Origin of the sequence: Pseudomonas sp. JDS08PS003 (assembly GCF_045013505.1) — a bacterium.
Taxonomy (GTDB): domain Bacteria; phylum Pseudomonadota; class Gammaproteobacteria; order Pseudomonadales; family Pseudomonadaceae; genus Aquipseudomonas; species Aquipseudomonas protegens_B.
The window spans coordinates 225,001-340,343 of the sequence record NZ_CP120724.1; the positions used below are offsets into that span (position 1 = coordinate 225,001).

Below are 115,343 nucleotides of genomic sequence, written 5' to 3' on the forward strand. Positions count from 1 at the left end.
CGAGGTGGAGCTAATCCCATAAAACCGATCGTAGTCCGGATCGCAGTCTGCAACTCGACTGCGTGAAGTCGGAATCGCTAGTAATCGCGAATCAGAATGTCGCGGTGAATACGTTCCCGGGCCTTGTACACACCGCCCGTCACACCATGGGAGTGGGTTGCACCAGAAGTAGCTAGTCTAACCTTCGGGAGGACGGTTACCACGGTGTGATTCATGACTGGGGTGAAGTCGTAACAAGGTAGCCGTAGGGGAACCTGCGGCTGGATCACCTCCTTAATCGACGACATCAGCTGCTCCATAAGTTCCCACACGAATTGCTTGATTCATTGAAGAAGACGATAGAAGCAGCTTTAAGCTCCAAGCTGATAGCTCCAAGCTAACAGTTACAAGCTCGAAATTGGGTCTGTAGCTCAGTTGGTTAGAGCGCACCCCTGATAAGGGTGAGGTCGGCAGTTCGAATCTGCCCAGACCCACCAATTTTGTTATGGGGCCATAGCTCAGCTGGGAGAGCGCCTGCCTTGCACGCAGGAGGTCAGCGGTTCGATCCCGCTTGGCTCCACCATAAACTGCTTCTGAAAGCTTAGAAATGAGCATTCACTTTGAATGTTGATTTCTAGTCTTTTGATTAGATCGTTCTTTAAAAATTTGGGTATGTGATAGAAAGATAGACTGAACGTTACTTTCACTGGTAACGGATCAGGCTAAGGTAAAATTTGTGAGGCTCTTAATTGAGCAGCAATTGCAAATTTTCGGCGAATGTCGTCTTCATAGTATAACCAGATTGCTTGGGGTTATATGGTCAAGTGAAGAAGCGCATACGGTGGATGCCTTGGCAGTCAGAGGCGATGAAAGACGTGGTAGCCTGCGAAAAGCTTCGGGGAGTCGGCAAACAGACTTTGATCCGGAGATGTCTGAATGGGGGAACCCAGCCATCATAAGATGGTTATCTTGTACTGAATACATAGGTGCAAGAGGCGAACCAGGGGAACTGAAACATCTAAGTACCCTGAGGAAAAGAAATCAACCGAGATTCCCTTAGTAGTGGCGAGCGAACGGGGACTAGCCCTTAAGTGGCTTTGAGATTAGCGGAACGCTCTGGAAAGTGCGGCCATAGTGGGTGATAGCCCTGTACGCGAAAATCTCTTAGTCATGAAATCGAGTAGGACGGGGCACGAGAAACCTTGTCTGAATATGGGGGGACCATCCTCCAAGGCTAAATACTACTGACTGACCGATAGTGAACTAGTACCGTGAGGGAAAGGCGAAAAGAACCCCGGAGAGGGGAGTGAAATAGATCCTGAAACCGTATGCGTACAAGCAGTGGGAGCAGACTTTGTTCTGTGACTGCGTACCTTTTGTATAATGGGTCAGCGACTTATTTTCAGTGGCGAGCTTAACCGAATAGGGGAGGCGTAGCGAAAGCGAGTCTTAATAGGGCGTCTAGTCGCTGGGAATAGACCCGAAACCGGGCGATCTATCCATGGGCAGGTTGAAGGTTAGGTAACACTGACTGGAGGACCGAACCGACTACCGTTGAAAAGTTAGCGGATGACCTGTGGATCGGAGTGAAAGGCTAATCAAGCTCGGAGATAGCTGGTTCTCCTCGAAAGCTATTTAGGTAGCGCCTCATGTATCACTGTAGGGGGTAGAGCACTGTTTCGGCTAGGGGGTCATCCCGACTTACCAAACCGATGCAAACTCCGAATACCTACAAGTGCCGAGCATGGGAGACACACGGCGGGTGCTAACGTCCGTCGTGAAAAGGGAAACAACCCAGACCGTCAGCTAAGGTCCCAAAGTTATGGTTAAGTGGGAAACGATGTGGGAAGGCTTAGACAGCTAGGAGGTTGGCTTAGAAGCAGCCACCCTTTAAAGAAAGCGTAATAGCTCACTAGTCGAGTCGGCCTGCGCGGAAGATGTAACGGGGCTCAAACCATACACCGAAGCTACGGGTATCACGTAAGTGATGCGGTAGAGGAGCGTTCTGTAAGCCTGTGAAGGTGAGTTGAGAAGCTTGCTGGAGGTATCAGAAGTGCGAATGCTGACATGAGTAACGACAATGGGTGTGAAAAACACCCACGCCGAAAGACCAAGGTTTCCTGCGCAACGTTAATCGACGCAGGGTTAGTCGGTCCCTAAGGCGAGGCTGAAAAGCGTAGTCGATGGAAAACAGGTTAATATTCCTGTACTTCTAGTTATTGCGATGGAGGGACGGAGAAGGCTAGGCCAGCTTGGCGTTGGTTGTCCAAGTTTAAGGTGGTAGGCTGGAATCTTAGGTAAATCCGGGATTCTAAGGCCGAGAGCTGATGACGAGTTACCTTTTAGGTGACGAAGTGGTTGATGCCATGCTTCCAAGAAAAGCTTCTAAGCTTCAGATAACTAGGAACCGTACCCCAAACCGACACAGGTGGTTGGGTAGAGAATACCAAGGCGCTTGAGAGAACTCGGGTGAAGGAACTAGGCAAAATGGCACCGTAACTTCGGGAGAAGGTGCGCCGGTGAGGGTGAAGGACTTGCTCCGTAAGCTCATGCCGGTCGAAGATACCAGGCCGCTGCGACTGTTTATTAAAAACACAGCACTCTGCAAACACGAAAGTGGACGTATAGGGTGTGACGCCTGCCCGGTGCCGGAAGGTTAATTGATGGGGTTAGCTAACGCGAAGCTCTTGATCGAAGCCCCGGTAAACGGCGGCCGTAACTATAACGGTCCTAAGGTAGCGAAATTCCTTGTCGGGTAAGTTCCGACCTGCACGAATGGCGTAACGATGGCGGCGCTGTCTCCACCCGAGACTCAGTGAAATTGAAATCGCTGTGAAGATGCAGTGTATCCGCGGCTAGACGGAAAGACCCCGTGAACCTTTACTATAGCTTTGCACTGGACTTTGAATTTGCTTGTGTAGGATAGGTGGGAGGCTTTGAAGCGTGAACGCCAGTTTGCGTGGAGCCATCCTTGAAATACCACCCTGGCAACTTTGAGGTTCTAACTCAGGTCCGTTATCCGGATCGAGGACAGTGTATGGTGGGTAGTTTGACTGGGGCGGTCTCCTCCTAAAGAGTAACGGAGGAGTACGAAGGTGCGCTCAGACCGGTCGGAAATCGGTCGTAGAGTATAAAGGCAAAAGCGCGCTTGACTGCGAGACAGACACGTCGAGCAGGTACGAAAGTAGGTCTTAGTGATCCGGTGGTTCTGTATGGAAGGGCCATCGCTCAACGGATAAAAGGTACTCCGGGGATAACAGGCTGATACCGCCCAAGAGTTCATATCGACGGCGGTGTTTGGCACCTCGATGTCGGCTCATCACATCCTGGGGCTGAAGCCGGTCCCAAGGGTATGGCTGTTCGCCATTTAAAGTGGTACGCGAGCTGGGTTTAGAACGTCGTGAGACAGTTCGGTCCCTATCTGCCGTGGACGTTTGAGATTTGAGAGGGGCTGCTCCTAGTACGAGAGGACCGGAGTGGACGAACCTCTGGTGTTCCGGTTGTCACGCCAGTGGCATTGCCGGGTAGCTATGTTCGGAAAAGATAACCGCTGAAAGCATCTAAGCGGGAAACTTGCCTCAAGATGAGATCTCACTGGAACCTTGAGTTCCCTAAAGGGCCGTCGAAGACTACGACGTTGATAGGTTGGGTGTGTAAGCGCTGTGAGGCGTTGAGCTAACCAATACTAATTGCCCGTGAGGCTTGACCATATAACACCCAAGCAATTTGCTTAAGAAGCGAGTTGCGGTGTGTGAAGACGAAACAAACCGAAAGTTTGCACCGCTCACAAAGCACACAAATCTATTACATACCCATTTGCTGGCACGTTGCATAAGCGACGGTCTGGCTACCGAATTTCTTGACGACCATAGAGCGTTGGAACCACCTGATCCCATCCCGAACTCAGAAGTGAAACGATGCATCGCCGATGGTAGTGTGGGGTTTCCCCATGTGAGAGTAGGTCATCGTCAAGATTAAATTCCGAAACCCCAATTGCGAAAGCAATTGGGGTTTTGTCTTTATATAGAAGTTACTGATTTTGCTGACACGTTCGACTCTTGAGTCCAACGGATCGGCCACAGAATTTCTTGACGACCATAGAGCGTTGGAACCACCTGATCCCATCCCGAACTCAGAAGTGAAACGATGCATCGCCGATGGTAGTGTGGGGTTTCCCCATGTGAGAGTAGGTCATCGTCAAGATTAAATTCCAAAACCCCTGTTTGCTAACGCAGACAGGGGTTTTGTTTTTACGCTCGATAAAGTCTGGGTAATCAAGTCGCAAAGTCCTGCAGAATCCTTGTAGCTGCTTTGAACAGACGGCTATTACCAAGGTTCGGCTTGATCCTCAATGTCGGGCTCTACGCCGCTTGCCGCTCCTGCGGGCAATCAACTTACGCCACCAGATATAGATGCCAGTAAGCGACAGCATTGCTATCAGTACACCCAATGCAGCAATGATCACCTGTCCCGTAAAACCGATGATCCTCCCGCTATGTATCGGTAATTGCAGCCGATAGAAGCGTTCTCCCAGAGTGCCCTGTCCCGCGATTTCCTGCCCCAGCAGGTGTCCATTCGTACCGTGGAAGAACAACCAGGACTTACCATGGGCCTGGGTATCGTGCTGGCCAAAACCCGCCCCATAGAAGTTGTATTCAAAGCTGTAGTACAACTCGCCGATTGTCTCCTTCAAATCCAATCGCCGTCCCTCTTCCACAGCCCGCTCATACGCTTGTTGATACGTCAGCCGAGTTACCCCAAGCTCCGCAGTCGACATTCGCCCACGGGCTTCATAGACACTCGGCTCGATAGGGGAGAACAAGGACACCACTGGTTTGAAGACCTGGCTCGGTAGATTCATGGCCACGCTGCTAATGGCGATCGGTAGCAGCAGCAACCATAACCACAAGCCCCCTGCGCGATGCAGGTCGAAATTCAGGCGGTAGGCGTGTCCTCCCTTGATCTTCCAGGCGGTAGACCACTTGTGCCAGAACGGCCGACCACGGGGCAGCGTCAACAGCACGGCAACGAAGCAATCGATGACCCAGCCGATAGCCACCAACCCCATCAGCCAGAGCCCCCAATTACCGGGAAGGACCAGGTTGTAGTGGAGCTCAAGCAGAAACGGCACCAGATTCTCTCTCTGGAAGCAGCAGGCTCCCCAAAAGCGCTGTCCCCGTTGTTCAGCACTGACCGGATCCAGATAAAACACCTGATTGCGTTCGGCATAAGGCTTGCCAGTGGCAGGGTCCGTACGTGGTACCGCAGCCAGCAACGCAGTGTGTGTGGCCTCTTGCGGATATTCCATGTACCAGACCTGCAGCCGTGGATGCTCGGCCTGCACTCGATCCACCAGCGTTCCGGGTGCCAGTAACGGCCCATCTCCAGATACTTCATAGAACTGGGGATTGAGCCACTCATCCAGCTCGTGATGAAAGGCCAGGACACTTCCGGTCAACCCAGCCAGCAGTAGAAACAACGCAGTGGCCAAACCCATGTAGCGATGCAGCAGAACCAGAACAGCGCGCATTGAATGTTCCTGTACAAACGACAAAGCCAGCGGCTGTTTGCAGGCGCTGGCTTTGTGGAAGTCAATCTTGATTAGAACTGGTAGCTCACCGTGGCTGCGACGTTGCGCTCTTCACCCAGGTAGCAGTAACTCAGGCTCGCGCAGGACGCGACGTAGGACTCGTTGGTCAAATTGTTGGCATTCAGGCGCACATCCACCCCCTTCAAACCCACCTTGCCCAGGTCATAGCCGATGGAGGCGTCGAACAGGGTGTAGGCCGGCACCTTCATGGTGTTCTCGGCATCGGCCCAGCTGTACCCCACATAGCGCACTCCTCCTCCCAGGCGCAGCCCATCCAGGGTTGCACTGCCGAACCTGTAGTCGGCCCATAGCGAAGCCATCTGCCGTGGCGCCTGAGTAGGGGAGTTGCCCTTGTTCTCGATGATGTTGCCGGGGCTGCTCAGGGTGCTGACCATCGACTTCGAATACTGGATGTCGGTGAAGGTATAGCTGCTCAACAGTTTCAGGTTGTCGGTCAGTTGCATATGCGCTTCCAGTTCCAACCCCTGGGAACGAACGGCGCCGACTGCGCGGTAGAAATTTTCCTGCGGCAGTTTCGACGCCAGGTTCTCCTGGTCGATGCGAAACAGCGAGGCGGTGAACAGGTTTTCCGTACCGGGAGGCTGATACTTCAAGCCGGCTTCCCATTGAGTGCCGTCGGTAGGTGGCAGGGGATTACCGGCGCTGTCTGCGTAGGAATTGGGGTTGAACGACTCGGAATAGCTGAGATAAGGCGCCAGACCGTTATCGAACAGATAGAGCGCCCCCGCGCGTCCAGTGAGTTTGGTGCGCTTGTCGCTGATCTCGGTGCCCAGGGGACGCTTGTCTTCGGCCAGACGGTTTTCATCCGAGGTTTCCACCCAGTCCTGACGCAGCCCCAGGGAGAAGCGCCATTTATCCAGCTCGATCAGGTCCTGCAGGTATACGCCGGTCTGCTCCAGGCGCCGTACATAGCTGGTGTGACTGTAATAATCGATCGTCGAGTTGCCATAGATCGGGTTGAACGCGTTGATCGCCTGCAGCGTTCCCTGATCCCAGTCGACCACGGTCTTGCGCCGCTGATAGTCCGCTCCCAGGAGCATCGTGTGCTTGACGTCGCCAGTCAGGAATTCGGCTTGCAGCATGTTATCGACGATAAAGGAGTGCAGCTTTTCATTGCCTCCCGAGTAATAGCGCCTCAAGTCGTTGCTGGTGGCATTGGTCCAGCCATAGGCATACACCTGATCGAGCTTCACCTTGGAATCCAGGTAGCGGAAGTTCTGCCGGGCGGTGAAGACGTCGTTGAAGCGATGCTCGAACTGATAGCCGAACGACTGCTGATCGCGCTTGTAGCCATCGACGCCTGGCTCACCCTCGAAGAAGTGCTCGGAAATCCGCTGGCCATTGCGCTGGTTCAGCGTGCCGTTGGCCGGCATGCCGCCGTGGTAGCCGCCATCAGGATCATTTTGCAGGTAGGCCTGGAGCGTCAGGGATGTGTCGTCGCTGAAGTCGATGCTCAGAGTGGGAGCCAGGGCAAAGCGCTTTTCTTTTGTATGGTCGAACTGGGTGTCGGATCTGTCCGTCAGGCCGATCAGCCGATAGGCAATGCGCTTGTCATCATCCAGTGGACCGCTGAAGTCGAAGCCCAGACCTTGTTTGCCCTGGCTGCCTACGGTCGCCTGGATCTGGTGGTAGGGCTCGTACAGCGGCTTTTTGCTGGTCAGGGCCACCAGGCCACCGGGGGAGCTGCGGCCATAGAGTACCGACGACGGTCCCTTGAGGATGTCCACGCGCTCGAGGAAATAGGGATCGACCTGCATGCTGCTGTAGGTACCGCTGTCGCCCATGGACTTGAGGCCGTCGAGGTAGATGTTATCCACCGAGCCATCGTTGAAGCCGCGCATCGCCACATAATCGTAGCGATGGGTGGCGCCATAGGGGTTGGTCAGCACACCCGGGGTATAGCGCATGGCCTGGGCGACGGTTTGTGCACCCTGGTCGTCCAGTTGTTCGCGAGTCACCACCGACACGCTTTGCGAGGTTTCCAGCAACGCGGTACTGGTCTTGGTGGCGATCTGGCTGTGGGTCGCGTTGTAGCCGTCCATGCTGCCCAGGGCGTTACCCAGGGCGAAGCCTTTGACTTGCGTGGTCGGCAGTGACAGCGCGCTGCCTTGGGGCAGCGGGCGCAGGATATAGCTGCTGCCATCCTGGCTGACCGCCTCCAGCCCCGTGTCCTTGAGCAACTGGTTCAGGCCCTGGCTCACCGAATAGCTGCCCTGCAGTCCGGCAGAGTGTCGGCCCAGGGTCTGGGCCGGTGTGGTGGACAAGGTGATTGCTGCCTGCCGGGCAAATTGATTGAGCGCATCACCCAGGCTGCCCGGGGCAACGTTGTAGCTGTGGTGCGGTGCATCCGGGGCGGTGTCGGCGGCCTGTACGGTAGTGGCCACAAGTCCGAGGCCGATACTGGAGCACAGTAGGGCGGCGTGGATGGCTTGACGTAGAGTCGGGGCGCAGGAAGCGCTTGGGCGGTGATCGCGGAGGGTCATTGTAGGTTCCGTTGAAGTCGCAGGAAGCAGATTGAATTGCTTACTGACTAAGCCGGACGTCCAGACAAAACCCGCCAAAAAAAGAGTTGGGTCGTGAAGTTCACACCACAGGTTCCAGGGTGACCCACCAGCGGGTGCGGTAACGCAGTTGCACCGGCAGGGTCTGGGGCAGGATGGCCAGCAGCTTCTCGGTATCCTCCAGGCGGAACACCCCGGACAGGCGCAGATGGGCAATGGTTGCCGCGCACCCCAGGTAACCATGGCGATAGCGACCGACTTCCTGCAGGAAGTCATCCAGGCGCATGTTGCGGGTCACGATCAGGCCATCGGCCCAGGCCCCCACGTCCATGGCCAGCGGTGCGGCCGGCTCCGCCAGTCGATGATTGATCCGATAGCTCTGCCCCGGACCGACCCGGGCGCTGCGACCCTCGGCAGCGTGCGGCGAATGAATGGCCACGCTGCCTTGGGTCACGCTCAGGCGGGTACAACGGTCATCCACGCGCACCACGAAACGGGCGTCGAAACCTTCCAGCAGAGCATGCCGGCTTTCCACCAGCAGTGGACGTTGAGTGCCCTGCTGATCGGTTCCACAGGCCACCATGATCTCGCCCCGACGCAGTTTGATCAGGCGCTGTTGTGCGTTGAAATTCAGGTCCGCGGCGCTGTCGGTATTGAGTTCCAGCCGGGTGCCGTCGGGCAGTTGGAAGCCTCGTTGTTCGCCCACGGCAGTGGCGAAGTCCGCGCTCCACTGCTGCCAGCCCAGTAGATCCTTGCCAACCCAGGCGCTGGAGCCCAGGAGCAGGGCGCCGCTCAACAGTTTCAGGGCCTGACGCCGGCCCAGGCGCTGGCTGCTGTTTTCCAGGGTGTGCAGCGCCACTTGGGCCCCAGGCACGGCTCGCAGATTGGCATTGAGCTCTTGGTGCAATGACTGCACCCGTTGCCAGGCCAGTTCATGCTCCTGGTGAGCGGCACGCCACAGATCGCACTGTTGCTGCAGTTTGGGATTGGCGCCGTTATTGCGCAGGCGCAGTAACCAGTTAATTGCCTGCTTGACCACCAGGTGATCTGGATTGGGCTTCAGGGGCAGGCTGCCGGAAAAGTTATCCACAGGCGTCAGCTCTCATAGCGCAGCAGGTAACAGTGATAGAGCGCTTGAGCCACATAGCGCTCCACAGTGCGCAGGGACAGAGACATCTGCTCGGCGATCTGCTTGTGGGTAAGTTCTTCGCACTGAGATAGAAGAAACGCCTGACGCACTTTCGGCTTTAGCCCCTCCAGCATCCGCGCAATGCTTTCCAGCAACTCCAGAATCAAGGCACGAGCCTCGGCACTTGGGGCTTCAGCCTCGGGCAGATGGGCGATGGTTTCCAGGTAAGCGCGTTCAATTTCCTCGCGGCGCCAGTGATCGATCACCAGCCCTCGGGCAATAGTGCGTAGAAAAGCTCGCGGTGCTTTGAGCTCCAGCCGTTCGGTTTTCTGCAACAGGCGTACGAAAGTGTCCTGGGCCAGATCAGCAGCATCCGCAGCGTTGCCCAGACGCTGACGCAGCCAACTGTTGAGCCAGCCGTGGTGATGGCTGTAGAGCGTCTGTACGGCGAACTCGGTTGATGACATGGAGCCGGACTGCCTGAGTGTCACAAATGATAATTAGTCGCATTGTCATTGAAGGATTATCGATTTGGCAACAAGCAAGGTGCTGTCGGTCATCTGAAAATGCGCGGCGGACGCTCTGGAATGCCGTTCGGCGGGATTCGGCAAATTCAGACGAGTAATTCAGATAAATCTCTAAGGGTTCGGGGAATCTTGCCGAAAGACTGATAAGACATGCGTGCACCAAAGTAGAGCGGCCAAAGAATGTCGCCTGCACTGTTACATGGAATGTTGCTTTACGGACGCATCCCCACTTTCGGCATAAGAAGTCCCATGAAATGAATCTCAAGTTCAGCCATAAAATCCTTTTGGCCGCCTCCGGCGTAGTGGTTCTGGCTTTTGCGTTGTTCACTTTGTACAACGACTACTTGCAGCGAAACACCATCCGACAGAACCTCGAGTCCTCCATCCAGCAGGCCGGTGAACTCACCTCCAGCAGTGTGCAGAACTGGATGAGCGGGCGGATCCTGGTGCTCGAGAACCTGGCGCAGAACGTCGCCCACCAAGGTCATAACGCAGACTTCCCTGGCCTGGTGGATCAGCCGGCCTTCACCTCTAACTTCCAGTTCACCTACGTCGGCCAATCCAACGGCACCTTCACCCAGCGTCCTGACGCGAAGATGCCCGACGGCTACGACCCGCGTCAGCGGCCCTGGTACAAACAGGCCGTGACCGCCGACAAAACCATGCTGACCCCGCCCTACATGGCGGCCGTCGGTGGTTTGGTGGTCACCATCGCCATGCCGGTGAAGAAGCAGGGGGAATTGCTGGGCGTGGTCGGTGGCGACCTGAGCCTGGAAACCCTGGTGAAGATCATCAACTCGGTGGACTTCGGCGGCCTGGGCCATGCCTTCCTGGTCAGCGCCGACGGTCAGGTGATCGTCAGCCCGGATAAAGACCAGGTGATGAAGAACCTCAAGGACATCTACCCCGGCGCCAATGTGCGGATCGCCAGCGGCAACCAGGAAGTGGTCCTGAACAAACAGGAACGCATCCTGTCCTTCACCCCGGTGACCGGCCTGCCGAATGCCGAGTGGTACATCGGGCTGTCCATCGACAAGGAAAAGGCCTACGCACCACTGAGCCAGTTCCGTACTTCCGCCTTGATCGCCATGTTTATCGCGGTGGCGGTGATTGCGGTACTGCTGACCCTGCTGATCCAGGTGCTGATGCGCCCGCTGATCACCATGGGCCGGGCGATGCAGGACATTGCCCAGGGCGAAGGCGACCTGACCCGGCGCCTGGTCGTGGAAAGCAAGGACGAGTTCGGCGAGTTGGGCAGTTCGTTCAACCAGTTCGTGGAGCGGATTCACGCCTCGATTTCCGAAGTGTCCTCGGCTACTCGCCAGGTGCATGACCTGTCGCAACGGGTGATGGCATCGTCCAACGCGTCGATCATCGGTTCCGATGAGCAGAGCGCCCGTACCAACAGCGTGGCCGCGGCGATCAACGAACTGGGTGCTGCCACCCAGGAAATCGCCCGCAACGCCGCTGATGCCTCGCAACATGCCAGTGGCGCCAGTGAACAGGCCGACGACGGTCGCCAGGTGGTGGAACAGACCATTCAGGCGATGACCGAGCTGTCGCAGAAGATCAGCCTGTCCTGCACCCAGATCGAGACCCTGAATGCCAGCACCGACAACATCGGGCACATTCTCGATGTGATCAAGGGCATCTCCCAGCAGACCAATCTGTTGGCCCTCAACGCTGCCATTGAAGCGGCCCGTGCCGGTGAAGCCGGCCGTGGTTTCGCCGTGGTGGCCGATGAGGTGCGTAACCTGGCCCACCGTACCCAGGAGTCGGCGGAAGAGATCCACAAGATGATCACCTCCCTGCAGGTCGGGTCCCGCGAGGCGGTCTCGACCATGAACGCCAGCCAGGTGTCCAGCGAAGAGAGCGTCGAAGTGGCCAACCAGGCCGGTGCACGCTTGGTCAGCGTGACTCAGCGGATCGGCGAGATCGATGGCATGAACCAGTCGGTGGCTGCGGCAACCGAGGAGCAGACCGCGGTGGTGGAGACCCTCAACGTCGACATCAACCAGATCAACCTGCTGAACCAGCAAGGCGTTGCCAACCTCAACGAAACCCTGAAGGACTGTGATGCACTGTCGCAACAGGCCAGCCGCCTGAAGCAACTGGTGGACAGCTTCAAGATCTGAGGCAATCCGTAACCGACCTCAAAGCCCGCTCCTGCATCACTGCAGGGCGGGCTTTTTCATGGGTGGCGCTCAGGCCAGGTGTTCCCCCAGCAGGCCCAGGTGCGTGTTGATCACCTGCAACAGGCGTTGGCGCTGGGACTTGATGAAGAAATGGTTGCCGGCCACTTCGATCAATTCGAATTCGCGCCCGGTGAACTCCCGCCAATTGAGCATATGGTCGGCTGTCGCCAGCGGGTCCTCGCTGCCATAGAAAGCCGTCAGCGGTATATCGAGGCAGCCGCTGGAGGTGTCGTACCAGGTTTCAAAGAGCTTCAGGCCGTTGCGCAGCAAGCGTTCGTAGGATTGCAGGTCGTTTTGCCCCCGGGGCATCTCCAGGGGGCTGGCGCCGAGGGTCAGGATCGCCTCGCGAAATGCCGCGATCGGCAGCGAGTGCAGCAAGGGCCGGCGGGGCAGGCTGTCGGGGCTGCGGCAGCCAGAGACGAACAGGTGGCGGGTCTGCTGTGGAAACCGCTCCTGGGCGTATTTGCAGGTTTCGTACGCCAGCAGTGCACCCAGGCCGTGGCCGAACAGCGCGTGGGGCTTGTCGAGCCAGGGATTGAGGGCGGCGAAGGTGTTTTCCAGCAGGCTCGGCCAGTTGTCACAGGGCGCTTCGTCGCGGCGCGGGCCGTGCCCGGGAAGGTTGATCACCACCAGCTCGATGTGATCGGCCAGGCTGTTGGACCATACCCGCAGTTGCTCCGCCGCCGCCCCGGCCTGGGGAAAGCAGATCAGGCGTATGCGGGTGGTTTGCCCTGAGTTGATCACCAGCGTCCATTGTCGGGTGTCGGTGTACACAGCTTTTCCTTAAGCAAGGTGGCCCGTGGGCGGGTTCTCGGTGCTGACAAGAGGCCGTTCGAGGGGGACGTCCCAGTCCGCGAATGGTTTCTAACATAGTGGCTGGCGTGGGTGAATGCACGTGACGACTGGGGAAATTCATGGGCTGTCACCCGCAACGCAAATGCCACTTGAAGCTATTCTCTGAATGTTCCGTGCAGGCCCTTCCCTGGTGGCCGGTGATTGTAAGGTGCCATTGTTTTTTGTCGGGCCAGCCTTCACCATCAGCCGATTTACGACAGCTCCCATGGACTCATCGCATTGGCGGCACGTTTAGCTCTTTTTCGGACCTTGCGCTGGTTCTGCTCGGCACTGCTGCTGGCTGGCGCGCTGCTGGGCAGCCTGCACGCCGACTGGGACTTCTCCCTGATCAGCCGCCGTGCCACGGCGCTCTACGGTCCGCTGGGCGAAGGTCAGCAACGTATCGATGCCTGGCAGCACCTGCTGGCCACGCAGAAGCAGGTGTCCGAGCGCGAGCAGTTGAAAGTGGTCAACCTGTTCTTCAACAAGAACATGCGCTACATGGAAGATATCGATCTGTGGCGTCAGGTGGACTACTGGGAAACGCCGATCGAGGCGCTGTGGAAGGGCGCCGGCGACTGTGAGGACTATGCGATTGCCAAGTACTTCAGCCTGCGCCATCTCGGGGTGTCCAGTGACAAGCTGCGCATCACTTACGTCAAGGCCTTGCGCCAGAACCGCGCGCACATGGTCCTGACCTACTATTCCACTGCGGACGCCATGCCGCTGGTGCTCGACAGTTTGGAGGACTCGATCCGCCCGGCCAGCGAGCGAACCGACCTGCTGCCGGTGTACTCCTTCAATGCCGAAGGGTTGTGGCTGCCGGGCGCCAAGGGCAACAAGCGGGTCGGTGATACCAAGCGCCTGTCCCGTTGGCAGGACGTGTTGAAAAAAATGCAGGCCGAAGGTTTTCCGGTCGAGACGACTAACTAGGAGCACGAGCTCAGATGTCTTTGTTCAAACAACTGTTGATCGCAATCTGTGTGTTCCTGGTGGTCGCCTTCAGTGGCAGCTTCATGGTCAGCCTGGAAAGCTCGCGCACCCAGTATGTCAATCAGCTGCGCTCCCATGCCCAGGACGCGGCCACGGCCCTGGCCTTGTCGCTGACACCCAACATCGACGATCCGGCGATGGTCGAGTTGATGGTCAGTTCGATCTTCGACAGCGGCTACTACGCCAGCATCCGGGTGGTGGACCTGGCCACGGACAAGACCATCGTCGAGCGCAGCGGCATCCCGGAAGTCAGCAATGTGCCCCAGTGGTTCGTCAAACTCATCGGCCTGGAGCCGGCCGGCGGTGACGCCATCGTCAGTCGCGGCTGGGAGCAGGCGGCGCGTGTCGAGGTGCTCAGCCATCCGATGTTCGCCGTCGCCAAGCTCTGGCAGAGCGCCCTGGGCAGCCTGGGCTGGCTGTTGATCTGCGGTGCGGTGAGTGCGGTGCTCGGAGCCCTGTTGCTGCGACGCCAGCTCAAGCCCCTGGACTACATGGTCCAGCAGTCCCATGCCATTGCCCGCCGCGAGTTTCTCAGCCTGCCGCAACTGCCCCGCACCCCGGAGCTGCGCCGGGTGGTGCAGGCGATGAACCAGATGGTGGAGAAGCTCAAGGCGTTGTTCCAGGAGCAGGCCGAGCGCAGTGAAAAACTGCGCATCGAGTCTTATCAGGACAGCCTGACCGGGCTGGCCAATCGACGTTATTTCGAAATGCAACTGCATGCCCGGGTGAGCAACCCGGAGCAGGCCAGCTCCGGTTACCTGCTGCTGTTGCGGGTCAAGGACCTGGCCGGCCTGAACCAGCGCCTGGGGGGCCAACGCACCGACCAACTGCTGCAAGCGGTAGGGGAGCAATTGCTGCGCGAGTGCAACAAGTACCCTGAAACCCACAACCTGGTGACCCGGGTCCGCGGTGGCGAGTTCGCCGTGCTGGCGCCGGGCCTGGTGCGCGAGGAAGCCATCCAGCTGGCCCAAAGCCTGGACAGCGCCCTGGGCAACCTGCATGCCACTGGCGCCACCGACGTTGCCGCAGTGGCCTCCATCGGTCTGGCGGCCTTTGCCCACGGAGATTCGCCACAAGCGGTGCTCAGCCTCGGCGATCAGGCCCTGGCCCAGGCCGAAGCCCAGGGCGAGACCAACTGGGCCTGTCTGGATCAGGGGGGCGGAGCTCAAGTCGGGGATGATCACCATGCCTGGCACCGGCTGCTGGACCGCGCGCTGTCGGAGCAACGCTTCCAGCTGTACTTCCAGCCGGTGGTGGCGGCCCAGGACACCACGCTGGTGCTGCATTACAAGGTTCTGTCGCGGCTACTGGACGAGCAGGGCCAGACCATCCCGGCCGGGCGTTTCCTACCCTGGTTGGAGCGTTTTGGCTGGACCTCGCGCCTGGATCTGCTGATGTTGGAGCAGGTGTTGAAGCAGATGGTCGGACATGACGACAGCCTGGCGCTGAACCTGTCGGCGGCCACCCTGGAAGACCCTCAGGCCCTGAACCGGGTCTTCGAGATTCTTCGCCAGCACTCTGACCTGGGGCCGCGCCTGACCCTGGAAATCGGTGAGGAACAGCTGCCTGAGCAGATCCAGCTGGAACAGTTGACCCGGCGCCTGCGGGAACTGGGCTTTTCCCTCAGTCTGCAACGCTTTGGCGGGCGCTTCAGCATGATCGGCAACCTGGCGCGCCTGGGCCTGGCCTATCTGAAGATCGACGGCAGCTACATCCGCGACATCGATCAGGAAAGCGACAAGCGCCTGTTTATCGAGGCTATCCAGCGGGCAGCCCACAGCATCGACCTGCCGCTGATTGCCGAGCGGGTCGAGACCCAGGGCGAGCTGCAGGTGATTCGCGAGATGGGGCTATATGGCGTGCAGGGGCAATTGTTCGGCGAGCCGGCGCCTTGGGGTTGAACGTGCATTCGCCGGCAAGCCGGCTTCTACAGGCGAGGGGCGTTCAGATCAAACCGGTTTCATCATCATTGATCAGCCGGCTGAGTCCACCCAGGGCCTCACGGGCCTGGCTGCGATCCATCAGCTTGGCCTGAGCCGCCGCCGGCAGGTCGGTGACACGAATCACGCCCTTGCTGGTCAGGACCTGAATCAGGTCGTCCAGCACCCGGATCATTTCCAGGTCACTCTGCTTGAGCTGCTTGAGGCTGACTTCCACCGCCTCGTTGGCGTACCAGGTCTGGATCTCGTGGTGATCGGCGGGCAGCGTCTCGGTAGCCTCGGCGTAAGCGGCGGCTTCCACGCGAATCAGCTGACCTTGCGCATCGCGTTGCACGTAGAACATGGCAAATCCCTCAGGCTTTTTTTTCGGCATCCGGCTGTCAGCAGCATAGGCCAGCGCAGCATTCAGAGCGCGAGTATGCGGTGCGCCGCGACAATCGTCACGGCGCAGGCTGTTTGCCAGGACCCGGCAACCACCCGCCAGGGGGGGCTGCCAGGAGCCGATCAGCTGTTGTTGTGATCGATCTTGATGGTCGGGTCGCTGCCGGCGATCAACGAATTGATGTTGGCGTTGGACCAGTTGTTGCCTTCCAGCTTGATCGTCACGTCGGCGTTGGCCAGGCCCCCGGCGGCGTTGAGCTTGCCTTCGGAACTGACCTGCAGGGTCGAGACCCCGTCCACGGTGGTGATCTTGAGGAAGTTGTCGATGGTGCTGGCGCTCTCGCCCTGCAGCAGATCCCGCAGGTCGATACGGTCACCTTCGCTGGCCTTGAAGTCCTTGATCACGTCGTTGCCGGTATCGCCGGCTTTCCAGACGAAGGTATCGGCCCCCGATCCGCCGATCAGGATGTCGTTGCCCTGGCCGCCGATCAGGGTGTCGTTGCCGGTGCCCCCCAGCAGGATGTCATTGCCCTTGCCGCCGTCCAGCGTGTCGTTGCCGCCCTGGCCGAAGAGAATGTCATTGCCGGCGCCGCCCAGCAGGGTGTCGTTGCCGTCGTGGCTGCCGGACACATCGAACTCGGTGTAGTGCTCGGTGATGTACTGGTGCACGTTGCTGGTGGTGACCTTGCTCACATCGACCCCGCTCTGCTTGGCCACGTAGGCCTGCATGGCCTGGTAACCCTCGCCGGCGATGCCGTTGAAGCTCACCAGGTCGCCGAACAGGATGTCGTTGCCGTCGCCGCCGCTGACCTTGTCGGCCCCCGGCATGGTGGCTTCGGTGTGACCGATGATCGAGTTGGCCAGGTCGGCCGGGTCGATGTTGGTCTGCGGCTTGCCGTCGCTGTCGTAGGGCTTGAGGTCGTTGAGACTGACACCACTGTTGATACCGATGGCTTCGACGTTCGACAGGCCGCTGAGCAGGGCAAAGCCGCTGCTGGAGTTGGTGGAGGTGTAGTAATCGGTGCTGCTGCCGGAGCCGGCCAGGTTCGACAGCTCGTAGGTGCCGTCACCCTGGGCGTGCAGGGTGCCCAGGGTCTTGCTGCTCCAGCCCCAGCCATTGTTGGTCTGCAGGATCGTCGTGCCATCGCTGGCGACGCTCAGGTAGTGTGAGTTGTCGAGGTACTTGCCGAAGGTATCCCCCAGCTTGTAGTTGCTGGTGGTCACCACATCGTCGAGGCGCACGTTGCCGTACAGCGTCGGGTTGGTCTGCTCGCCGCTCTGGTAGTAGGTCGGCTTACCGTCGGTAATGAAGTACGTCAGGTTGGTGGCGTTGCTGTTGCCGGTGGCCTGGCTGCTCTGGAAGAAGTTGGCCGTGGCCTTGAACACGTCTTCATAGTTGGTGCCGCCGCCGGAAGCCATCGAATCCAGCACGGCCTTGAGCTGGGCCAGGGCGTTCGGGTCGTTGAGGTTCACCGACACCGACTTGTTGACCTGGGTATCGAAGTCGGCAAGGAAGATGTTCACGGTGCCCGAGCCGGCGCTGCCGATACTGTTCTTCAGGGTATTGAAGACCGAGGTCAGGGAGTTCTTGGCCGCGGTGATCGAGGCGCTGCTCATACTGCCCGAGGTGTCCACCATGAAGGCAATGTTGTAGTTGGTGCCCGGGACCACGGTCAGGCCGCCGATGTCGGCGACCACGATGTCGTTGCCGTCGGTACCGGTGACGGTATCGTCGCCGGAGGTAGCGACCACCGCGTTGTAGGTTGCCGGGTAGACCTTGACCGGGATCTGCGCCGAAGTGCTGGCAGAACCGCCCAGGGACTCGGTGGAGGTCGAGGTCACGTTGAGGTTGAACGTGCCGTTGTAGTAAGGCGGCGGGGTGACCGTCAGGTTGCCCAGGTTCCAGCCGGTGACATTGGCTTCGCCGGAGGTCGCGGTGGCGGTGAAGGTATGCCCGGCGCCATCGCTGAGGACCGAACCGGCAGGAATGCCGCTGATCTTCACGCTCAGGGTTTCCGAGCCGTCGGTATCGGTCAGGCCGGTGCTGATCTTCGCCAGATGCACGCTGCCGCCTTCGCCGCCTTCGTTGAGCTTGTAACCGTCGTAGTAACCCTCACCGTTGGTGCCGTGCAGGTCGGATACCGAAACCCCGGCGTTGGTCAGGTCGGTGACGCCGGTGTACAGCGGCACGCCGGCGTTGCTCAGGTCTACCGCGGCGCCGCCATTGACCGAGAGGTTGACGTCGTAAGCGCCCGGACCACTCTGGTTATGGTGGTAGATGTCGATGGTGTAGTAGCCGCTGGTGGTCGGGGTGAAGGTACCGTTGAGGTTACCGCCCGCGCCCCAGGTGGTGCTGGCCACGTTCTTGCCACCGATGGTCACCAGCAGGCTGTCGTCGCCGGTGCCGGAGAAGGTGTAGGCCTTGCCGGCTTCCAGGTAGATCAGGCCGGAGGTCTTCGATGCGGTGCCCGGGGTGATGTTGCCGTCGGACTGGACGTTGGTCGCCAGGCTGCTGCTGTTAGGCGTGCCGGCAGCATCAATGACCGATTTCAGAGTGCTGGCGGACGCGCCGCTGCCGTCGGTGCCCAGGCCGCTGAGGCCGGTCCAGACTTCCTTGAGCAGACCGACCGAGTTCACATTGTTGCCCGCCACGCTCAGGGTCGGGGCATCGGCCACTGGGGTAATGTCGACCGTGACCGTACCGGTGCTGCCCAGGGCCTGGCCATCGGTTGGCTGGAACTTGATCTGGGCGTAATCCGCCTGCTGGTTGCCTACGCCGCTGCCGCCGTAGCCATTGGTGCCGGATTCATTGGCGTCCGGCGTGAAGCGCAGTTTGCCGGCATCGATATCGGCCTTGCTGAAGGTCTGGTTGTTGGCCACGTCCTTCCAGGTCGAACCGTCCAGGTACTGCAGTTTGCCTTCACCCGGTAGTTGGGTGATTTTCACCCCGAGGTTGGCCGCCGGGCTGTCGACGTCGCTGACGCCGAAGTTGGACCAGGTCAGGGCCAGCGGCGTGTCTTCGGTACCGGTGACAGCGCCGCCGGTGGCGGTTGGGGCATCGTTCACCGCCACCACATTGACCGTGGTGGTGGCGACGTTGGAGTAGTTGCCGCCGTCGGTCACGGTCACGGTGATGGTCCGTGGCGTGGTGCTCGGGTCTTCACTGTTGTTGGTGAAGGTGATGTTCTTGATCTGCTGCATGTAGTCGGCCAGCGTCGCGTTGCCCGACAGGGTCAGGGTGATCGAACCGTCCTTGCTGTTGGCATTGATGTTGATGCCGTTGACGCTGTTGCCCAGGTTCAGCGAGTCCCCCGGCTGACGGTTGGTCAGCACGATGGTGGCGCCGGTGAGCAGGGTGCTGTCCGGATCGGTGATGCTCAGGTCGGTGTCGGCGATCGACACGCCAGGGCCTGCGGTGCCTTCGGTGAAGGTGACCTTGTAGTCGGCTCCGGTGGCGCCGCTGGAGTTGTTGGCATCCAGGTCGATGACCGGTGGCGCATCGTTGTCGATGATCGAGGTGGTGACGGTATTGTTGCTGCCCACCACCAGATTCTCGAAGTTGCCGCCGGTGGCCGAGTCGATCTTGACCGTGAAGTTTTCCGTGCCTTCGGTGATCTTGTCGTCAAGGGTGGCGACGTTGAAGGTGGCGCTGCTGGCGCCGGCCGGGATCTTCACGGTGTACACGCCGCTGAAGTCCGAGCCGTCGGTGGCGGTGCCGCTGTAGCTGATCTTCAGGGTGACTTCGGTTTGCGCCGGGTGGGTCAGGCTCACGGTGTAGCTGGCGGTCTGGCCTTCGGTGACCGAGGTGCTGCCGCTGATGCCCACCGAGGTGGTATCGACAGTATCGGTGACGTTGGTCACGGCTGGCGTGGTGTCTGGTACCAGCTTCTCGAAGTTGCCGCCGGTGGCGCCGGTAATGGACGCATTGACCTTGCCGGCGTCGATGTAGACGTCATCTGCCGGTGCCGGGACGGTGACCGTGCCGGTGGTTTTACCGGCTTCGATATGGATCACCGCACCGTTGTTCAGGGTCACGGTAACCGGCGAGCCGGCAGCATTGCTCAGGGTTGCGGTGTAGACGATGGAGCCGCCTTCGGCCACGGTGCCGGTGGCACTGAGGCTGACGCTGGTGGTGTCGACGGTGTCGGTCACGGTGGTGCTGACTGGGGTCTTGTCGGCCACGAGATTTTCGTAGTTGCCGCCGCTGACGTTGGTGATGGAGTTGGTCAGTGGAGTGTGACCGACCAGAACGTCGTTAGGCGCGCTGATGCTCACCGAACCGGTGGTTTCGCCGACCGGGATGGTGATTTTCTCGCCATTGGCCAGGTTCACGGTGACGGGCGAACCGGTCACTGGAGCGCTAACGGTGGCGGTGTAAGTGACGTTGCCACCCTCGGCAGCCGAAGGCGTGGCCTTCAGCGTGACGGTGGAGTTGTCGATGGTGTCGGTGACATCGGTCACGGCTGGCGTGGTGTTCGGCACCAGCTTCTCGAAGTTGCCACCTTCGGCCTTGGTGATAGTGGCCTCGACCTTGCCGGCGTCTTTGTAGACATCGTCGGCTGGTGCGGGGACGGTCACGTTGCCAGTGGTTTTACCGGCCTCGATATGGATCACGGCACCGTTGCTCAGAGTCACGGTGACCGGAGTGCCAGGCGCGTTGGTCAGGGTGGCGGTGTAGATAATCGAACCGCCCTCGGCCACGGTGCCGGTGGCACTGAGGCTGACGCTGGTGGTGTCGACGGTGTCGGTCACGGTGGTGCTGACCGGGGTCTTGTCGGCCACGAGATTTTCGTAGTTGCCGCCGCTGACGTTGGTGATGGAGTTGGTCAGCGGAGTGTGGCCGACCAGAACGTCGTTAGGCGCGCTGATGCTCACCGAACCGGTGGTTTCGCCGACCGGGATGGTGATCTTCTCGCCATTGGCCAGGTTCACGGTGACAGGCGAACCGGTCACTGGAGCGCTAACGGTGGCGGTGTAAGTGACGTTGCCACCTTCGGCAGCCGAAGGCGTGGCCTTCAGCGTGACGGTGGAGTTGTCGATGGTGTCGGTGACATCGGTCACGGCTGGCGTGGTGTTCGGCACCAGCTTCTCGAAGTTGCCGCCTTCGGCCTTGGTGATGGTGGCCTCGACCTTGCCTGCATCCTTGTAAACATCATCGGTTGGCGCCGCGACGGTGGCGGTACCAGTAGTCGCACCTGCGGCGATGGTGATTACTGCACCATTGCTCAAGGTCACGGTGACCGGAGTGCCTGCAGCATTGCTCAGTGTGGCGGTGTAAACGATGGAACCACCCTCGGCCACGGTGCCGGTGGCACTGAGGCTGACACTGGTGGTGTCGACGGTGTCGGTCACGGTGGTGCTGACCGGGGTCTTGTCGGCCACGAGATTTTCGTAGTTGCCGCCGCTGACGTTGGTGATGGAGTTGGTCAGTGGAGTGTGACCGACCAATACGTCGTTCGGTGCGCTGATGCTCACCGAACCGGTGGTTTCGCCGACCGGGATGGTGATTTTCTCGCCATTGGCCAGGTTCACGGTGACAGGCGAACCGGTCACTGGAGCACTAACGGTGGCAGTGTAAGTGACGTTGCCACCCTCGGCAGCCGAAGGCGTGGCCTTCAGCGTGACGGTGGAGTTGTCGATGGTGTCAGTCACATCGGTCACGGCTGGCGTGGTGTTCGGCACCAGCTTCTCGAAGTTGCCACCTTCGGCCTTGGTGATGGTGGCCTCGACCTTGCCGGCGTCTTTGTAGACATCGTCGGCTGGTGCGGGGACGGTCACGGTGCCAGTGGTTTTACCGGCCTCGATATGGATCACGGCACCGTTGCTCAGAGTCACGGTGACCGGAGTGCCGGCCGCGTTGGTCAGGGTCGCGGTGTAGGTGATCTGGCCACCCTCAGCCACGGTACCGGTGGCACTGAGGCTGAGATTGGTGGTGTCGACGGTGTCGGTGACCGAGGTCTGGGCCGGTTTGTCGCTGATAGCCAGTTTTTCGTAGTTGCCGCCATCGGCCCTGGTAATGGTGGTGCTCAGAGAACTGCCACCGGCCAGAGCGTCGTTCGGCGCCGTGAAATTGACCGAAGCCTGGCTTTCACCGACTGGGATGGTGATGGTCTGACCGTTCGACAGGGTCACTACTACTGGCGAGCCAGTCACCGGCGCGGTGACCGATGCGGTGTACACCACGGTTCCACCTTCGGCCACGCTTGGCGTGGCGGTCAGGCTCACCGTCGACGTATCGATAGTATCGGTGACATCAGTCACGGCTGGAGCCGGGTTGGTGACCAGGTGCTCGAAATTGCCGCCGTCAGCTTTGGTGATGGAGGCTTCGACCTTGCCGGCGTCCTTATAAACATCATCGGCCGGGGCGGCGACAGTCGCGGTGCTGGAAGTGGCGCCTGCGGCGATGGTGATCACTGCGCCATTGCTCAACGTCACGGTGACCGGAGTCCCGGCCGCATTGCTCAGTGTTGCGGTGTAGACAATGGAGCCGCCTTCAGCCACGGAATCGGTAGCGGTCAGGCTCAGCGTCGTTGTATCCGGCGTATCGGTAACCGTGGTTTCAGCCGGTTTGTCACTGATATCCAACTTCTCGTAATTGCCACCGTCGGTCTTGGTGATGGTGGTGCTCAGGGAGCTACCGCCAGCCAAGGCATCGTTCGGTGCGGTGAAATTCACGCTGCCGGAGGACTCGCCCACCGGGATGGTGATGGTCTGGCCGTTGGACAGGGTGACCACGACCGGCGAGCCAGTCACTGGCGCGGTGACCGATGCGGTGTACACCACGATGCCGCCTTCGGCCACGCTTGGCGTAGCAGTCAGTGAAACGGTGCTGGTGTCGATGGTATCGGTGACATCAGTCACGGCAGGCGCTGGATTGGTCACCAGGTTCTCGAAATTGCCGCCATCCGCTTTGGTGATGGTGGCTTCGACTTTGCCGGCGTCTTTGTAGACGTCGTCGGCTGGTGCCGCAACAGTGGCGGTGCCAGTGGTGGCACCGGCTGCGATGGTGATCACCGCACCGTTAGACAGGGTTACGGTAACCGGTGTGCCAGCTGCATTGGTCAGGGTGGCGGTGTAAACGATGGAACCACCTTCGGCCACGGAGTCGGTTGCACTCAGGCTCAGGGTGGTGGTGTCCGGGGTATCGGTGACCGAGGTCTCAGCGGGTTTATCGCTGACCTCCAGTTTTTCGTAGTTGCCACCGTCCGCTTTGGTGATGGTGGTGCTCAGGGAACTGCCGCCAGCCAGGGCGTCATTCGGTGCAGTGAAGTTCACGCTGCCGGAAGATTCGCCCACCGGAATGGTGATGGTTTGACCGTTGGAGAGAGTGACCACAACCGGGGAGCCGGTCACCGGCGCGGTTACCGACGCGGTGTAAACCACGGTGCCACCTTCAGCCACGCTTGGCGTAGCGGTCAGCGAAACGGTGCTGGTGTCGATGGTATCGGTGACATCAGTCACGGCAGGCGCTGGATTGGTCACCAGGTTCTCGAAATTGCCGCCGTCCGCTTTAGTGATGGTGGCTTCGACTTTTCCGGCGTCTTTGTAGACGTCGTCGGCTGGTGCGGCAACGGTGGCGGTGCCGGACGTGGCGCCCGCAGCGATGGTGATCACCGCGCCGTTGCTCAGGGTTACGGTAACCGGTGTGCCAGCGGCATTGGTCAAGGTGGCGGTGTAGACAATGGAGCCGCCTTCAGCCACGGAATCGGTAGCGGTCAGGCTCAGCGTCGTTGTATCCGGCGTATCGGTAACCGTGGTTTCAGCCGGTTTATCGCTGATCTCCAGCTTCTCGTAATTGCCACCGTCGGCCTTGGTAATGGTGGTGCTCAGGGAGCTGCCGCCAGCCAGGGCATCATTGGGCGCGGTGAAGTTCACGGTGGCGGAAGACTCGCCCACCGGAATGGTGATGGTCTGGCCGTTGGACAGGGTCACCACGACCGGCGAGCCGGTGACCGGCGCCGAAACCGACGCGGTGTACACCACGGTGCCGCCTTCGGCGACGCTCGGGGTCGCGGTCAGGCTGACGGTCGATGTATCGATGGTGTCAGTGACATCGGTCACCGCTGGAGCTGGGTTAGTGACCAGGTTCTCGAAGTTGCCGCCATCCGCTTTAGTGATAGTGGCTTCGACCTTGCCCGCGTCCTTGTACACGTCATCGGCAGGCGCAGGCACTGTGGCGGTGCCGGACGTGGCGCCGGCCGCGATGGTGATGACTGCACCGTTGGACAGCGTGACCGTGACCGGTGTGCCAGCGGCATTGGTCAGGGTGGCGGTGTAAACGATGGAACCGCCTTCGGCCACGGAATCGGTGGCCGTCAGGCTCAGAGTGGTTGTATCCGGCGTATCGGTAACGCTGGTTTCAGCGGGTTTATCGCTGATGTCCAGCTTCTCGTAGTTGCCACCATCAGCCTTGGTGATGGTGGTGCTCAAGGAGCTGCCACCGGCCAGAGCGTCGTTCGGCGCGGTGAAATTGACCGAAGCCTGGCTTTCACCGACCGGGATGGTGATGGTCTGGCCGTTGGACAGGGTGACCACAACCGGGGAGCCGGTGACAGGTGCCGATACCGAAGCGGTGTACACCACAGTGCCGCCTTCAGCGACGCTTGGGGTAGCGGTCAGGCTGACGGTGGACGTGTCGATGGTGTCAGTGACATCGGTGACGGCTGGAGCTGGGTTGGTTACCAACTGCTCGAAGTTGCCGCCATCCGCTTTAGTGATAGTGGCTTCGACCTTGCCCGCGTCCTTGTACACGTCATCGGCAGGCGCAGGCACTGTGGCGGTGCCGGACGTGGCGCCAGCCGCGATGGTGATGACTGCACCGTTGGACAGCGTGACCGTGACCGGTGTGCCTGCGGCATTGCTCAGGGTGGCGGTGTAGACAATGGAGCCGCCTTCGGCCACCGAGTCAGTGGCCGAGAGGCTCAGCGTCGTGGTGTCCGGAGTGTCGGTGACAGCGGTCTCGGCCGGCTTGTCATTGATCTCCAGTTTTTCGTAGTTACCGCCATCGGCCTTGGTGATGGTGGTGCTCAGGGAGCTGCCGCCAGCCAGGGCATCATTGGGCGCAGTGAAGTTCACGGTGGCGGAAGACTCGCCCACTGGAATGGTGATGGTTTGCCCATTGGACAGGGTCACCACAACCGGCGAGCCGGTCACCGGCGCGGACACCGATGCGGTGTACACCACGGTGCCGCCTTCAGCGACGCTCGGCGTTGCGGTGAGGGACACAGTGCTGGTGTCGATGGTATCGGTGACATCAGTCACAGCAGGCGCTGGATTGGTCACCAGGTTCTCGAAATTGCCGCCGTCCGCTTTAGTGATGGTGGCTTCGACTTTTCCGGCGTCTTTGTAGACGTCGTCGGCTGGTGCGGCAACGGTGGCGGTGCCGGACGTGGCGCCCGCAGCGATGGTGATCACCGCGCCATTGCTCAGGGTCACGGTGACCGGGGTGCCTGCGGCATTGGTCAGGGTAGCGGTGTAGACAATGGAGCCGCCTTCGGCCACGGAGTCGGTGGCCGACAGGCTCAGGGTGGTGGTGTCTGGGGTGTCGGTTACTGTGGTTTCAGCGGGCTTGTCGCTGATCTCCAGCTTCTCGTAGTTACCGCCGTCAGCCTTGGTGATGGTGGTGCTCAGAGAGCTGCCACCGGCCAGGGCATCGTTGGGCGCGGTGAAATTGACCGAAGCCTGGCTTTCGCCGACCGGGATGGTGATGGTCTGACCGTTGGACAGGGTCACCACGACTGGCGAGCCGGTCACCGGCGCCGACACCGACGCGGTATACACCACGGTGCCGCCTTCGGCCACGCTCGGCGTGGCAGTCAGGTTCACCGTCGAGGTATCGATGGTGTCGGTGACATCGGTGACGGCTGGCGCTGGGTTGGTCTCCAGGTTTTCGAAGTTGCCACCGTCAGCCTTGCTGATGGTGACTTCGACCTTGCCCGCATCCTTGTACACGTCGTCAGCCGGTGCGGCGACGGTGGCTGTACCCGAGGTAGCGCCCGCGGCGATGGTGATGACGGCACCGTTGGACAGGGTCACAGTGACCGGAGTGCCTGCGGCATTGGTCAGGGTAGCGGTGTAGACAATGGAGCCGCCCTCGGCCACGGACTCGGTGGCCGACAGGCTCAGGGTGGTGGTGTCCGGCGTATCGGTAACACTGGTCTCAGCGGGTTTGTCGTTGATGTCCAGCTTTTCGTAGTTGCCACCGTCCGCTTTGGTGATGGTGGTACTCAGGGAGCTACCGCCAGCCAGGGCGTCATTCGGTGCAGTGAAGTTCACGCTGCCGGAAGATTCGCCCACCGGAATGGTGATGGTCTGGCCGTTGGATAGGGTGACCACAACCGGAGAGCCGGTAACCGGAGCGGTGACCGATGCGGTGTACACCACGGTGCCGCCTTCAGCGACGCTTGGCGTAGCAGTCAGTGAAACGGTGCTGGTGTCGATGGTATCGGTGACATCAGTCACCGCTGGAGCTGGGTTGGTGACCAGGTTTTCGAAGTTGCCACCGTCCGTTTTGGTGATGGTGGCTTCGACTTTGCCGGCGTCTTTGTAGACGTCGTCGGCTGGCGCCGCAACAGTGGCGGTGCCGGTCGTGGCGCCAGCGGCGATGGTGATCACAGCACCGTTGCTCAGGGTCACGGTCACCGGAGTTCCGGCAGCGTTGGTCAGAGTGGCGGTGTAGACGATAGAGCCGCCCTCGGCCACAGACTCAGTGGCCGTCAGGCTCAGAGTCGTTGTATCCGGAGTATCGGTAACGCTGGTTTCAGCGGGTTTATCGCTGATTTCCAGTTTTTCGTAGTTACCGCCATCGGTCTTGGTGATGGTGGTGCTCAGAGAGCTACCGCCAGCCAGGGCGTCATTCGGTGCAGTGAAGTTCACGGTGGCGGAAGACTCGCCCACCGGAATGGTGATGGTCTGGCCGTTGGACAGGGTGACCACAACCGGGGAGCCGGTCACCGGCGCGGACACCGATGCGGTGTACACCACGGTGCCGCCTTCAGCGACGCTCGGCGTTGCGGTGAGGGACACAGTGCTGGTGTCGATGGTATCGGTGACATCAGTCACAGCAGGCGCTGGATTGGTCACCAGGTTCTCGAAATTGCCGCCGTCCGCTTTAGTGATGGTGGCTTCGACTTTTCCGGCGTCTTTGTAGACGTCGTCGGCTGGTGCGGCAACGGTGGCGGTGCCGGACGTGGCGCCCGCAGCGATGGTGATCACCGCGCCATTGCTCAGGGTCACGGTGACCGGGGTGCCTGCGGCATTGGTCAGGGTCGCGGTGTAGACAATGGAGCCGCCTTCGGCCACGGAGTCGGTGGCCGACAGGCTCAGGGTGGTGGTGTCTGGGGTGTCGGTTACTGTGGTTTCAGCGGGCTTGTCGCTGATCTCCAGCTTCTCGTAGTTACCGCCGTCAGCCTTGGTGATGGTGGTGCTCAGAGAGCTGCCACCGGCCAGGGCATCGTTGGGCGCGGTGAAATTGACCGAAGCCTGGCTTTCGCCGACCGGGATGGTGATGGTCTGACCGTTGGACAGGGTCACCACGACTGGCGAGCCGGTCACCGGCGCCGACACCGACGCGGTGTACACCACGGTGCCGCCTTCGGCCACGCTCGGCGTGGCAGTCAGGTTCACCGTCGAGGTATCGATGGTGTCGGTGACATCGGTGACGGCTGGCGCTGGGTTGGTCTCCAGGTTTTCGAAGTTGCCACCGTCAGCCTTGCTGATGGTGACTTCGACCTTGCCCGCATCCTTGTACACGTCGTCAGCCGGTGCGGCGACGGTGGCTGTACCCGAGGTAGCGCCCGCGGCGATGGTGATGACGGCACCGTTGGACAGGGTCACGGTGACTGGCGTGCCCGCAGCATTGGTCAGTGTGGCGGTGTAGACAATGGAGCCGCCCTCGGCCACGGAGTCGGTGGCCGACAGGCTCAGCGTCGTTGTGTCTGGAGTGTCGGTGACAGCGGTCTCGGCCGGCTTGTCATTGATCTCCAGTTTTTCGTAGTTGCCACCCTCGGTCTTGGTGATGGTGGTACTCAGGGAGCTACCGCCAGCCAAGGCATCGTTCGGCGCGGTGAAGTTCACCGAAGCCTGGCTTTCGCCAACCGGGATAGTGATGGTCTGACCGTTGGACAGGGTCACCACGACCGGCGAGCCGGTAACCGGAGCCGTAACCGACGCGGTGTACACCACTGTGCCGCCTTCGGCGACGCTCGGAGTGGCAGTCAGGCTGACGGTGGAAGTATCGATGGTGTCGGTGACATCAGTCACAGCCGGAGCTGGGTTGGTGACCAGGTTCTCGAAGTTGCCGCCATCCGCTTTGGTGATGGTGACTTCAACCTTACCGGCATCTTTGTAGACGTCATCGGCTGGTGCCGCGACGGTGGCGGTGCCAGTTGTGGCGCCTGCGGCAATGGTGATCACCGCGCCATTGCTCAGGGTCACGGTGACCGGAGTACCGGCAGCGTTGGTCAGGGTCGCGGTGTAAACAATCGAACCGCCTTCTGCCACGGTATCGGTAGCAGTCACGCTGAGGGTGGTGGTGTCCGGTGTGTCGGTGACCGAGGTTTCAGCTGGCTTGTCGTTGATCTCCAGCTTCTCGTAGTTGCCGCCGTCAGCCTTGGTGATGGTGGTGCTTAAGGAGCTGCCACCGGCCAGGGCATCGTTGGGTGCGGTGAAGTTCACGGTAGCGGACGATTCGCCCACCGGGATGGTGATGGTCTGGCCATTGGACAGCGTTACTACGACCGGGGAGCCAGTTACTGGGGCGGACACCGAGGCTGTGTACACCACGATGCCGCCTTCGGCGACGCTTGGGGTCGCGGTTAACGAAACGGTGCTGGTATCGATAGTGTCAGTGACATCAGTCACGGCTGGAGCTGGATTGGTGACCAAGTTTTCGAAGTTGCCGCCATCCGCTTTGGTGATGGTGACTTCAACCTTACCGGCATCTTTGTAGACGTCATCGGCTGGCGCCGCAACAGTGGCGATGCCAGTCGTGGCGCCAGCGGCGATGGTGATCACAGCACCGTTGCTCAGGGTCACGGTGACCGGAGTACCGGCAGCGTTGGTCAGGGTCGCGGTGTAAACAATCGAACCGCCTTCAGCCACGGTATCGGTAGCAGTCACGCTGAGGGTGGTGGTGTCCGGTGTGTCGGTGACCGAGGTTTCAGCTGGCTTGTCGTTGATCTCCAGCTTCTCGTAGTTACCACCGTCAGCCTTGGTGATGGTGGTGCTCAAGGAGCTACCGCCAGCCAGGGCATCGTTCGGCGCGGTGAAGTTCACCGAAGCCTGGCTTTCGCCAACCGGAATAGTGATGGTCTGGCCGTTGGACAGGGTCACCACAACCGGCGAGTCGGTAACCGGAGCCGTAACCGACGCGGTGTACACCACTGTGCCGCCTTCGGCGACGCTCGGAGTGGCAGTCAGGCTGACGGTGGAAGTGTCGATGGTGTCGGTGACATCAGTCACAGCCGGAGCTGGGTTGGTGACCAGGTTCTCGAAGTTGCCGCCATCCGCTTTGGTGATGGTGACTTCAACCTTACCGGCATCTTTGTAGACGTCATCGGCTGGCGCCGCAACAGTGGCGGTGCCAGTCGTGGCGCCAGCGGCAATGGTGATCACCGCGCCGTTGCTCAGGGTCACGGTCACCGGAGTTCCGGCAGCGTTGCTCAGGGTCGCGGTGTAAACAATCGAACCGCCTTCTGCCACGGTATCGGTAGCAGTCACGCTGAGGGTGGTGGTGTCCGGTGTGTCGGTGACCGAGGTTTCAGCTGGCTTGTCGTTGATCTCCAGCTTCTCGTAGTTGCCGCCGTCAGCCTTGGTGATGGTGGTGCTCAAGGAGCTACCGCCAGCCAGGGCATCGTTCGGCGCGGTGAAGTTCACCGAAGCCTGGCTTTCGCCAACCGGGATAGTGATGGTCTGTCCGTTGGACAAGGTCACCACAACCGGGGAGCCGGTCACTGGCGCGGTGACCGATGCGGTGTACACCACGGTGCCGCCTTCAGCCACGCTCGGGGTCGCGGTCAGGCTGACAGTCGACGTATCGATAGTGTCAGTGACATCAGTCACTGCTGGAGCCGGGTTGGTTTCCAGGTTCTCGAAGTTGCCGCCATCGGTCTTGGTGATGGTGACCTCGACCTTGCCGGCGTCCTTGTACACATCGTCGGCCGGGGCCGCGACGGTGGCGGTGCCGGTGGTGGCACCAGCAGCGATAGTGATGACAGCACCGTTGCTCAGGGTCACGGTGACCGGAGTCCCGGCAGCGTTGGTCAGCGTAGCGGTGTAAACGATGGACCCGCCTTCTGCTACCGAGTCAGTAGCACTCAGGCTCAGAGTAGTGGTGTCCGGGGTATCGGTAACCGAGGTTTCAGCTGGCTTGTCGTTGATCTCCAGCTTCTCGTAGTTACCACCGTCAGCTTTGGTGATGTTGGTGCTCAGAGAGCTACCGCCAGCCAAGGCATCGTTCGGCGCGGTGAAGTTCACCGTGGCGGAAGACTCGCCCACTGGAATAGTGATGGTCTGGCCGTTGGACAGGGTGACCACGACCGGCGAACCGGTAACCGGAGCCGTAACCGAGGCGGTGTAAACCACGGTTCCACCTTCGGCGACGCTCGGAGTGGCAGTCAGGCTGACGGTGGAAGTGTCGATAGTGTCGGTGACGTCAGTGACGGCAGGGGCTGGATTGGTGACCAGGTTTTCGAAGTTGCCGCCATCGGTCTTGGTGATGGTGACTTCGACCTTGCCCGCGTCCTTATAGACGTCATCAGCCGGGGCCGCGACGGTGGCGGTGCCGGAAGTGGTGCCAGCAGCGATGGTAATCACCGCGCCGTTGCTCAGGGTGACGGTCAGCGCAGTCCCGGCAGGATTGGTCAGGGTCGCGGTGTAGACGATGGAGCCGCCTTCGGCCACGGTGCCGGTGGCCGACAGGCTCAGGCCGGTATCGTCAATGGTGTCGGTGACTGTAGTCACGGCCTTGTCGGTGCTGGGCACCAGGCTCTCGAAGTTGCCGCCCTCAGCCTTGGTGATGCCGACCTCGAGGGTGCTGCCGTTCTTGTAGACATCGTTGGCCGGGGCCGCGACGTCGATCGAGCCGCTGGACTTGCCCGCTTCGATGGTGATGACCGAACCGTTGGACAGGGTAATGGTCACCGGCGTCTGCGCCGGGTTGGTCAGGGTGGCGGTGTAGGTGATCTGTCCGCCTTCGGTGACGTTGGCATCGGCTGTCAGGGTGACGGTGGTGGTGTCGATAGTGTCGGTGACCAGGGTCACCGCCGGGGTCGGGTTGACGGTCACCAGCAGGCCGCCGCCGCCAGCAGTGCCGGTCACGCTAACGCTGATCTGGCCGGGGTCGATATAGACGTTGTCATGGGGCGCCAGAGGGACCTGCACGCTGCCAGTGGTTTGGCCGGCGCCGATCACGATGACCGCGCCATTGGACAGGGTGACGGTCAGGTCGGTCAGCGGTGCCTGGGTCAGAGTGGCGGTATACACCAGCACACCACCGGCTTCGGTGATGGTCGGGGTGGCGCCCAGGGTCAGGGTCGCCGGGCGCAGCGAATCACTGCCACTGCCGTTGCCATTGGCCAGGCCATTATTGTTGGTCAGCCCGCCAATGGTGTTGTCCTGGGCCGAATTGGCCAGCCCCAGGCCGGCGGTCGGGAAGCCGATGGTCGGGTCCACCCGGCCTGCAGTTTCCTCAAGCTGGACGAAGCTGTGGCCGCCCCCGGCAGCACCACCCGTACCTGCTGCGGACGGGCCGGCAGCGGTGGCTTCCAGGTCGGTGGTCGGGTCGACACCGGCGGCAATGGCCTGCTGCAGTTCAGCCACCGAGGGCGCGGCTTGCGCGCTGGCCTGGGCCAGGTCGGTGCTGGAGTCCGGGGCGGCACCGCTCCATTGAGTGTCGCGGCCAAGGTCGAGGGTACGCCCGTCGGTCAACTCCAGAGTGACGGCACCCGCCGGGCCGGTATCCACCTGGTCACCCACGAACAGGCGGTCGCCTTCGATGAGTACGCGCCGGATTCCTTCCGGGGAAACTACGAAAACCTGACCGACAATGCTTTTGACGATGGCAACAACACTGCTCATTGGGGACTCTCCGGTGTACCGCTCAGTTGACATCCATGTACCGGCTTGGGCGCGGGCCGCAACTCAGTCTGGAGGTACATTGCTGTGTAATTGGAAACGGGTATTTGACAGTATGGCTGTCAATATTTTGGCTAGATTTTTTCGAGATTAACTTTATGCCAAACTATTGACCTTATGGATGCCATCCTAAACAATCGCCGGATTAATGTCACATTGATATTTATGCAATAACCTGACTTGAAGTATGTGAACCAGTTCTTAGTTTGAGCTTTCCGACGGACGGTCGTTGTGCTTGTAATCATTCGATGTGGCACCACGTTAATGACGTGTTTCTGGACATGCTGTCCGAGGGAAATTCTTACCATGCGTTTTCACCTGTTCAAGGCCCTGCCGTTCGCCTTAGCCGCCAGTTTCGTGCAGGCACAAACACTCCCCGAAGCCATGCAGAAAGCACTGGATGTGCATCCGGAAATACAAGCCGGGGTAAACAGCCGTCTAGCCGCTGACTATCAACTCAAAGCGGCCAAGGGTGGCTATTTGCCGCGCGTCGATATGCTCGCTGGCTACGGCCGTGAAGGCACGGATAACCCTAGTACTCGTGCGGGTACTGGCAGTAATCACTGGGAAACCTTGAACCGCGGAGAGTCAAGTTTACGTCTCCAGCAGATGGTTTTTGACGGTTTTGCCACCTCCAGCGAAGTGGGGCGTCAACAAGCCACCGTCAACTCTCGGGCTTATTCCCTGCTGGGCACTTCCGAGCGCACCGCGCTGACCGTGGCCCAGGTGTACCTGGATGTGTTGACCCGTCGTCAGTTTGTGCAGTTGGCAGAAGACAATCTGCGTAATCACGAACGCATCTACGACCAGATCAAACTGCGCACCCAGCGTGGCGTAGGCAGTGGTGCCGACCTTGACCAGGCCGAAGCGCGCATGGCCCAGGCCCGCAACAATCTGATCACCGAGCAGACCAACCTGGCCGATGCCCAGACCAACTACCTGAGTGCTGTGGGAGAGATGCCGGATCAATTGGAGCGACCAGCCAGTTTTATGGCGCTGCTGCCGGCCAACCTCGATGAAGCCCGACGCCAGATGCTGGAAAACAGCCCGATCCTGCGCTCCGCCGAGTCCGATATCGTCGCTGCCGAGAAGCAGTACGACGCCGCCAAGTCGGCTTTCTACCCGCGTTTCGATGCTGAGCTGGGCCGCACCGCCGATAACGACCTCGACGGTCAGAACGGCCATAACAATGAATGGCAGGCCATGCTGCGCATGCGCTTCAACCTGTTCGCCGGCGGCAGCAACAAGGCCGACCTGGAGTCCAAGGCCTACCAGTCGAACCAGGCCCTGGATATTCGCAACAACGCCCTGCGGGTTCTGAACGAAGAACTGGGCCTGGCCTGGAACGCCCAGAACAACGCCAACGCCCAGGTGCCGATCGCCCAGCAATATGTCGACCGCAGCACTGCGGTGCGCACCGCTTACCAGAAACAGTTCAGCCTGGGCGAACGTACTCTGCTGGACTTGCTCGACAGTGAAAACGAACTGTTCACCGCTTCCCGGCGTTTGGCCGAGATCCAGAACATTCAGTTATTTACTCAGTATCGAATCAAGGCGACCATGGGCGAGTTGCTCAAGAGCCAGGGAGTGGTCGCACCTATGGCTTCGGTCGTGCAGAACGATGCGAAGCCCAAGGTCCAGCTGCCTGGGATGAATTGAGCTACTTTCATCCTATTGCCAGCCAAGAGTGTCCAGCGTGGAATCAGAAGTCAGTCGTGTGCAACTCAGTCATGATCCGCGCGGCATGCATGACGATCCCTTGCTGGATGGGTTGCTGACCCTTTGCTTCCTGCATCAGAAACCTGCCAGTGCGGCCATGCTGACCACGGGTCTGCCATTGCCGTCACAGCGCTTGAGCGCCGAGCTGCTGCCCCGTGCGGCGGCTCGGGCCGGGCTGCAGGGGCGGGTGTTACGCCGCAAGCTCGAACAGATTCCAACCATCGCGATGCCCGCCCTGCTATTGCTCAAGGACGGCCGCAGCGCCGTGCTCCTGGGCTGGCAGGGCGAGGACCAGGCGCGGCTGCTGCTCAGCGAAAGCGATGGCGGTGAAGTCTGCGTCAATCGCCAATTGCTGGCCGACGACTACAGCGGCCAGGTGTTCTTTGCCCAGCCCCAGCACAAGTTCGATGTCAATCACGGGTCGCTGATTCCCCGGGCCCGCTCCTGGTTCCGCGACACCCTCAAGCGTTCGCGCTGGCTGTATGCCGACGCCATCGCCGCGAGCCTGCTGATCAACATCATCGCCATGGCCGCGCCGCTGTTCGTGATGAACGTCTACGACCGGGTGGTGCCCAACCAGGCCACCTCGACCCTGTGGGTGCTGTCCATTGGCATCATGGGCGCCTACATCTTCGACCTGATCCTCAAGAGTCTGCGCAGCCTGTGCCTGGACCTGGCGGGGAAAAAGACCGACCTGATCATTTCCGCCACGCTGTTCGAGCGCATCGTCGGCATGGCCATGAAGTACCGCCCGGCTCGGGTCGGCAGCTTCGCCCAGAACATCCATGAGTTTCAGAGCCTGCGGGACTTTCTCGCGTCCCTGACCCTCACCAGCCTCATCGACCTGCCGTTTACCCTGCTGATCTTCCTGGTGATCGCCATCCTTGGCGGGCACCTGGTGTGGATCCCGGTGCTGGCGTTCCCCATTGCCCTGGGTATCGGCTACGCCTTGCAGAAGCCCCTGGTGGCGACCATGGAGAAAACCATGGCCCTGGGTGCCGAGCGCCAGTCGAGCCTGATCGAAACCCTGGCCGGGCTGGATGCGGTCAAGGTCAATAACGCCGAAAGCGAGCGTCAGTATCAATGGGAGCAGACCATCGGCACCCTCAGCCGCCTGGAACTGCGGGTGAAGATGCTCTCCAGCCTGGCGATGAACATCACCTTGCTGATCCAGCAACTGGCCGGGGTGGTCATGATCGTCTTCGGCGTGTACCAGATCATCGACGGCAACCTCAGCATGGGCGGGCTGATCGCTTGCTACATGCTCAGCGGCCGGGCCTTGAGCCCACTGGCCTCGCTGTCCGGTTTGCTGACTCGCTACCAGCAGGCCCGCGTCACCATGACCTCGGTGGACCAGATGATGGAACTGCCCCAGGAGCGCAATTTCGACGAGCGCCCTCTGAGTCGCAGCGTGCTGCAGGGCGCCATCGAATGCCGGCAACTGAACTTCACCTACCCGGGTCAGCAGAATCCGGCGCTGAAGAACATCAACCTGGTGATCAAGCCGGGCGAGAAGGTCGGCATCATCGGCCGCAGTGGCTCGGGCAAAAGCTCCCTGGCCAAGCTGCTGGTGGGGCTCTATCAGCCGGACTCCGGTGCCTTGCTGGTGGACGGTGTGGACATCCGCCAGATCGATGTCAGCGAATTGCGCCACAACATTGGCTACGTGCCCCAGGACATCCAGCTGCTGGCCGGCACCCTGCGGGACAACCTGACCTCCGGTGCCCGCTACGTCGAAGACGAGCTGGTGCTGCAAGCCGCCGAACTGGCAGGGGTTCACGAATTCGCCCGGCTGCACCCGCAAGGCTATGAACTGCAGGTGGGCGAACGCGGACAGAACCTCTCCGGTGGCCAGCGACAGAACGTCGCCCTGGCTCGTGCCCTGTTGCTCAACCCGCAGATCCTATTGCTCGACGAGCCCACTAGTGCCATGGACAACACCGGTGAAGAACGCTTGAAACAGCGCCTGGAAGCAGTGGTGCAGAACAAGACCGTGGTCCTGGTCACTCACCGGGCGTCGCTGTTGTCGCTGGTGGACCGGCTGTTGGTGGTGGACCGTGGACAGATCCTGGCCGATGGCCCGAAAGCGGTAGTGATGGAAGCGTTGAAGAAGGGGCAGATCAGTGTTGCTTAAGTCGGGATTCAAGGACTCGATCCGCCGCTATTTCAAAGGCACCGATTCTCTCCAGGGGCAGCCGTTGCCCGAGGTCAACAAGGCCCTGATCGAAGATGCGCCACGGGTCATTCGCCTGACCATCTGGGGCATCATCGCGTTTTTCCTGTTCCTGGTGCTGTGGGCCAACTTCGCGGTCATCGACGAAGTGACCAAAGGCGAGGGCAAGGCCATTCCTTCGTCCAAGGTGCAGAAGATCCAGAACCTGGAAGGCGGGATCGTCTCCGAGCTGTACGTCAAGGAAGGCCAGGTGGTGGAGGCCGGCGCGCCGTTGATCCGCCTGGATGACACGCGCTTCCAGTCCAACGTCGGCGAGACCGAGACCGTGCGCCTGTCCATGTTGCTGCGGGTGGAGCGCCTGAGCGCCGAGGTCGATGACCGTGCGTTGAATTTCCCGGAGCAAGCGCTCAAGGACGCACCGGGCCAGGCCGCCAGCGAAAAATCCCTGTACGAGAGCCGCCGTCAGCAGCTGCATGACGAAATCGGCGGCCTCCAGGAACAGCTGATCCAGAAACAGCAGGAACTGCGGGAGTTTACTTCCAAGCAGGCCCAGTACCGTCAGCAACTGGGCTTGCAACGCCAGGAAATTGCCATGTCCGAGCCCCTGGTGGCCCAGGGCGCGGTATCGCCGGTGGAAGTGCTGCGGCTCAAGCGTGCCGAAGTGGAAACCCGTGGCCAGTTGGACGCCACCACCCTGGCGATTCCCCGTGCCGAATCGGCGATCAAGGAAGTGCAGCGCAAGATTGATGAAACCCGCGGCAAGTTCCGCAGCGAGGCCCTGACCCAGCTCAATGAGGCGCGCACCGAACTGAACAAGGCCAGCGCCACCGGCAAGGCACTGGAAGACCGGGTCAGCCGGACCCTGGTCACCTCGCCGGTGCGCGGCATCGTCAAGCAACTGATGGTCAACACCATTGGCGGCGTGATCCAGCCGGGCAGCGACATGGTGGAAATCGTGCCCCTGGACGACACCCTGTTGGTGGAGGCCAAGATCCGTCCCCAGGACATTGCCTTCCTGCACCCGGGCCAGGAAGCGGTGGTCAAGTTCAGCGCCTATGACTACACCATCTATGGCGGCCTCAAGGCCCGTCTGGAACAGATCGGCGCCGACACCATCACCGACGAAGACAAGAAAACCACCTACTACATGATCAAGCTGCGCACCGACCGCAGCCACCTGGGCACCGATGACAAGCCGCTGCTGATCATTCCCGGGATGGTCGCCTCGGTGGACATCATCACCGGCAAGAAGAGCATCCTCAGCTATCTGCTCAAGCCGATCATCCGCGCCCGCGCCGAAGCCCTGCACGAACGCTGATCCGTGTAAAAAGCGACCCTGCCAGCCTTGTAGGAGCTGGCTTGCCAGCGAAGGGGCCCGTGAGAGCGCCTTCGCCGGCAAGCCGGCTCCTACAGTTCGTCTCATCGAGCCGTCGACAGCGCAGCGTCCCCAGGTATCGCACCGCCCGAATCAACATATCGTTATTCGCTAACGGTATTTAAATTCGCTTTCTTATATCTATAAAGTTGACTCCCTGCGTACCTGCCGACCAATCGGCGCGCCGCACGAAATGAACCCACACGGGATCTCCGTGAGTTTCTGATCGACGCGCGCGCCCTGGGCGCGCCTGCGCGGGAGTTTCAGTCATGTCTGCATCAGCCAGTGCCGCGCCCATCGCCGCACAAGCCTTCGAAATCCGTCCCTTCAGTGGCGCCGTGGGCGCCGAGATCATCGGCCTGGATCTGTCCCGGCCGGTCAACGATGGGAACTTCGCCCGCATCCACCGCGCCCACCTGGATCACCATGTGGTGGTGTTCCGTGACCAGCGCATCAGCCCGGAACAGCAGATCGCCTTCAGCCGCCGTTTCGGCGTGCTGCAGATCCATGTGCTCAAGCAGTTCCTGCTGGCCGGGCACCCGGAAATCCTCATCGTTTCCAACATCATCGAGAACGGTCAGTCCATCGGCCTGGGTGACGCCGGCAAGTTCTGGCACTCGGACCTCTCTTACAAGGAACTGCCCAGCCTGGGCTCGATGCTGCATGCCCAGGAGTTACCGGCCGAAGGTGGCGACACCCTGTTCGCCGACATGCACAAAGCCTGGGACAACCTGCCCGAGGCCCTGCGCAAGGCGGTCGAGGGCCGCAGCGCCGCCCACTCCTACACGGCCCGCTACAGCGAGACCAAGTTCGAGGGCAACTGGCGCCCGACCCTGACCCCGGAACAACTGGCCCAGGTCGCCGAGGTGGTGCACCCCGTAGTCCGTACCCACCCGGAAAACGGCCGCAAGGCGCTGTTCGTCAGCGAGGGTTTCACCACCCGCATCGTTGGCCTGCCGGAAGACGAAAGCGCCCAATTGCTGGCCGAGTTGTATGCCCACAGCGTGCTGCCGGAAAACATCTACCGCCATCAATGGCAGCCCCACGATCTGGTGTTCTGGGACAACCGCTCGCTGATCCACCTGGCCGCCGGTTGCCCGAGCCATCTGCGCCGCAAGCTGTATCGCACCACCATCCAGGGCGACGCCCCTTACTGATCGCCAGGCACGGCAGGAGAATCATCATGTCTTTATCCATTCCCTTCATTCCCCGCCTCGGCAAACTGGCCACGGCCATCGGCCTGGGTTTCAGCCTGCTGGCCGGCAGCCTGGTCGCCCCTACAGCGGCCCATGCCGAAGGCGAGATCCGCATCGCTGAACAGTTCGGCATCGTCTATTTGCTGCTCAACGTAGTGCGCGACCAGAACCTGATCGAGAAGCACGGCAAGGAAGAGGGCATCGACATCAAGGTCGACTGGACCCAACTGTCCGGCGGCGCAGCGGTCAACGACGCGTTGCTGTCGGGCTCTATCGACATTGCCGGAGCCGGCGTCGGCCCGCTGTTGACCATCTGGGATCGCACCCACGGCCGGCAGAACGTCAAGGCCGTGGCGTCCCTGGGCAACTTCCCCTACTACCTGGTGAGCAACAACCCCAAGGTCAAGACCATCGCCGACTTCACCGAGAAGGACCGCATCGCGGTGCCGGCGGTGGGCGTCTCGGTGCAGTCGCGCTTCCTGCAATACGCTGCAGCCAAGCAATGGGGTGACAAGGAATTCAATCGCCTGGATAAGTACACCATCGCCGTGCCGCACCCGGACGCCACCGCCGCGCTGATTGCCGGCGGCACCGAGCTGACCGGGCACTTCTCCAACCCACCGTTCCAGGATCAGGCCCTGGAGAACCCCAACGTGCATGTGGTGCTCAATACCTACGACCTGCTGGGCCCGAACTCGCCAACGGTGCTGTTCGCCACCGAGAAATTCCGCAACGACAACCCGAAAACCTACAAGGCCTTCGTCGAAGCCCTGGCTGAAGCTGCCGAGTTCGCCCAGAACGACAAAGGCGCGGCCGCCGACACTTACATCCGCGTGACCAAGGCCAAGATCGACCGCGCCACGCTGCTGAAGATCATCGACAACCCGCAGTTCGAATTCAGCGTGACGCCGAAAAACACCTACCCGCTGGCGGAGTTCCTGTACCGGGTCGGCGCCATCAAGAACAAGCCGGAATCGTGGAAGGACTACTTCTTCCAGGACGCCAAGCCGCTGCAAGGGAGCTGATGGCCATGAACGCCCCTTTGCCAGGCCACACGGCCAGCAACCCCACCGCCACCGCCGAAACGCTGTTGGCGGTGGATCAAGTCAGCCTGGAGTACCGCACCCCGCAGCGCGTGGTACGGGCCACCCACCAGGTGAGTTTCGAGGTTGATCCGGCCGATCGTTTTGTCCTGCTGGGGCCTTCGGGCTGCGGCAAGTCGACCCTGCTCAAGGCGGTGGCCGGGTTCATCCAGCCTTGCGAGGGCGAGATTCGCCTGCAGGGTCGGCGAGTCAGTCAGCCTGGGCCGGATCGCATCGTGGTGTTCCAGGAGTTCGACCAACTGCCGCCCTGGAAAACCGTGAAGCAGAACGTGATGTTTCCGCTGCTGGCGTCGAAAACCCTCGGCCGTCGCGAAGCCGAAGAGCGCGCCCTGCACTACCTGGCCAAGGTCGGCCTGGCGGCTTTCGCCGATGCCTATCCGCACACCTTGTCCGGTGGCATGAAGGCCCGGGTGGCGATTGCCCGCGCCCTGGCCATGCAGCCGAAGATCCTGCTGATGGACGAGCCCTTCGCGGCCCTCGACGCCCTGACCCGGCGCAAGATGCAGGAGGAGTTGCTGCTGCTCTGGGAGGAGGTGCGCTTCACCTTGCTGTTCGTTACCCACTCCATTGAAGAGGCGCTGGTAGTGGGCAATCGCATCCTCCTGCTGTCGCCGCATCCGGGGCGGGTGCGGGCGCAAGTCCACAGCCACCAATACGACCTGCAAAGCCTTGGCGGCGTGGCGTTCCAGCAGACGGCACAGCGTATTCATCGCTTGTTGTTCGATGAAGGCCAGGGGCCTGAAACCGAAACCGAGCTGGATTTCGCCGATATCCGTATCGCCTATTGAGCCGTCAGGCTGCCGTTGAACGAGGAACGCCCGATGAGCCAGTCATCCCCTGTGCGCGAAGAATACGAAGTAGTCCTGCAACCCTTGCTGCAAGTCCCGCTGGAACGAGAGCTGCCCCTGGGCCAGCGACTCTGGCAACAGGGCTGGCTGCGCAAGGGCCTGATCCTGATCCTCCTGGCAGTGCTCTGGGAAGCCGTGGCCCGCTACCAGAACAATGACCTGTTGCTGCCCAGCTTTGTGCAGACCGCCGGCGCCCTGTACCAGGGCCTGATCAGTGGTGAACTGCTGGGCAAGGTGGGCATTTCCCTGGTGGTGCTGCTCAAGGGCTACCTGATCGGTATTGTCCTGGCGTTCGCCCTGACCACCCTGGCGGTCTCGACCCAGTTCGGCCGTGACCTGCTGAGCACCCTGACCTCGATGTTCAACCCGCTGCCGGCCATTGCCCTGTTGCCCCTGGCGCTGCTGTGGTTCGGCCTGGGACAGAACAGCCTGATTTTCGTGCTGGTGCATTCGGTGCTCTGGGCCCTGGCCCTGAATACCTACGCCGGGTTTCTCGGGGTTTCCGAAACCCTGCGCATGGCCGGGCGCAACTATGGCCTCAAGGGCCTGCGACTGGTGCTGTTCATCCTGATCCCGGCGGCGCTGCCGTCGATTCTCGCCGGGCTGAAGATCGGTTGGGCCTTCGCCTGGCGCACCTTGATCGCTGCTGAGTTGGTGTTCGGCGCCACCAGCGGCAAGGGCGGCCTGGGCTGGTACATCTTCCAGAACCGCAACGAGCTGTACACCGACAAGGTGTTTGCCGGCTTGGCGGTGGTGATCCTCATCGGCCTGCTGGTGGAGAACCTGATCTTCGACACCCTGGAGCGCGTCACGGTGAAACGCTGGGGCATGCAGCGCTGAATGGCCCCGCCACCGGAACCACCCCCGACCGTAGGAGCTGGCTTGCCAGCGAAGGCGGCCTCAAGGGCGATGCAAGGTTCGAAGACCCCATTCGCCGGCAAGCCGGCTCCTACGCGGGTAGTGGGTTCACGGGTATGGATTGATCTCCCTCATTTTCCTCGGCGCCAAGCCTGCTAGCATTGCGTCCGGATCATCCCTGATCAGTCATGAGTGCTCAGTATGCAACTCCCGGATATGAACCTTCTGGTCGCCCTCGATGCCCTGCTGGACGAGGGCAGTGTGGTCGGCGCCGCGCGGCGCATGAACCTCAGCCCGGCGGCCATGAGCCGTACCCTGACGCGGATTCGCGAAGCCCTGGGTGACCCGGTGCTGGTGCGGGCCGGACGTGGCCTGGTGCCCACCCCCAAGGCTCTGGAGCTGCGTAGTCAGGTGCGTGATCTGGTGGAGCAGGCCGCGCTGTTGTTCCGTTCGGCGGATCAGGTGGACCTGCTTTCGTTGCGACGGCGCTTCAATGTGCGCGCCAACGATTTTTTCGTCGGTGTCTATGGCGGTCGCCTCATCGATACCCTGGAGCGTCAGGCGCCGTTATGCGAACTGCGCTTCGTGCCGGAAGGCGATGGCGATGACGAGGCCCTGCGGGAGGGGCGGATCGACCTGCGGATCAGCAACACCCGGCCCTTGACCCCGGAAGTGAAGGTGCAGAATCTGTTCACTACCGCCTTTGTCGGCCTGGTGCGCGAAGACCATCCACTGTTGGACGAGGACATCACCGCCGAGCGTTTTGCCGCGTTTCCCCATATCAGCATGTCTCGCCGGGGCATCGCCCGTGGCCCTATCGATGCGGCGCTGGCGGAGCAGGGCCTGGAGCGTCGGGTGTCGCTGATTGCCCCGAGCTTCCACGCCGCGATGTTCATGCTGCCGGATTCGGACCTGATCCTGCCGGTGCCTCAGGAAACCCTGCTCAGCGTCTCGCGCCTGGGCCTGCGCCTGCGCTCCTTCGTCCTGCCGATTTCTCTGCCGACCCTGGTCCTGACCCAGGCCTGGCACCCGCGCTACGACAAGGACCCGGCGCATAAATGGTTCCGCGAAACCCTGCGCAGCTCCTGCCAGGCCACCTGGCAAGAAGCCCAGCCGACCTCTTCGTAGGAGCCGGCTTGCCGGCGAAAGCGATCTTGAGGGCCTCTTCGCTGGCAAGCCAGCTCCTACGGTGCATTTGCAATCTGCGTCGCCCGTGTAGGAGCCGGCTTGTCGGCGAATGCGGTCTTGGGGGCCTCTTCGCTGGCAAGCCAGCTCCTACGATTAACAGGGGATGATCGTTGCGTTTGGTGCATTTATAAACTGTCGATAAGTCAGTTTTCGTCAGCACTGGCTGTTCATAAACTGCTCTGGTTTTCTTGTCTGGAGCAGTATTTCCATGAGTTCCCTTGCTGTCGCTGCGCCTGCTTCGGTTGAAGCCGCCAGCAAGCCGGCAGCCATTGCACCACCGATCTTCGGGCCGCGAATCATCATCGGTCTGGTCGGTGTGTTGTTGGCGGTGCTGGTCTCCGGTCTCAACGAGATGGTGACCAAGATCGCCCTGGCGGATATCCGCGGTGCGTTGTTCATCGGATTCGACGAAGGCACCTGGCTGGTGGCGTGCTACACCGCCACCTCGGTGGCGGCCATGGCCTTCGCGCCCTGGTGCTCGGTGACCTTTTCCCTGCGGCGTTTCACCCTGTGTGCCATTGGCCTGTTCACCCTGCTGGGGGTGCTGTGCCCCTTCGCCCCGAACTACCAGAGCCTGTTGCTGCTGCGCACGCTGCAAGGCCTGGCCGGAGGCGCGCTGCCGCCGATGCTGATGACCGTCGCCCTGCGGTTCCTGCCGGCCAACGTCAAGCTCTACGGCCTGGCCGGTTATGCCCTGACGGCCACCTTCGGGCCCAGCCTGGGTACGCCCCTGGCGGCACTGTGGACCGAGTACGTGGGCTGGCGCTGGGCCTTCTGGCAGGTGGTGGCGCCCTGTCTGCTGGCCATGGCGGCGGTGGCTTACGGCCTGCCCCAGGACCCGTTGCGTCTGGAGCGTTTCAAGCAGTTCAACTGGCGTGGGCTGCTGTTGGGCTTCCCGGCGATCTGCATGCTGGTGATCGGCATCCTCCAGGGCAATCGTCTGGACTGGTTCGAGTCGCCGCTGATCAGTGTGCTGCTGGTTGGCGGGCTGGTGTTGCTGGTGCTGTTCATGATCAACGAATGGTCGCAGCCGATTCCCTTCTTCAAGCTGCAGATGCTCGGCATCCGCAACCTGTCCTTCGCCCTGTTGACCCTGGCCGGGGTGCTGGTGGTACTGACCGCGGTGATCATCATCCCATCGGCGTACCTGGCTCAGGTCCAGGGCTATCGCCCGTTGCAGACCGCCCCGGTGATGCTGGTGATGGCCCTGCCGCAACTGCTGGCCCTGCCGCTGGTGGCGGCCCTGTGCAACCTGCGCTGGGTCGACTGCCGCTGGGTGCTGGGGATCGGCCTGGGCATGCTGGTGCTGTCTTGCCTGGGGGGCACGTACCTGACCTCGGCCTGGATTCGTGACGATTTCTATGTGCTGCAACTGCTGCAGATCTTCGGTCAGCCGATGGCGGTGCTGCCGTTGCTGATGCTCTCCACCGGCAGCATCACTCCGCTGGAAGGGCCCTTCGCTTCGGCCTGGTTCAACACCGTGAAAGGCCTGGCGGCGGTGATCGCCACCGGGGTGCTGGATGTGCTCACCACTCACCGGTTGCATTTCCACTCGACGATGCTGGTGGACAGCCTGGGCAACTCCCCCCTGGTGGATGACCGGGTAGCCGGGCTGGCCCAGCGCCTGCACCAGCAAGCCGTGGTGCTGACCTCCGCCGATCTCTATTTCTGCATGGCAGGGGTGGCCGCTGCGCTGATCCTGCTGATTTTCTGGCTGCCGACGCGGATCTATCCACCGCGGGCGCCCACTTGAACGAGAAGGTTTTTATGACGATCCAGAGCAAAGACAAAATCGCCGTCGCTGTGGCGACGGTAGCGGCCCTTGGCGTGCTGGCTTATCTGGTGGCGCCGGGTCTGTTTGGCCGCTCCAGCGAGCAAAGCACCAACGACGCCTTCATCGCCGCCGACTACACCCTGGTGGCGCCACGCGTGGCCGGGTTCATCAAGGAAGTGCTGGTGGAGGACAACCAGCAGGTCAAGGCCGGGCAACTGCTGGCGCTGATCGATGACCGTGACCTGCGGGCCGCGGCGCAGGCGGCGGATGCCGAAACCCTGGTGGCCCAGGCCCAGTTGCAGAACGCCCGGGCCACCCTGGACCGGCAGAGTTCGGTGATTGCCCAGGCCCAGGCGGCACTGGGGGCGGCTCGCGCCGAAATGGCCTTTGCCGAGCACGAGCTCAATCGCTACAACCACCTGGCAGGGGTCGGCGCCGGCACCGTGCAGAACGCCCAGCAGGCCAAGACCCGCATCGACCAGGCCAGCGCCCGGCTGGCCACGGCCACTGCGGCCCTGGCAGCGGAGCGCAAGCAGGTGGAGATCCTCACTGCCCAGCGCGACGCGGCCGAAGGCGGCTTGAAGCGGGCCCAGGCCGCCCTGGAAATGGCCAGCTACGAGCTGTCGTATACGCGCATCGTCGCCCCAGTGGATGGCATGGTCGGCGAACGTGCGGTACGGGTCGGCGCCTATGTCACTCCCGGCAGCAAGATCCTCGCCGTGGTGCCCCTGCAGCAGGCCTATGTGCTGGCCAACTTCCAGGAAACCCAGCTCACCGCCATGCACGCCGGGCAGACGGTCGAAGTGCGCGTCGACAGCCTGGGCGGCGAGACCCTGCACGGCCGCGTCGAGAGTCTGGCCCCGGCCACCGGCGTGACGTTCGCGGCGGTGAAACCGGACAACGCCACCGGCAACTTCACCAAGGTGGTGCAGCGCATTCCGGTGAAGATTCTCCTGGACCCCAACCAGCCCATGGCCGAGCGCCTGCGGGTCGGCATGTCGGTGGAAGCCAGCGTGGATACCCACAGCTCTGCCACCAGTGCACGTGAGGTGACCCAGCGATGAGTATCGAACGCAGCAGGCACAGACGCTTCCCGCTGGGTAGCGCAGCTACCCCGGAAGCGATTGATGCGGTGGCCCAGGCCTTCAGTGAAAGCCGCTTTGCGAGTGCTGCGCACTCGAACGGGAGCAAGCTCCCTCGCCACGGGGGCAGGGCGCTGCTGGTGCTTGGCTTGCTGGCGCTGGGCGCCTGCAGCGTCGGCCCGGATTTCCAGCGGCCCCAGGCGACCCAGGTCCAGGCCTGGTCGACACCTGCACAGGCCGCCGCCAGCCAGGCGGTGGACAGCGCCATGCAGGAGCGCTGGTGGGAGGTGTTCAATGATCCGCAACTGTCGGCCCTGAGTCGCCGGGCCCTGAGCGACAACCTCGATCTGCAACTGGCCAGCAGCCGCTTGCAGCAGAGCCGGGCGGCGCGCCAGGTGATCACCGCCGAGCGCTACCCGAGCACCTCTGCCAATGGCGGCTACGGGCGCAAGCGCAACAGCGCCGAAGGCTTGAACGACCCGTCGGGGAACAACGGCAAGTCCGCCTTCAATCTCTGGGAAGCCGGCTTCTCGGCTTCCTGGGAACTGGATTTCTGGGGCCGGGTCCGGCGTGAAACCGAAGCGGCCGACGCCACCCTGGAAGTGGCGGAGAACGATCGGCGTGGCGTGCTGTTGTCGGTGCTGGCGGAAACCGCCCAGGACTATATCCAACTGCGTGGCGTGCAGAGCACCCGGGCCGTTACCGAGCAGAACCTCGATGTCGCTCGTCACAGTCTGAAGCTCTCGCAACTGCGCCTGGCCGATGGCGTGGCCACTGACCTGGATGTGGCCGAAGCGGCGGCCCAGGTCGCTACCATCGAGGCCCGGCTGCCGGAATTGCAGCAGCGTCAGGCGCAGTTGATCAACGCCCTGAGCCTGCTGCTGGGCGAGCCGCCCCAGGCCCTGCACCAGGAGTTGGCCAGTGACGCGCCGGTGCCCCAACCCCCGAGCCAAGTGGCCATCGGCCTGCCGTCGCAGTTGGCCGAACGCCGCCCCGATATCCGTCAGGCCGAGGCCCGGCTGCATGCGGCGACGGCCAGCATTGGCGTAGCCAAGGGGGATTTCTATCCGCGCATTACCTTGTCCGGCAACTTCGGCTCCCAGGCCATGCAATTGGCAGACTTCGGTTCCTGGAGCTCCCGGCAGTTCGGCATCGGCCCGCAGTTCAGCCTGCCGCTGTTCGACGGTGGTCGTTTGCGCGGCATGCTCCAGTTGCGCGAGGCCCAGCAGCAGGAAGCGGCCCTGGCCTATCAGCAGACCGTGCTGCGGGCCTGGCACGAAATCGACGACCAGTTGACTCGCTACAACGCCAGCCAGTTGCGCCGCGACAGCCTGGCCGAAGCGGTGCGGCAAAATCAGATCGCCTTGCGCACCGCGCAGCAGCAATACGTCGAAGGGGTGGTGGATTTCGTCAACGTCCTGACCGTGCAGGGCGCCTTGCTGGCCACCCAGGAGCAACTGGTGGAAAGCTCGGCCGGGGTGTCCCTGTCCATGGTCGGTTTGTACAAGGCGCTGGGGGGAGGCTGGGAGTCGGTGTATCCGCTGCACGCCGCCAGCCCGGTGCGCTGAAAGCCTTTTTGCCTGGATTGAGAAAAAAGTGTAATGATAATTGCTCTCAATCATGTGTGCAGTTTCATTCATGGAAGCAACCACTGACGGTAACGCCCAGCTCCATCGCCTGTATCGAGATCATCACGGCTGGCTGCAGAGTTGGTTGCGCAAGCGCCTGGGCGATCGCGAGCATGCGGCGGATGTGGCGCAGGACACTTTCCTGCGCCTGTTGCTGTCGGGGCGCTTTCCCGGGCACCAGGAAAGCCGCAGTTACCTGGCGCAGATCGCGCGCAACCTGGTGATCGACCAGTGGCGCCGGTTGCGCATCGAGCGCGCTTACCTGGAAAGCATCGCCCACCTGCCGGAACCCCAGACGCCCTCCCTGGAAAGCCGCGCACTGATCCTCGAAACCCTGATGCAGATCGATGCCATGCTCGATCGCATGCCGGACAAGGTGCGGCAGGCCTTTCTCATGTCGCAGTTCGAAGGGTTGGGGTATGCGCAGATTGCCGAGCGCCTGGAGGTTTCCGTCAGTTCGGTGCAGAAGTACATGATCCGTGCGATCCAGGCTTGTTATCAGGTGCTTTACGAAGAATGAAGGTCCATCAGGCACCCATTGCTCCTGCCATAGTCGAGCAGGCCAGTGAATGGCTGATGCTGCATTGGGGCGGTGAGCTCGATGCGCAGCAGCGCGAGGCGTTCGTGGCCTGGCAGCAGGCTGATTCCGAACACCGTCGGGCCTGGCAGCGCTTGCAGCAACTGCAGCAGACCCTGGGCGGGGTGCCGGAGCACAGTGCCCATGTGCTGCTGGCCCAGGCCCCGGACCCGCAACGACGTGCGGCGCTGAAACTGTTGGGCTTGCTGTTGGTGGCCGGGGGCAGCGGTTATCTGGTCCAGGACAGCCAGCCTTGGCGGGCGGCCTTTGCCGGGCAGCGTACGGCCACCGGAGAAATTCGCCACCTGACCCTGAGCGACGGCAGTCGCCTGGACCTCAACAGCGCCAGCGCCGTCGACCTGCTGTTCAGTGCCAGTGAGCGGCGCATCCGCTTGATCCAGGGCGAGATCCTGCTCACCAGCGGGCATGATTCCTCGCGGCCGCTGATCGTCGAAACCGCCGCCGGAGATATCCAGGCCCTGGGCACGCGCTTTGCCGTGCGCGAGCTGGACGGCGGCACCCGGGTCGATCTTTACGAAGGTGCGCTGCGGGTCAGCCCCCGGCATGCCCAGGCTGTGCAACTCAATGCCGGCGAGCGCCTGTGGTTCAGCGCCGGGCGGGTTTCGGCGCGGCAAGTGGCTGAAGTCAATGCCAGCAGTTGGAGCCAGGGCCGACTGATTGCCGAACGCCAGCCCCTGGGGCAGTTCGTCACCGAGCTGGCGCGTTATCGCCCGGGGCTGTTGCGTTGTGACGAGCAGGTGGCCGGCCTGTTGCTGACCGGGGTCTTTCCCCTGGCGGACAGCGACGCGGTACTCGCGGCCCTGGAACGTTCGCTGCCGGTGCGGGCGCACGCGGTGACCCGCTACTGGGTGACCCTCAAGCCGCGGAGCTGATTGCAAAAAAAATTTCTGCGCGATTGTCGATTCTGCCGAGCTGTCCGGGATACCCCATGAAAGCCGATCAAGACGCATTCTCATGGGGAGTTCAGGAATGCCTTACCAGACCACAGCATCCATTTTGACCCTGGGCACCGCCGCCCGCCGCCGCGCCTTTGTCGCGCTGCTGGCCATGGCCCCGGTGTTGCCGGGCATGGCCCAGGCCGACAGCGGCAGCCAGAGCCAGGCGCGGGACTACCAGATTGCCGCCGGCAATCTCGATCAGGTCCTGAATCGTTTCGCCAGTGCCGCGGGGATTCTCCTGTCGGTGGATGCGAGCATGACTGCCGGCAAGCACAGTGCCGGCCTGCATGGGCGTTACGAGGTCGCACAGGGCCTGCAGACGTTGCTGGCCGGCAGTGGTTTGCAGGCGGTGCAGACCGGTGCCAGCTGGGGCCTGCAACCCTTGGCCGAGAACGGCGCGCTGCAGCTGGCGCCAACCCGGATCGGCGCCACGCAGATGACCGAGGATGCCTGGGGCGCGGTACCGGGAATCGTCGCCAAGCGCAGTGCCACAGGGAGCAAGACCGACTCGGCACTGGTGGAGATTCCGCAGACCATCAACGTGATCGGCGCCAAGGAGATCAAGGCTCGCGGCGCTCATAGCGTGACCGAAGCGCTGCTCTACACCCCGGGCATGACCGGTGGTGGCTTTTCCGACCGGGTGAAGATTTTCGACGAGCCGACCTCCCGTGGTTTTTCCCCGACACCGATGTACCTCGATGGCCTGCACTTGCCCTATGGCGGCGGCAGTACCGGCGGTGCCCTGCAGATCGAGCCCTATGCCCTGGAGCGCATCGAAGTGCTCAAGGGGCCGGCTTCGGTGCTCTACGGGCAGAACCAGCCGGGCGGCATCGTCAACATGGTCAGCAAGCGGCCCACCGAAACCCCGCTGCACCAGCTGGTGCTGGAAGCCGGCAGCTATGACCACAAGAGCATCGCCCTGGACCTGGGTGGCCCGCTGGATGAACAGGGGCAGTTCCTCTATCGCCTGACCGGGCTGGCCAGCGACAGCCAGGACGCCATCGATTACGTCCAGCAGCAGCGGCAGTTCATCGCCCCGAGCCTGACCTGGCGGCCCGATGACGACACCCAGCTGACGCTGTTCGCCCAGTACCAGAAGGACAACGACGTGCCCGAGGCCCAGGGCCTGCCCAGCGTGGGCACGGTGTTCGCCAACCCCAATGGCAAGATCGACCGCGACCTGTTTCTCGGCGAGCCCGGGGTCAATGCCTACGACCGCGACCAGTTCGTCCTCGGCTACGAGTTCTCCCATCGCCTGAACGATGTCTGGACCCTGAAGCAGAACGCCCGCTACGCCGACGTCGATGACCGCTACCGCGCGCCGCTGCACGGCTACAGGTTCGTCACCAATCCCAGGACCGGCCTCAACGATCAGCGCTACATGACCCGCTACGGTGTGGATTGGAAGCAGCACAACAAGGTTTACGGTGTGGATAGCATCGCCCAGGCCGAGTTCAACACCGGACCCTTCAGCCACACCTTGGTGACGGGGCTGGACTATTACCACTTCAACTCGAAGTTCCATGGCAAGTACGACTTCAACCCGCCGATTCTCGACATGTTCACCCCGACTTACGGCCAGTCGCTGAATTTCGGCAATCCTTACCAGTGGGACAACACCATCATCCAGACCGGCCTGTATGTGCAGGATCAGATCAAGTACGAGAAGTGGGTGCTGGTTCTGGGCGGTCGCAACGATTGGGCGGAAACCGATAACAAGACGCCGCTCAACGGTGGTCATACCAATGCCAAGAGCCAGTCCTTCACCGGGCGCGGCGGGCTGGTGTACTTGTTCGACAACGGGCTGGCGCCCTTTGTCAGCTATTCGGAATCCTTCCTGCCGTTGAGTGGCACCAGTCGCCAGGGCGGCGCTTTCGAGCCGTCCAGCGGCAAGCAGTACGAAGTGGGGGTGAAATACCAGCCGCCGGGCCAGGAGAGCTTCGTCCAGGTATCGGCCTACCAACTGGACCAGGAAAACATCCTGACCTCCGACCTGGCCAACCCCGGGTTCAGCGTCCAGAGTGGCGCGGTGCGCTCCCGGGGGATCGAGCTGGAAGCCAAGGCCAGCCTCAGCGAATCGCTGGACGTGATTGCCTCGGCGTCGCGCAACGACATCAAGTACACCAAGGACAACGACGGGCGCGAAGGGCGTCATCCGGCAGGGATGCCGCCGTTGACCGCGTCGCTGTGGCTCAACTACACGATCCTCGGCGACACGCCGCTGGCGGGCCTGGGCGCAGGCGTCGGCACCCGCTACGTCAAGGGCAGCTATGGCACCGATTACGACGGCGCCTTCCAGATCCCGTCCTACACCGTGTACGACGCCAGCCTGTCCTACGACCTGGAGAAATCGCCGTTGCAATGGAAGGGCGTGAAGCTGGCACTGAACGTGAAGAACCTCACCGACAAGACCTACGTCGCCAATTGCACCACCATCTGGGACTGCTATTACGGCGAAGGCCGGACCATGGTGTCGAGTTTGACCTATGACTGGTAAGGGGAGCGGATTCACCAGTAGTCCGGTTTGATCGCGGGCGCCTTGTGGGTCGTGACTCGCTCGGGGAACTGGTGTTTTTGCAGTTCTTCGGCGGTGATGACCCGGCGCATCCAATGGGCCAGCGCTTTCAGTGAGCCGGGTTGCGGACGTTGGTACTCGGGCCTGTGAGGCAGGATGACGCCGAGGGTCAACTCGGCGACTGGCGGGGTTCTCGATCTGCACGATATGGATCAGCAGCCTGGGCAGATCGAGCCATTTGAATCGAGTGTCAGCTAGTAACCCGTAAAACAGGTTGTAGCCGTCGACGAAGAATGCCGTGCGCACTATTCCATTCCCTGGAAACGAAAAAACCGGCCGGAGCCGGTTTTTTCACCCCAACGGCCAGTGAACTTAATCTCTGCGTACGGGGTTGAGTAGTGAGCCCGATCCTATTGCCTGCTTTCGTCGTGGTCAATCCTTGTCCGACGAGAGTGTGGGTCGATCCATGGCTGTGCTGAACATCAACTCCCCGTGAACCGTTTTGCATGAGCAGGCTTTCAGGATCAAGGTTGTCGACGCGTATTACTGTGAACGCGTGTTACGCCGTAGTTGAGGCTCGATCTGAGGATTCTGCAAAAACACCACATACCCCTTGAACCAGGCACTGTCACGCAGCGCCTGGGGCTCTTGCCAGTCACCGCCCTGGATCAGACCGACCTTGTAAGGCAGGCCCATGCGATCCAGGCGCGGCAGGTAGGCTGCGTAGTTGGGAATGCTATGGCGACCCTGGTAGGTCTGCACCACTACTTCATCCACTATGCCCTTGAGCTGGCCGATGGCTTGCGGGTCGGCGTTGCTGCCCCAGTCCATCAGGCCGGTGATGCTCAGGCGGTAGTGCGCCGGCAGGCGCTGGCGCAGGTCGCGCAGGAAACTCACGTAGCGTTCGAGGTCGCGGGTGCTGCTGTCGAAATCGATCTGGATGCCCATTACCGCAGTGCCCGTGGCATGCCAGCGGTGCACCTGGCCAAGCAACTGGCGATACAGCGACTCCGGCCAGGCCAGGGTGTGGGCGCGGTAGACCACCCAGACCTGTTCCTGGGGCAACTGCGACACCGGCAGGCCCTGGGCGATGAGCTCGACACCGCGCCCGGGATGGCGCCGCGAGCGACTGATCTGCCCCTGGAGGATGTACAGGGTCTTGGCCTGGGCCAGCACTGGCTGGGTCTTGACCCCGCTCCACAGCCAGAAGGCGTCGTAGTGCGCCGCGTCAACGGTGGCGCCTGCCGGTACTGCCCAGTACAGGCACAGTGACAGCAGGCAGCAGGCCAGGCGTTTTGGATTCACCAGTAGTAACGCAGCGACTGGCCCCATTGGGTGTCCCCCAACTTGCCCTTGAGCTGGCGGAACCAGGCCTTGCGCACGGCCGGTTCGACGCCGGCACCGCCACAACGGTTGTTGCCGGAGGAGGCGTAGCAGTAGATCGCCCGGTACAAGGCATAGGCGCGTTCGTCACGGCTGGCCTTGGGGTTGTTGATTACCACCTGATAACCATCGAGTCGCGAGAAGGGCTTGCCTGGGAAGTTGTCCTGGGTGCCGCCCAGGGATTGGGCGTTGGGCGGTGTATCCAGGGGCATCTGGTCGAAGTTGTTCAGGCGCATGAACTCTCCGAGGCAGAGCAGGCCGGCCGGGCTTTTCGGGTCCTGTTGCAGGGCCGCGGCGCTGTCCTTGATGCTCGGGCAGGCATAGCTGCTCTCTTCGCCACTGTCAGGCTTGCCGTACCACTGGAATACCGCCAGTGAGGGGCCATAGTCGAAGAGGTAGCCCAGGCCGCGGCTGAGGGTTTCTTCGGGCAGGGGGCTGGGTTGTTGCTTGAAGTCTTCGCCAAAGGCTGCGTACTGGCCGCGGGTCAGGTCCTTGTACAGCAGCACGAACCAGGCGGTGTTGCGCTCGGTGGCAGAGTCGGCCTGCCGTGCCTGCTGGCGCAGCAGCTTGGGCGAGGCCACCTGGCGCAGGAGAATGTCGCGGACCTGGGTGGTCTTGATCGGTGAGTCGGCGGCAAACACCTTGGCCAGTTGGCCGCTGCGTTCGTAGGTGAAGGCCAGGGCCAGTTCCAGCTGTTCCCGTTGCAGGGGTTGCTTGGCCAGGGGCAGCAGTTGCAGCCACAGCGCTTCGGCGCCTTTCCAGTCCTGTTGGGCCTGCAGGGCCAGGCCGCGCAGGGTCTGCTGGCTGAAGCTCAGGTAGTCCAGTTGCGTCGGCAACTGGGTCGGCAGTTGTTTGAGCGCCGCGGCCGGTTGCTGCTCCACATACAGGCTGAAGGCCGCCAGCAGATAGTCGAACAATGCCGGTTGTCCTTCGAACAGGGCCTTCTGCTGTTGCAGGGCTTCGCGGGTCAATGCCGGAGGCGTCTCAGCGCGCATGCGCATCAGGTCCCTGACCGCCAGCAGCAGCGGGGCCTGGAAGTTGTCGCCGGGAATGCTCAGCAGTTTGTAGTCGACCTCTTCCACCACGTCTTCCAGGCGCATGTTGCGTGGCGTACCCGGAGCGTGGGTCAATTGCTGGGCATAGTCGTCGGCCAGCGCCTGGTAATCCCCCGCCAGCCAGTGCACCCGCCGGATCAGGCCCTTGGCGGACACGGCGTAACGTCCCTGTGGATAAGTTTTCAGGTAGGCCTCGAAACCGCTTCCGGCCTGTTGCAGGACGGCTTTGTCCACATGCTCCAGGCTGACCATGCTCCATTCATCGAAGGCGTTCTGTTGGGCCAGGTTGAGCGTGGTGCGCGGGCCCATGTAGGCCGCAGTTTCGGCCAGCCAGGGCTGGGCATTGTCCTTGAGGGCGGCAAAACCGTTGCCGGCTTCGCTGAAACGGCCACTATAGAAGTCGGCGGCAGCCTGCAGGTAGCGGGCGAACGCCTTGGCCTCTGCCGAGTTCAGGTTGCCTGGCAGCAGCCTGCTCATTTCGCTGGCGTTCCAGTCGCAGCTGGCCAGCAGTTGCACCCGGGCCTCGGCCAGGGCCTGGCGCTCCTCGTCGCTGAGTTGCGTCTTGTTGAGCTGTTCGACAAACGCCAGGGCGCTGGCGTCCGAGTTGCTGCGACAGCGGCTGCCCTCTCCGGACAAAAAAGCGTCGCCGGCGGTGTCCTTGCTATCGCGCCTCAGGCCCAGGGCCTGCAATTGGTTGTCGAGCTGCTCGGTGGCGGGTGCCGGAGTGGCCTTGGACTCGCTACTGGTATCGGGATCTGCCGGGCGCAGGCGATAGGCCGGGAAGGGCACGGGGCCAAAACCCAGGCCCAGGTCATCCTGGGTCAAGGCCCGGGGAGTCAAAGGCAGACTGCCCTGGTCGGCCAGCAGCAGGCGCAGGTTGACCCGGCTGTCGTTGCCCGGGCTGAGAAAAGGCAGGTTGCTGCAGGCATCCAGCTGGTTGGAGTAGAGCTTCCAGCTCGGGAAGCACATGTCATCGGAGCTGGCCTGGGCCAGGGCGGCAAACAAGGTGCCCAGGGCCAGGGTCAATGATGGAAGAAGACCGATACGCATGAATTGTCCTTAATTCGCAAAGCCGCGAGGGAGCACCTTGAAGATGGGCGAATCATACAGAAGGCGCTAGAGGCGCACCTATGCAGTCAGCGAAGATTCCGATGTTTTGCAACGGCTGTCGGGCCTTTGCGGTTTTCCAGGCAAAAGAAGATGCTGTGTCGGTCATTGCAGCCACGTCATGCGGGTGAGGGGAGCAGGGAATGGAATTTCGCAAAGCGCCGGATCTGGTCGGGCGTTTGTCGGAGCAGGCGCACGTGCAGCAGGGCGCAGGGTGGCAGCGGCTGGCTCGTCGGGTGCTGGAGTATGGGTTGCTGCCGATCTTGCTGCTGGCCGCCGGCGTCCGCTTCTATGACCTGACTGCGGCAGCCATCTGGGGCGACGAAGGCTCCAGTCTGTTGCTCAGTCAGTATTCCCTGGTGGAGATCTGGTGGCATGCCGCTCACGATGTCCACCCACCACTGTATTTCATGCTGCTGCATGGCTGGATCGAATTGTTCGGCGACGGCATTTTGTCGGTGCGGATGTTCAGCGCCGTGCCGGGGATTGTCACAGTGGGACTGGGTGTCTGGCTGGTGGCACTGCTGGCTGGCCGACGAGCGGCGATTATCGCCGGGGTGCTCCTGGCGTTGCTGCCCACCGCCGTGCGCTACAGCCAGGAAGTGCGCATGTATGCGCTGCTGGGCATGTTGCTGCTGGGGGCGACTCTGGCCCTGGCGTACTGGGTGCGCCAACCCCGGCGCTGGCGCTACCTGCTGATCTACAGCCTGTTGCTGGCGCTGGCGTTCTACACCCATTACTTCACGGTGCTCTGTGTTCTGGCCCATTGGCTGTACCTGGCGTTATCGGGAGCCCGGGCCGAGGACGGTCGGCGTTTGCTCGGTCGGCCGGTCTGGTGGCTGGCCAATGCCTGCGTCGTGGTGCTGTATCTGCCCTGGGTTCCCGAACTGCTGGAGCTGCTGCGGCACCTGGACGAGTTGAAGGCCGGTGGCGATGTCGGTTGGGAGCCTGCGGTGACCTGGTCGTCCCTGCCGGCGATGACCTGGCAGCTGTTACTCCAGGACGAAGGCGACAGCCTGCCCTGGCCGCTGTTCGTGGGGTTGCCGCTGCTGATGCTGCTGGTCTGCCTGGTGCCGGTGTGGCGTGACCACTCGCGAACCAGGCTGGGCGGGCTGCTGACGAGTTTTACCCTGTTGCCGCTGTTGCTGGTGTTTGCGGTGTCGTTCATTTCCCCGGTGTTCATCGAACGCTACCTGACCGCCTATGCCCTGGGCCTGCCGTTGATCGTGGCGATGGTCATCGACCGCTGGCTGCGAACGGCTCGACTGCTGGCCCTGGCTCTGTTGCTGGTCTTCGTGGGGATCGAAGCCCAGGGGCTGCGAAACAACACCGATGTCGACGTCAACGACCAGATCAGCGTGATGGTGGATTACGTCAACACCCACTACGCCCCGGGCGACCGCATCGTCATCAGCGACATGCTCTGGTACTTGAGCTACGTCTACTACAACCGTACCGACGCCCAGCCGTTGCTGTATACGCCGCCGTTGCCGGGGGGCGCCTCCGGCAGGCCGAACGCCTATGGTTTCGGCACCCTGATCGACCAACCGGATGAGGTCTACCTGGATCAACTGGGCTCGTTGCCAGTGGGCAGCGGCCGGGTCTGGCTGGTGGGTACCGACGATCAACCCGAGGAGTTCGCGCCGTTGCCGGCCGGCTGGCACAAAGTCACCGAGTTCGCCGCTGGCAGCACCCGGGCCCGGCTGTTTGTCATGTGCGCCTCTGTGGCAACGCCTTGCAGCTCGCCCAGAGCGAATTGAATGCCGTTCGGAAGTTGCGCGGTGCGGCAACCCTGGCCCGACCTAGACTCATTTGAGGGAACGTCAACCTGTCGCCTCGAATCGGTTTCGGGGCACCGAGGTGCATCATGCGTATGGCAAGAACCGTGCAACGCAGCCTGGAGCTGGCGCATTGCGAATTTGATCTGGTGACTCACCCTCACTCGGCCAGCAGCCTGGAGACCGCACGCGTGGCGGGGGTTCCCGCGGAGCGGGTGGCCAAGTCGGTGATTCTCGACGATCACCACGGCCACTACCTGATGGCGGTATTGCCCGCCAGCCGTCATCTGGATTTGAGCAAGGTCCGCGGCAGCGGTGAGTGGCAGATCACCCGGGAAAGCACCCTGGCCCATCTGTTCAACGACTGCGAGCGCGGCGCGGTGCCGGCCCTTGGCGAATCCTATGGCCTGGATGTTGTCATCGACCCTTGGCTGACCCGGCAGAAAGACATCTATCTGGAGGCCGGTAATCACCACAACCTGGTGCACATGAGCATGGCTCAGTACCTGAAAATGGTGCCCCACGCTCAGGTTTGCGAAGTTTCTCACTGATCAGGAGCCAGACCATGGAATCACCGACCCACAATCTGCCGGCGCTGTTCAAGCAGCTGGGGCTGGCCGATGACCCGGTGAGCATCGATCGATTCATCGCTACCCATTCCCCGCTGAAACCGGAGTTGCACCTGGCGGACGCGTTCTTCTGGAGCAAGAGCCAGGCCGACTTTCTGCGCGATGAACTGCTCGACGATGCCGATTGGGCGGAGGTGGTGGATCAGTTGGATGTGTTGTTGCGCAGGGGGCGAGGGGGCTAGCTCGGCGGTGGCCATTGGCGAGAAGAGACCCAAAGACGATGTTCATTCGAGCCTCGATGCCCGGGCGCGCCTGGCAGCGAACTCGGCTTCTATTGCTTCATGGCTGGGCCCGTGCTGAGCCTCCATAGAGGCTCGGGCGAGCTGAGCTTTCTGCTGCAAAAAAGCCTCGTACTCCCTGGATTCGTGCTGCTTCTGGTCGAAATCACGCATCATTTCGCAGAATGATCTGCGAGGCCGAACGTTGACAGGCTTGTGCTTGCTCCATGAACTGATCCCGCAGTTCAGTTTCGAGTTTCATGGTTAAAGACGGCGTGCTTGGGCATGAGCGATCTCCGCAAAAAGTCATGAAAAAACAGATACCTTTTCAGTATCCGTTTTGGTTAGGGGCGGATCAGCAAAACGCTTGGCCTGGGTAATTGTTACAAAACTTGACTGGATTTAGCCGTGGATGCCATATTGATAGTTAGCAAACTAACAGTGTGCGAACAGTCTTGTGTCCAACTCCCTTGAATCACTTCACATGAACATCAGCAGTGGCATGGTGGTCGCGTCCCGGCATTGGCGGCGGATCTGCCAGACCACCCTGGTCAACTTTGGAATCTCCGAAGCCTGCGCGGTGCCCCTGCTGATGATCGGGCGCCTGGGCGAGGGCGTGCGCCAGGTCACGGTGGCCCAGGCCGCGGGGATGGAAAGCCCATCCCTGGTGCGTTTGCTGGATCAACTGTGCAGCGCCGGCTACGTGTGCCGCAGTGAAGACCCCCACGACCGCCGAGCCAAATGCCTGAGCCTGACCGACACCGGCCGCGAGCTGGTGCAAGCCGTGGAGAGCGAGTTGGTGCGCCTGCGCCATGAAGTCCTCGAAGGCATCAGCGCCAGCGACCTGGAAGCGGCACTGCGGGTGATTCGCGCCTTCGAGTCCGCCAGCCATGTTCCGGTGCTGTCATCTTGAAAGGCTTTTTCACTGGCATGCCCCCCGCGCGCGACTGGTTCTACGGCGTGCGCACCTTCGCTGCTTCGATGATCGCTCTGTACATCGCCATGCTGATGCAGATGCCGCGTCCCTATTGGGCCATGGCCACGGTGTACATCGTCTCCAGCCCCTTTGTCGGCCCCACCAGTTCCAAGGCCTTGTACCGGGCGATCGGTACCTTTCTCGGCGCGGCGGCTGCGGTGCTGCTGGTGCCGATGTTCGTGCAGAGCCCCTATCTGCTGGTGGTGATCATCGCCCTGTGGACCGGGATCCTGTTGTTCCTGTCCATGCACCTGCGCACCGCCAACAACTACGCCCTGATGCTGGCCGGCTACACCCTGCCGCTGATTGCCCTGCCGGTGGTGGACAACCCCTTGGCGGTGTGGGATGTGGCCGAGGCACGAACCGAGGAAATCTTCCTCGGCATCATTTGCGCTGCGGTCATTGGCAGCATGTTCTGGCCCCGGCGGCTGGCCCCGGTGTTCGTCGATTCCGCCGGCAAGTGGTTCGCCGATGCCGCGGTCTACAGCCAGCGCTTCCTGGCGCGCAATGTGCAGCCTGAAGAAGTCAGCGCCCTGCGCACATCGATGGTGGGCACCTTCAACACCCTGGAGTTGATGATCGGCCAGTTGCCCCACGAAGGCGCCCGGCCGCAGACGGTGCGCAACACCAAGGAACTGCGCGGGCGGATGATCAACCTGCTGCCGGTGGTGGATGCTCTGGACGATGCTCTGTACGCCCTGGAACGGCGTACCCCGGAACTGGTGGCGCAGTTCGCCCCCTTGCTGGCCAAGGCCGAGGAATGGCTGCAAGGCACCGCCCGGGATGCCTCAGTGGAACGCTGGCAAGCTCTGCGCGATGAGCTTGAAACCCTGCAACCAAGCCCTGAAGCCCTGGATGACCGGCGCCAGCTGCTGCTGTCCAACGCCCTGTATCGACTCGGCGAGTGGATCGATCTGTGGCAAGACTGCCGCAGCCTGCAGCACGCCATCCAGAGCGAAAGTCAGGCTCCCTGGCGCGCGGTCTACCGGCATTGGCGCCTGGGCCGGCTGACGCCGTTTCTTGACCGCGGGCTGATGCTGTATTCGGCGGGCTCGACGGTGCTCGCGATCATCGTCGCCTCGGTGCTGTGGATCCTCCTGGGCTGGACCGACGGCGGCAGCGCGGTGATCCTGGCGGCGGTGGCCTGCAGCTTCTTCGCCTCCATGGACGACCCCGCGCCGCAGATCTACCGGTTCTTTTTCTGGACCGCGATGTCGGTGCTGTTCGCCAGCCTCTACCTGTTCCTGATCCTGCCCAACCTGCACGACTTCCCGATGCTGGTGCTGGCCTTTGCCGTGCCCTTCATCTGTGTGGGCACCCTGACGGTACAGCCGCGGTTCTACCTGGGCATGCTCCTGACCATCGTCAACACCTCGTCCTTCATCAGCATCCAGGGCGCCTACGACGCGGACTTTCTGAGCTTCGCCAACTCCAACCTGGCCGGGCCCATGGGCCTGCTCTTTGCCTTTGTCTGGACCCTGATTGCCCGGCCGTTCGGCTCGGAACTGGCGGCCAAGCGCCTGACCCGCTTCAGTTGGCGCGACATTGTCAGCCTCTCCGAGCCGGCAACCCTGGCCGAGCACCGGCACATGGGGGCGCAGATGCTCGACCGGCTGATGCAGCACCTGCCGCGCCTGGCCATGACCGGCCAGGACACCGGTGCCGCCCTGCGGGAGTTGCGTGTTGCGCTCAATGTCCTGGACCTGCAGGCCTATGCGCCGCGGGTGCAGGGGCTGGCTCAGTCCCTGCTGCGCCAGGTGGTGGCCGAGGTCGGCGAATACTTTAAGGCCTGCCTCAAGGCCGGCGAACGCCTGCCCGCCCCCAGTGCGTTGCTGATGACCCTGGACCGCACCCGGCGTGCGCTCAACAGCCAGGGCCTGCAAGGCGACGACGAAACCCGCCTGCACCTGCTGCACGCCCTCAGTGGCCTGCGCCTGGCGCTGCTGCCGGGGGTGGAATTCGTCGCCACCGGCGAGCTTGAAGAACCCCTTCCCCATGGCATCGATGGAGCGCCCCTATGATCGGTGATCTGGATATCAGCGGGGTGTTCCTGCCCACGCTGCTGGTGCTGATGGGCATCACTTATGGCTTGTACCTGTTGGTGCACGGGGTGCTGACGCGCTTGCACTTTTATCGTCTGGTCTGGCACCGGGCGCTGTTCAACGTGGGTCTCTACGCTCTGCTACTGGGCGCCGTGGACTCTCTCAGTCGATACCTGATGACATGAAAAAACCTTTATTGACCATTGGCCGTGTGGTCCTGACGTTACTGGTGGTGACCTTCGCGGTCGTGGTGGTCTGGCGCATGGTGATGTACTACATGTTCGCGCCCTGGACCCGGGATGGGCATATCCGTGCCGACATCGTGCAGATCGCACCAGACGTGTCCGGACTGATCCAGTTGGTGGAAGTGCGCGACAACCAGTTGGTCAAGCGCGGCCAGGTGTTGTTCAGCATCGATCAGGACCGTTTCAAGCTGGCCCTGCGCCAGGCCAAGGCCACCCTGGCCGACCGTCAGGAAACCCTGGCCCAGGCCCAGCGCGAAGCCAAGCGCAACCGTGGCCTGGGCAATCTGGTGCCGCGCGAGCAACTGGAAGAGAGCCAGTCCCGCGAAGCCCGTGCCCAGTCGGCCCTGGCCGAGGCCCAGGTGGCGGTGGACAGCGCCCAGCTCAACCTCGACCGTTCGGTGGTACGCAGCCCGGTGGACGGCTACGTCAACGACCGCGCACCGCGGACCCAGGAGTTTGTTACCGCCGGTCGCCCGGTGCTCTCGGTGGTGGACAGCAACTCCTTCCATATCGATGGCTATTTCGAAGAGACCAAGCTCGACGGCATCCATGTCGGTCAGGCCGTGGACATCCGCGTGATCGGTGACCGCGCGCGGCTGCGCGGGCATGTGGAAAGCATCGTCGCCGGGATCGAGGACCGTGATCGCAGCAGCGGCTCCAATCTGCTGCCCAACGTCAACCCGGCCTTTAGCTGGGTGCGGCTGGCCCAGCGGATTCCGGTGCGCATCGCTTTCGATGAGGTGCCGGCGGACTTCCGCATGATCGCCGGGCGTACCGCCACGGTGTCGATCCTCGACGACCAGGCCAAGCGGGAGCCCGGGCAATGAACAGCGGCGCACGTTTGGCCCTGGCCGGGCTCGGCCTGCTGCTCTCGGCCTGTCAGATGGTCGGGCCGGATTACCGCCTGCCCAAGGACGCGGCGCTGCAACGCCAGGATCTGCAGGGCGAATTGACCGCCAAAGGTGCCAATGTGGTGTCGGCGCCGGTGCCCGTGGACTGGTGGCGCCTGTATCAGGACCCGCGCCTGGACCAGTTGGTGCAGCAGGCACTGGCCTCCAACACCGATTTGCGGGTGGCGGCGGCCAACCTGGCCCGGGCCCGTGCCCAAGTGGATGAGGCCCAGGCCGCCGGTGGCTGGAGCGGCGGGGTCAAGGCCGGGGTCGAGCGTCTGCAGGAGTCCGGCGAAGCCTTCCTGCTGCCGGAAAAAGTACCGGTGGCCAACGTCGGCAACCTGTCCATCAGCACCTCTTATCAATTCGACCTGTTCGGCACCTTGCAACGGGGCATCGAGGCAGCCAAGGCCAATGCCGATGCCACCCAGGCGGCGGCAGATACGGCGCGTATCACCTTGGTGGCAGACGTGGTGCGCGCCTATACCCAGGTCTGCGCGGCCAACGAAGAGCGGGAAATCGCCGAACACTCCCTGAGCCTGCAAGCCCAGAGCACCGAGCTCACCCAGCGCTTGCGCGATGCCGGGCGCGGTGACGAAACCCAGGTCACCCGATCCCAGACCCAGTTCAAGTCCCTGCGCGCCGAACTGCCGCGTTATGAAGCCGCGCGCCAGTCGGGGCTGTTCCGCCTGTCGATGCTGCTGGCCAAACCGGTGGAGCAACTGCCCGCCGGCACCGCCCGTTGCGCCGAGCTGCCCCATATCGCCCAGTTGCTGCCGGTGGGCGACGGCGCGGCACTGCTCAAGCGTCGTCCCGATGTACGCCAGGCCGAGCGCCGGCTGGCCGCCGCCACCGCAGAAATCGGCGTCGCCACCGGAGCTCTTTATCCCGATATCAGCATCGGTGCCACGGTTGGCACCGTGGGCATTCTCGACAACCTCGGCAAGCCTTCCACCAACCGCTGGGGCTTCGGCCCGCTGATCAGCTGGACCGTACCGGCCAACGGCGCCCGTGAACGCATTCATGAGGCCGAAGCGGCGAGCCAGGGCGCCCTGGCCCATTTCGACGGGGTGGTGCTCAACGCCATTCGTGAAACCCAGACCGGCCTGGCCCAGTACAGTGCCCAGCTGCAACGCCGCGATGCCCTGGCGGATGCCGAGCAGTCGGCGCAACTGGCGGCGGACCAGACTCACCGTTTTTTCCAGGCCGGACGCGCTTCTTTCCTCGCCGATCTGCAAGCCACCCGTACCTACACCGATATGCGCGCGCAGTTGGCGGCGGCCAATACTCAGGTGGCGATGAGCCAGATCGATCTGTTCCTGGCCTTGGGCGGCGGTTGGGAAAGCGGACGAACGCAAGGCTCGCAACCCGCGAAACCCTGAGGCCGTTGCTATGCTTTGATCAGTTGGAAACGTCCTGCGTGCAATGGGCTTTCCAGCCGATCAAAGCATGTGATGGTCATGGGGATTCCAATAATGAAAAACCCTTATGCTCCGGGCTTCTGGTGTGCGCTCTGTGCACTGGTGCTGCTGTCTGCCACCTACTTCTACGGCATCATGCTGGCCCATCAGATCGACAAGGCCATGGTGTTCCTCGACAGCGCCAGCGCGCTGATCGCGGTGATGGCCATCGGCGTGGTGGCCTGGGCCTCGTTGCAGAGTCAGAAAATCAAGAAAAAACAGCTCGAACAGAGCAAGACCCTGGTGATGATCTGGGACACCAAGGTGGCTCTGCGCCGGGTTGAGACCGTGTTCGACCGTTACTTCTGGGGGAGCTACTGGCAGCCGGGGCGGACCTTCGCCGAAGTCATGGGCGAACTCACCGGCACCCCTCTGGAAAAGAGCCTGGAAGCCCTGAAAAAGCAGTGCATCCTGCTGGACAAACAGGCCGATGACGGGCGCCATTGGCTGAACAATGCCCGGGAACTGTCGGATGTCGCCACCGCCATGGCGCGGGAGCGTTACCAGCTGGATTTCTGTGATCCCCGTGGCGAGTCCCGTGGCAACAGCCCGGTGATTGACCGGGATTTCGAAGTGCTGGTCTACACCTGGAGCGCCCGTCTCAAGAGCTTCGACCATCAGCTCGATGCCCTGGAAGTCGAATACTCCTGAAACCTGCCTCCCGGCCCTGTAGCCGCTGCCGGTCAGCGGCTGCAGGCCCCGCATCCCCGCGCTCCACGGTTTTTCACATTCAAAGATTGGGCTCGCGCTAGCCGCCAGTGGTAATCTGCGCCGGTTTTACGCGGAGTCGAGCCGCAACCCGTCATGGGTTCAGGGAAGACGACCACACCTTCAAACAACGGATATTGATCGGGTCAGACATGAATAAATCAGCAGGCGTACTGTTAGGAATCGTCGTCGCGGTAGGTGCCATCAGTGTCGGCGGCGCCTGGTACACCGGCACCAAGCTGGAAGGCGTTGTGCAGCAGCAGATCGTCGAGAGCAACAAAGAGTTGCAGGCGGCGCTGATCGGTTATGACGCCACCGCGACCATCGAACTGGTGTCCCTGGAGCGTGGCCTGTTCAGCAGCACCGCTCACTATCGCCTCAAGGGCCAGGGTGATGTGTTCCAAGGCGATCTGGAATTGCTGGTCACCGATCACATCGAGCACGGCCCGCTGCCTTTCTCCCGCCTGGTGCGCCTGAAGTGGCTGCCGGTCATGGCTACCAGCCATTACGAACTGGAGAAGAGCCCGCAGACCGACAAATGGTTTGCCGCCACCAAGGGCGTGGCTCCGTTCAAGGGCGTGGTCAATGTCGGCTACGACCTGTCCGCCGAGGGCACCCTGGATTTCGCTCCGATGGAACTGGCCCTGGATGAGCAGAGCAGCCTGAAGTTCTCCGGCCTGAACTCCACCTTCAGCGTCAGCGACAACCGCCAGAAAGCCAAGGTCGACGGCTACATGGACAGCCTGAGCCTCTCGCTCAGCTCGCCGGACAAAGCCCCGGGCAAGCTGGAAATCAACGGCTTGACCCTGGCCAGCAACCTGAAAAAGAGCAGCTTCGGCTACTACATGGGCCAGAACACCCTGGAGCTCACCAGCACCAAGGCCACCTTCGGTGACAAGCAATCGGTGCTGACCCTGAAGAACTTCGAACAGAAGACCTTCAGCGAAGAGACCGGCAGCACAGTGGCGGGCCGTGCGGACTACCGCGTGGGCGAGATCGCCTTCGACGGCAAGACCGTGGGTTCGGCCGAGATGCTCTGGAGCATGAAGAACCTCGACAGCCAGGGCATGCTCGATCTGGTCCAGGTCTACCAGACCGTGCTGCAGCCGTATCAGAAGGCTGCCACCGAGGCCACTGCCGAGGGCGAACCGGCTCCGGAACTGCAAATGTCCGACGCCGAGCAGGTCAAGGTACGTGCCGCGGTGAACAAGGTCCTGGAAGCCAAACCACAGATCGCCCTTGAAAGCCTGGCCTTCAAGACCGCCGGTGGTGAAAGCCGTTTCAGCCTGAGCCTGGATCTGGCCAAGCCGCAGAGCCTGGAGCTGCCGCCGGCTGAGCTGGGCAAGCAACTGATCAGTCAGCTGGACGCCAAACTGTCGCTGTCCAAGCCGATGGTGGCGGACGTGGCTGCCTTGCAGGCCCAGGCCGAAGGCCAGACCGATGCCAAGCAGATCGCCGAGCAAAGCGCCGCTACCGCGGAAATGCTCAGCGCCATGGCCCTGGCCACTCAGTTGGCCAAGCTGGAAGGCAATGCGGTGGTGTCGTCGCTGCACTACGCCAATAACGAAGTGAATTTCAACGGCCAGAAGATGACCGTCGAGCAGTTCGTTGGTTTTGTCATGAGCAAAATGGGTGGCGCTGGCGCCCTGCAGTAAGCCCTAGGTGAGGGCGTCTTTGGCGTCCTCCGACCGTAAAGCTCAACGCCCGGCGCTGTTCGACAGCCCGGGCGTTTTGCTGTCTGGAGAGTGGTTGTCATGCGGTGTTTGCGCCTCAGTCCTGAGGATGTACGGCAGGCGTCGCTGATGGTTGAGCTGCCGCCAAGGGCGATTCATTGATACTCGCGGGGAGTGGGATATTCCTGTTCTTGCGGAATCAGGCGGTGGGCGCCGTCCAAATCACCTTGCTGGATGAGCCGATGAATCGAGTGCGCCAGGGGCGTGACATCGGTGATGCGCTTGATCCACTGGTTCACATACAACTGCACGGCCTCCTTGCTCAGGCCGATCTGGATCGCTCGGTGTTCCTGTGGCCGCAAGTACAGATCCCGTTCCGGGTCCCATTGAATGCGCACCGGTGACTGGTCTTTCAACTTCAACCACTCTTCCTTGCTCATGGACTCGTCGGCATGGCTCAGGCAGCCGTTCGCCAGTGCCCATTCGAAGCCTTCGCGGCTGATGTCGATGGCCAGGATGCGCGCTTGTCCGGCGTCCTTAAAACCCCAGCCAGCGCGGTACATCATCCACAGGAAGGACGGCTTAATCCAGGTCATGCGCTCCATCTTGAACGGTGGGGAAACGAAGGTGCCGTGGGCCAGGGCGGCGTCGGCGATGCTCTCGGAGTAGGCCTGGTAGACGCGGATGGTGGTGTCGTCGTAGAACGCGCGGATCTGGCGCTGGGGGAGTTCTGTTGGGGGTTTATGCATGGCATTTCCTTATGAAAAGCGGGCGGCCGGGAAGCCGCCCTGGGGTGGATAGAGTACGGCCTGTCAGTGAGCGTGTCGCCGGCCGCGATGGGCATGGGCATGGGCACTCAGCTGACTGTATTTCCAGGTGTTTACCCAGGGCGCTTTTGGCTACCGGTCGGCTAGCCTGTATGTACATTTGTAAATACGGCAGTGCTCATGTACTTTGAATGGGACGAGGCCAAGAATCACGCCAACCTCCTCAAGCACGGCATCGATTTCAACGATGCCGTGCTGATGTTCCAGCGCCCGGTGCTGTCCTTGCGCGATGAGCGCCTGGATTATGGCGAGGAACGCTGGATCAGCCTTGGTTGGATCAGGACCCTGGTGGGCGTGGTGGTCCATACCGAACGGCGGGGTCATGCGGTGCGCATCATCTCGGCGCGTAAAGCCACTAAACGGGAGGCTAAATACTATGTCCAACGGATCGAAAACTGACGGATCGAAAACTGACTGGGATCGCCTGGCGAAAACCGATGACCAGAGCATCGATACTTCAGATATCCCCGAGCTGGATGACGATTTCTTTCGCCGAGCTGAGGTGCATCTGCCGGGCAAGAAGGCCGTGACCATCCGCCTGGACGCCGATGTGCTGGAATGGTTCAAGGGCCAGGGCGCGGGTTACCAGACGCGGATCAACCAATTGCTGCGCCAGTACATGCAGGCCCACCAGGGCTGAGGTCTGCGCATCATTTCAGGAGGCGGGCGGGTGGCCCGCCGCCCTTTCTGGCCGGCGGTGGATTGTGCTCGCTATTGCGCTTTCTGTCTGAAATATTCATTTACAATTACCCCATCCTCAAGCTCAATCTCTCCCGCGCCGCGCACAAAGCGGCGCGCTCTTTGGTGCAGGCTATAGTCTTGTGGCCCCCTCGATCTCATCCGCAAAAAGGTGCTTTCGTATGTCTCGCTTTGCCTCCCGCAATACTTGGCTGGCCGCTGGTGCCGTGCTGCTGTGCCTGCAGTTTCCCGTGCAGGCCCAGGAGCGTTTCACCCTGAATATTCCTGGGGTCTCGGATGACCGGCTGTTCACCACCGGCAACGCCAGTGATGCCAAAGGCTGTGGCGGGCACAACAACTCTCCGGCCTTGAACTGGACCGCGGGCCCCAGCGGGACCTTGAGCTATGCCATCGTCATGCACGATCCGGACGGCGCCAAGGGCCAGGGTGTGGATCACTGGGTGCACTACGGCATCAAGCCCACCACTCGGCAGATTCCGGCCGGCGCCGGCACCAAGCCGAATCTGGAAGGGCTGGCCGGGCTCAACAGCCGTAACGGAACCGCCTACATGGGCCCATGCCCGCCAGTGGGCGACAGCGCGCACCATTACATCATCCAGATCTATGCCCTGGACCTGGCGCCGGAAGCCCTGCCTGCCGGGCTGACCCGGGCCCAGTTGCTGGAGAAGATCAACGGCCACGTGTTGCGTAACAGCAGTGTGGTACGCCGCTACTCCCGCTGAGTGAAATTTTTTTGGGGGCTTAACCCGAATCGCCAAGGGGCTTCGTCTGAAGGGGGGAATGGATCATTTCTTTCCGAGGTCAGCCCCCATGTCCCTTCCTCTGCATTTTCTTCGTCCGGCCGCCCAGGGTTTCGCCGCCGGCCTGTTGCTGGCGGTTGCCGGCTGCGGTGTATCGTCCAAGCCTGAATCCGCCGCAGGGGCTTCGACCCAGGGGGCGCTGCAGGCTGAGCCCGAAGTGCAGTACGAGGCGCAGCACGCCGATGCCGCCATGGCCAAGCGCGTTGCGCATCCCATGAGGTTGTCGGCACCGATGCCGGCGCCCATCGCCGCCGGTGATTCGATCATGGCCGGCTACCGTGACGAAGCCCGTGAGCAGTATCAGAAACTGCCGGACAATCCGATCCACAGCGTTGCCCAAGCACCGGTCTCGACCTTCAGCGCCGACGTCGATACCGGCGCCTATGCCAACGTCCGCCGTTTGCTCAACCAGGGCAGCTTGCCGCCGGAAGGCGCGGTGCGCCTGGAGGAGTTGGTCAATTACTTCCCCTACGATTACGCCCTGCCCAGCGACGGCTCGCCCTTCGGCGTGACCACCGAGCTGGCGCCCTCGCCGTGGAACCCCCACACCCGCTTGCTGCGCATCGGCATCAAGGCTTCGGACCGCGCGGTGGCAGAGTTGGCCCCGGCCAATCTGGTGTTCCTGGTGGATGTCTCCGGCTCCATGGATCGCCGCGAAGGCCTGCCCCTGGTGAAAAGCACCCTCAAGCTGCTGGTGGATCAACTGCGGGATCAGGATCGGGTGTCGCTGGTGGTCTACGCCGGTGAATCGCGGGTGGTGCTGGAGCCCACTTCCGGACGTGACAAAGCGAAGATTCGCACCGCCATCGACCAGCTCACCGCGGGTGGTTCCACGGCGGGCGCCTCGGGTATCCAGCTGGCCTATCAGATGGCCCAGCAGGGTTTTATCCACAAGGGCATCAACCGCATCCTGCTGGCCACCGACGGCGACTTCAACGTCGGCGTCAGCGACTTCGACAGCCTCAAGGCCATGGCCGCCGAGAAGCGCAAGAGCGGCGTATCCCTGACCACCCTGGGTTTCGGTGTGGATAACTACAACGAGCACCTGATGGAGCAACTGGCCGATGCCGGGGACGGCAACTACGCCTACATCGACAACCTGCGCGAAGCGCGCAAGGTGCTGGTGGACCAGCTCAGCTCGACCCTGGCAGTGGTGGCCAAGGACGTGAAACTGCAAGTGGAGTTCAACCCGGCCCAGGTCAGCGAGTACCGCCTGCTGGGGTATGAGAACCGTGCCCTCAAGCGTGAAGACTTCAGCAACGACAAGGTCGACGCCGGGGAAATCGGCGCCGGGCATACGGTTACCGCGCTGTATGAAATCGTCCCAGCGGGCGAGAAGGGCTGGTTGGAGCCGCTGCGTTATACCCAGGCCAAGGCGCCGGAACAGAGTGGCAGGAATGGCGAACTGGCGATGCTGCGGGTGCGCTACAAGGCGCCGGAAGGTGGCAGCAGCCGCTTGATCGAACGGCCGATCAGCGCGCAGCAGCCGGCTAAACTGGCTGAGGCCAGCCCGGACCTGCGCTTCGCCGCTGCGGTGGCGGCGTTTTCCCAGCAACTCAAGGACGGCCGCTACACCGGCAACTTCAGCCTGACCGACACCGCCAAGCTGGCCCGTGGCGCCAAGGGCGACGATCCTTACGGGCTGCGGGGCGAGTTCGTGCAACTGGTGGAACTGGCGCAAAGTCTGCAAACTCAGGCGCCGAAAACCCAGACTGGGAATGCCGCCCAGGTCGAGGCTCAGCCGGTGGACATGAGCCAAGTGCAGAGCCGCCTTGAATAGACCCATAACGAGCAGTGAACAGGAGTTCATCCGCCCTATGTCTGCTCCCCAAGTGTCCACCGATGCCAGCAGCGATGAAGCGCTGCTGGCACGTTATCGCGCCGGAGAGCCTGCGGCCTTCGAGGTGCTGTACCAGCGCCATCGCCAGGGCCTGTATCGCTTCGTACTGGGCCTGTGCAATAAGGCCGAGCTGGCGGAGGAGATCTACCAGGAAACCTGGCTCAGCCTGATCCGCAGTGCCAGCCAGCCCCAGGGCCGGGCCAGCTTTCGTACCTGGCTGTATCAGATCGCGCGCAACCGGCTGATCGATCACTGGCGCAAGCACGGCCAGCGCAACCCGCTGCACGACAGCTACGACGAACAACTGCATGGCGAAACCGACCACGCTCCCGGTCCCGAACAGCAACTGAGCCTGTGCCGCGACCAGCAACGTATCGAAGCCGCCCTGCAGGATTTGCCCGAAGACCAGCGCGAGGTGTTCCTGCTGCGGGCCCACGGCGACCTGGAACTGCCAGAGATCGCCAGCCTGACCCAAACGCCGCTGGAAACGGTGAAAAGCCGTTTCCGCTACGCGCTGAAAAAATTGCGTCGGCTCCTGGCCGAGGAGGTACTCACATGACTGACGCCCGACAGACCCCATCAGCCGAAGAGCAGATGCTGGCGCATATTCGCGAACACAGTGCCCAAGAACCGCCGGCGCATCTGGATGCGATGATCCTGGCCACCGCGTGCCGCGAAGCCCCCGCGCCCAAACCCAGTCTCTGGCAGCGCTGGATGCGGGCCTGCCAACGGCCGCGCTATCAACTGGCCTTTGCCAGCCTGTTTGGCGTGGCGCTGGTCATCGGTTTGCTGCGGCCTTCTGCGCAGCACTATCCACAAGAGCAGGCCTTTGTCCCCGAGCCCGCTCCAGCTCCTGCTGCGCCCATGGCGCGCCTGGCTGCGCATTCCACCGAGCTGGCCGGGGCCTTGAGTGCCCCGGCGCCTGCCGCCCCTGCGCCCATGGATCCTGCGGCCCCTGTCGGCAGTTTTGCCGCGGCGCCACAGATGGAAGCGTTCAGCGACCAAGCGCCTCCTGCGATGGCCAAGCCCAGGGCCGAGTCGAGCAAGATGGCCAAGCGCATGTCGGCCGCGGTCGAGCCCCGGACGATCCAGCGATTGGATGAGCAGCTGCAGACGGTATTGCGTCTGTGGGATGACGGCCAGAGCCGTGAGGCGGCCGAGCTGCTGCTCCAGCTGCATGAAAAGTATCCACAGGAGGATCTGGACGCACGCCTGCAAGCCTTGCGTCGTCAATAAAGTGCGGGGGTTGGCTGTCGTCATGGAAAGCGCGCACTATCTGCCCAGTTTCCAGAAAGTGAGAGGCCGGTCATGGCACCCCGCATCGACCGTATAGCGGCAATGTTGAACTGCCCGATCAAGGGCGCGGATATCCGTCAGGCCATCAAGGAAAGTCGCAAGGACTTCGGCCTTGAAGAGGCTGAAGAGGGCGACGATCTAGAGGCGCCGGACGATGCCGAGCCATTGGAGCAGGATGCTGCAGCCGCCGAGGATGAATGATCCCGGCGGCCGCCGGGTTCAGCTGTAGGGCAAGGCGGGCAGGTCGATGAACTCGGCGCAGGCACCGTCCGCGGTCATGCGCCGGGCCCGTTCCGGCAGCAACCGGGCGTGGTTTTCCACTTGCCAGCGATACCAGCTCAGGCGCTGGACGATGCGCCGCCGGCAAGGCTCCGGCAACTGCGCCAGCAGATCACTGCTGTCGGGCGCCCAGCGGGTCCGGGTCGAGTAATAGCCGAACAGGTTTTCCCGCAGGCCGAAGCAATCCTCGATGGTTTCCACGACGCTGTACACGTAGAGCTCGAAGGCGCTGCTCAGCTGTTGTGCGCCGTCGGCGTGGTCCCGCAGGTAAGCGAAGATCCCCGGCCAGTTGATGCAGTACAGGTGCTCGTCCCAATCGCCGTCCCGGGTCAGGTACGGGCCCTGGCCGCGAAAAAATTGGGGTATCTCCTGACGCTCCAGGGCCTCTTCAAAGTTGCTTTTCATCTGCTGTTCCCTTGACGTCAGTGATGCTCACGGACAGCGCCACGCATTCGATCACGCAGTCCAAACCGATTTCCAGGCGCAGGTGATAACCGGGGTTGAGGCGGGTGAGTTGGGTGCGCATGCCCCCGTCGAACCGGCTGCCACTGGCGGCCAGTTCGCTAATGCCCCGGACGTTGAGCCGCAAGCTGCAATGGGTTGGGGCCTGGCTCGCCGGCCAGTTGCCAGGTACGGACAGCCGCCCCAGAGCTCCGGACAAGCGCAGGCTCAGTTGCTCGTCTTGAAACACTGGGCCAGGGGTGTTCAGGTCATAGGGTGTGGCCGCCTCATTGAAGACCGCTCTCCAGGCCTCGCTGTTGTCGATGCTGAACAGCCAGTCACGGGGGGCCCGGTCCCGAGCGGGGATCGCCCGGCACTCTGCCAGTGAAGGTAACTGCGCGCGGGTCAGGTCTTCGTGCCACAGCTCCCGGGCCGCGATCAGCAGACGCTGGAAGAAGTCCCGACTGTCGTCGAGCACCCCCGGCCAACTGCTGGGCCATTGATCGTCCTCGTAGTCATCCTCGCTGGGCTCCCAGACCTGTTCGAAGTCGTAGTCCGGATCATCCAGGGCCGCTTGCAGGACCTCTACCAGCCGTTGTCGATGACGGAAATTTTCCTGGGGATAGTCCCGCGCCAGCACGTAGTGGCGGATCAGGTATTCACGGTCTTCGGGATCATTGGGGTTGTAGCGGCTCAGTTCGGCATTGAGTGCCGCAGGCATGTCATAGCCCATGAAGCAGGTGACCCAATGACGTACTGCTGGCTCGAAGGGTGGGTTGAACGGCGGATGGTGCAACATGGGGACCTCCTGTCCGGGGGGCTGCGAATGTAGCAAGTTGCGCCCCACCGGGACAGCCTCCAATTGCGAGGTGACGTCCTGGATCAGGTGGTTAATGAGGCTTCTGCCGGCAACGCCGGTACACGGAAACAAAAAAGCCCCAGGTCATCAGACCTGGGGCTTTCTCGTTAAAGCTGGTGCACCCGGCGGGATTCGAACCCACGACCCCTGCCTTCGGAGGGCAGTACTCTATCCAGCTGAGCTACGGATGCAGTGCGGGCGACATCATACCTATGTCGACTCGAGGCGTCCACGCCGGCTTGCATCCCTTTTCCATGGCCCTGCGCAATCCCCGGAAACCCGGGCCGTAGCGGTAGTTTTTCCCGCTGCATCGGCCGTTCGGCCCAGCGCACCCTGCAGCCATATCCGTGCAGTCACGGGGCACAGGGAGGTGCGAGAGATGAATTGTTCCATGCAAGACGGCCTGCAGGCAGCGCTGGCGGACCATCTGTTCGAGGAGAGCTGGAAGGCGGTGCTCCCCGGGTTGCAGCGCCGCGCCCGGAAGCTGGCGCGGGGCAATGCCGATGGCGCCCAGGAGTGGCTGGCGGCCACGGCGATCAAGGCGCTGCTGTTCTTTCGTCGTTCGCCGGAGCGGATTCGCGACCCTCAGGGTTTTCTGTTCCTGATCCTCGATCATGTGTTTGTCGACAGTTGCCGCCGACGGGCTCGGGAGCAGCGCCTGTTCGTGGATTTCGCCGATTTCGAAGAGGACCCTCTGCAGCAGTTGGAGGCCCCGCAGATGTCGGTGCTGGAGCAGGTGGAGTTGCTGGAAACCCTGGCCCTGTTGAGTCGACGGGTGGCGCAATTGCCCCTCAAGAAGCGCCGACTGTTTGAACTGAAGTTTGTCGACGATTTGCCCTATCCACACATTGCCGCCGAGCTGGGAATGAACCAGCCCTTGGCGCGCAAGCATGTGCAGCTGTTACGGGCGGCGTTGCGTTGAAGCATCCGCAAGATTCACAGCAGGCCCGCTGGGGCGTTCTTGTTCAGTGAGCCTGTTTTCGACGCTGTAGCCGGCGCCGCCGTCCCTGCGGTGGGCCATTCCATCTAAGGAGAGATGTATGCCAGATCCAATGGTCAACTCGCAGATCACCGATGCCGTCACCCAGACCAACGTCAAGGTGGTGGCCGAAGCCCCGGCCCAGGCCATCGCCTCGTTGTATCAGGTGGCCAGTCACTCGGCGGGCCTGTCGTTGCAGAACGCGGTCAACAGCCAGCAGGCGCTCAATCAGATTTCCAACGCGGTGGTGTCCAAGGCCGTGGCGCTGATCATGGCGATCGGCGAGTAGGGCTGATAGCCCGGGAGAATCGTCATGGCGTGGTTCAAGAAGAAAACCCCACCCGCAGCCGCGGCCGATGAATCCGCGAGCGCGGCTGCCGGGCCCGGTATGGCGGCTGAAACGGCCGCCTCTCAGGCGGCGAGTGAGCCCGCATCGACGGGCACCGATTCGGCGCCCGACCCTGCGTCAGCACCGCCGCCCGCCGCTGCAGCGCAACCTTCGGTGATGGAGACGATGAACGCGCAGTTGCTGAAGCAGGCCGGCACGCCCAGCACCGACAGCACCGATGCCCTGAACAGTCAGATCGTCCAGGCGGTGCAGTTCACTAATGCCCAGACCTTCAGCTATGCCCCGGCGCAGATCGCGATAGCCCCCGACATGATGATCAGCCAGGCTGCCGGCCTGGTGGCGCAGTCGGCCGCGGGGTATTTCGACGGGGTCAGCAAGCTGGCCCTGGCAGCTCAGGCGGTGCTGCTCAAGCAGATGACCGAGAACATCGTCAAAGAGAACGTGAAAGGCGCCGCCGAGGATGCGCTCGGCGTCCTCGCCACCGACCTGATGGTGGGCGCGGCGGCCGCGGTGGCCGCCGCTGCGGGCGCCATGGAAGCCGAAGCTGCGAGTGTGGCCATCGACAAGATTGACGCCAGTATCGCCAAGTACAGCGCCACCCTGGCCAATCGACCGTCGTCATCCTGAACACGTCCCCCGGGCGCGCAAGGCGCTCGGGGGGGATGTGTCCGAGAGGCGTGTGTCCATGCGTCCTCTCTTGTCACCCCTGGCGTTGAAGTTCGACGGACCCGGTGCCCAGCCCTTCAACGTCATTCATCAATAAGGAGCATGAAATGGCGAATGAAGACCCCAAGGCGGTAGCGACGATCCTCAGTTTTGCCGAAACCTATTTGAAGCGCCCGTTGACCGTTGTCGAACGCCAGGTGCTGGAGGCCTTTGTGCAGAACAAGTCGGTGGATCTGGTCCAGGCCTCGCAGAACAGCATTGATCAGGCCCGTCAGCGTGCCCTGGATGTGATTCAGGCGGACGAGCAACGCACCCGGCAGCTGATCGAGCAGTTGGCCGGACCCGCAGCCCCCGGTCCCGACAATCCCCAGACCCGTGACCTGCTGCTTCAGCAATTGCTTAGCGCGGCCGGCTCCCAGGCGCAGGTCCAGGCCGCGGCTTCTGCCCCTGCTCCGGCGTCACCGCCCCCGGCCCCGGCGGATGATCCGGCGCTCAAGGCATTGATCGGCACCCTGGTACAGCAGGAGGTGAAAGCCGCCATCGAAGCGCGAATGGCCGAGCTGGCGCAAAAGGTCGAGGACACCCTCAAGCAGGTGACTGCCGGCAGTGGGCAATAAGCCCCCCCTGAAATAAGCCGAGGGTCCCAGGCCCCACGGTTCACAGCAAAACGACTGCCACGTTCACTCAATGACACGGAATGCTCCGTGTACTAACAAAGGAAGTTGAGCCATGCCACTTGTAAACGAACAAATCACCGATGCCGTCACCCAGACCAACGTCAAAGTCGTCGCCGAAGCGCCGGCCATGGCGATGGGCACCATCTACCAATCCATGGCCCAGGCCACCGCGATCCTGTTCCAGAACTCGGTCTCGGCGCAGCAGCAACAAAACACCCTGGCCCAGGCCGCGACCAACCAGGGCGTGATGCAGATCTACAGCGTCGACACCACCGCCGGCGCCGCCGCGACCGAGAAGGTTGCCCAGGGCGGGGTCTCCGACAACCTCACCAGCCTGCTGACAGTACTCAAGTCCTTCCAGGGCTGAGTGGCTGAAAGGCTGATCCCCCGTTGAACTTTCCTGCTAAAAAAATGGAGTTTTTATGAGCACAGTCAGTCCGCAAATCACCGATGCCGTCACCCAGACCAACGTCAAGGTCGTTGCCGAAGCACCGGCCATGGCGATGGGTACCGTCTACCAGTCCATGGGCCAATCCGTGGCCATCCTGTTCCAGAACTCGGTTTCGGCCCAGCAGCAGCAAAACACCCTGGCCCAGGCCGCGACCAACCAGGGCGTGATGCAGATCTACAGCGTCGACACCACTGCCGGTGCGTCGGCCACCGAAAAAGTCGCCCAGGGCGGCGTGGCCGACAACCTCACCAGTCTGCTGACGGTGCTCAAGTCGTTCAGTAGCTGATCCTTCCTCTGGCGTCACGCCAACGCCCCCGCGGTCTGCAGGCCCCGGGGGCGTTGTCTTTTGCCCGGCAGCATGGGAGGTTGGTGCGGATTTTTTACCGCTAGGCGCCTTTACGTTCTTTTTTTCGAACAGCCTATTGTCCTTTACCCCCGTTGACCCTAGGATTCGTTTGAGATTTCAAACGCTCTTGCCTGGGTGCCCAAGCGCACGTCTATCCTTGTGTGCGACATTTTCGTGCTTTTACCCAGTGAACGATTTTCCTGACGGCAGCTTTGTCCAAGGCTTGCAGACGCGCCAGCGCGGTCCATGCCTGACAGGGCGCCTTTTTTACAATCACAATTCGCCCCGCGTATGCGCGGTGCTGTTAAGGAAGCCGACATGCAGCTCAAAGACGCCCAGTTGTTCCGCCAACAAGCCTTCATCGATGGAGCTTGGGTCGACGCGGACAACGGTCAGACGATCAAGGTCAACAACCCCGCTACCGGTGAAATCCTCGGTACCGTACCCAAGATGGGCGCCGCCGAAACCCGCCGCGCCATCGAAGCCGCCGACAAGGCCCTGCCGGCCTGGCGTGCCCTGACCGCCAAGGAGCGCGCCACCAAGCTGCGCCGCTGGTATGAATTGCTGATCGAAAACCAGGACGACCTGGGTCGCCTGATGACCCTGGAGCAGGGCAAGCCGCTGGCCGAAGCCAAGGGCGAAATCGCCTACGCCGCCTCCTTCATCGAATGGTTCGCCGAAGAAGCCAAGCGCATCTACGGTGACGTGATCCCTGGTCACCAGCCTGACAAGCGCCTGATCGTGATCAAGCAGCCGATCGGCGTGACCGCGGCCATCACCCCGTGGAACTTCCCGGCGGCGATGATCACCCGTAAAGCCGGCCCGGCCCTGGCCGCCGGTTGCACCATGGTCATCAAGCCCGCTTCGCAAACCCCGTTCTCGGCCCTGGCCCTGGTGGAACTGGCGCACCGCGCCGGGATTCCGAAAGGCGTGCTCAGCGTGGTTACCGGCAGTGCCGGCGACATCGGCGGCGAGCTGACCAGCAACCCGATCGTGCGCAAGCTGTCGTTCACCGGCTCTACCGAGATTGGTCGCCAACTGATGGCCGAATGCGCCAAGGACATCAAGAAAGTGTCCCTGGAACTGGGCGGTAACGCGCCGTTCATCGTGTTCGACGACGCCGATCTGGATAAGGCCGTCGAAGGCGCGATCATCTCCAAGTACCGCAACAACGGCCAGACCTGCGTCTGCGCCAACCGCCTGTACATCCAGGACTCGGTCTACGACGCCTTCGCCGAGAAGCTGAAAGTGGCCGTGGCCAAGCTGAAGATCGGTAACGGTCTGGAAGAAGGCACCACCACCGGCCCGCTGATCGATGAAAAAGCCGTGGCCAAGGTCCAGGAACACATCGCCGACGCCCTGAAAAAAGGCGCGACCCTGCTGGCCGGTGGCAAGTCCATGGAGGGCAATTTCTTCGAGCCGACCATTCTGGTCAACGTGCCCAAAGACGCTGCCGTGGCCAAGGAAGAAACCTTCGGCCCGCTGGCGCCGCTATTCCGCTTCAAAGACGAAGCTGAAGTCATCGCCATGTCCAACGACACCGAGTTCGGCCTGGCTTCGTACTTCTATGCCCGCGACCTGGGTCGTGTGTTCCGCGTGGCCGAGGCTCTGGAGTACGGCATGGTCGGGGTCAACACCGGCCTGATCTCCAACGAAGTGGCGCCGTTTGGCGGCATCAAGGCCTCGGGCCTGGGCCGTGAAGGCTCCAAGTACGGCATCGAGGACTACCTGGAAATCAAGTACCTCTGCCTGGGCATCTGATTTCGCTTCAAGCGCAGAGGGCACGAGAGCGCTGTCCCTTTGCGCCGCTGTAAAAAACGTAATTTTCAAGGTGGCCCGGGAAGGCTCCGGCAGTCGATCATCGCATGCTGTCGCAGGCGCTTCCTCGCCCCGCAACCCTTGAATCACACCGCTGTAGCAGCGGTGAATGAGGACACTATGAGCAAGACCAACGCATCCCTGATGAAACGCCGTGAAGCCGCTGTACCGCGCGGTGTTGGCCAGATTCACCCGATCTTCGCCGACAGCGCGAAGAACGCCACCGTCACCGACGTTGAAGGCCGCGAATTCATCGACTTCGCCGGCGGCATCGCCGTGCTGAACACCGGTCACGTACACCCGAAAATCATCGCCGCGGTGACCGAGCAGCTGAACAAGCTGACCCACACCTGCTTCCAGGTCCTGGCCTACGAGCCTTACGTGGAACTGTGCGAGAAAATCAACGCCAAGGTTCCAGGTGACTTCGCCAAGAAAACCCTGCTGGTGACCACCGGTTCCGAAGCCGTGGAAAACGCCGTGAAGATCGCCCGTGCCGCCACTGGCCGCGCCGGCGTGATCGCCTTCACCGGCGCCTACCACGGCCGCACCATGATGACCCTGGGCCTGACCGGCAAAGTCGTGCCGTACTCGGCCGGCATGGGCCTGATGCCAGGCGGCATCTTCCGCGCGCTGTACCCCAACGAACTGCATGGCGTGAGCATCGACGATTCCATCGCCAGCATCGAGCGCATCTTCAAGAACGACGCCGAGCCACGTGATATCGCTGCGATCATCATCGAGCCGGTACAAGGCGAAGGCGGCTTCTACGTCGCGCCCAAAGAGTTCATGAAGCGCCTGCGCGCCCTGTGCGACCAGCACGGCATCCTGCTGATCGCTGACGAAGTGCAGACTGGCGCCGGCCGTACCGGCACCTTCTTCGCCATGGAACAGATGGGCGTTGCCGCCGACCTGACCACCTTCGCCAAATCCATCGCTGGCGGCTTCCCGCTGGCCGGTGTCTGCGGCAAGGCCGAATACATGGACGCCATCGCTCCAGGCGGCCTGGGCGGTACCTACGCCGGTAGCCCGATTGCTTGTGCAGCCGCTCTGGCGGTGATGGAAGTGTTCGAAGAAGAGCACCTGCTGGACCGCTGCAAGGCCGTGGGCGAGCGCCTGGTCAGCGGCTTGAAAGCCATCCAGGCCAAGTACCCGGTGATCGGTGAAGTGCGTGCCCTGGGCGCGATGATCGCGGTCGAGCTGTTCGAGAACGGCGACAGCCACAAGCCGAACGCCGCTGCTGTGGCGCAGGTCGTGGCCAAGGCTCGCGACAAGGGTCTGATCCTGCTGTCGTGCGGCACCTACGGCAACGTACTGCGGGTTCTGGTTCCACTGACCTCGCCGGACGAGCAGTTGGACAAAGGCCTGGCCATCATCGAAGAGTGCTTCGCTGAACTCTGAGTTGACGGTGTTGTGACCTGATCGACAAAAAAACCCGCTTCGGCGGGTTTTTTTCATCCCCAGGCGGTCCATAGGGGATTTGCGCTGTATGGAAGCCCGCGCATTGACTAAGGTGCAAAGGATTGCCTAGGGAGCGTGCTGCATGACCGCTGTTGATTTACCCGCTGTACCTCGTGTGCTGATTGCCGAGGCCGATCCCTGGTCCCGCGATTTGCTCAAGCAAGTGCTACTCAACGTTCGCTGTGACGCACGCCTGGATCTGTGTGCCGACGGTCAGGAAGCCCTGGAACTGTTGAGCGCCAAACCCTATGACCTGATCATTGCCGACTGGGAGTTGCCGGGCATCGACGGTCTCGCCTTGCTGCGCTCCGTGCGCCAGCGCACGCGCAACCCATTGCAGCCATTCATTTTGCTCAGCGTGCGCAGCGACAGTGCCAGCGTGCGCGAGGCCTTGCCTCTGGCGCCCACTGCCTACCTGACCAAACCCTTGAACATGGAAGGCCTGACCCAGCGTCTGCAGGGGCTGCTGCTGGATGCTGGCCAGGAGGTTTCCTGCGAGGTGCCGACCCTAGCCCCGGGCATGACCCTGTGGACCTTTCTTGAACGCCGTCGCGAGATCGCCGACGGCGCCCCGTTGCTGACCGATGTGCAATTGGCGGTCAAGCGCAGCCTCAACCCCGACGGGCTGGACCTCAAGCTGCTGGAGGAGGAGATCCGCACCGACCCCCAAATCACTGCCGTGCTGATCTGCGCCGCCAACAGTGCTGCGCAACACAATGGTGAAGGCGTACAGACCCTGTCCCAGGCCCTGCACCGGCTGGGTACCGGGCAGAGCATGAACCTGATTCTCGGCCTGGCCCTCAAGCGCAGCGCGCGCCTGAGCGATCCGGCCCTTGCGGACTATGCCGAGCGCTACTGGGAGCTGTCGCTGCACACGGCGGAATATGGTCGGACCCTGGCCCGCCTGCTGGACCTGGATCAGGAGCGTTGCTATTGCGCGGGCCTGTTGCACCGCCTGGGCGACCTGGCGTTGCTGCGCTGTCTGCAAGAGTGGCAGCAGGCCGGTGGCGAACTGGATGAGCAGGAAGAAATCGGTGATGCCCTGGAGCGCTTCGGTGCCGCCTATGGCTCGGCGCTGCGCACCCGCTGGCGCATGCCGCTGGAACTGCGTGAACTGATCGCCTCGATCTACCAGTTGGGCGGCGGCGTCTATTCCCGCGAAGCCCTGGTGATGAACCTGGCGGCGCAACTGGCACGGCTGACCGAACATGAAGGCGTGGAAGAGGTGGCTCGCAGCAAGACGGCGCGTCTGCTGAAAGTCGGCTTGCCGGAGCTTTCCCGCCTGCGCAAAGGCTGAACCGCCGTAGGAACCGGCTTGCCGACGAAGGGGCCTTCGAGCTTTGTGCAAGCCTCAGGAGTGCCTTCGCTGGCAACCCAGCTCCTACGGGATGGCGGTCAGCCGCTGACGATGCGGTTCTTGCCCTGACGCTTGGCTTCGTACATGGCCGTATCGGCGCGGGCGAACAGGCTGTCGAGGCTTTCGTCTTCCCGCCGCAGGCTGGTCAGACCCTGGCTGACGGTGATGCTGAAGACCTGACCCTGGTGGCTGAAGCTCTGGCGCTGAATCTCCCGCTGCAGGCGCTCGGCGACCTGGCGTGCCATGTCCGCGGCGCACCCTGGAAACACCGCAGCAAACTCTTCACCGCCGATGCGTCCGAACAGGTCGCCCCGACGCAGTGCTGCACGTCCGCTCTCGGCAATGCGCTGCAGAACGATGTCGCCTTCGGGATGGCCGTAGGTGTCGTTGACCACCTTGAAATCATCGATATCCAGCAACAGGAAGGCCAGGGGCGAGCCCTGCAATCGGGCCTGTTCGAACTCGCGGTTGGCACACTCGAAGAAGTGTCGGCGATTGCTGCTCTGGGTCAGCACGTCAGTGGTGGCCAGGCGTTGCAGCTCGGCCTCCAGCTGTTTCTTGTCGGTGATGTCTTCGGCGATGCCCACCACGATCAAGCGTTGGCCGGGCTCGGCATTGCGGTTGATGAAGCACTTGTCGCTGAGCCAGCGCACCTGGCCTTCGGCGTCGATGATGCGGTATTCGCGATCTTCCACCGCGCCCTTTTCCAGCACTTGGGCCAGGCTGCGCTCGGCGTATTCGAGGTCATCGGGATAGATGCTGTCGCGCCATTGGTTGTAGTCCGCCAATAGCAGGCCTGCGGGGCGCCCGAAAATGCGCTCATAGGCTGGGCTGACATAGAGCACCTGGCGATGTTCCCAGTCATAGGCCCAGAGCACCGCGTTGACGCTGACCAGCAAGGAGCTGAACAGCTGCTCGCGCTCGGTCAGGCGAGCGACTTCGCCCTGTGCGTGCATCAGGGCCATCAGGGTTTGCGCGGCCTCGGGCCACTGGGGAAGCGAAGATGGAATGTGTGGGTTCTTATTGACCATCGGCACAGATCTCAAAGGGCGTGCCGCGCCAAGTTCGACAGCGGCTACAACCAAGCCCGCCTGGGTGGCGAAGTGTTGCTTGAGATAGGGGATCGGACGCTAAGTTCCCGGCCGTGACGGCGATACTGCGAGCGCCCGCCAGACGGTCGGAGCCGCCCCTCGCCAGCCTGTGGCGAGGGGCTTTGGCTTAGGCTGCGTTGGGGCGCAGGGAGTAGGTTTTCAGTTGATTGGCGAAGTCCCGCAGGGACTGGATACCGCTGGCCTCGGCCTCGTGGACCCAGTCCTTGATCGCCGCCAGCATGTCGTGGCCGTTGGCGCTGGTCTTGACCCAGATCTGTTGCAGGGCCAGGCGTTTCTCGTAGATCACTTTCAACGCCTGGCTGTGCTCCAGCATGTTCTGGATACGCAGGTGGTGACGGTCTTCCAGCAGGCTGGTTTCCCGGGACAGCAGGCGCTTGGCACGGTGGAACTGGTGGCGTACCGAGTGATCGACCTTGGCCAGCTCCTGCTTCACCAGCGGGCCGATCACCAGCTTGCGGTACTGGGCCATGATCTGGAACCGGTTGTTGAGGATGGCCATGGCGGTGTCCATGTCCAGGTGCCCCTTGCCTTCGACCCGGTGGGCGATGGGGGCCACGCGCTGGACCTTGGCCAGCCCCAGCAGGCTGAACAGCTTGATCCAGGCCCAGCCCATGTCGAACTCCCACTTCTTCACCGAGAGCTTGGCCGAGTTGGGATAGGTGTGATGGTTGTTATGCAGTTCTTCGCCGCCGACGATGATGCCCCAGGGCACCAGGTTGGTGGCGGCGTCGCGGCATTCGAAGTTGCGGTAGCCGACGGCGTGGCCCAGGCCGTTGATCACGCCGGCGGCCCAGAACGGAATCCACATCATCTGAATCGCCCAGATGGTGATGCCGATGGTGCCGAACAGCAGCAGATCGATGACCGCCATCAGCGCGATACCGCCCAGCTTGTAGCGGCTGTACAGGTTGCGTTCGATCCAGTCTTCCGGGCAGTTCTTGCCGTAGATACGCAGGGTTTCCGGGTTCTTGGCTTCTTCGCGATACAGCTCCGCGCCCTTGCGCAGCACCGTGGACAGGCCTTTGATCACCGGGCTGTGGGGGTCGTCGACGGTCTCGCACTTGGCGTGGTGCTTGCGGTGGATGGCGGTCCACTCGCGAGTGTTCTGCGCCGTGGTCAGCCACAGCCAGAAGCGGAAGAAGTGTTTCAGGCCGGCGTTGAGTTCCAGGGAACGGTGCGCGGAATAGCGATGCAGATAGATCGTGACCGCAACGATGGTCACGTGAGTCATCAACAGGGTGACTGCCACCAGTTGCCAGGCGGACAAGCCAAGTAAACCTTCATACCACATAGGCGATAAGGCCCTCGATAAAGAAAAAAACAGCTCAGGCATTATCACTAAGCTCACTGAGAAAACCAGTCGCCCTTTCAGATAAGAGTGGCGGAATGTTTCTTCCTCTATAATCCCAAACTTTTCGTGTGGAAATAGACGGGCTTATGTCGGTTTCTTATCGCAATGGTTTGCGTGCCGCGCTGCTTTACCTGCTGCTGTCATTGGTGTGGCTGCAGTTCAGTGGTTATTTATTGAGCAGTTTCTTCGATGAATTCGCTGACCAGGCCCACTGGCAGATGATCAGTGGTTACGTCTGGGCGGTGGTCAGCGCGGTGCTGATCTTCTTTGCCCGGGCGCGTTTGCTGCGGGTGCTGGGAGCCGACCGCTGGCTGCGCCATCAGCAGAAGGACCGCGAACGCCTGCGTCAGGCCGCAGCGGTATTCGACTGCACCCGCGAGGGCGTGCTGGTGAGCGATACCCAAGGCCAGATCGTCCACGTCAATCGGGCCTTCATCGAGATCACCGGCTATCAGCGCGAAGAAGTGCTGGGTCGCCAGCCGAGCCTGTTCAAGTCCGGTCACCATTCGCCGGACTTCTACAAGGCGATGTTCGACTCGCTGCAGAAAACCGGCGAATGGAGTGGCGAAATCTGGAATCGGCGCAAGAGCGGTGAGATCTACCCGCAATGGCAGAGCATTCGCGCGATCCGCGACGAGCAAGGCGAGCTCACCCACTATGTCGCGGTGTTCTCCGACATCAGTGCCATCAAGGATTCCGAGCACGAACTGGCCCACCTGGCCCACCACGACCCCTTGACCGACCTGCCCAACCGCCTGCTGTTCACCGATCGCGCCGAACAGGCCCTGGCGTCGGCGCAGATCCACAAGCGCGGCTGCGCCATGCTGATGATCGACCTGGATCATTTCAAGATGATCAACGACAGCCTCGGCCACAACGTCGGCGACCAGTTGCTCAAGGCCGTGGCCGGGCGCCTGGGGGCCATGTTCGGCCCGGGCATGACCCTGGCGCGCCTGGGGGGCGACGAGTTCGCAGTGCTGGCGGAAAGCTGCCCGCAACTGGTGCAGGCCGCGGCCCTGGCCCAGCGCATCATCGACGGCCTCAAGGAGCCCTTCCAGCTGGGTGAACAGCAGGTGGTGATCAACGCCAGCATCGGCATCAGCCTGTTCCCCAGTGATGCCCTGAGCGCCAGTCAGTTGCTGCGCAACGCCGACGCGGCGCTGTTCAAGGCCAAGAGTGCCGGGCGCAACGGTTATGCCCTGTACACCGAAGAACTCACCGCCCATGCCCAGCAACGGGTGGAGATTGCCTTCGAACTGCGCCGGGCCCTGGAGCAGCAGGAGCTGCGGGTTTACTACCAGCCCGTGCACGATCTCAAGAGCAGCCGCCTGATCGGCGTCGAGGCCCTGGTGCGCTGGGAACATCCCGAACGCGGCCTGGTGTCGCCGGCGGAATTCATACCGATTGCCGAGCGCACCGGGATGATTGGCGAGATCGACGCCTGGGTCATGCAGCAGGCGTGTCGGCAGATGTGCCAGTGGCAGGCCGAGGGCGTGGTGCTGTCGTTTGTTGCAGTGAATGTCTCGACTCGTCTGTTCGCTCGCAGCGAGCTGTACCAGCAGGTGGCCCAGGTGCTGCACGACACGGGCCTGGATCCGGCCTACCTGGAACTGGAGGTCACCGAGAGCGCGGTCATGGACGATCCCGAAGTGGCACTGGAGCAGATGCACCGTCTGCGTGAACTGGGCATTCGCCTGGCTATCGACGACTTCGGTACGGGCTATTCCTCCTTGCTGCGGCTCAAGCGCCTGCCGGTGCAGAAACTCAAGATCGACCAGGGTTTTGTCGCCGGCCTGCCGTTCGATGAAGACGATGCGGCGATCTCCCGGGTGATCATCGCCCTGGCCCAGAGCATGGGCATGCAGGTTCACGCCGAGGGTATCGAGCAAGCGGAGCAGGCGCGGTTCCTGCTCGAACATGGCTGCGATCTGGGCCAGGGCTACTGGTTCGGAAGGCCGGTGCCCGCTGAACAACTGGTCTGGAGCAACGCTCCGCAGATCCGCTGATGGCCGCCCCTGTAGCCGTTGCGGCGACGGTTGCAGGGGGCTCTTGCGGCGTAAGCCCGTGTCCCGCCAAATAATTTCTTCTGGTTATATAAACATTCTTAAATAGTATTTTTAAGAATATCCGCGCCTATCTACTATTGCTCCCACGCCGCAAGCAGTGCCGCCACTGCCAGGCACATCTCACTCAGGAGCAGCACCATGAGCGCATCTCTACGTAGCGTTGACGGCCAGGACGAAGCAACCATCTTGCGGGAAATTCAAAGCGCCCTGCGCGACCTGCGTTTCGGTGCGGTGGAAATCACCGTGCACAACGCCCAGGTCGTGCAGATCGAACGCAAGGAAAAATTCCGTCTGCAGCAGCCCGGCAACAAACCCAGCTGAACGCCGCATCACCCTCTCGTGATCGAGAGGCCCGACTGGATAACCGGAGGGCGTCATCCATGACCCCCAGCCTGAACCCCAGCGTTCGCCCGCGAATGCGGGACTGATTCGCCATAAGAAAAATGCCAGCACATTAAAAAATTTCGGGAGCTCCATCATGTCGTCGATTCGCCGTTATGCCCTGGCCGCCCTCGCCAGTGCCGTTTTTGCCGGTTCCGCCGTTGCCAAGGATTACGAGCTGCTCAACGTGTCCTACGACCCGACCCGCGAGCTGTACCAGGACTACAACGCCGAGTTCACCAGCTTCTGGAAGAAAGAGCATCCCGGCGACAACGTGAAGATCCAGCAATCCCACGGTGGTTCCGGCAAACAGGGCCGGGCGGTGATCGACGGCCTGCGCGCCGACGTGGTGACCCTGGCCCTGGCCGGTGACATCGATGAAATCGCCAAGCTCGGCAAGACCCTGCCGGCGGACTGGCAGAAACGCCTGCCCGACGCCAGCACCCCCTACACCTCGACCATCGTGTTCCTGGTGCGCAAGGGCAATCCCAAAGGCATCAAGGACTGGGGCGACCTGATCAAGAAAGACGTCTCGGTGATCACCCCGAACCCGAAAACCTCCGGCGGCGCCCGCTGGAACTTTCTTGCCGCCTGGGCCTACGGCCTGAAAGCCGGTGGCAGCGAAGCCAAGGCTCAGGAATACGTGAAGGAGCTGTTCAAGCACGTGCCTGTGCTGGATACCGGTGCTCGCGGCTCGACCATCACCTTCGTCAACAACGGTCAGGGCGATGTGCTGCTGGCCTGGGAAAACGAAGCCTTCCTGGCCCTCAAGGAAGACGGCGGCGCCGACAAGTTCGACATCGTCGTGCCTTCGCTGTCGATCCTTGCCGAGCCGCCGGTGGCGGTGGTGGACAAGAACGCCGAGAAGAAAGGCAACACCGAGATCGCCGAGGCCTACCTCAAGCACCTGTACAGCCCGGCCGGCCAGGAAATCGCCGCGAAGAACTTCTACCGTCCCCGGGACAAGGACGTAGCCGCCAAATATGCCCAGCAGTTCCCCAAACTGGACCTGGTGACTATCGACAAGGACTTCGGCGGCTGGAAAACTGCCCAACCGAAATTCTTCAATGACGGTGGTGTCTTCGACCAGATCTACACGGCCCAGTAAACCCGACCCTCCGTAGGAGCTGGCTTGCCAGCGAAGGCGTCCTGAAGGGCAATGCACGACTTGCAGGCCCTTTCGCCGGCAAGCCGGCTCCTACAAGGTAGAGCCCGCATTCAGTTGCGGGTTTTGCGTATCGGTTCCGCTAACCAAGGACTCTTATGTCGCGTCGTATCTCCCCCGTCATACCCGGCTTCGGGCTGACGCTGGGCTACACCTTGGTGTACCTCAGCCTGATTGTGCTCATCCCCCTGGCGGCGATGTTCGTACATGCCGCGCAACTCACCTGGGAACAGTTCTGGGCGATCATTTCGGCGCCACGGGTGCTCGCCGCGCTCAAGCTGAGCTTCGGTACCGCGCTGTATGCGGCCATCATCAACGGCATCATCGGTACCCTGCTGGCCTGGGTCCTGGTGCGTTACACCTTCCCTGGGCGCAAGATCATCGATGCCATGATCGACCTGCCATTCGCCCTGCCCACTGCCGTGGCGGGCATCGCCCTGACTGCGCTCTACGCGCCCACCGGCCTGGTGGGACAGTTCGCTACCGACCTGGGTTTCAAGATTGCCTACACGCCCCTGGGCATCACCCTGGCACTGACCTTCGTCACCCTGCCATTCGTGGTGCGCACGGTGCAGCCGGTGCTGGCGGACATTCCCCGTGAAGTGGAAGAGGCCGCCGCCTGCCTTGGGGCCAAGCCCTGGCAGGTGTTTCGCCATATCCTGGTGCCGGCCCTGCTGCCGGCCTGGCTCACCGGCTTTGCTCTGGCCTTCGCCCGGGGCGTCGGCGAGTACGGCTCGGTGATCTTCATCGCCGGCAACATGCCGATGAAGACCGAAATCCTGCCACTGCTGATCATGGTCAAGCTCGACCAGTACGATTACACCGGCGCCACTTCCATCGGCGTGCTGATGCTGGTGGTTTCCTTTGTCCTGTTGCTGCTGATCAACCTGCTGCAGCGGCGCATCGAACGACCCTAAGGAGGCGCGAACATGTCCCAATCGTCTATTTCTGCAGCGTCCTCCGCCAACGCCGCCCGCCGTGGCAGTGCCACCTCGCGACGGGTGCTGATTGGCCTGGGCTGGCTGATTTTCGCCCTGTTCCTGCTGTTGCCGTTGTTCATCGTGGTGTCCCAGGGCTTGAAGCTGGGCATCGGTGCGTTCTTTGAAGCGATCTTCGAACCCGATGCTTTGTCGGCGTTGAAGCTCACGGTGATCGCGGTACTGATTTCGGTGCCCTTGAACCTGGTGTTCGGGGTCAGTGCCGCCTGGTGCGTGAGCAAGTACTCGTTCCGTGGCAAGAGCATTCTGGTGACCCTGATCGACCTGCCGTTCTCGGTGTCGCCGGTGATCGCCGGCCTGGTCTATGTGCTGATGTTCGGCGCCCAGGGCCTGTTCGGCCCGTGGCTTTCGGATCACGACATCCAGATCGTCTTCGCCTTGCCCGGTATCGTCCTGGCCACCATCTTCGTCACCGTGCCCTTCGTCGCCCGTGAGCTGATCCCGCTGATGCAGGAGCAGGGCACCCAGGAAGAGGAAGCCGCCAGGTTGCTGGGGGCCAATGGCTGGCAGATGTTCTGGCACGTCACCGTGCCCAATATCAAATGGGGCCTGATCTACGGCGTGGTGCTCTGTACCGCCCGGGCCATGGGCGAATTCGGTGCGGTATCGGTGGTGTCCGGACACATCCGCGGGGTCACCAACACCCTGCCGCTGCACGTGGAAATCCTCTACAACGAGTACAACCACGTGGCCGCCTTCGCCGTCGCCAGCCTGTTGCTGATCCTTGCGCTGTTCATCCTGCTGCTCAAGCAGTGGAGCGAATCCCGAATCAACCGCCTGCGCGCCAGCGCCGCGGAGGAATAAGTCATGTCGATCGAAGTCCGTAACGTCAGCAAGAACTTCAACGCCTTCAAGGCGCTGAACAGCATCAACCTGGATATCCACAGCGGCGAGCTGGTGGCGTTGCTCGGCCCGTCCGGCTGCGGCAAGACCACCCTGCTGCGGATCATCGCCGGCCTGGAAACCCCGGACGACGGCAGCATCGTCTTCCACGGTGAGGACGTTTCCGGCCACGACGTGCGTGATCGCAACGTCGGTTTCGTGTTCCAGCACTACGCCCTGTTCCGCCACATGAGCGTGTTCGACAACGTTGCCTTCGGCTTGCGCATGAAGCCCAAGAACCAGCGTCCCAGCGAGAGCAAGATCGCCGAGAAGGTCCATGAGTTGCTGAACATGGTGCAACTGGACTGGCTTTCCGATCGCTACCCGGAGCAACTGTCCGGCGGCCAGCGCCAGCGTATCGCCCTGGCCCGCGCCCTGGCGGTGGAACCCAAGGTGCTGCTGCTGGACGAACCCTTCGGCGCCCTCGACGCCAAGGTGCGCAAGGAGCTGCGACGCTGGCTGGCGCGGCTGCACGAAGACATCAACCTGACTTCGGTGTTTGTCACCCACGACCAGGAAGAAGCCATGGAGGTGGCGGACCGCATCGTGGTGATGAACAAGGGCGTGATCGAACAGATCGGCTCCCCGGGGGAGGTCTACGAGAACCCGGCCAGCGACTTCGTCTACCACTTCCTCGGTGACTCCAACCGCCTGCACCTGGGGGAGGACAACCACGTGCTGTTCCGTCCCCACGAAGTGTCGCTGTCGCGTTCGGAACTGGAAGACCACCACGCCGCCGAAGTGCGCGACATCCGTCCCCTGGGCGCCACCACCCGGGTCACCCTCAAGGTCGAAGGCCAGAGCGAACTGATCGAAGCCGAAGTGGTGAAAGACCACGACAGCCTGATCGGCCTGGCCCGTGGCGAGACCCTGTTCTTCAAACCCAAGGTCTGGCAGAAACACTCCAGCCTCTGACTCCAGCCGGCACCTCCTGCGAGCCCCACGTCTCGCAGGGGGCTGGCTTGCCAGCGAAAGCGTCCGCCAGGTTTGCAGCCGGTTTGGGGGCCTTTTCGCCGGCAAGCCGGCTCCTACGAGAATTGTGTCGAGTATTGAGGGAAGGTGATGGCGTTCGGCTATTGCTGCTAGCTCGATTCGATCTATGGCCCGTCCCCTGGCCGCAACATTCCTTATCTACGCTGGAAATGGTGCCAGGAGGGCGCAATTGAAGAGTCCATGAAGGACCGGCGTTCTGTCTCCTGGCCAGCCTGATGCCAAGGAGACAAGCATGAAAAAGGAAGTCTATCGGCCCGGTCCGAGGTTCGGTTGTGCACTATGCGGTGCACTGCTCAGCCCTTTGGCCCTGGCGCTCGCGCCACCTGACCTGTCCTCGCGCATACCCTACGACGTCGCAGTGACCGCCCCTCCCGCACCGACCCTGGAAAGCCTGCAGCGGGATTTTGACGTGCTGTCCTGGCAGACCTTCATCGCCCTCAACTGGCCGGCCCAGGAAGACGGCAGTCCCGGCACTGGCCCCATCGGCAAGGAGGACGGCCCCACCGTCTGGGAAGGCTGGAAAGAGAGCTATCAGATCTTCCGGGCCAAGGGCGAGAAGCCCTTGGCCTGGGATGCCCCGGCGATCCTTCCCAAGCCCTGTGAGGGGCTCAAGTCCGGGCGCCTGCTGCAACAGATGGGCAAGGTCGCGGGTGTCCTCGACGAATTCATCCAGCCGTTCCAGAGCGGCCCGTTGGTGGACCAGAGCGGCACCTACACCCGCAACGAAATCGTGGTCAACCGGCCGATGTTCAACGATATCGTCGACAAGGGCCTGTACAGCGTCCAGGGCCAGCAGGCGTATTTCGCCGCCAGTCCGAACAACCGCGTGGCCTTCAGTTGCAGCTCCAGTCCCCACCAGAAGCTCGGCGCAATCATGGTCAAGGCCTCGTGGAAGGTGCTGGACGGCAACGACCAGCGCAGCCGCTTCCATACGGTGGACGCCCTGGTCTATACCCCCGGCAACAGCGATCCGACCCATGGGCCCATCGTGGAAGAGTCGTGCAAGGCCGAGTCGGTAGGACTGGTGGGTCTGCACATCGTGCACAAGACCGCGCTGGCGCCGCAGTGGGTCTGGTCGACCTTCGAACACGTGGACAACGTGCCGGAAAAAACCACCCCACCGGAGCAGCGCAAAGGTCCGTACCTGTTCTACAACGCTGCCAGCCCGGCCAAGGTCAACGAGCCGCCGCCCCGGCCCTGGAACCCGGCGGTCAAGGCCACGCCGTCGCAGATCGTCCGCGACATCCCGCTGACCGAGGCCGCCAAGGCGCTGAACAGCACCTACCAGGCGCTGCTGCGCACGGCCAATCCTCAGAGTGTCTGGGCCAACTACCAGATGATCGACACTCAATGGCCCGCCGATCCGGCCCCCGACTGCGAGACGCCGTCGCCGACCAATCCCCTGGGCAGCCCGGCCCCGACCTTCCTCGCCAACGCCACCCTGGAAACCTTTATCCAGGGCACGGTGCCCCAGGCGTCCTCCAGTTGCATGGACTGCCACAACAACGCGACGACCCGGGTCACCCAGAACCCCCGCACCACTTTCGCCGACTTCACCTATCTGCTGGAGCGTGCCCAATCCACTGGCGCCGCAGGGAGCAAACCATGAGCACCGAGCGTGAGAACTTTGTCGGCCTGTCCTCGGCGTTGCTGGGGATCGGCACGGCCTTGCTGGCGCCGTCGATCGACCCCATCGACCTGCCCAGCCAGTTTCTGGCCTATATCCGCCCGAAGATGACCGAGGCCCAACTCAATGACCTGCTGAGCCAATACGCCGGCCTGGTGGCCGACCAGCAGAGCCCGGAACAGATCGCCCGGGCGTTGCTGATGAGCAACGGCCAGCCGGCGGCCACACCTGCGGCCAAGGCCTGTCGTTCGATCATGAAAATGTGGCTGCTGGGGGTCTGGTACCAGCCTTATGACGCCAGCAGCTTCAAGGCCGGGCAACAGTGGGTCGTGTCCGACCTGGCGTACCAGCAAAGCTGGGCCTGGAAGGCCGCCCAGGCCCATCCCATGGGCTACAGCCAGTTTCATTTCGGCTACTGGAACGAGACGCCGCCGAGCCTGGAGGCCTTTACCGGTGTGCCCGCCAAGGGGCAGCAAGGAGCTTCGTCATGAGCACAGAACAAGCGGATGTGGTGATAGTCGGCGCCGGCCTGGCCGGCAGCATCATCGCCTATCAACTGGGTCTGGCCGGGATCAAGGTCCTGGTGCTGGAGTCCGGGCCGAGCATTCCGGCCAATCGCACGCAATACATGGAGCGCTTCTACAACGCCACCCTGAAGACCCCGGAGTCGCCCTATCCTCCGGCCAGCAACCTGCAGCCGCAGCTTTATCCGGAACTGCAGCCGGCCCAGCAGAATGCGCCACGGCCGACCATTGCCGACCTGATCAACGGCTGGCAGAACCCACAGACCAGTTACCTGGTGCAGAAAGGCCCGCTGGCCTTCACCAGCACCTATGAGCGTGTGGGCGGCGGCACCACCTGGCACTGGGTCGCCACCTGCCTGCGCATGCTGCCCAATGACTTTCGCCTCAAGTCGCTGTACGGCGTCGGGGTCGACTGGCCCATCGGCTATCAGGATCTGCAAAGCGCCTACTGCCGCGCCGAGGCGGAGATCGGCGTGGCGGCGGATGTGGGTGACCAGGACTACCTGGGCATGACCTTTCCCGAGGACTACCAATTCCCCATGCACAGCATTCCTCTGTCCCTGGTGGACGAGCGTTTCGTCAAGGCGCTCAAGGGCCATTCGTTCGCCGGCATGCCGCTGCTGGTGAGCCCGACGCCGGCCGGGCGCAACTCCGAGCCCTACGCCGGGCGCCGGGTCTGTGCGGGCAATACCAACTGCACGCCGATCTGCCCGATCCAGGCCAAGTACGACGCCACGGTGACCCTGAACAAGGCCTTGGAGACCGGCAATGTTCGGGTGCTGTACAAGAGCGTGGCGAGCAAGGTCCGGGTCGATGGCAAGTCCAGCATCAGCGGTATCGAGTTCATCCAGTACCAGCTGGGGGACGGCCCGCCCACCGTCAATGGCGTGGCCCTCGGGCAGCACTATGTGATCGCCGCCCACGCCATCGAGACCCCCAAGCTGTTGCTCAACTCAGCCTGTCCCGAGGCACCCAATGGCGTGGCCAACAGCAGTGGCCAGGTCGGGCGCAGCCTGTCGGACCACCCGATCTACCTGGCTTGGGGGCTGATGCCGCCGGGGCAGACGGTGTTCCCTTATCGTGGGCCGGTGTCCACGGCGGGCATCGAGAGCCTGCGCGATGGGGCCTTTCGCAGCCGCCGGGCGGCCTGGCGCATTGAGATTGGCAACGAGGGCCTGAACTGGCCGATCGGCGATCCCTACACCACGGTGTGCGACCTGATCGACGGCCAGAACAACAGCCACACCAACCCGTTGCCGGGGGACAAGCATGATCCCCAGGCGTTGTTTGGAGCGGACCTGATCCGTGCCCTCAACGACCGCCTGATCCGCCAGTTCCGCATTGCCTTCCTGGTGGAACAGGTGGAGAAGGATCCGGATCACGCCGACTGCTACATCCTGCCTTCCACCGAGTACAAGGACCGCCTGGGTATCCCTCGTCCGGAGATTCACTACGACCTGTCGGACTACACCAAGGAGGGTTTCAAGCAGGCCCGGCAGGCCGCCACCTACATCATCACCGAGCTGCTGGGGGCTACCGAACTCACCGATCTCAAACCGACACGGGAGAAGAACCCCGGGTTCTTCATCTACGATGAAGAGCCCTACAGCTTCCAGGGGGCCGGGCACCTGATGGGCACTTATCGCATGGGCACCGACCGCAAGTATTCGGTGGTGGACAAGCATCAGCGCAGTTGGGACCACCCCAATCTGTTCCTGGTGGGAGACGGGGTATTTCCCAGCAGCGGCACGTCCAATCCGAGCCTGACCATCGCCGCGCTGTCGTTCCAGGCCGCCGACGTGCTCGCCAACGAGCTCAAGGCCAGTACGCTGACGGTCCAGGCCAATCAGCCTTGGCAAGGCACCGGGGTGCAACTCAATGGGATCAGTGCGCAGCGGGTGCGCTACGTCAGTGGGCACTGGTCCGCCAGTCCGGCGGGGGGCATGGTGGACGGCCAGGGTAATCCGGCCTACATCGCCAAGTCCGGCTATACCTTGCCGGGGGCCAGTGAGGGGGCACTGATCGGCCGCGTCGGGAGCGCAGGCACGCCCTTTCTGATCGGCGATCTGGCGCAGATTCCGGCGGGCCAGCGCGGAGAGTTGCAGCTGTGCATCAATGACGACCTGGACGGACGTTACGGTGTCGGCCTGCAGGACAACCAGGGCGCACTGACGGTGCGAGTGGAGTTTGGCGGTTTGTGACCCGTCCTGGCCGGGCGTGCAGTCGGCACGCCCGGCCGGGGACTTCAGATCATGGCTTTTTTCTGGCGCAGGGCCACGGGACCCGAACGCTGCTCGATGGCCTGTTTCAAGTCATGGCGCAGCCCCAGCAGGAACGCCAGTTCGGCCACCACGAACAGTGGGCCGACGATCAGGCCCGACAGATCATCGACAAAGGCCGGCTTGCGACCCTCGTAGTAATGGCCGATGAACTGGATCACCCAGCCGATCACGAACAGGCCCAGGCCGCTGCTCAACCAGAGTCCGGTGCTTTGCGCTGCAAGCGCCTGCCCGGCCCAGACCGACAGGCCCATCAGCACACTCATCAACACCCCCAGGCGCAACTCCAGGCGCAGGTAGAACACGGCCGAGGCCAGGGCCAGCAGCACGGCCGGCGACACCACCATCCCCGCCAGTGGCCAGGTGGGCCGGGACAGCAGCACCGCCACTGCCACCACGATCATGGGAATGCCGATAAAGTGGCTGGCGATATTGCGCGGGTCGCGGTGGTAGGCGGCGTATTGACTGAGATGATCAACGAGGCTTTTCATTGTTGTTCCTCCGTTAGGGTGGCTGGATCATGCCCGGCCACCGATCACGGCACTGTCAGCTAGGCGACAATCACGCCGATGCCTTGAGGAAAAGACCTGTTCATGGACATGCAGCAGTGGCGTGAATGCCTGATGACCGGCCAGTGGTTCAGCCACCTGCCGGATTCCTTACAGAATAGTTTGCTCGCCGGTGCCCGCCTGCGCCGCTTGGCGCCGGGGCAATGCCTGTTCCTGCGGGGTGATCCGCCTTGCGGTTTGTACGCGGTGCTGGAAGGGACGGTACGGGTGGGAGCGGTCAGCGAACAGGGCAAGGAAGCCTTGCTCAGCCTGATGCAAGCGCCCCACTGGTTTGGCGAGATCTGCCTGTTCGACGGCCAGCCGCGCACCCACGATGCCTATGCCGAGGGTGCTTGCACCTTGCTTCAGGTGCCGCAGTCGACCTTGTTGCAACTGCTGGAGCAACAGCCGCAGTACTGGCGCCAGTTTGCCCTGTTGATGAGCCACAAACTGCGCCTGGCCTTCATCAACCTGGAACAGCTGAGCCTGATGCCGGCGCCGGCCCGTGTGGCCAGTCGCCTGCTGGCGATCGCTGCCGGCTATGGCGAAGTGGCCCAGCGCCGCAACCTGCTGCAACTGCCCCAGGAGCAACTGGCGCTGATGCTTTCGCTCTCGCGCCAGACCACCAACCAGATCCTCAAGGACCTGCAGAACCAGGGCATCCTGCGCCTGAGTTATGGCGAGATCGAAATCCTCGACACCGACCGCCTGCGCGCCCTCGCTGGCCCCCCGTAGGCGCGGGCTTGCCAGCGAAGGGGCCCTCAAGACCGCCCTCGCCGGCAAGCCGGCTCCTACAAAATCCCCCGCGATGTCTCTGCCTACCGTAGGAGCTGGCTTGCCAGCGAAGAGGCCCTCAAGACCGCCTTCGCCGGCAGTCAGCTCCTACGAACCACGATAGGTCGAGAATCCATACGGGCTGAGCAACAACGGAATGTGGTAATGCTGCTCGGTCTGCTTGACCTCGAAGATCACCGGAATTTCCGGAAAGAAGGTCTCGCGCTTGGCCTGCTTGAAGTATTCACCGGTCTTGAACACCACCCGATATTCGCCAGCAGTCAGGGCCTGGCCCGCGGGAAACAGCTCGCTGATCCGCCCCTGCTCGTTGGTCACACCGCTGGACAAGGCTTTCCAGTCCTGGCCCACATGCTGCTCCAGGGTCACCTTGACCCCCGGCGAGGGCAAACCGTTCTCCAGGTTGAGCACGTGCACGCTCAAGGGATTGCCCGCCGCCAAGGCCAGGCTCGACAGACCGCAGAGGCCGACAGCGGCCAGGCCATTACGCAAAAAGTTCATGAAAGACTCCTCAGTGCATTGATCAAAAAAACAACAACCCGGCGCGCCTCACAGTGCGGCACGCAAACCGACTTTCTGCGCCGCCTTGAGCGCACATTCCTCGTCCTGCGCGGCCCCCCCGGCACCGGCAATCCCTATCGCGCCCACCAGCTCCTGGCCGGCGAACAACGGAATGCCGCCACCGAGCAACAACAGCTCCGGCAAGGTATTGAGATTGGCCGCGTCGGGGTTATTGCGCGCCCGTTCGGCGAACAGCCGGCTCGGGGTCTTGGTGGACAGCGCGGTATAGGCCTTGCGCTGGCTGGCGACGGTGTTGTGCGGGCCTACGCCATCGCTGCGCAAGGTCACCAGCAGGTTGCCGCCTCGGTCCAGGACCGACACCACGGCCGTGCACTGGGCCAGACTGGCGTCTGCCAACTGACGGGCGGTGGCCAGGTCCAGCTCGGTGTGACGGGGCAGTTCCAGGGCGGCCAGGGCGTTGCCGGCAAGGCCCAGACCAAGGCCCAGACCAAGACTTAGAACAAGGGTTTTGCAGATCATGGGAAGGCTCCGTAAAGACAGGCCGCCACCTTAGCCAGCCGTCCTCGTCAGAACCTCGTCAGTTGGATTACAAGTTTGTAATGGGCAAGCGCGCCACAGGCGCCTAGCCTGTGCCGATCATTCCCGAGGTGCACCATGCGTTTGCTGGTAGTTGAAGACGAAGCCAAAACCGCGAATTTCCTTGCCAAGGGGCTCGGAGAGTCCGGATTCGCCGTGGACGTGGCCCTGAACGGCCTGGACGGGCGCTATTTCATCGAGCAGCAGGAATACGACCTGATCATCCTCGACGTGATGCTCCCCGGCCTCAACGGTTGGCAGTTGCTGCAGTTGATCCGCCAGCGCGGCGCCACCCCGGTGCTGTTCCTCACTGCCAAGGACGCCATCGAAGACCGGGTCCGTGGCCTGGAGCTGGGCGCCGACGACTACCTGCTCAAGCCCTTCGCCTTTGCCGAGCTGCTGGCTCGGGTCCGCACCCTGCTGCGCCGCGGACCGCTGCGTGAAGCCGAATCCTTCAGCATCGCTGACCTGGAGATCGACGTGCTGCGCCGTCGCGTCAGTCGCGGCGGCCAGCGCATCGCCCTGACCAACAAGGAATTCGCCCTGCTGCACCTGTTGGCCAGCCGCCAGGGTGAAGTGCTGTCGCGGACCCTGATCGCTTCCCAGGTGTGGAACCTGAATTTCGACAGCGACACCAACATGGTGGAAGTTGCGGTGCGGCGCCTGCGGGCCAAGGTCGACGATCCCTACATGCCCAAGCTGATCCACACCGTGCGTGGCGTCGGTTACCAGCTGGAAGCCCCGGATGCAGCGCTCTAGTTCCATTGCCTGGCGGTTGGCCCTGTCGTTTGCCGCCGTCTGCGCCCTGGTGCTCAGTGGCATCGGGGTGTTTCTCTACCGCTCCCTGGCCGGGGAGATCGCCTACCGTGACGATCTCGCCCTGATGGGCCGTCTGGAACAGGTACGCGCCTTGCTCCAGGACAGTGACAGCCTCGATGCCCTGCAAGCCCGGCCGCGGCTGTACCAGAACATGCTGGGCAATCAGCAGAGCCTGTTGCTGGTGCTGCGGGCCGATGGCTCGACAGTGATCGGCATCAATCCCCGACAACAGCACTTGCCCGAGTTGAGGCCGATTGCCCAGGAGCTGCGTCCGCAACGCGGGGATGTCAGCCTCTGGGCGGGCACCGATGAGGTCCCGGTGGCCCTGATCGCGGGCCAGGCCAGCGGTCCCAAGGGCGAGGCCCTGACCGTGGTGGCCGGCAAGATCCTCAGCGAGCGTGAGCAGATACTCGCCAGTTACCGCCTGCGCTTGTACCTGGCCGTGGGGCTGGGGGCGGTGCTGGCGTTTGCCCTGGGGCTGCTGTTGTTGCGTCGCGGTTTGCTACCCCTGCGCCAGCTCAGCGAATCGGTACGCCAGATCGACCTGCGCAGTCTTGACCGACGCTTGCACACCACCGGCATCCCCGCCGAGTTCCATGAGCCGGTGCAGGCCCTGAATGCCATGCTGGCGCGCCTGGAAGAGAGCTTTCAGCGCCTGTCACAATTCTCCGCGGACCTCGCTCACGAGATTCGTACCCCCTTGCACAACCTGCTGGGCAGCAATGGCCTGGCCCTGAACCAGCCCCGCAGCGCAGCGGAATACCAGGAAGTGCTGGCCTCGAACATGGAAGAATTCGAACGGCTCACGCGCATGGCCCAGAACCTGTTGTTCCTGGCCCGTGCCGAACAGGCCGAGCAGGTGCTGGATCTGCGCCCGCTATCGCTGGCCGGGGTTGGCGCCGAGTTGTGCGACTACTTCGAAGCCCTGGCCGATGACCGACAGATCCGCCTGGAGAACGGCTTTTCCGGTGAACTGCGGGCCGACCAGCAACTGCTGCAACGGGCCCTGGGCAACCTGCTGGCCAATGCCGTGCGGCATGCTGATGCGGATTCTGTGATCCATCTGCGCCGTCGCAACGAACCGGGCTGGTGCTGGCTGCAGGTACACAACCAGGGCCCGGCGATTGCCCCTGAGCATCTGCCCCGGTTGTTCGACCGCTTCTACCGGGTCGATCCGTCCCGGGCCGAACCGGGAGATTCCGGCGGCCTGGGTTTGGCGATCGTGCGCTCGATCATGCTGCTGCATGGCGGCCAGGTGCGGGTGACCAGTGAGGCCCGGGCAACGGTGTTCGAACTGGGTTTCCCCGTTCTTTAACGGTGACCGGATCAGCTCCTCAGACTGCGTGCCACACCGGTTTTCCAGGCCGCGCTCATGGCCTCGGCCATGCCCTTGAACGCGGGATGGGCAGCGCTATAGACCTGCATCTCGCCCATCGCCTGTGCCATGCCGTGCTCGACCTGTTGCAACAGTTCATGGCTGCGACCTTCGCTGAGGTTGCAGGCCGTGCGGGCGAAGCGCAGCAGCGCCTTGCGTTTGGGCCAGGCCTTGGAGCCTCCCAGCAATAGCGCCAGGCTGTCCGCCTTGATGTAGACCGAGGTGGTGACCAGATCAAAGGCCGGGGCCAGACTGACGGGTGCATCCACATCCGTGTCGGGGTACAGCACGCCGAAGTTCTTCAGATGAGCATCGCCATTTCTCAGTCCGGCCGACAACGCCACGATCTTGAAGAACGACTCCAGGGCCTGGTTCAGTAGAGGGGGTGAGACAAAGGCCTTGATCTGTTTCGCCGCGCCTTCGTAGGAGCCGTCGTACTTGGCTTTTGCCGGCCAGGCGTTGAGCACGCAGAAATCCTCGAAACCCAGGTAGCCCTGGGCGCTCAGGTCGAAACGTTTGACCACCAGGAACTGGCCATTCTGGCTGAGCTCGATCTGCGGTACTTGCAGGCCGGCATGCAGCGCCGCACGCATGCAGAAGAATTCGTTGGCGGCCAGGTGCGGGTATTGATCCGCGCGAAAAGCCTTCACCAAATGAGTGGCGCCGCGATGGGTCAGGCGTTCGACGCTGTTGGTGCTGTCGCGGATCAGGACTTTGGGCTGCACCCCGGAAACGCCTGAGTACTGGCCATAGGTCGCCAATAGATCCTCGAACAGGCCCTCGGCACCGTCATGCACCAACAGGTCCTCCAGGCTGGTTTCCGGCAGGGGGACCTGGGGTGATTGTGCTGTGCTGATGGCCACCCGGCCCAGTTGGTGCGGCCCCACGATCGATAGCAGGGCGAAGTCATCGAAACCCCGCACCGCCTTGCTGAAACGGCGCAGTAGTTCATCACGCAGCGAGCCTTCCGGCAGGTGCATATCGAACACCGGTGGCAGGCCCCGGTCCCAGTCATAGCTCGCCAGGCGTGGCGGCATGGTCAGGGAGATCGCGTCGCGGGGCGAGGTGCTTGCACTGTAGGTGAACACCGAATCCGCCTGAGCCTGACCACGGCCGAGGGTGCCCACCATCGTGTTGGCCACACGGATGTGCAGCCGCTGTTCCTCAGTCATGGAAATGCGCCTGTTTCAGGCCGTCCAGGGTCGGGCGTTGCCGAGGGCGGGGCACGGCGCTGAGCTCGTAGCCAAAACCATTGAGAATGGCTTCGACCTTGCGCAGGCCGATTTCCGTAATGGTGTTGTTTTCAATCCCCGAGATGGTGGCGCGGCTCATGCCGTACTGCTCTGCCAACGCTTGCTGCGAAAGTTTTCGCTCTTTGCGCAGGGTTCGGATCAGTTGTCCAAGGCTTTCCATGGGCGCTATTCCGCATCATATACAGTGCATTTTTAATAAAAATTCTCTAATGCATCATATTTGATGCATTTTTAGTGTAGGCCAGGTGGGCTTTTCGCGACGACTTTTGTGGGGGGACATTTTCATCGGCCGCTTCGACTGCCGGCGCAGGGGCTCAACGCATCCCATCCCGGAACTGCCCCGGGGTCATTCCGGTCCAGCGCTTGAATGCCCGACTGAAGCTGCTGGCGTCGGCAAAGCCCAGCAGGTAGCTGATCTCGCTCAGGGAGCATTCCAGGTCCCGCAGGTGCAGCAGGGCGAGGTTCTCCCGGCATTCATTGAGCAGGGTGTCGAAACGCGTGCCTTCATCTGCCAGGTGCCGTTGCAGGCTGCGCAAACTCAGGTGCAGGGCCTGGGCCACCCGTTCCGCGGAGGGTTCGCCTTCCGGCAATTGGGCTTCGATCACTCCGCGGACCTTGCGCTCCCAGGTCAGGGGGCGCAGTTGCAACAGGGTGCGCTTGAGCACGGCTTCGTTGTGCTCGGCCAGTTCCGGGTTGGCGTCGTCCAGATGGCTGTCGAAATCATGCAGGCCGAATTCCAGGCAGTCGTCGGCCGCGGCAAATTGCACCGGGCAACGAAACACCTTGTGCCATTGGCTGGGGTCCTCCGGGGCGGGGCGCCGCAGTTGCACGGCGAGTGGCGCGTAGTCGCGACCCAGGCGGTTGCGGCAGGTGCGCACGTAGATCGCGGCAAAGGCGTCGATGGCCTCGAAGGCCGGTTGCGGCGAGCCTTCCGGCACCTTGAGGAAGAACCGGTAGCGGTCCGCTTCCCGGGTCAGGGCCAGTTCCAGGGCGTCGCTGACCACCTGGTGATAACGCACGATGCGCTCGAAGACTTCCCGCAGGCTGCCGCTGGCCACCAGGGCGTAGCCCAGGGCATGGAAGGTGGTGGGGCTGACAAAACGCGAGACTCGCAGGCCAATGGCCGGATCGCCGCTGGCCTTGACTGCGAGATGCCACAGGCGGGTGGTGGCCGACAGCGGGTAGCGGGCGTTGGGGTCGTCCATCAATTGCGGGTCGAGTCCGGCCTCGCGGCACAGCGCGCCGCTGTCGAGGTCGAGGGCGTCCAGTTGCTTGCGCAAGGCGCGGGTCCAGCTGGCAAGGGAAGTGGCTTCGGTCATGCGATTGGCGCGTCCGGTCAACAGGTTGGCGTTTACGGCTAGCGCCCGGAGCCGGGGCCCGGGGCAGGATGCACACATCACTGATCAGAGGATGGAATCATGCAAGGTACTTGCGCAAGCCCCGAACGGATGAACGCACAACAGCGAGCCGCGCATATCCGCCAGGTAGTCTTGGCCCGGGGCGATGAATTGCGCCAGCGCTTCCCCGTGTTGCGGCATCAGGACGCCCTGGGCGCTGGGGTTCTGGTATTTGCCCTGTCCGGGATGCTGGGGGTAGCGGCGCTCTATGTCGGCGGTTACCTGGCCGGTTGGGCCTGCCTGCTGCTCAATGCCTTTTTCGCCTCGCTGACCCACGAGCTGGAACACGACCTGATCCACAGCATGTACTTCCGCAAGCAGCGCCTGCCCCACAACCTGATGCTGGCGCTGGTCTGGCTGGCGCGGCCGAGCACCATCAACCCCTGGGTGCGGCGTCATCTGCACCTGAATCACCACAAGGTGTCGGGCAGCGAAACCGATATCGAGGAGCGCGCCATCACCAACGGCGAGCCCTGGGGCATCGCCCGGCTGCTGATGGTGGGGGACAACATGATGGCGGCTTTCATCCGCCTGCTGCGGGCGCCGGGGGCCAAGCGCAAGCTGGGCATCCTCAGCCGTACCCTGGCGGTGTACGCGCCGCTGGCATTGCTGCATTGGGGCGCCTGGTATGTGTTCCTCAGCTTCCACGGGGCCAATGGCGTCGCCGCGTTGCTCGGCAGCCCGATCCAGTGGTCACAAGACACCTTGGCGCTGATGCACTACATCGATATCGCCGTGGTGGTGATCATCGGTCCCAACGTGCTGCGCACCTTCTGCCTGCATTTCGTCAGCTCCAACATGCACTACTACGGCGATATCGAACCGGGCAACGTGATCCAGCAGACCCAGGTGCTCAACCCCTGGTGGATGTGGCCGCTGCAGGCCTTCTGCTGCAACTTCGGCAGCACCCACGGCATCCATCATTTCGTGGTCAAGGAACCCTTCTACATTCGCCAGCTGACGGCATCGGTGGCACACAAAGTGATGGCCGAGATGGGGGTGCGCTTCAATGATTTTGGCACCTTTGCCCGGGCCAACCGTTTTACCCGTGAGGAGCAGGCGGCGCCGCAAACGGCGCATAAGGCCCGGGCCTGAGTGGGCATACCCTCTTCTGGTTAAATATCCAAGGATCGATAACGTTAAGCCAAGGTAACGTGGCGCCGGGAACAGACCAGTGCCCGAGGATGGGCATCGACAGGGAGAGGGTATGAACAGTGCGGTAAGGCTATTGATTGCCGGTGCCTTGATGAGTGTGGGCAGCCTGTCGCTGGCCGACTCGGTGGCAACTGGCAGCGACGAGGCGCTGGCGCTGAGTATCTTGAAGCATCTGGAAGTGAACGGCTTTCGCAATTCCTTAAGGCCGAGGCACTACCCGGACGGCACCACGCTGGGCCAGACGCCCTATCGGGTCTACGAGAAGGATGCAGGCGCCGAGGGCAGCTACAGCGCGGTGGATGAAGAACAAAGCTGGATCTACAGCGTCAGGGTGATGGAGCGGGGGAGCCAGGGCATCACCATCTGTTTTGTCGACCAGAACCTGCACGGCAGCTACTTGTTCGCTTCGCCGTTGCTGGTCAAGAAAAACCGGGCGGGGCATTACGTCGTGGTCAAGGAGCTGCCGACAACCCCGGCCTGCGCCATCACCCGAGGCTGAGGCCTGCGTCATGGCGCAGCCCGCTCCTCCACAAGCGGGCTCCTCCAGGTGCCGGTTCATAGACAAGCCGGTTCCCACAGGGTCAGTCCGGCTGGAACGGCGACTCGCTGAGGATCACCCCGGTTTCATCCACATAGCGCTGCCATTCCTCCAGCAGCGTGCGCAGTTTTTCCGGTTGACGCTGGGCCAGGTCATGAATCTCCCCCGGGTCCTGGCCCAGGTCATACAGCTGCCAGGTCGCCGGGCCCACCGGCCCGGGGATGTACACCGCCTTCCACTGGCCCTGGCGAATCGCCCGGCGGCCGAACAGTTCCCAGCCGGTCACCGTGTGTTCGTCATGCACCCGGGCGGTCTCGCCGGAGAGGAAACCCAGCCAGGACTTGCCCCGCAGTGGCGCCACATCGCGCCCGCGCCAGCGCTTGCCGGGGTGGCGCACGCCGGCCAGGTCGAGCAGGGTCGGGGCGATGTCCATCACCGTGCCGAAGCCATGGCTGATCTGCCCCTTGAGCGGCAACTGCGGGTAGTGCAGCAGCGCCGGCACACGAATCCCGCCTTGGGTGGTGAAGGCCTTGAACAGCCGTGACGGCGCCGTGGCGGCCTGAGCCCAGGCCGGGCCGTACCAGACGTAGGAGTTGGCCCGGCCGATGTTCTCCAGGCGGTTGTCGTAGTGCTGGTTGAGGTAGGTCAAAAGCTCCGGGCCGAACTTGGGGAAGGCCTCCAGCAGCGCGCCTTCGGCGCCGTTATCGGACATGAACAGGATCAGGGTGTTGTCCAGCTGCCCCTGCTGGCGCAGGTAATCCACCACTCGGCCGATGTTCCAGTCCATGCGCTCGACCATCGCCGCATACACCTCCATGGCCCGTGCCGAAACCTGCCGCTGTTCATCGCTCAGGGCGTCCCACTCGGTGTTCAGATTGATCAGTGGGTGGGGCTCAACCTCGGCATCGATCAGGCCCAGGGCCCTGAGTCTTTTCAGGCGTTCCAGGCGTAGCACCTCGGGGCCGGCGTCATAGCGGCCACGGTATCTGGCGACGATGTCCTCGGGGGCCTGCAGCGGCCAGTGGGGCGCCGAGAACGGCAGATAGGCGAAGAACGGCCGGCTCTGGTCGCGCTCCTTGAGGTACTGCAAGAGCTTGTCGCCGAAGGCATCGGAGGAATAGAAATCCGCCGGCAGTTCATCGATGAAACGGTCGTCCTCGATGTACAGCGCCGGAGTGGATTTCAGCAGCCCGGGGGTGTGTTCGTCGTAGGTGGGCTCGAAGGCGTAGTGGTTGGCCGCTCCTGGCAATAGCGAGAACGAACGCTCGAAACCCCGGGCATGGGGCGCGCGCTCTGCGGTCAGCCCCAGGTGCCATTTGCCGCTCATCAGGGTCTGGTAGCCGGCTTCGCGCAGCAGCTCCGGCAGGGCCACCACGCGGTCATTGAGGTAACCCTCGTAGCCCGGCTTGCCGATCAGTTCGGGGGTCAGGGCTTCGGCCATGGTGCCGATCCCGGCGATGTGATGGTCGGTGCCGGTGAGCAGCATGGAGCGGGTCGGCGAGCACGTGGGGGCGGTGTGAAAATCGGTCAGGCGCAGGCCGTTGAAGGCCAGGGCATCGAGGTTCGGCGTGGCGATCTCGCCGCCAAAGGCACCGAGGTCGGAGAAGCCCAGGTCGTCGGCCAGGATCACTAGAAAGTTGGGACGTTGCGGCATCGCGGCACTCCTGTTCAGCAAGCAATGAAGGTCAAGGGCAGGTCGCGGATCTGCACCGGCTGCGGCGCCTGGTAGTGATCATCGCTGGTGAGTTCGTGGAGCAGTTCTTCACGCAGTTGGTGGAAGTCGAAACTGCTGCGTTGGCGTGGGTGCGCCAACGCCACCTGGACCACACGCTTGATCCGTCCCGGGCGCGGCGCCATCACCACCACCCGGTCGGCGAGGAAGATCGCTTCCTCGACATCGTGGGTCACCAGCACCGTGGTGATTCTTGCCCGCTCGCGGATCGCCAGCAGCTCGTCCTGCATCTGCTGGCGGGTCAGGGCATCGAGGGCGCCGAAAGGTTCGTCCAGCAGCAGAATGCGCGGGCTGGCCACCAGCCCACGGGCAATGGCCACCCGTTGCGCCATGCCGCCGGAGAGCTGATGGGGGTAGGCCCGGGTAAAGTCCTTGAGCCCTACCAGCTCGATGAAATCATCGATCCGCCGCTGGCGCTCGGCAGCGCTCAGGGGCTCGTTGACCAGGCCCAGGCCGATGTTCTCGGCGACGGTCAGCCAGGGGAACAAACGGTGCTCCTGGAACACGATGCCGCGTTCGCTGCCGATGCCACTGACGGCCTGGCCATCGACCCGGATCTCGCCGCGAAACTCGGTATCCAGGCCGATCAGCAGGCGCAGCAGGGTGGACTTGCCGCAGCCGCTGGAGCCGACGATGGCGACAAATTCGCCGTCGGCGATGTCCAGGTTGAATTCGCGGATCGCCTCCAGCTCGCCACCGGCGACGGGGAAGCTCTTGCCCACGTGATTGAAGCTGACCAGGGGTGCGTTCATGCGTGTCTCCAGCGGGTGGCGCGGGTTTCGAGTTGTTGGCCCAGCAGGTTGAGCAGGGCCCCGGTAAGGCCCACCAGCAGCATGCCGGCCATGATCAGGTCCATGCGCAGCAGTTGCTGGGCGCTGATCATCTGGCTGCCGATGCCGCCGTTGGACGGCATGAAGTATTCCGCGCCGATGGTGCCCATCCAGGCGTAGATCAGGCTGATGCGCAGGCCGGCGAAAATCCCCGGCGCCGCGCCGGGCAGCACCAGGCGCCGCAAGCGCTGCCAGAGGTTCAGGCGCAGCACCTGGGCGGCCTCCGCCAGTTGTGGCGAAAGCTGGGCAACGCTGCGCTGGGTGGCAATGAACAACGGGAAGAAGGCAGCCAGGGCGACGAACACCCACTTGGCCAGTTCCCCCAGGCCGAACCAGGCGGTGAGCAACGGCACCCAGGCGAAAATGGCGATCTGGCGAATGGCGGCCAGGGTCGGGCCCAGCAGCCGTTCACTGAGGCGCGACAGCCCCAGCAGCAAGCCAAAGGCCAAGCCCAGTCCGCCACCCAGGGCCAGGCCGCCGAGGGCGCGGCCCAGGCTCAGGCCCATGCCTCCCAGCAAGCTGCCGTCCAGAAGACCGTCGACGGTGGTGGCGAGGACCGCCAGCGGGCTCACCAGGATGTTGGCATCGACCCACTGCCGATCGCTCGCCACTTGCCACAGGGCCAGCAAGGCCAGGGGCAGCAGCCAGGGTTGCAGGCGCTGCCAGCCTGCATAGCGCGGGCCTCGGCGCAGTGCAGCGGTGGCCGGGTGGGGCCAGTGCAGCAGCTGGCGATCCAGCCAGCCGATGCCGCGGTCCATGAACACCCCCAGCACGCCGATCACCAGGATGCAGACGAAGACGATATCCAGCATGAACAGCTGCCGCGCCCAGACCATCAAGTAGCCGATGCCCTCGCTGGAGGCCAGCAGTTCCACCGCCAGCAACGAGGTCCAGCCGGTGGCCAGGGCCAGGCGTACCCCGGCCATGAACGCCGGTAGCGCGGCCGGCAGCACCAGGCGGCGGATCAGCAAGGCCGGGGGCAGGCGCAGCACTGCGGCGGCTTCCCGCAGTTTGGGCTGGGCATCACGCACGCCCACCAGGGTGTGCAGGGTCACGGGGACCACGATGGCCTTGATCAGCACCACCAGCTTGAGCACTTCGCCGATGCCGAAAAACACCATGAACAAGGGAATCCAGGCCAGGGTCGGGATCTGCGCCAGGGCGCCGAAGGTCGGGAACAGCAAACGCTCCAGGCGCCGGCTGAAGCCCAGGGCACCCCCCAGCAGGGCGCCGGCGGCGATGCCTGCCAACAAGCCCCAGGACAGCCGTTGCAGGCTGATTGCCAGATGGCTCCACAGCTCGCCGTGGGCCAGCTCCAGAGCACTGCTCCAGACCAGGGCCGGGGCCGGCAGGATCTGCTCGCTCATCCATTGATTGCGGCTGGCCAGCCACCACAGGACGAACAGGCTCAGGGGCAGCAGCCAGGGCAACAGGCGCTGATGGATTACGGTCCAGCCCGGGCGTCCATCGGACGGCGCCGCCAGGGGCAGGCTGAGCAGGGAAACACGGGCCATGGATGACCTCCGTCGTCGGGTACTGCATGGCGTTGGTCGATGCCGTAGGAGCTGGCTTGCCAGCGAATCAGCCCTTGCGCGCGATGCAGGGTTGGCGGGCCTCGTCGCCGGCAAACCGGCTTCTACGTGATATGCGTTTGCGATCTATTAAAATTCTTATCAATTCTATTAAGAGATAAGAGAAGCCATTTAAGGCTTCTAGCCGACACGCATCCAATGCATTTGAAGAATATTTTTCATGCATTTCATGCATGTCCCCGGGGACGCCCGTGACAACTGGTTTATTCAATATGGTTATTAAAATGTGAATTTATAGTATTTAAATGTTGATCGATTCCGTGCCTACCTTCTGCTCCTCACAGCCTTTGTCAGCAGGAGCCGCACCCATGAACCTTCCCTTCAAACGCGTCATCAGCTTGTTCGCCGCGCCGGCCCTGGCGGGACTGCTGGGCTGCCTGCCGCTGCTGGCCCAGGCCGCCGAGCTCAAGGAAATCCGCATCGCCGTGCCCGACCTCAGCGCCGGCACCCAGCACAGCGGTGGCGGGGTGGTGGATGTGCTGCGCCAGCAACAGATCTTTGAAAAGGCCTTTGCCGACCAGGGCATCAAGATCCAGTGGAATTTCTTCAAGGGCGCCGGGCCCGTGATCAACGAGGCCTTCGCCAACGGTCAGGTCGACCTGGCCTATCTCGGGGATCTGGCGGCCATCATCGGCAAGTCCAATGGCCTGGATACGCGTCTGCTCAGCGCCTCGGCCCGTGGGGTCAAGCACTACCTGGGCGTGGTGCCGGGCTCGGGAATCAAGACCCTGGAAGACCTCAAGGGCAAGCGTGTAGCGGTGTTCCGTGGCACGGCTACCCAGCTCTCGTTCGATGCGGCCCTGGCCAGCCGGGGCTTGAGCGAGAAGGACCTGAAAGTGGTCAACCTCGACTTCAACGCGGCGGTGGCGGCCCTGGCGGCCAAGCAGATCGATGCGTCCTGGGGCAGCACCGGGCTTTCGGCCCTGCGCAGCAAGGGGCTGGCTGAGCTGCCCCTGAGCACCAAGGACCTGGGCGGCGCCGGCAGCGTGCAGAGCGTGCTGGTGGGCGCCGGCAAGTTTGTCGACGAGCATCCAGAGGCCGTGGAAAAACTGCTCAAGGCTCAGCAGCAGGCCGTGCAGTGGCTGACCCAGGACAGCAACAAGGACGCCTATATCCAGCTGGTCTCGGGGCTGGCCAGTTACCCGCCGGTAATCTTGCAGGATGATTTGAAGGATCAGCGCTTGAGCGAGATCTTCCCTTCGACCCTGGACCCGGTGTTCCTTGGCAAACTGCAGGACTCGGTGGATCTGGCGGCCAAGGAACGGTTGATCCGCAAGTCCTTCAAGGTGGATGCCTGGGTTGCACCGCAGTTGGCCGCTGCCGGTCTTTGAGGTCGGCACCATTCGCCGGCAAGCAGGCTCCTGCGTAACTCTGGAGCCGGCTTGTCGGCGAGGGCGGTCTTGAGTGCCTCTTCGCTGGCAAGCCAGCGCTTACGGTCGGCGGGGATATCGTGCGGGATCTTGTAGGAGCCGGCTTGCCGGCGAAGCTGTTCTACACGGCGATGGCGTGCCCCTGCCGATCCACCGCCACCAATACCTCGATCAACTTGCGCGCCGCCGGCGACAGGCGGAAACCGCTGCGGCTGACGATGCCGCAGCGGGCATTCAGGCTGTCGATGTTCTGCGGCAGGTTGCGCCAGTGCAGCAACGCCAGCGAACCCTGCTCGATGTCTTCGGCAAAGGCCTCGGCGGTGCCTACGCCGATGGCATTGGACTGACGGACGATCTTCACCAGGGCCGGGAAATGCTCGGTTTCGATAGTGGGTGAAAAATCGATGCGCCCGCTGAGGTTGGCCAGCAGCTTGCGAATCCCCGGGGGGATCAGGGTGGTGGCCAGGGGGTAGTCGAACATGTCGTTGGTGGACAGGCTCTCCTTGGCCAGCAGCGGATGCCCGGGACGGCAGAAGAACACCCCGCGCTTGGGCGTCAGGGGCTGGGTCTGGTAGTTCGGATCGGCCTCGAAATGGCGGATGTCGGCGATAAAGAATTCGATCTCTTCGCGGTTCAGGCTGCGGCTGAGTTTTTCCCAGTTGTCCACGGCAAAGCAGGTGCGCACTTTCGGATGAGCGCTGGTGAACTGCGCCACTGCATCGGGCACCAGCTTCACCGCCGGCGCCGGGCCGCAGCCGAAGCGCACCTCACCGGCATCGAGCTTGGTCATCTGGGTCACTTCACTGCTGAGCAAGGCCGCGCCCTGGACCAGGCTCAAGGCGTGCTGCAGCACCACCTGGCCTTCCGGGGTGGGGCGCAGATCCTTGTTGCCACGGTCCACCAGCACGCAGCCGAACTCCTGCTCCAGGCCCTGGATACTGCGGCTGAACGCCGGTTGTGTGATGCCCATGGCGTCGGCGGCGCGGACAAAACTGCGGTGTTCATTGAGGGCGATGAAGTAACGCAATTGGCGAAGATCCATATGCTTTCCCGGCATCCGAAAAATAGCTCGAAGGCATTTGCGACGAGTGAGGAATGAGGTTTTAAATGCAAGCTCTTATTCCGTCAACGAAGCATGTAGTTATCTATTAGATCTAAATTGAATATAGATAGAGCGTTGTTTCGCGGCGGTTCCAACCGTAAGCAGTAGATGAGGGTGTATCTGATGAGCAATGCCGCCTTAGCCGTTAAACCCGCTGTTCATGCCCTTGATATCCACCCGGTGGCCGGTCGCATCGGCGCCGAGATCCGTGGCGTGCAACTCTCCGGCGAGCTCGACGCCGCCACCGTGGAAGCCATCCAGCAGGCGCTGGTGCAGTACAAGGTGATTTTCTTCCGTGGCCAGACCCACCTCGACGACCAGAGCCAGGAAGCCTTCTCCCACCTGCTGGGCGAGCCCGTGGCCCACCCCACCGTGCCGGTGCGCGACGGTACCCGCTACCTGCTGGAGCTGGACGGTGCCGAGGGCCAGCGCGCCAACTCCTGGCACACCGACGTGACTTTCGTCGACGCCTACCCTAAAGCCTCGATCCTGCGCTCGGTGGTGGCCCCGGCTTCCGGCGGCGACACGGTGTGGGCCAACACCGCCACTGCCTACAACGAACTTTCGGCGGAACTGCGGGAACTGGCGGACAAGCTCTGGGCGGTGCACAGCAACGAATACGACTACGCAGGAGCCAAGCCGGACGTCTCGGCCGAGAAGCTGGAGCGCTATCGCAAAGTGTTCACCTCCACAGTGTTCGAGACCGAGCACCCGATCGTTCGCGTGCACCCCGAGAGCGGCGAAAAGAGTCTGGTGCTGGGGCATTTCGTGAAGCGCATCAAGGGCTATTCCCAGGCTGATTCGGCGCACCTGTTCGGCCTGCTGCAGAGCCACGTCACCCGCTTGGAAAACACCGTACGCTGGCGCTGGAGCGCGGGTGACGTCGCGATCTGGGACAACCGCTCGACCCAGCACTACGCCGTGGACGACTACGGCACCCAGGACCGCATCGTGCGCCGCGTGACCCTCAAGGGCGACGTTCCGGTGGGCGTCCACGGCCAACGCAGCCAGACCCTCAAAGGCCTCTGAGCGCCCCTACGGAAATTTATGCGATGAACCTGCCCGCTGTAGGAGCTGGCTTGCCAGCGAAAGCGCCCCTGAGAGTGCTGCAAGACTTGAGGGCCTCTTCGCCGGCAAGCCGGCTCCTACGGGATGGAAGGTTGCCGGGGGTTACCACACGCCGATCTGCACCAGCTTCTCGCTTTCCGGTTCGCCATAGCGAAAACGCTGGCCGCGCAGGTCGATTTCTTCATGGCTGATGGTGGTGCGGCGTTTCAGGCCGCGCAGCCATTGCAGCAGATACCCCAGGTGTTCCTCACGCACCGCGGCATAGGCCGGGTCGGCCCCCAGGTCATGCAGCTCCTGTGGGTCGTTGTGCAGGTCGAACAGCTGCGGGCGCAAGCCGTCATAGGCCAGGTACTTCCAGCGTTCGCTGCGCACCATGGTCATGCGGCAGCGGTCGATGGGCTGGCCCAGGCGCTCCCGCGCAGGCGCCTGGAAGGCGTAGTCGTATTCGCTGATGGCGTAGTGGCGCCAGTCCGCTTCGGCGCCGTGCAGCAGTGGGATCAGCGAGCGTCCTTCCAGGCGATGTTCGGCTCCCGGCAGGCCCAGGGCATCGAGAAAGGTCGGCAGGGCGTCGATGGTTTCCACCAGGCGTTCATCCACGCTGCCGCGGCTGGTGTCCGCCGCTGTGCGCGGGTCGCGGACGATCAACGGCACGCCCACCGCCGGCTCCAGTAGAAACTCCTTTTCCCCCAGGTAATGGTCGCCGAGGAAGTCGCCGTGATCGCTGGTGAAGACGATCAACGTGTCGTCCCAACGGCCGTTGCTCTGGAGGAAATCGAACAGTCGGCCCAGTTGATCGTCCACCTGCTTGATCAGCCCCATGTAGGTCGGCACCACGTTCAGGCGCACCTCATCCCGGGAAAAGTTCAGGCTTTCCTCATGCTGGCGGAAGGCGGCGTAGACCGGGTGATCGCTGAGTTGCCCGGGCTCGGCGCGCACCGCCGGGATCACCTGCTCCGGGCCATACAGGGCGTGGTAGGGCGCGGGTGCGATATAGGGCCAGTGGGGCTTGATGTAGGACAGGTGCAGGCACCAGGGCCGCTCGCCCTGTTCGCTGATGAAGTCGATGGCGCGGTCGGTGGTGTAGACGGTTTCCGAATGCTCTTGCGCGACTCGGGCCGGCAGGTGGGCGTTGCGCATCTTCCAGCCGCTGAGGATTTGTCCCTGCTCGCCGGCCCCGGCGTTGGCCCAGTCGTGCCAGGGGTTGCGGCCGTCGTAGCCCAGATTGCGCAAGTAGTGGGTGTAGGGCGCCGCATCGCGCTTGTCGTCGAAGATCGGGTCGTCGGGGTAGATGCCGTCGTGGCGCAAGTAGGGCTCGAAGCCGACCTCGTTCAGCGCCTCGGCCTGTGGGCTTTCGGGGTCGATGGCCAGGCGTTGCAGGGCGTCGACATTGGGCGTGGCGTGGGTCTTGCCCACCAGCGCGGTGCGAATGCCGTGGGGCCGCAGGTAGTCGCCCAGGGTCAGCTCCTCCAGGGGCAGGGGCACGGCGTTCCAGGCCACCTGGTGGCTGCTGACATAGCGCCCGGTGTAGGCCGACATGCGCGATGGACCGCAGATGGTGCCCTGGGTGTAGGCGCGGCTGAAGCGCACCCCGGCAGCGGCCAGACGATCGATGTTCGGGGTGTGCAGATGGGGGTGGCCGTAGCAGGACAGGTAATCCCGGCGCAGCTGGTCGCACATGATGTAGAGCACATTGCGCACGGGGGGACGGGTATTGGACATGGGGTTCACCGAGGGGAAGACAGGCGAGGTTTTTCGCCTCCGGCGGTGGTTTCCGGCAAGCGCATTTGCCGAATAGTTTCGATGCGTTTTATGCAATACCGACCGGCCCCCCCACGCCGTGTGCGGACGGCGTGGCCTTGTAGGAGCTGGCTTGCCAGCGAAGGCGTCACTGAGAGCGCTGCAAGGCTCAAGGGCCTCTTCGCCGGCAAGCCGGCTCCTACGGTGAGAGCATGCAGGTGGCTCAGACTGCCAGGTTGTCCAGGCTGCACAGGTCCTCGTCCTGTTCGTCGATGGCCTTGATCTCTTCGATCATCGCCGCGGCCAGGGGCGATAGGCGATAGCCGGCGCGGCTGACGATGCCGTAGCGGGTGTAGAGCTCTTCCAGGTCATCGGCCAGGCCGTCGATCTTCAGGCACACCAGTTCGCCCTTGGCGTTGTGCAACGCGTCGCTGTAGGAGCCGACGATGCCGATGGCGTCCGAGCGCATGACCACCCCCAGCAGGCTGTAGCTGTTTTCGCATTCCACATTGGGGGTGAAGTCCGGCTTGCCGCAGAGGTCGACGATGACCTTGCGCAGGTTGGGCGGGCGGATGGTCACCGCCAGTGGGTAGCTCATCAGTTCACCGGCGCTGACGCTGGCGCGCTGGGCCAGGGGATGCCCGGCGCGGCAGCAGAAATGCCATTTGCGTGGGCGCAGGCGCTGGGTCAGGTAGTCCGGGTCGGCCTCGAAGTGCCGGGTGTCGGCGACGAAGAACTCGAACTCTTCGCTGAGCAGGCGCTTGCTCAGGCTTTGCCAATCATCCACCTGGAACTGCACCCGGGCCTTGGGGTAACGCCCGATAAAGCTGCCGATGGCTCGGGGAATCAATCCCGAGGCCGGTGCCGGGCCGCAGCCGAAGCGCAGTTCGCCGGCCTCCAGGCCATTGAACTGGCTGATCTCGTTGGCCATCTGCTGGGCCCCGCTGACCAGCCGGCGCGCATGTTCCAGCAGCAACTGGCCCTGTTTGGTGGGCGCCAGGTCCTTGCGCCCGCGATCCACCAACTGGCAACCGACGCTGTGTTCCAGAGCCTGAATGCTGCGGCTGAAGGCTGATTGCGAGAGGTTCACCGCCGCTGCAGCGGCGACAAAGCTGCGCTGTTCAGCGAGGGCGATGAAGTGACGGAGCTGGCGCAGATCGATATGCATTTTTCACATAAAAAATATTGGGGAAATGCATTGGCTATGCATTAGGTCGACTCCTTATAAAGGCAATCTCTTATGCAGTAAATCTTTGCAAAAACATAAATAAATAACTTTAAGGAATATACAAGGCTGTATATTTTCTGACCAGGAGCCGCCCATGAGCCCGTTGTCCCTTGCTTCACCCCTCTCGCACCGGCGGCTCAAGCGCCTGCCCCTGCCCCTGGCGCTGTTGCTGGCCGGCAGCGCGAGCTGGACGCCCAGCTGGGCCGAAGACGCCGCGGCGCTGCAAGCCGCCCCGGCCAAGAGCAGCGCCAACAAGGCCAAGGCCGACGACGGCCAATTGCAGACGGTGACCGTGACCGCCCGGCGTCGCGAGGAAAGCTCGCAGAGCGTGCCCACGCCCATGAGCGTGGTCAGCGGCCAGGCCCTGGAGAGCCAGCGGGTCTATCGCATCCAGGACCTGCAGCAACTGGTGCCCAGCGTCAACGTCGCCTACATGCATGCGCGCCAGTCCAGCGTGTCGATCCGTGGCCTGGGCAACAACCCGGCCAGCGACGGCCTGGAAGGCAGCGTCGGGCTGTACATTGACAACGTCTACCTCGGAAGGCCGGGGATGGCAGTGTTCGACCTGATGGACATCGAACAGCTGGAAGTGCTGCGCGGTCCCCAGGGCACCCTGTTCGGCAAGAACACCACCGCCGGGGTGATCAACATCAGCACCCGGGCGCCGAGCTTCACCCCGGAGCGCAGCATCGAAACCTCCCTCGGCGAGGACGGCTACTTCCAGACCAAGGGCACCATTTCCGGGCCGCTGACCGATGAGCTGGCGGGGCGTTTTTCCGCCTATCGCACCCGCAGCGACGGCGACATCAAGAACGAATTCGACGGCCATGACCTCAACGGCGGATCACGCCAGGGCTTTCGCGGACAGTTGCTGTACAAGCCCAATGACAGCTTCAACCTGCGCTGGATCGGCGACTACAACGAAGAGGACTCCAGTGCCGGCACCCGAGTGCTGTACAGCACCGGGCCGACCATCAATGGCACCAATGTCTATGAGTCGCGTGCGGCGGCGGCCGGGGCGACCCTGGTCAACGGTTCGCACCGCAAGGTCAACCTGGACAACGACCAGCATGTCACGGTGTTCCAGGGCGGCACGTCCCTGGAGGCCAACTGGACCCTGCCCAGCGACTTCACCCTGACTTCGGTCAGCTCCTACCGCTGGTGGAATTTCACCCCGCGCAACGACGATGGCCTCAACGTGGCGGCCACCTACAACGCCGGGGTGTCGGTGGAGGACAAACAGTGGTCCCAGGAATTCCGTCTGGCCTCGCCCACGGGTGGTTTCTTCGACTACGTGCTCGGGGCCTACTACTTCGGCTCCGACCTGGACAACAAATCCTTCGCCTATTACGGACCCAAGGCGGACATCTGGAACGGCACCCCGGCCGGCGCCCTGAGCAACGTCAGCAGCGTCGGCAACGGGCACATCCAGACCAACAGCTTCGCTCTGTTCGCCCAGGGCACCTGGCACCTCACCGAGCGCCTGGATTTCACTGCCGGCCTGCGCGGCACCTACGAGGAAAAAAGTGCCTGGGTCAGCCGCAACGCACCGCTGGGTGGCGCGGCGGTGGCCGGGGCTGCCGCCAACGCTCGCCGCGGGCGCACCGGGGCCTATGACTCCGGCGACCTCAACCAGTACAGCACCAGCCCTTCGGGCCTGCTCAACCTCAGCTACCGCATCACCGACGACTTGCTGGGCTACGCCACCCTGTCCCACGGTGAAAAATCCGGCGGGGTCAACCTGACGGTGGGCTCGGCGCCCACCGCCGGCGCCGATTCGCTGCTGATCGGCACCGAGCGCGCCAA

The 115,343-nt window shown here is 62.5% G+C and carries 86 protein-coding genes, 3 tRNA genes, 4 rRNA genes and 3 pseudogenes (2 of these 96 only partly in view); 67 read left to right on the forward strand and 29 right to left on the reverse strand.

Translation table 11 applies throughout. The features are described from left to right. The 6 genes from P7C00_RS01080 to rrf (P7C00_RS01105) form a co-directional block, all read left to right on the forward strand. A 16S ribosomal RNA gene (locus tag P7C00_RS01080) occupies positions 1-276 on the forward strand; it begins 1,263 nt to the left of the window's first position. Positions 277-399: 123 nt separating this feature from the next. After that, positions 400-476, forward strand: a tRNA-Ile gene (locus tag P7C00_RS01085). 10 nt (positions 477-486) lie between these two features. Then, positions 487-562 (forward strand) — tRNA-Ala (locus tag P7C00_RS01090). A 235-nt stretch (positions 563-797) separates the two neighbouring features. Continuing rightward, a 23S ribosomal RNA gene (locus P7C00_RS01095) occupies positions 798-3,689 on the forward strand. Between the two features lie 148 nt (positions 3,690-3,837). Next, positions 3,838-3,953, forward strand: a 5S ribosomal RNA gene (gene rrf, locus P7C00_RS01100). Between the two features lie 113 nt (positions 3,954-4,066). After that, positions 4,067-4,182 (forward strand): 5S ribosomal RNA (rrf, locus tag P7C00_RS01105). Together the 16S, 23S and 5S rRNA genes with 2 tRNA genes alongside form the textbook arrangement of a ribosomal RNA operon. A gap of 145 nt (positions 4,183-4,327) precedes the next feature. Here the strand turns inward: rrf (P7C00_RS01105) and P7C00_RS01110 are convergent. The 4 genes from P7C00_RS01110 to P7C00_RS01125 form a co-directional block, all read right to left on the reverse strand. Beyond that, positions 4,328-5,509 (reverse strand): PepSY-associated TM helix domain-containing protein, encoded by a 1,182-nt coding sequence (locus tag P7C00_RS01110; protein WP_404938000.1) that lies wholly within the window; start codon positions 5,507-5,509, stop codon positions 4,328-4,330. Between the two features lie 71 nt (positions 5,510-5,580). Continuing rightward, positions 5,581-8,073 carry a TonB-dependent siderophore receptor gene (locus tag P7C00_RS01115; RefSeq protein ID WP_346633998.1) on the reverse strand — a complete coding sequence of 831 codons (2,493 nt, stop codon included), beginning with the start codon at positions 8,071-8,073 and terminating at the stop codon, positions 5,581-5,583. Positions 8,074-8,173: 100 nt separating this feature from the next. Beyond that, positions 8,174-9,181, reverse strand: a complete 1,008-nt coding sequence (locus P7C00_RS01120; RefSeq protein ID WP_404938001.1) for a FecR domain-containing protein — start codon at positions 9,179-9,181, stop codon at positions 8,174-8,176. 5 nt (positions 9,182-9,186) lie between these two features. Then, positions 9,187-9,687, reverse strand: a complete 501-nt coding sequence (locus P7C00_RS01125; RefSeq protein WP_346634000.1) for a sigma-70 family RNA polymerase sigma factor — start codon at positions 9,685-9,687, stop codon at positions 9,187-9,189. Positions 9,688-10,001: 314 nt separating this feature from the next. On the opposite strand from P7C00_RS01125, the pseudogene P7C00_RS01130 reads away from it, so the two are divergent. Continuing rightward, positions 10,002-10,979, forward strand: a pseudogene (locus P7C00_RS01130) (cache domain-containing protein); the annotation flags it as partial. Positions 10,980-11,096: 117 nt separating this feature from the next. Beyond that, positions 11,097-11,882 (forward strand): methyl-accepting chemotaxis protein, encoded by a 786-nt coding sequence (locus P7C00_RS01135; RefSeq protein ID WP_402893213.1) that lies wholly within the window; start codon positions 11,097-11,099, stop codon positions 11,880-11,882. A gap of 69 nt (positions 11,883-11,951) precedes the next feature. Here the strand turns inward: P7C00_RS01135 and P7C00_RS01140 are convergent, their stop codons facing one another. Next, the gene (locus P7C00_RS01140; protein WP_346634002.1) at positions 11,952-12,716 is read right to left on the reverse strand and encodes an alpha/beta fold hydrolase; all 765 of its coding nucleotides are present in this window, start codon (positions 12,714-12,716) and stop codon (positions 11,952-11,954) included. 300 nt (positions 12,717-13,016) lie between these two features. Here P7C00_RS01140 and lapG point away from each other — a divergent pair, with 300 nt between their 5' ends. Both lapG and lapD read left to right on the forward strand, forming a co-directional pair. Then, a complete protein-coding gene (gene lapG, locus P7C00_RS01145) occupies positions 13,017-13,709 on the forward strand; it encodes a cysteine protease LapG (RefSeq protein ID WP_346634003.1) in 693 nt (230 codons plus the stop codon). A 14-nt stretch (positions 13,710-13,723) separates the two neighbouring features. After that, a complete protein-coding gene (gene lapD, locus P7C00_RS01150) occupies positions 13,724-15,670 on the forward strand; it encodes a cyclic di-GMP receptor LapD (protein WP_346634004.1) in 1,947 nt (648 codons plus the stop codon). A gap of 43 nt (positions 15,671-15,713) precedes the next feature. On the opposite strand, the gene P7C00_RS01155 is transcribed toward lapD, so the two are convergent. Then, positions 15,714-16,052, reverse strand: a complete 339-nt coding sequence (locus P7C00_RS01155; RefSeq protein ID WP_346634005.1) for a tryptophan synthase subunit beta — start codon at positions 16,050-16,052, stop codon at positions 15,714-15,716. 161 nt (positions 16,053-16,213) lie between these two features. Next, a complete protein-coding gene (locus P7C00_RS01160) occupies positions 16,214-32,167 on the reverse strand; it encodes a LapA family giant adhesin (RefSeq protein ID WP_404938002.1) in 15,954 nt (5,317 codons plus the stop codon). A gap of 363 nt (positions 32,168-32,530) precedes the next feature. Here P7C00_RS01160 and P7C00_RS01165 point away from each other — a divergent pair, with 363 nt between their 5' ends. From P7C00_RS01165 to P7C00_RS01230, 14 genes are all read left to right on the forward strand, one after another. Beyond that, entirely contained in the window at positions 32,531-33,883 is a 1,353-nt protein-coding gene (locus P7C00_RS01165) for a TolC family outer membrane protein (RefSeq protein WP_346634007.1), read from the forward strand. A gap of 37 nt (positions 33,884-33,920) precedes the next feature. Next, positions 33,921-36,077, forward strand: coding sequence for a type I secretion system permease/ATPase (locus P7C00_RS01170; RefSeq protein WP_404938003.1), 2,157 nt, complete (start codon positions 33,921-33,923; stop codon positions 36,075-36,077). Next, the gene (locus P7C00_RS01175) at positions 36,067-37,434 is read left to right on the forward strand and encodes an HlyD family type I secretion periplasmic adaptor subunit (protein ID WP_346634009.1); all 1,368 of its coding nucleotides are present in this window, start codon (positions 36,067-36,069) and stop codon (positions 37,432-37,434) included. The genes P7C00_RS01170 and P7C00_RS01175 overlap by 11 nt, the downstream gene beginning before the upstream one ends. A 326-nt stretch (positions 37,435-37,760) precedes the next feature. After that, positions 37,761-38,648, forward strand: coding sequence for a TauD/TfdA dioxygenase family protein (locus P7C00_RS01180; RefSeq protein ID WP_404938004.1), 888 nt, complete (start codon positions 37,761-37,763; stop codon positions 38,646-38,648). 26 nt (positions 38,649-38,674) lie between these two features. Then, complete coding sequence (locus P7C00_RS01185; protein WP_404938005.1) at positions 38,675-39,712, forward strand: ABC transporter substrate-binding protein; 1,038 nt, start codon at positions 38,675-38,677, stop codon at positions 39,710-39,712. A 5-nt stretch (positions 39,713-39,717) separates the two neighbouring features. Further along, the gene (locus tag P7C00_RS01190; RefSeq protein WP_346634011.1) at positions 39,718-40,578 is read left to right on the forward strand and encodes an ABC transporter ATP-binding protein; all 861 of its coding nucleotides are present in this window, start codon (positions 39,718-39,720) and stop codon (positions 40,576-40,578) included. A gap of 33 nt (positions 40,579-40,611) precedes the next feature. Next, the gene (locus P7C00_RS01195; protein ID WP_346634012.1) at positions 40,612-41,478 is read left to right on the forward strand and encodes an ABC transporter permease; all 867 of its coding nucleotides are present in this window, start codon (positions 40,612-40,614) and stop codon (positions 41,476-41,478) included. A gap of 219 nt (positions 41,479-41,697) precedes the next feature. Next, positions 41,698-42,624 (forward strand): LysR family transcriptional regulator, encoded by a 927-nt coding sequence (locus P7C00_RS01200; protein ID WP_346634013.1) that lies wholly within the window; start codon positions 41,698-41,700, stop codon positions 42,622-42,624. Between the two features lie 268 nt (positions 42,625-42,892). Beyond that, positions 42,893-44,437, forward strand: coding sequence for an MFS transporter (locus P7C00_RS01205; protein ID WP_404938006.1), 1,545 nt, complete (start codon positions 42,893-42,895; stop codon positions 44,435-44,437). A gap of 14 nt (positions 44,438-44,451) precedes the next feature. Further along, positions 44,452-45,522, forward strand: a complete 1,071-nt coding sequence (locus tag P7C00_RS01210) for an HlyD family secretion protein (protein ID WP_404938007.1) — start codon at positions 44,452-44,454, stop codon at positions 45,520-45,522. Beyond that, the gene (locus P7C00_RS01215) at positions 45,519-47,108 is read left to right on the forward strand and encodes an efflux transporter outer membrane subunit (protein ID WP_404938008.1); all 1,590 of its coding nucleotides are present in this window, start codon (positions 45,519-45,521) and stop codon (positions 47,106-47,108) included. The genes P7C00_RS01210 and P7C00_RS01215 overlap by 4 nt, the downstream gene beginning before the upstream one ends. 70 nt (positions 47,109-47,178) lie before the next feature. Beyond that, positions 47,179-47,688, forward strand: coding sequence for a sigma-70 family RNA polymerase sigma factor (locus P7C00_RS01220; RefSeq protein ID WP_346634016.1), 510 nt, complete (start codon positions 47,179-47,181; stop codon positions 47,686-47,688). Then, positions 47,685-48,638, forward strand: a complete 954-nt coding sequence (locus tag P7C00_RS01225) for a FecR domain-containing protein (protein ID WP_404938009.1) — start codon at positions 47,685-47,687, stop codon at positions 48,636-48,638. The genes P7C00_RS01220 and P7C00_RS01225 overlap by 4 nt, the downstream gene beginning before the upstream one ends. Positions 48,639-48,735: 97 nt before the next feature. Continuing rightward, positions 48,736-51,201, forward strand: coding sequence for a TonB-dependent siderophore receptor (locus tag P7C00_RS01230; RefSeq protein ID WP_404938010.1), 2,466 nt, complete (start codon positions 48,736-48,738; stop codon positions 51,199-51,201). Positions 51,202-51,212: 11 nt separating this feature from the next. On the opposite strand, the pseudogene P7C00_RS01235 reads toward P7C00_RS01230, so the two are convergent. From P7C00_RS01235 to P7C00_RS01245, 3 genes and pseudogenes are all read right to left on the reverse strand, one after another. After that, positions 51,213-51,525 (reverse strand): annotated as a pseudogene (locus tag P7C00_RS01235) (hypothetical protein). 237 nt (positions 51,526-51,762) lie between these two features. Further along, positions 51,763-52,551 carry a DUF3142 domain-containing protein gene (locus P7C00_RS01240; protein WP_404938011.1) on the reverse strand — a complete coding sequence of 263 codons (789 nt, stop codon included), beginning with the start codon at positions 52,549-52,551 and terminating at the stop codon, positions 51,763-51,765. Further along, on the reverse strand, positions 52,521-54,707 hold the full coding sequence (locus tag P7C00_RS01245) for an outer membrane assembly lipoprotein YfiO (RefSeq protein ID WP_404938012.1): 2,187 nt from the start codon (positions 54,705-54,707) through the stop codon (positions 52,521-52,523). The genes P7C00_RS01240 and P7C00_RS01245 overlap by 31 nt, the downstream gene beginning before the upstream one ends. A 200-nt stretch (positions 54,708-54,907) precedes the next feature. Here P7C00_RS01245 and P7C00_RS01250 point away from each other — a divergent pair, with 200 nt between their 5' ends. The 3 genes from P7C00_RS01250 (at position 54,908) to P7C00_RS01260 (ending at position 57,353) form a co-directional block, all read left to right on the forward strand. Then, complete coding sequence (locus tag P7C00_RS01250; RefSeq protein ID WP_346634021.1) at positions 54,908-56,524, forward strand: glycosyltransferase family 39 protein; 1,617 nt, start codon at positions 54,908-54,910, stop codon at positions 56,522-56,524. 107 nt (positions 56,525-56,631) lie between these two features. After that, positions 56,632-57,093: a YbaK/EbsC family protein gene (locus P7C00_RS01255; protein ID WP_346634022.1), complete on the forward strand. Its 462-nt coding sequence runs from the start codon at positions 56,632-56,634 to the stop codon at positions 57,091-57,093. A gap of 14 nt (positions 57,094-57,107) precedes the next feature. Then, complete coding sequence (locus tag P7C00_RS01260; protein ID WP_123725423.1) at positions 57,108-57,353, forward strand: DUF2789 domain-containing protein; 246 nt, start codon at positions 57,108-57,110, stop codon at positions 57,351-57,353. 42 nt (positions 57,354-57,395) lie between these two features. Here P7C00_RS01260 and P7C00_RS01265 read toward each other — a convergent pair. Next, positions 57,396-57,699, reverse strand: a pseudogene (locus P7C00_RS01265) (antitoxin of toxin-antitoxin stability system). Between the two features lie 174 nt (positions 57,700-57,873). Here P7C00_RS01265 and P7C00_RS01270 point away from each other — a divergent pair. The 7 genes from P7C00_RS01270 (at position 57,874) to P7C00_RS01300 (ending at position 65,365) form a co-directional block, all read left to right on the forward strand. After that, complete coding sequence (locus P7C00_RS01270; RefSeq protein ID WP_346634024.1) at positions 57,874-58,302, forward strand: MarR family transcriptional regulator; 429 nt, start codon at positions 57,874-57,876, stop codon at positions 58,300-58,302. Then, entirely contained in the window at positions 58,299-60,386 is a 2,088-nt protein-coding gene (locus tag P7C00_RS01275; RefSeq protein WP_346634025.1) for an FUSC family protein, read from the forward strand. The genes P7C00_RS01270 and P7C00_RS01275 overlap by 4 nt, the downstream gene beginning before the upstream one ends. Then, positions 60,383-60,592, forward strand: coding sequence for a DUF1656 domain-containing protein (locus P7C00_RS01280; RefSeq protein ID WP_011058538.1), 210 nt, complete (start codon positions 60,383-60,385; stop codon positions 60,590-60,592). Before P7C00_RS01275 ends, P7C00_RS01280 begins: the two co-directional genes overlap by 4 nt. After that, positions 60,589-61,479 carry an efflux RND transporter periplasmic adaptor subunit gene (locus P7C00_RS01285; RefSeq protein ID WP_404938013.1) on the forward strand — a complete coding sequence of 297 codons (891 nt, stop codon included), beginning with the start codon at positions 60,589-60,591 and terminating at the stop codon, positions 61,477-61,479. Before P7C00_RS01280 ends, P7C00_RS01285 begins: the two co-directional genes overlap by 4 nt. Further along, on the forward strand, positions 61,476-62,924 hold the full coding sequence (locus tag P7C00_RS01290) for an efflux transporter outer membrane subunit (RefSeq protein ID WP_346634027.1): 1,449 nt from the start codon (positions 61,476-61,478) through the stop codon (positions 62,922-62,924). The genes P7C00_RS01285 and P7C00_RS01290 overlap by 4 nt, the downstream gene beginning before the upstream one ends. Positions 62,925-63,017: 93 nt before the next feature. Beyond that, positions 63,018-63,653: an NADH:ubiquinone oxidoreductase subunit N gene (locus P7C00_RS01295; RefSeq protein ID WP_404938014.1), complete on the forward strand. Its 636-nt coding sequence runs from the start codon at positions 63,018-63,020 to the stop codon at positions 63,651-63,653. Positions 63,654-63,862: 209 nt separating this feature from the next. Continuing rightward, positions 63,863-65,365, forward strand: a complete 1,503-nt coding sequence (locus P7C00_RS01300; RefSeq protein ID WP_404938015.1) for a YdgA family protein — start codon at positions 63,863-63,865, stop codon at positions 65,363-65,365. Positions 65,366-65,538: 173 nt separating this feature from the next. Here P7C00_RS01300 and P7C00_RS01305 read toward each other — a convergent pair whose 3' ends face one another. Then, positions 65,539-66,132, reverse strand: coding sequence for a DUF4291 domain-containing protein (locus P7C00_RS01305; RefSeq protein ID WP_404938016.1), 594 nt, complete (start codon positions 66,130-66,132; stop codon positions 65,539-65,541). 198 nt (positions 66,133-66,330) lie between these two features. Between P7C00_RS01305 and P7C00_RS01310 the strand changes: the two genes are divergently transcribed. From P7C00_RS01310 to P7C00_RS01340, 7 genes are all read left to right on the forward strand, one after another. Continuing rightward, positions 66,331-66,609 carry a BrnT family toxin gene (locus tag P7C00_RS01310; protein WP_346634031.1) on the forward strand — a complete coding sequence of 93 codons (279 nt, stop codon included), beginning with the start codon at positions 66,331-66,333 and terminating at the stop codon, positions 66,607-66,609. After that, entirely contained in the window at positions 66,587-66,850 is a 264-nt protein-coding gene (locus P7C00_RS01315) for a BrnA antitoxin family protein (protein WP_404938017.1), read from the forward strand. The genes P7C00_RS01310 and P7C00_RS01315 overlap by 23 nt, the downstream gene beginning before the upstream one ends. Positions 66,851-67,070: 220 nt before the next feature. Beyond that, on the forward strand, positions 67,071-67,631 hold the full coding sequence (locus P7C00_RS01320; RefSeq protein WP_346634033.1) for a YbhB/YbcL family Raf kinase inhibitor-like protein: 561 nt from the start codon (positions 67,071-67,073) through the stop codon (positions 67,629-67,631). Between the two features lie 88 nt (positions 67,632-67,719). Further along, the gene (locus P7C00_RS01325; RefSeq protein ID WP_404938018.1) at positions 67,720-69,489 is read left to right on the forward strand and encodes a vWA domain-containing protein; all 1,770 of its coding nucleotides are present in this window, start codon (positions 67,720-67,722) and stop codon (positions 69,487-69,489) included. Positions 69,490-69,526: 37 nt separating this feature from the next. Next, complete coding sequence (locus tag P7C00_RS01330) at positions 69,527-70,108, forward strand: RNA polymerase sigma factor (RefSeq protein WP_346634035.1); 582 nt, start codon at positions 69,527-69,529, stop codon at positions 70,106-70,108. Further along, the gene (locus tag P7C00_RS01335) at positions 70,105-70,785 is read left to right on the forward strand and encodes a hypothetical protein (protein ID WP_404938019.1); all 681 of its coding nucleotides are present in this window, start codon (positions 70,105-70,107) and stop codon (positions 70,783-70,785) included. Before P7C00_RS01330 ends, P7C00_RS01335 begins: the two co-directional genes overlap by 4 nt. A 72-nt stretch (positions 70,786-70,857) precedes the next feature. Beyond that, positions 70,858-71,046, forward strand: coding sequence for a hypothetical protein (locus P7C00_RS01340; RefSeq protein WP_346634037.1), 189 nt, complete (start codon positions 70,858-70,860; stop codon positions 71,044-71,046). Positions 71,047-71,064: 18 nt separating this feature from the next. On the opposite strand, the gene P7C00_RS01345 is transcribed toward P7C00_RS01340, so the two are convergent. From P7C00_RS01345 to P7C00_RS01355, 3 genes are all read right to left on the reverse strand, one after another. Beyond that, positions 71,065-71,529, reverse strand: a complete 465-nt coding sequence (locus P7C00_RS01345) for a hypothetical protein (protein WP_346634038.1) — start codon at positions 71,527-71,529, stop codon at positions 71,065-71,067. Continuing rightward, on the reverse strand, positions 71,513-72,364 hold the full coding sequence (locus P7C00_RS01350) for a hypothetical protein (RefSeq protein ID WP_404938020.1): 852 nt from the start codon (positions 72,362-72,364) through the stop codon (positions 71,513-71,515). The genes P7C00_RS01345 and P7C00_RS01350 overlap by 17 nt, the downstream gene beginning before the upstream one ends. Positions 72,365-72,538: 174 nt before the next feature. Continuing rightward, positions 72,539-72,615: transfer RNA gene (locus P7C00_RS01355), tRNA-Arg, on the reverse strand. Positions 72,616-72,803: 188 nt separating this feature from the next. Between P7C00_RS01355 and P7C00_RS01360 the strand changes: the two genes are divergently transcribed. The 9 genes from P7C00_RS01360 (at position 72,804) to P7C00_RS01400 (ending at position 80,465) form a co-directional block, all read left to right on the forward strand. Then, complete coding sequence (locus P7C00_RS01360) at positions 72,804-73,346, forward strand: sigma-70 family RNA polymerase sigma factor (RefSeq protein ID WP_346634040.1); 543 nt, start codon at positions 72,804-72,806, stop codon at positions 73,344-73,346. A gap of 118 nt (positions 73,347-73,464) precedes the next feature. Then, positions 73,465-73,692: a RebB family R body protein gene (locus tag P7C00_RS01365; protein ID WP_011058560.1), complete on the forward strand. Its 228-nt coding sequence runs from the start codon at positions 73,465-73,467 to the stop codon at positions 73,690-73,692. A 24-nt stretch (positions 73,693-73,716) separates the two neighbouring features. After that, positions 73,717-74,379 (forward strand): hypothetical protein, encoded by a 663-nt coding sequence (locus P7C00_RS01370; protein ID WP_346634041.1) that lies wholly within the window; start codon positions 73,717-73,719, stop codon positions 74,377-74,379. 146 nt (positions 74,380-74,525) lie between these two features. Further along, positions 74,526-75,035, forward strand: coding sequence for a hypothetical protein (locus P7C00_RS01375; protein WP_346634042.1), 510 nt, complete (start codon positions 74,526-74,528; stop codon positions 75,033-75,035). Between the two features lie 112 nt (positions 75,036-75,147). Further along, positions 75,148-75,462 (forward strand): RebB family R body protein, encoded by a 315-nt coding sequence (locus P7C00_RS01380; protein ID WP_025128569.1) that lies wholly within the window; start codon positions 75,148-75,150, stop codon positions 75,460-75,462. Between the two features lie 55 nt (positions 75,463-75,517). Then, entirely contained in the window at positions 75,518-75,832 is a 315-nt protein-coding gene (locus P7C00_RS01385; RefSeq protein ID WP_092318458.1) for a RebB family R body protein, read from the forward strand. A 378-nt stretch (positions 75,833-76,210) separates the two neighbouring features. Continuing rightward, positions 76,211-77,653, forward strand: coding sequence for an NADP-dependent succinate-semialdehyde dehydrogenase (gabD, locus tag P7C00_RS01390; protein ID WP_102882696.1), 1,443 nt, complete (start codon positions 76,211-76,213; stop codon positions 77,651-77,653). Between the two features lie 177 nt (positions 77,654-77,830). Continuing rightward, the gene (gene gabT / locus P7C00_RS01395; RefSeq protein WP_346634043.1) at positions 77,831-79,108 is read left to right on the forward strand and encodes a 4-aminobutyrate--2-oxoglutarate transaminase; all 1,278 of its coding nucleotides are present in this window, start codon (positions 77,831-77,833) and stop codon (positions 79,106-79,108) included. 142 nt (positions 79,109-79,250) lie between these two features. Further along, positions 79,251-80,465, forward strand: a complete 1,215-nt coding sequence (locus P7C00_RS01400; RefSeq protein WP_404938021.1) for an HDOD domain-containing protein — start codon at positions 79,251-79,253, stop codon at positions 80,463-80,465. Positions 80,466-80,563: 98 nt separating this feature from the next. Here the strand turns inward: P7C00_RS01400 and P7C00_RS01405 are convergent, their stop codons facing one another. Next, a complete protein-coding gene (locus P7C00_RS01405) occupies positions 80,564-81,556 on the reverse strand; it encodes a GGDEF domain-containing protein (RefSeq protein ID WP_404938022.1) in 993 nt (330 codons plus the stop codon). A gap of 187 nt (positions 81,557-81,743) precedes the next feature. Then, positions 81,744-82,928 (reverse strand): delta-9 fatty acid desaturase DesA, encoded by a 1,185-nt coding sequence (gene desA, locus P7C00_RS01410; RefSeq protein WP_346634046.1) that lies wholly within the window; start codon positions 82,926-82,928, stop codon positions 81,744-81,746. A 146-nt stretch (positions 82,929-83,074) separates the two neighbouring features. Here desA and dibA point away from each other — a divergent pair, with 146 nt between their 5' ends. The 9 genes from dibA to P7C00_RS01455 all read left to right on the forward strand — a co-directional run bounded on the left by dibA (position 83,075) and on the right by P7C00_RS01455 (position 93,825). Further along, a complete protein-coding gene (dibA, locus tag P7C00_RS01415; protein ID WP_346634047.1) occupies positions 83,075-84,994 on the forward strand; it encodes a phosphodiesterase DibA in 1,920 nt (639 codons plus the stop codon). Between the two features lie 198 nt (positions 84,995-85,192). After that, positions 85,193-85,375 carry a sulfur starvation response protein OscA gene (gene oscA, locus P7C00_RS01420; RefSeq protein WP_022643503.1) on the forward strand — a complete coding sequence of 61 codons (183 nt, stop codon included), beginning with the start codon at positions 85,193-85,195 and terminating at the stop codon, positions 85,373-85,375. Between the two features lie 157 nt (positions 85,376-85,532). Beyond that, complete coding sequence (locus P7C00_RS01425) at positions 85,533-86,543, forward strand: sulfate ABC transporter substrate-binding protein (RefSeq protein WP_346634048.1); 1,011 nt, start codon at positions 85,533-85,535, stop codon at positions 86,541-86,543. Positions 86,544-86,698: 155 nt separating this feature from the next. Next, positions 86,699-87,517 (forward strand): sulfate ABC transporter permease subunit CysT, encoded by an 819-nt coding sequence (gene cysT / locus P7C00_RS01430; protein ID WP_346634049.1) that lies wholly within the window; start codon positions 86,699-86,701, stop codon positions 87,515-87,517. Between the two features lie 12 nt (positions 87,518-87,529). After that, positions 87,530-88,402, forward strand: a complete 873-nt coding sequence (gene cysW, locus P7C00_RS01435; protein WP_346634050.1) for a sulfate ABC transporter permease subunit CysW — start codon at positions 87,530-87,532, stop codon at positions 88,400-88,402. A 3-nt stretch (positions 88,403-88,405) separates the two neighbouring features. Beyond that, positions 88,406-89,395, forward strand: coding sequence for a sulfate ABC transporter ATP-binding protein (locus P7C00_RS01440; RefSeq protein WP_346634051.1), 990 nt, complete (start codon positions 88,406-88,408; stop codon positions 89,393-89,395). Positions 89,396-89,705: 310 nt separating this feature from the next. Continuing rightward, positions 89,706-91,082 carry a cytochrome C gene (locus P7C00_RS01445; protein WP_346634052.1) on the forward strand — a complete coding sequence of 459 codons (1,377 nt, stop codon included), beginning with the start codon at positions 89,706-89,708 and terminating at the stop codon, positions 91,080-91,082. Beyond that, entirely contained in the window at positions 91,079-91,591 is a 513-nt protein-coding gene (locus P7C00_RS01450) for a sorbitol dehydrogenase (RefSeq protein WP_346634053.1), read from the forward strand. The genes P7C00_RS01445 and P7C00_RS01450 overlap by 4 nt, the downstream gene beginning before the upstream one ends. Further along, positions 91,588-93,825: a GMC family oxidoreductase gene (locus P7C00_RS01455; protein WP_404938023.1), complete on the forward strand. Its 2,238-nt coding sequence runs from the start codon at positions 91,588-91,590 to the stop codon at positions 93,823-93,825. The genes P7C00_RS01450 and P7C00_RS01455 overlap by 4 nt, the downstream gene beginning before the upstream one ends. Before the next feature lie 44 nt (positions 93,826-93,869). Here the strand turns inward: P7C00_RS01455 and P7C00_RS01460 are convergent, their stop codons facing one another. Beyond that, positions 93,870-94,394: an Mpo1-like protein gene (locus P7C00_RS01460; protein ID WP_346634055.1), complete on the reverse strand. Its 525-nt coding sequence runs from the start codon at positions 94,392-94,394 to the stop codon at positions 93,870-93,872. A 102-nt stretch (positions 94,395-94,496) separates the two neighbouring features. Between P7C00_RS01460 and P7C00_RS01465 the strand changes: the two genes are divergently transcribed. Further along, a complete protein-coding gene (locus P7C00_RS01465) occupies positions 94,497-95,186 on the forward strand; it encodes a Crp/Fnr family transcriptional regulator (protein WP_346634056.1) in 690 nt (229 codons plus the stop codon). A gap of 147 nt (positions 95,187-95,333) precedes the next feature. Here P7C00_RS01465 and uraH read toward each other — a convergent pair whose 3' ends face one another. Both uraH and P7C00_RS01475 read right to left on the reverse strand, forming a co-directional pair. Beyond that, entirely contained in the window at positions 95,334-95,744 is a 411-nt protein-coding gene (gene uraH / locus P7C00_RS01470; RefSeq protein WP_346634057.1) for a hydroxyisourate hydrolase, read from the reverse strand. A gap of 48 nt (positions 95,745-95,792) precedes the next feature. Then, complete coding sequence (locus tag P7C00_RS01475; protein ID WP_346634058.1) at positions 95,793-96,284, reverse strand: heme-binding protein; 492 nt, start codon at positions 96,282-96,284, stop codon at positions 95,793-95,795. Positions 96,285-96,419: 135 nt separating this feature from the next. Between P7C00_RS01475 and P7C00_RS01480 the strand changes: the two genes are divergently transcribed. After that, on the forward strand, positions 96,420-97,100 hold the full coding sequence (locus P7C00_RS01480; RefSeq protein ID WP_110722539.1) for a heavy metal response regulator transcription factor: 681 nt from the start codon (positions 96,420-96,422) through the stop codon (positions 97,098-97,100). Beyond that, positions 97,087-98,475, forward strand: a complete 1,389-nt coding sequence (locus P7C00_RS01485) for a heavy metal sensor histidine kinase (protein WP_346634059.1) — start codon at positions 97,087-97,089, stop codon at positions 98,473-98,475. Before P7C00_RS01480 ends, P7C00_RS01485 begins: the two co-directional genes overlap by 14 nt. An 11-nt stretch (positions 98,476-98,486) precedes the next feature. Here the strand turns inward: P7C00_RS01485 and P7C00_RS01490 are convergent, their stop codons facing one another. The 3 genes from P7C00_RS01490 to P7C00_RS01500 form a co-directional block, all read right to left on the reverse strand. Beyond that, entirely contained in the window at positions 98,487-99,707 is a 1,221-nt protein-coding gene (locus tag P7C00_RS01490) for a type II toxin-antitoxin system HipA family toxin (RefSeq protein WP_346634060.1), read from the reverse strand. Beyond that, positions 99,700-99,948, reverse strand: a complete 249-nt coding sequence (locus tag P7C00_RS01495; RefSeq protein ID WP_346634061.1) for a helix-turn-helix transcriptional regulator — start codon at positions 99,946-99,948, stop codon at positions 99,700-99,702. Before P7C00_RS01495 ends, P7C00_RS01490 begins: the two co-directional genes overlap by 8 nt. A 154-nt stretch (positions 99,949-100,102) precedes the next feature. Beyond that, the gene (locus tag P7C00_RS01500; protein WP_346634062.1) at positions 100,103-101,107 is read right to left on the reverse strand and encodes an AraC family transcriptional regulator; all 1,005 of its coding nucleotides are present in this window, start codon (positions 101,105-101,107) and stop codon (positions 100,103-100,105) included. Between the two features lie 99 nt (positions 101,108-101,206). On the opposite strand from P7C00_RS01500, the gene P7C00_RS01505 reads away from it, so the two are divergent. After that, the gene (locus P7C00_RS01505) at positions 101,207-102,280 is read left to right on the forward strand and encodes a fatty acid desaturase (RefSeq protein WP_404938024.1); all 1,074 of its coding nucleotides are present in this window, start codon (positions 101,207-101,209) and stop codon (positions 102,278-102,280) included. Positions 102,281-102,392: 112 nt separating this feature from the next. After that, positions 102,393-102,839, forward strand: a complete 447-nt coding sequence (locus P7C00_RS01510) for a hypothetical protein (RefSeq protein WP_346634064.1) — start codon at positions 102,393-102,395, stop codon at positions 102,837-102,839. An 82-nt stretch (positions 102,840-102,921) separates the two neighbouring features. Here the strand turns inward: P7C00_RS01510 and P7C00_RS01515 are convergent, their stop codons facing one another. From P7C00_RS01515 to P7C00_RS01525, 3 genes are read right to left on the reverse strand one after another with little or no spacing between them, the layout of a single operon-like run. After that, entirely contained in the window at positions 102,922-104,532 is a 1,611-nt protein-coding gene (locus tag P7C00_RS01515) for an arylsulfatase (protein ID WP_404938025.1), read from the reverse strand. Between the two features lie 14 nt (positions 104,533-104,546). Then, positions 104,547-105,362 carry an ABC transporter ATP-binding protein gene (locus tag P7C00_RS01520; RefSeq protein ID WP_346634066.1) on the reverse strand — a complete coding sequence of 272 codons (816 nt, stop codon included), beginning with the start codon at positions 105,360-105,362 and terminating at the stop codon, positions 104,547-104,549. Then, positions 105,359-106,954 (reverse strand): ABC transporter permease, encoded by a 1,596-nt coding sequence (locus P7C00_RS01525; RefSeq protein WP_404938026.1) that lies wholly within the window; start codon positions 106,952-106,954, stop codon positions 105,359-105,361. Before P7C00_RS01525 ends, P7C00_RS01520 begins: the two co-directional genes overlap by 4 nt. Before the next feature lie 386 nt (positions 106,955-107,340). Here P7C00_RS01525 and P7C00_RS01530 point away from each other — a divergent pair, with 386 nt between their 5' ends. Beyond that, entirely contained in the window at positions 107,341-108,363 is a 1,023-nt protein-coding gene (locus tag P7C00_RS01530; protein WP_346634069.1) for an ABC transporter substrate-binding protein, read from the forward strand. Positions 108,364-108,523: 160 nt separating this feature from the next. Here P7C00_RS01530 and P7C00_RS01535 read toward each other — a convergent pair whose 3' ends face one another. After that, on the reverse strand, positions 108,524-109,444 hold the full coding sequence (locus tag P7C00_RS01535) for a LysR family transcriptional regulator (RefSeq protein WP_253130215.1): 921 nt from the start codon (positions 109,442-109,444) through the stop codon (positions 108,524-108,526). Between the two features lie 183 nt (positions 109,445-109,627). Here P7C00_RS01535 and P7C00_RS01540 point away from each other — a divergent pair, with 183 nt between their 5' ends. After that, entirely contained in the window at positions 109,628-110,533 is a 906-nt protein-coding gene (locus P7C00_RS01540) for a TauD/TfdA family dioxygenase (protein ID WP_346634070.1), read from the forward strand. Between the two features lie 141 nt (positions 110,534-110,674). Here the strand turns inward: P7C00_RS01540 and P7C00_RS01545 are convergent, their stop codons facing one another. Further along, positions 110,675-112,291 (reverse strand): alkaline phosphatase family protein, encoded by a 1,617-nt coding sequence (locus P7C00_RS01545; RefSeq protein ID WP_404938027.1) that lies wholly within the window; start codon positions 112,289-112,291, stop codon positions 110,675-110,677. A gap of 241 nt (positions 112,292-112,532) precedes the next feature. Continuing rightward, on the reverse strand, positions 112,533-113,477 hold the full coding sequence (locus tag P7C00_RS01550) for a LysR family transcriptional regulator (RefSeq protein WP_346634072.1): 945 nt from the start codon (positions 113,475-113,477) through the stop codon (positions 112,533-112,535). A gap of 154 nt (positions 113,478-113,631) precedes the next feature. On the opposite strand from P7C00_RS01550, the gene P7C00_RS01555 reads away from it, so the two are divergent. Beyond that, a protein-coding gene (locus tag P7C00_RS01555) for a TonB-dependent receptor (protein ID WP_404938028.1) crosses the window boundary here: on the forward strand, positions 113,632-115,343 show its 5' portion. The gene runs 667 nt beyond the window's last position; 1,712 of the gene's 2,379 nt are visible here — the first part of the coding sequence; it begins with the start codon at positions 113,632-113,634; its stop codon lies off the right edge, out of view.

Bases quoted from the DNA above. Each gene is read 5' to 3' on its own strand.
- P7C00_RS01110 (WP_404938000.1), bottom strand. From the start codon at position 5,509: ATGCGCGCTGTTCTGGTTCTGCTGCATCGCTACATGGGTTTGGCCACT.
- P7C00_RS01115 (WP_346633998.1), bottom strand. From the start codon at position 8,073: ATGACCCTCCGCGATCACCGCCCAAGCGCTTCCTGCGCCCCGACTCTA.
- P7C00_RS01125 (WP_346634000.1), bottom strand. From the start codon at position 9,687: ATGTCATCAACCGAGTTCGCCGTACAGACGCTCTACAGCCATCACCAC.
- P7C00_RS01135 (WP_402893213.1), top strand. From the start codon at position 11,097: ATGGCATCGTCCAACGCGTCGATCATCGGTTCCGATGAGCAGAGCGCC.
- lapD (WP_346634004.1), top strand. From the start codon at position 13,724: ATGTCTTTGTTCAAACAACTGTTGATCGCAATCTGTGTGTTCCTGGTG.
- P7C00_RS01155 (WP_346634005.1), bottom strand. From the start codon at position 16,052: ATGTTCTACGTGCAACGCGATGCGCAAGGTCAGCTGATTCGCGTGGAA.
- P7C00_RS01160 (WP_404938002.1), bottom strand. From the start codon at position 32,167: ATGAGCAGTGTTGTTGCCATCGTCAAAAGCATTGTCGGTCAGGTTTTC.
- P7C00_RS01165 (WP_346634007.1), top strand. From the start codon at position 32,531: ATGCGTTTTCACCTGTTCAAGGCCCTGCCGTTCGCCTTAGCCGCCAGT.
- P7C00_RS01180 (WP_404938004.1), top strand. From the start codon at position 37,761: ATGTCTGCATCAGCCAGTGCCGCGCCCATCGCCGCACAAGCCTTCGAA.
- P7C00_RS01185 (WP_404938005.1), top strand. From the start codon at position 38,675: ATGTCTTTATCCATTCCCTTCATTCCCCGCCTCGGCAAACTGGCCACG.
- P7C00_RS01190 (WP_346634011.1), top strand. From the start codon at position 39,718: ATGAACGCCCCTTTGCCAGGCCACACGGCCAGCAACCCCACCGCCACC.
- P7C00_RS01195 (WP_346634012.1), top strand. From the start codon at position 40,612: ATGAGCCAGTCATCCCCTGTGCGCGAAGAATACGAAGTAGTCCTGCAA.
- P7C00_RS01200 (WP_346634013.1), top strand. From the start codon at position 41,698: ATGCAACTCCCGGATATGAACCTTCTGGTCGCCCTCGATGCCCTGCTG.
- P7C00_RS01205 (WP_404938006.1), top strand. From the start codon at position 42,893: ATGAGTTCCCTTGCTGTCGCTGCGCCTGCTTCGGTTGAAGCCGCCAGC.
- P7C00_RS01210 (WP_404938007.1), top strand. From the start codon at position 44,452: ATGACGATCCAGAGCAAAGACAAAATCGCCGTCGCTGTGGCGACGGTA.
- P7C00_RS01215 (WP_404938008.1), top strand. From the start codon at position 45,519: ATGAGTATCGAACGCAGCAGGCACAGACGCTTCCCGCTGGGTAGCGCA.
- P7C00_RS01220 (WP_346634016.1), top strand. From the start codon at position 47,179: ATGGAAGCAACCACTGACGGTAACGCCCAGCTCCATCGCCTGTATCGA.
- P7C00_RS01225 (WP_404938009.1), top strand. From the start codon at position 47,685: ATGAAGGTCCATCAGGCACCCATTGCTCCTGCCATAGTCGAGCAGGCC.
- P7C00_RS01230 (WP_404938010.1), top strand. From the start codon at position 48,736: ATGCCTTACCAGACCACAGCATCCATTTTGACCCTGGGCACCGCCGCC.
- P7C00_RS01240 (WP_404938011.1), bottom strand. From the start codon at position 52,551: ATGGGGCCAGTCGCTGCGTTACTACTGGTGAATCCAAAACGCCTGGCC.
- P7C00_RS01245 (WP_404938012.1), bottom strand. From the start codon at position 54,707: ATGCGTATCGGTCTTCTTCCATCATTGACCCTGGCCCTGGGCACCTTG.
- P7C00_RS01250 (WP_346634021.1), top strand. From the start codon at position 54,908: ATGGAATTTCGCAAAGCGCCGGATCTGGTCGGGCGTTTGTCGGAGCAG.
- P7C00_RS01255 (WP_346634022.1), top strand. From the start codon at position 56,632: ATGCGTATGGCAAGAACCGTGCAACGCAGCCTGGAGCTGGCGCATTGC.
- P7C00_RS01260 (WP_123725423.1), top strand. From the start codon at position 57,108: ATGGAATCACCGACCCACAATCTGCCGGCGCTGTTCAAGCAGCTGGGG.
- P7C00_RS01270 (WP_346634024.1), top strand. From the start codon at position 57,874: ATGAACATCAGCAGTGGCATGGTGGTCGCGTCCCGGCATTGGCGGCGG.
- P7C00_RS01280 (WP_011058538.1), top strand. From the start codon at position 60,383: ATGATCGGTGATCTGGATATCAGCGGGGTGTTCCTGCCCACGCTGCTG.
- P7C00_RS01285 (WP_404938013.1), top strand. From the start codon at position 60,589: ATGAAAAAACCTTTATTGACCATTGGCCGTGTGGTCCTGACGTTACTG.
- P7C00_RS01290 (WP_346634027.1), top strand. From the start codon at position 61,476: ATGAACAGCGGCGCACGTTTGGCCCTGGCCGGGCTCGGCCTGCTGCTC.
- P7C00_RS01295 (WP_404938014.1), top strand. From the start codon at position 63,018: ATGAAAAACCCTTATGCTCCGGGCTTCTGGTGTGCGCTCTGTGCACTG.
- P7C00_RS01300 (WP_404938015.1), top strand. From the start codon at position 63,863: ATGAATAAATCAGCAGGCGTACTGTTAGGAATCGTCGTCGCGGTAGGT.
- P7C00_RS01305 (WP_404938016.1), bottom strand. From the start codon at position 66,132: ATGCATAAACCCCCAACAGAACTCCCCCAGCGCCAGATCCGCGCGTTC.
- P7C00_RS01310 (WP_346634031.1), top strand. From the start codon at position 66,331: ATGTACTTTGAATGGGACGAGGCCAAGAATCACGCCAACCTCCTCAAG.
- P7C00_RS01315 (WP_404938017.1), top strand. From the start codon at position 66,587: ATGTCCAACGGATCGAAAACTGACGGATCGAAAACTGACTGGGATCGC.
- P7C00_RS01320 (WP_346634033.1), top strand. From the start codon at position 67,071: ATGTCTCGCTTTGCCTCCCGCAATACTTGGCTGGCCGCTGGTGCCGTG.
- P7C00_RS01325 (WP_404938018.1), top strand. From the start codon at position 67,720: ATGTCCCTTCCTCTGCATTTTCTTCGTCCGGCCGCCCAGGGTTTCGCC.
- P7C00_RS01330 (WP_346634035.1), top strand. From the start codon at position 69,527: ATGTCTGCTCCCCAAGTGTCCACCGATGCCAGCAGCGATGAAGCGCTG.
- P7C00_RS01335 (WP_404938019.1), top strand. From the start codon at position 70,105: ATGACTGACGCCCGACAGACCCCATCAGCCGAAGAGCAGATGCTGGCG.
- P7C00_RS01340 (WP_346634037.1), top strand. From the start codon at position 70,858: ATGGCACCCCGCATCGACCGTATAGCGGCAATGTTGAACTGCCCGATC.
- P7C00_RS01345 (WP_346634038.1), bottom strand. From the start codon at position 71,529: ATGAAAAGCAACTTTGAAGAGGCCCTGGAGCGTCAGGAGATACCCCAA.
- P7C00_RS01350 (WP_404938020.1), bottom strand. From the start codon at position 72,364: ATGTTGCACCATCCGCCGTTCAACCCACCCTTCGAGCCAGCAGTACGT.
- P7C00_RS01360 (WP_346634040.1), top strand. From the start codon at position 72,804: ATGAATTGTTCCATGCAAGACGGCCTGCAGGCAGCGCTGGCGGACCAT.
- P7C00_RS01365 (WP_011058560.1), top strand. From the start codon at position 73,465: ATGCCAGATCCAATGGTCAACTCGCAGATCACCGATGCCGTCACCCAG.
- P7C00_RS01370 (WP_346634041.1), top strand. From the start codon at position 73,717: ATGGCGTGGTTCAAGAAGAAAACCCCACCCGCAGCCGCGGCCGATGAA.
- P7C00_RS01375 (WP_346634042.1), top strand. From the start codon at position 74,526: ATGGCGAATGAAGACCCCAAGGCGGTAGCGACGATCCTCAGTTTTGCC.
- P7C00_RS01380 (WP_025128569.1), top strand. From the start codon at position 75,148: ATGCCACTTGTAAACGAACAAATCACCGATGCCGTCACCCAGACCAAC.
- P7C00_RS01385 (WP_092318458.1), top strand. From the start codon at position 75,518: ATGAGCACAGTCAGTCCGCAAATCACCGATGCCGTCACCCAGACCAAC.
- gabD (WP_102882696.1), top strand. From the start codon at position 76,211: ATGCAGCTCAAAGACGCCCAGTTGTTCCGCCAACAAGCCTTCATCGAT.
- gabT (WP_346634043.1), top strand. From the start codon at position 77,831: ATGAGCAAGACCAACGCATCCCTGATGAAACGCCGTGAAGCCGCTGTA.
- P7C00_RS01400 (WP_404938021.1), top strand. From the start codon at position 79,251: ATGACCGCTGTTGATTTACCCGCTGTACCTCGTGTGCTGATTGCCGAG.
- P7C00_RS01405 (WP_404938022.1), bottom strand. From the start codon at position 81,556: ATGGTCAATAAGAACCCACACATTCCATCTTCGCTTCCCCAGTGGCCC.
- desA (WP_346634046.1), bottom strand. From the start codon at position 82,928: ATGTGGTATGAAGGTTTACTTGGCTTGTCCGCCTGGCAACTGGTGGCA.
- dibA (WP_346634047.1), top strand. From the start codon at position 83,075: ATGTCGGTTTCTTATCGCAATGGTTTGCGTGCCGCGCTGCTTTACCTG.
- oscA (WP_022643503.1), top strand. From the start codon at position 85,193: ATGAGCGCATCTCTACGTAGCGTTGACGGCCAGGACGAAGCAACCATC.
- P7C00_RS01425 (WP_346634048.1), top strand. From the start codon at position 85,533: ATGTCGTCGATTCGCCGTTATGCCCTGGCCGCCCTCGCCAGTGCCGTT.
- cysT (WP_346634049.1), top strand. From the start codon at position 86,699: ATGTCGCGTCGTATCTCCCCCGTCATACCCGGCTTCGGGCTGACGCTG.
- cysW (WP_346634050.1), top strand. From the start codon at position 87,530: ATGTCCCAATCGTCTATTTCTGCAGCGTCCTCCGCCAACGCCGCCCGC.
- P7C00_RS01440 (WP_346634051.1), top strand. From the start codon at position 88,406: ATGTCGATCGAAGTCCGTAACGTCAGCAAGAACTTCAACGCCTTCAAG.
- P7C00_RS01445 (WP_346634052.1), top strand. From the start codon at position 89,706: ATGAAAAAGGAAGTCTATCGGCCCGGTCCGAGGTTCGGTTGTGCACTA.
- P7C00_RS01450 (WP_346634053.1), top strand. From the start codon at position 91,079: ATGAGCACCGAGCGTGAGAACTTTGTCGGCCTGTCCTCGGCGTTGCTG.
- P7C00_RS01455 (WP_404938023.1), top strand. From the start codon at position 91,588: ATGAGCACAGAACAAGCGGATGTGGTGATAGTCGGCGCCGGCCTGGCC.
- P7C00_RS01460 (WP_346634055.1), bottom strand. From the start codon at position 94,394: ATGAAAAGCCTCGTTGATCATCTCAGTCAATACGCCGCCTACCACCGC.
- P7C00_RS01465 (WP_346634056.1), top strand. From the start codon at position 94,497: ATGGACATGCAGCAGTGGCGTGAATGCCTGATGACCGGCCAGTGGTTC.
- uraH (WP_346634057.1), bottom strand. From the start codon at position 95,744: ATGAACTTTTTGCGTAATGGCCTGGCCGCTGTCGGCCTCTGCGGTCTG.
- P7C00_RS01475 (WP_346634058.1), bottom strand. From the start codon at position 96,284: ATGATCTGCAAAACCCTTGTTCTAAGTCTTGGTCTGGGCCTTGGTCTG.
- P7C00_RS01480 (WP_110722539.1), top strand. From the start codon at position 96,420: ATGCGTTTGCTGGTAGTTGAAGACGAAGCCAAAACCGCGAATTTCCTT.
- P7C00_RS01485 (WP_346634059.1), top strand. From the start codon at position 97,087: ATGCAGCGCTCTAGTTCCATTGCCTGGCGGTTGGCCCTGTCGTTTGCC.
- P7C00_RS01490 (WP_346634060.1), bottom strand. From the start codon at position 99,707: ATGACTGAGGAACAGCGGCTGCACATCCGTGTGGCCAACACGATGGTG.
- P7C00_RS01495 (WP_346634061.1), bottom strand. From the start codon at position 99,948: ATGGAAAGCCTTGGACAACTGATCCGAACCCTGCGCAAAGAGCGAAAA.
- P7C00_RS01500 (WP_346634062.1), bottom strand. From the start codon at position 101,107: ATGACCGAAGCCACTTCCCTTGCCAGCTGGACCCGCGCCTTGCGCAAG.
- P7C00_RS01505 (WP_404938024.1), top strand. From the start codon at position 101,207: ATGCAAGGTACTTGCGCAAGCCCCGAACGGATGAACGCACAACAGCGA.
- P7C00_RS01510 (WP_346634064.1), top strand. From the start codon at position 102,393: ATGAACAGTGCGGTAAGGCTATTGATTGCCGGTGCCTTGATGAGTGTG.
- P7C00_RS01515 (WP_404938025.1), bottom strand. From the start codon at position 104,532: ATGCCGCAACGTCCCAACTTTCTAGTGATCCTGGCCGACGACCTGGGC.
- P7C00_RS01520 (WP_346634066.1), bottom strand. From the start codon at position 105,362: ATGAACGCACCCCTGGTCAGCTTCAATCACGTGGGCAAGAGCTTCCCC.
- P7C00_RS01525 (WP_404938026.1), bottom strand. From the start codon at position 106,954: ATGGCCCGTGTTTCCCTGCTCAGCCTGCCCCTGGCGGCGCCGTCCGAT.
- P7C00_RS01530 (WP_346634069.1), top strand. From the start codon at position 107,341: ATGAACCTTCCCTTCAAACGCGTCATCAGCTTGTTCGCCGCGCCGGCC.
- P7C00_RS01535 (WP_253130215.1), bottom strand. From the start codon at position 109,444: ATGGATCTTCGCCAATTGCGTTACTTCATCGCCCTCAATGAACACCGC.
- P7C00_RS01540 (WP_346634070.1), top strand. From the start codon at position 109,628: ATGAGCAATGCCGCCTTAGCCGTTAAACCCGCTGTTCATGCCCTTGAT.
- P7C00_RS01545 (WP_404938027.1), bottom strand. From the start codon at position 112,291: ATGTCCAATACCCGTCCCCCCGTGCGCAATGTGCTCTACATCATGTGC.
- P7C00_RS01550 (WP_346634072.1), bottom strand. From the start codon at position 113,477: ATGCATATCGATCTGCGCCAGCTCCGTCACTTCATCGCCCTCGCTGAA.